98 protein-coding genes, 4 tRNA genes and 1 other RNA gene (1 of these 103 running past the window's edge) are annotated in these 115,343 nt (G+C 60.6%); 83 read left to right on the forward strand and 20 right to left on the reverse strand.

Annotation, left to right across the window (positions count from 1 at the left end; translation table 11 throughout):
* Positions 1 to 186 precede the first annotated feature (186 nt).
* Entirely contained in the window at positions 187 to 1,515 is a 1,329-nt protein-coding gene (rlmD, locus tag ACTQ05_RS03555; protein WP_441537964.1) for a 23S rRNA (uracil(1939)-C(5))-methyltransferase RlmD, read from the reverse strand.
* 86 nt (positions 1,516 to 1,601) lie between these two features.
* Positions 1,602 to 4,010, reverse strand: a complete 2,409-nt coding sequence (gene ppk1, locus ACTQ05_RS03560; RefSeq protein WP_441537966.1) for a polyphosphate kinase 1 — start codon at positions 4,008 to 4,010, stop codon at positions 1,602 to 1,604.
* Between the two features lie 552 nt (positions 4,011 to 4,562).
* Between ppk1 and arcA (ACTQ05_RS03565) the strand changes: the two genes are divergently transcribed.
* The 33 genes from arcA (ACTQ05_RS03565) to ACTQ05_RS03725 all read left to right on the forward strand — a co-directional run bounded on the left by arcA (ACTQ05_RS03565) (position 4,563) and on the right by ACTQ05_RS03725 (position 42,612).
* Positions 4,563 to 5,804 (forward strand): arginine deiminase, encoded by a 1,242-nt coding sequence (arcA, locus tag ACTQ05_RS03565; protein ID WP_427719159.1) that lies wholly within the window; start codon positions 4,563 to 4,565, stop codon positions 5,802 to 5,804.
* 138 nt (positions 5,805 to 5,942) lie between these two features.
* Entirely contained in the window at positions 5,943 to 7,421 is a 1,479-nt protein-coding gene (locus ACTQ05_RS03570) for an amino acid permease (protein ID WP_441040931.1), read from the forward strand.
* 16 nt (positions 7,422 to 7,437) lie between these two features.
* Positions 7,438 to 8,562: an aminotransferase gene (locus ACTQ05_RS03575; protein ID WP_441040929.1), complete on the forward strand. Its 1,125-nt coding sequence runs from the start codon at positions 7,438 to 7,440 to the stop codon at positions 8,560 to 8,562.
* Between the two features lie 580 nt (positions 8,563 to 9,142).
* A complete protein-coding gene (gene arcA, locus ACTQ05_RS03580; protein WP_427719159.1) occupies positions 9,143 to 10,384 on the forward strand; it encodes an arginine deiminase in 1,242 nt (413 codons plus the stop codon).
* Positions 10,385 to 10,488: 104 nt separating this feature from the next.
* On the forward strand, positions 10,489 to 11,484 hold the full coding sequence (gene argF, locus ACTQ05_RS03585; RefSeq protein WP_154515223.1) for an ornithine carbamoyltransferase: 996 nt from the start codon (positions 10,489 to 10,491) through the stop codon (positions 11,482 to 11,484).
* 138 nt (positions 11,485 to 11,622) lie between these two features.
* Positions 11,623 to 13,110: a YfcC family protein gene (locus ACTQ05_RS03590; protein ID WP_370450555.1), complete on the forward strand. Its 1,488-nt coding sequence runs from the start codon at positions 11,623 to 11,625 to the stop codon at positions 13,108 to 13,110.
* A gap of 572 nt (positions 13,111 to 13,682) precedes the next feature.
* A complete protein-coding gene (locus ACTQ05_RS03595) occupies positions 13,683 to 15,164 on the forward strand; it encodes a DUF1846 domain-containing protein (protein WP_154515227.1) in 1,482 nt (493 codons plus the stop codon).
* Positions 15,165 to 15,357: 193 nt separating this feature from the next.
* Positions 15,358 to 15,741, forward strand: a complete 384-nt coding sequence (locus ACTQ05_RS03600) for a hypothetical protein (protein WP_427727637.1) — start codon at positions 15,358 to 15,360, stop codon at positions 15,739 to 15,741.
* Between the two features lie 180 nt (positions 15,742 to 15,921).
* A complete protein-coding gene (locus tag ACTQ05_RS03605) occupies positions 15,922 to 17,583 on the forward strand; it encodes a CTP synthase (RefSeq protein WP_154515231.1) in 1,662 nt (553 codons plus the stop codon).
* Between the two features lie 2 nt (positions 17,584 to 17,585).
* Positions 17,586 to 18,527: a site-specific tyrosine recombinase XerD gene (xerD, locus tag ACTQ05_RS03610; protein ID WP_441016669.1), complete on the forward strand. Its 942-nt coding sequence runs from the start codon at positions 17,586 to 17,588 to the stop codon at positions 18,525 to 18,527.
* Positions 18,528 to 18,990: 463 nt separating this feature from the next.
* On the forward strand, positions 18,991 to 19,425 hold the full coding sequence (locus ACTQ05_RS03615) for a division/cell wall cluster transcriptional repressor MraZ (protein ID WP_035137949.1): 435 nt from the start codon (positions 18,991 to 18,993) through the stop codon (positions 19,423 to 19,425).
* Positions 19,426 to 19,445: 20 nt separating this feature from the next.
* Positions 19,446 to 20,411 (forward strand): 16S rRNA (cytosine(1402)-N(4))-methyltransferase RsmH, encoded by a 966-nt coding sequence (gene rsmH, locus ACTQ05_RS03620; protein ID WP_154515233.1) that lies wholly within the window; start codon positions 19,446 to 19,448, stop codon positions 20,409 to 20,411.
* Positions 20,412 to 20,501: 90 nt separating this feature from the next.
* Positions 20,502 to 20,972, forward strand: coding sequence for a hypothetical protein (locus tag ACTQ05_RS03625; protein WP_427719178.1), 471 nt, complete (start codon positions 20,502 to 20,504; stop codon positions 20,970 to 20,972).
* 239 nt (positions 20,973 to 21,211) lie between these two features.
* Positions 21,212 to 22,855 (forward strand): peptidoglycan D,D-transpeptidase FtsI family protein, encoded by a 1,644-nt coding sequence (locus ACTQ05_RS03630; RefSeq protein ID WP_441537967.1) that lies wholly within the window; start codon positions 21,212 to 21,214, stop codon positions 22,853 to 22,855.
* Positions 22,856 to 22,979: 124 nt separating this feature from the next.
* A complete protein-coding gene (locus tag ACTQ05_RS03635) occupies positions 22,980 to 24,404 on the forward strand; it encodes a UDP-N-acetylmuramoyl-tripeptide--D-alanyl-D-alanine ligase (RefSeq protein WP_427719184.1) in 1,425 nt (474 codons plus the stop codon).
* 3 nt (positions 24,405 to 24,407) lie between these two features.
* Entirely contained in the window at positions 24,408 to 25,427 is a 1,020-nt protein-coding gene (gene mraY, locus ACTQ05_RS03640) for a phospho-N-acetylmuramoyl-pentapeptide-transferase (protein ID WP_154515238.1), read from the forward strand.
* Between the two features lie 9 nt (positions 25,428 to 25,436).
* Complete coding sequence (gene murD, locus ACTQ05_RS03645) at positions 25,437 to 26,843, forward strand: UDP-N-acetylmuramoyl-L-alanine--D-glutamate ligase (protein WP_441537969.1); 1,407 nt, start codon at positions 25,437 to 25,439, stop codon at positions 26,841 to 26,843.
* Between the two features lie 9 nt (positions 26,844 to 26,852).
* Positions 26,853 to 28,373, forward strand: coding sequence for a putative lipid II flippase FtsW (gene ftsW, locus ACTQ05_RS03650; RefSeq protein WP_441063194.1), 1,521 nt, complete (start codon positions 26,853 to 26,855; stop codon positions 28,371 to 28,373).
* Positions 28,363 to 29,478 (forward strand): undecaprenyldiphospho-muramoylpentapeptide beta-N-acetylglucosaminyltransferase, encoded by a 1,116-nt coding sequence (gene murG, locus ACTQ05_RS03655; protein ID WP_427719191.1) that lies wholly within the window; start codon positions 28,363 to 28,365, stop codon positions 29,476 to 29,478. The genes ftsW and murG overlap by 11 nt, the downstream gene beginning before the upstream one ends.
* Before the next feature lie 96 nt (positions 29,479 to 29,574).
* Positions 29,575 to 30,993: a UDP-N-acetylmuramate--L-alanine ligase gene (gene murC / locus ACTQ05_RS03660; protein ID WP_441063192.1), complete on the forward strand. Its 1,419-nt coding sequence runs from the start codon at positions 29,575 to 29,577 to the stop codon at positions 30,991 to 30,993.
* A gap of 5 nt (positions 30,994 to 30,998) precedes the next feature.
* Positions 30,999 to 31,910: a UDP-N-acetylmuramate dehydrogenase gene (murB, locus tag ACTQ05_RS03665; protein WP_154515248.1), complete on the forward strand. Its 912-nt coding sequence runs from the start codon at positions 30,999 to 31,001 to the stop codon at positions 31,908 to 31,910.
* A 205-nt stretch (positions 31,911 to 32,115) separates the two neighbouring features.
* Complete coding sequence (locus ACTQ05_RS03670; RefSeq protein ID WP_427719196.1) at positions 32,116 to 33,132, forward strand: cell division protein FtsQ/DivIB; 1,017 nt, start codon at positions 32,116 to 32,118, stop codon at positions 33,130 to 33,132.
* 200 nt (positions 33,133 to 33,332) lie between these two features.
* Positions 33,333 to 34,484 (forward strand): cell division protein FtsZ, encoded by a 1,152-nt coding sequence (gene ftsZ / locus ACTQ05_RS03675; RefSeq protein WP_427719199.1) that lies wholly within the window; start codon positions 33,333 to 33,335, stop codon positions 34,482 to 34,484.
* Positions 34,485 to 34,694: 210 nt separating this feature from the next.
* Positions 34,695 to 35,495, forward strand: a complete 801-nt coding sequence (locus tag ACTQ05_RS03680) for a polyphenol oxidase family protein (protein WP_441063191.1) — start codon at positions 34,695 to 34,697, stop codon at positions 35,493 to 35,495.
* The gene (locus ACTQ05_RS03685) at positions 35,492 to 36,328 is read left to right on the forward strand and encodes a phosphate ABC transporter substrate-binding protein (RefSeq protein WP_427795805.1); all 837 of its coding nucleotides are present in this window, start codon (positions 35,492 to 35,494) and stop codon (positions 36,326 to 36,328) included. The genes ACTQ05_RS03680 and ACTQ05_RS03685 overlap by 4 nt, the downstream gene beginning before the upstream one ends.
* Position 36,329: 1 nt before the next feature.
* Positions 36,330 to 37,256, forward strand: a complete 927-nt coding sequence (gene pstC, locus ACTQ05_RS03690) for a phosphate ABC transporter permease subunit PstC (RefSeq protein ID WP_441033191.1) — start codon at positions 36,330 to 36,332, stop codon at positions 37,254 to 37,256.
* A 3-nt stretch (positions 37,257 to 37,259) separates the two neighbouring features.
* The gene (gene pstA / locus ACTQ05_RS03695) at positions 37,260 to 38,165 is read left to right on the forward strand and encodes a phosphate ABC transporter permease PstA (RefSeq protein ID WP_427727613.1); all 906 of its coding nucleotides are present in this window, start codon (positions 37,260 to 37,262) and stop codon (positions 38,163 to 38,165) included.
* Between the two features lie 12 nt (positions 38,166 to 38,177).
* Entirely contained in the window at positions 38,178 to 38,981 is an 804-nt protein-coding gene (gene pstB, locus ACTQ05_RS03700; protein WP_089571588.1) for a phosphate ABC transporter ATP-binding protein PstB, read from the forward strand.
* A 92-nt stretch (positions 38,982 to 39,073) separates the two neighbouring features.
* On the forward strand, positions 39,074 to 39,931 hold the full coding sequence (locus tag ACTQ05_RS03705) for a phosphate signaling complex PhoU family protein (RefSeq protein ID WP_427719211.1): 858 nt from the start codon (positions 39,074 to 39,076) through the stop codon (positions 39,929 to 39,931).
* Between the two features lie 120 nt (positions 39,932 to 40,051).
* Positions 40,052 to 40,789, forward strand: a complete 738-nt coding sequence (locus tag ACTQ05_RS03710; RefSeq protein WP_441053960.1) for a YggS family pyridoxal phosphate-dependent enzyme — start codon at positions 40,052 to 40,054, stop codon at positions 40,787 to 40,789.
* Between the two features lie 60 nt (positions 40,790 to 40,849).
* Entirely contained in the window at positions 40,850 to 41,578 is a 729-nt protein-coding gene (locus ACTQ05_RS03715; RefSeq protein ID WP_441537972.1) for a cell division protein SepF, read from the forward strand.
* 57 nt (positions 41,579 to 41,635) lie between these two features.
* On the forward strand, positions 41,636 to 41,881 hold the full coding sequence (locus tag ACTQ05_RS03720; protein ID WP_427719264.1) for a YggT family protein: 246 nt from the start codon (positions 41,636 to 41,638) through the stop codon (positions 41,879 to 41,881).
* A gap of 62 nt (positions 41,882 to 41,943) precedes the next feature.
* The gene (locus tag ACTQ05_RS03725; protein ID WP_154515270.1) at positions 41,944 to 42,612 is read left to right on the forward strand and encodes a DivIVA domain-containing protein; all 669 of its coding nucleotides are present in this window, start codon (positions 41,944 to 41,946) and stop codon (positions 42,610 to 42,612) included.
* A gap of 164 nt (positions 42,613 to 42,776) precedes the next feature.
* On the opposite strand, the gene ACTQ05_RS03730 is transcribed toward ACTQ05_RS03725, so the two are convergent.
* The 3 genes from ACTQ05_RS03730 to ACTQ05_RS03740 form a co-directional block, all read right to left on the reverse strand.
* Entirely contained in the window at positions 42,777 to 43,307 is a 531-nt protein-coding gene (locus tag ACTQ05_RS03730; protein WP_441537973.1) for a nitroreductase family protein, read from the reverse strand.
* Positions 43,308 to 43,592: 285 nt separating this feature from the next.
* On the reverse strand, positions 43,593 to 44,216 hold the full coding sequence (locus tag ACTQ05_RS03735; protein ID WP_427719219.1) for a DUF47 domain-containing protein: 624 nt from the start codon (positions 44,214 to 44,216) through the stop codon (positions 43,593 to 43,595).
* Between the two features lie 66 nt (positions 44,217 to 44,282).
* Complete coding sequence (locus tag ACTQ05_RS03740) at positions 44,283 to 45,332, reverse strand: anion permease (protein ID WP_441537976.1); 1,050 nt, start codon at positions 45,330 to 45,332, stop codon at positions 44,283 to 44,285.
* Between the two features lie 249 nt (positions 45,333 to 45,581).
* On the opposite strand from ACTQ05_RS03740, the gene ACTQ05_RS03745 reads away from it, so the two are divergent.
* The 4 genes from ACTQ05_RS03745 (at position 45,582) to ACTQ05_RS03760 (ending at position 48,245) form a co-directional block, all read left to right on the forward strand.
* Positions 45,582 to 45,920: a hypothetical protein gene (locus ACTQ05_RS03745; RefSeq protein WP_154515278.1), complete on the forward strand. Its 339-nt coding sequence runs from the start codon at positions 45,582 to 45,584 to the stop codon at positions 45,918 to 45,920.
* 80 nt (positions 45,921 to 46,000) lie between these two features.
* Entirely contained in the window at positions 46,001 to 46,696 is a 696-nt protein-coding gene (locus tag ACTQ05_RS03750) for a Bax inhibitor-1 family protein (protein WP_441537978.1), read from the forward strand.
* Between the two features lie 136 nt (positions 46,697 to 46,832).
* Positions 46,833 to 47,948 carry a TIGR02452 family protein gene (locus tag ACTQ05_RS03755; RefSeq protein WP_441537979.1) on the forward strand — a complete coding sequence of 372 codons (1,116 nt, stop codon included), beginning with the start codon at positions 46,833 to 46,835 and terminating at the stop codon, positions 47,946 to 47,948.
* Between the two features lie 78 nt (positions 47,949 to 48,026).
* On the forward strand, positions 48,027 to 48,245 hold the full coding sequence (locus tag ACTQ05_RS03760) for a hypothetical protein (RefSeq protein ID WP_441053954.1): 219 nt from the start codon (positions 48,027 to 48,029) through the stop codon (positions 48,243 to 48,245).
* 73 nt (positions 48,246 to 48,318) lie between these two features.
* Here the strand turns inward: ACTQ05_RS03760 and thiD are convergent, their stop codons facing one another.
* Positions 48,319 to 49,149, reverse strand: coding sequence for a bifunctional hydroxymethylpyrimidine kinase/phosphomethylpyrimidine kinase (gene thiD / locus ACTQ05_RS03765; protein WP_441537981.1), 831 nt, complete (start codon positions 49,147 to 49,149; stop codon positions 48,319 to 48,321).
* A 177-nt stretch (positions 49,150 to 49,326) separates the two neighbouring features.
* Positions 49,327 to 50,661 carry a phosphomethylpyrimidine synthase ThiC gene (gene thiC, locus ACTQ05_RS03770; protein ID WP_441536910.1) on the reverse strand — a complete coding sequence of 445 codons (1,335 nt, stop codon included), beginning with the start codon at positions 50,659 to 50,661 and terminating at the stop codon, positions 49,327 to 49,329.
* 171 nt (positions 50,662 to 50,832) lie between these two features.
* On the opposite strand from thiC, the gene ACTQ05_RS03775 reads away from it, so the two are divergent.
* Complete coding sequence (locus ACTQ05_RS03775) at positions 50,833 to 51,348, forward strand: hypothetical protein (protein WP_427747772.1); 516 nt, start codon at positions 50,833 to 50,835, stop codon at positions 51,346 to 51,348.
* A 40-nt stretch (positions 51,349 to 51,388) separates the two neighbouring features.
* Here ACTQ05_RS03775 and ACTQ05_RS03780 read toward each other — a convergent pair whose 3' ends face one another.
* Both ACTQ05_RS03780 and ACTQ05_RS03785 read right to left on the reverse strand, forming a co-directional pair.
* Positions 51,389 to 52,198, reverse strand: coding sequence for a YaaA family protein (locus ACTQ05_RS03780; RefSeq protein ID WP_427795802.1), 810 nt, complete (start codon positions 52,196 to 52,198; stop codon positions 51,389 to 51,391).
* 103 nt (positions 52,199 to 52,301) lie between these two features.
* Positions 52,302 to 53,699: an aminopeptidase gene (locus ACTQ05_RS03785; RefSeq protein WP_441537983.1), complete on the reverse strand. Its 1,398-nt coding sequence runs from the start codon at positions 53,697 to 53,699 to the stop codon at positions 52,302 to 52,304.
* Positions 53,700 to 53,865: 166 nt separating this feature from the next.
* On the opposite strand from ACTQ05_RS03785, the gene polA reads away from it, so the two are divergent.
* The gene (gene polA / locus ACTQ05_RS03790; protein WP_441537985.1) at positions 53,866 to 56,616 is read left to right on the forward strand and encodes a DNA polymerase I; all 2,751 of its coding nucleotides are present in this window, start codon (positions 53,866 to 53,868) and stop codon (positions 56,614 to 56,616) included.
* A 275-nt stretch (positions 56,617 to 56,891) separates the two neighbouring features.
* On the opposite strand, the gene ACTQ05_RS03795 is transcribed toward polA, so the two are convergent.
* Positions 56,892 to 57,719: a Cof-type HAD-IIB family hydrolase gene (locus ACTQ05_RS03795; protein ID WP_441537986.1), complete on the reverse strand. Its 828-nt coding sequence runs from the start codon at positions 57,717 to 57,719 to the stop codon at positions 56,892 to 56,894.
* Positions 57,720 to 58,273: 554 nt separating this feature from the next.
* Here ACTQ05_RS03795 and ACTQ05_RS03800 point away from each other — a divergent pair.
* The 4 genes from ACTQ05_RS03800 (at position 58,274) to ndk (ending at position 62,244) form a co-directional block, all read left to right on the forward strand.
* Positions 58,274 to 59,500 carry an argininosuccinate synthase gene (locus ACTQ05_RS03800; protein ID WP_441048624.1) on the forward strand — a complete coding sequence of 409 codons (1,227 nt, stop codon included), beginning with the start codon at positions 58,274 to 58,276 and terminating at the stop codon, positions 59,498 to 59,500.
* A 234-nt stretch (positions 59,501 to 59,734) separates the two neighbouring features.
* Positions 59,735 to 59,905, forward strand: coding sequence for a hypothetical protein (locus ACTQ05_RS03805; protein WP_154515301.1), 171 nt, complete (start codon positions 59,735 to 59,737; stop codon positions 59,903 to 59,905).
* Between the two features lie 118 nt (positions 59,906 to 60,023).
* Positions 60,024 to 61,454, forward strand: a complete 1,431-nt coding sequence (gene argH / locus ACTQ05_RS03810; RefSeq protein WP_441044739.1) for an argininosuccinate lyase — start codon at positions 60,024 to 60,026, stop codon at positions 61,452 to 61,454.
* A 385-nt stretch (positions 61,455 to 61,839) separates the two neighbouring features.
* On the forward strand, positions 61,840 to 62,244 hold the full coding sequence (gene ndk, locus ACTQ05_RS03815; RefSeq protein ID WP_055251725.1) for a nucleoside-diphosphate kinase: 405 nt from the start codon (positions 61,840 to 61,842) through the stop codon (positions 62,242 to 62,244).
* Positions 62,245 to 62,421: 177 nt separating this feature from the next.
* Here the strand turns inward: ndk and rpiB are convergent, their stop codons facing one another.
* Positions 62,422 to 62,889 (reverse strand): ribose 5-phosphate isomerase B, encoded by a 468-nt coding sequence (rpiB, locus tag ACTQ05_RS03820; protein ID WP_006234151.1) that lies wholly within the window; start codon positions 62,887 to 62,889, stop codon positions 62,422 to 62,424.
* Between the two features lie 267 nt (positions 62,890 to 63,156).
* Here rpiB and ACTQ05_RS03825 point away from each other — a divergent pair, with 267 nt between their 5' ends.
* Positions 63,157 to 64,476, forward strand: a complete 1,320-nt coding sequence (locus tag ACTQ05_RS03825) for an L-cysteine desulfidase family protein (protein ID WP_441537989.1) — start codon at positions 63,157 to 63,159, stop codon at positions 64,474 to 64,476.
* On the opposite strand, the gene ACTQ05_RS03830 is transcribed toward ACTQ05_RS03825, so the two are convergent.
* The gene (locus tag ACTQ05_RS03830) at positions 64,473 to 65,231 is read right to left on the reverse strand and encodes an HAD family hydrolase (RefSeq protein WP_427719687.1); all 759 of its coding nucleotides are present in this window, start codon (positions 65,229 to 65,231) and stop codon (positions 64,473 to 64,475) included. The two genes, ACTQ05_RS03825 and ACTQ05_RS03830, sit on opposite strands and share 4 nt — an antisense overlap.
* A 313-nt stretch (positions 65,232 to 65,544) precedes the next feature.
* Here ACTQ05_RS03830 and rpsA point away from each other — a divergent pair, with 313 nt between their 5' ends.
* Both rpsA and rnpB read left to right on the forward strand, forming a co-directional pair.
* Positions 65,545 to 66,711, forward strand: coding sequence for a 30S ribosomal protein S1 (rpsA, locus tag ACTQ05_RS03835; RefSeq protein ID WP_154515317.1), 1,167 nt, complete (start codon positions 65,545 to 65,547; stop codon positions 66,709 to 66,711).
* 341 nt (positions 66,712 to 67,052) lie between these two features.
* An RNA gene (rnpB, locus tag ACTQ05_RS03840) (RNase P RNA component class A) lies at positions 67,053 to 67,414 on the forward strand.
* Positions 67,415 to 67,456: 42 nt separating this feature from the next.
* Here rnpB and ACTQ05_RS03845 read toward each other — a convergent pair.
* Positions 67,457 to 67,945, reverse strand: coding sequence for a hypothetical protein (locus tag ACTQ05_RS03845; protein WP_441537990.1), 489 nt, complete (start codon positions 67,943 to 67,945; stop codon positions 67,457 to 67,459).
* On the opposite strand from ACTQ05_RS03845, the gene ACTQ05_RS03850 reads away from it, so the two are divergent.
* Positions 67,907 to 68,491: an IMPACT family protein gene (locus tag ACTQ05_RS03850; RefSeq protein WP_441537992.1), complete on the forward strand. Its 585-nt coding sequence runs from the start codon at positions 67,907 to 67,909 to the stop codon at positions 68,489 to 68,491. The two genes, ACTQ05_RS03845 and ACTQ05_RS03850, sit on opposite strands and share 39 nt — an antisense overlap.
* 67 nt (positions 68,492 to 68,558) lie before the next feature.
* On the opposite strand, the gene ACTQ05_RS03855 is transcribed toward ACTQ05_RS03850, so the two are convergent.
* Positions 68,559 to 69,077, reverse strand: coding sequence for a C-GCAxxG-C-C family protein (locus ACTQ05_RS03855; protein ID WP_195838525.1), 519 nt, complete (start codon positions 69,075 to 69,077; stop codon positions 68,559 to 68,561).
* A 158-nt stretch (positions 69,078 to 69,235) separates the two neighbouring features.
* Here ACTQ05_RS03855 and ACTQ05_RS03860 point away from each other — a divergent pair, with 158 nt between their 5' ends.
* From ACTQ05_RS03860 to ACTQ05_RS03875, 4 genes are all read left to right on the forward strand, one after another.
* A complete protein-coding gene (locus tag ACTQ05_RS03860) occupies positions 69,236 to 70,519 on the forward strand; it encodes an O-acetylhomoserine aminocarboxypropyltransferase/cysteine synthase family protein (RefSeq protein ID WP_427719685.1) in 1,284 nt (427 codons plus the stop codon).
* Positions 70,520 to 70,660: 141 nt separating this feature from the next.
* Positions 70,661 to 71,050: a hypothetical protein gene (locus ACTQ05_RS03865; protein ID WP_441537994.1), complete on the forward strand. Its 390-nt coding sequence runs from the start codon at positions 70,661 to 70,663 to the stop codon at positions 71,048 to 71,050.
* Positions 71,008 to 71,586, forward strand: coding sequence for a xanthine phosphoribosyltransferase (locus ACTQ05_RS03870; RefSeq protein WP_441016246.1), 579 nt, complete (start codon positions 71,008 to 71,010; stop codon positions 71,584 to 71,586). The genes ACTQ05_RS03865 and ACTQ05_RS03870 overlap by 43 nt, the downstream gene beginning before the upstream one ends.
* Positions 71,587 to 71,669: 83 nt before the next feature.
* On the forward strand, positions 71,670 to 72,050 hold the full coding sequence (locus ACTQ05_RS03875; RefSeq protein WP_427747757.1) for a peptide chain release factor family protein: 381 nt from the start codon (positions 71,670 to 71,672) through the stop codon (positions 72,048 to 72,050).
* Positions 72,051 to 72,137: 87 nt separating this feature from the next.
* Here the strand turns inward: ACTQ05_RS03875 and ACTQ05_RS03880 are convergent, their stop codons facing one another.
* Together ACTQ05_RS03880 and ACTQ05_RS03885 are read right to left on the reverse strand one after the other, a co-directional pair.
* A complete protein-coding gene (locus ACTQ05_RS03880; protein WP_441537997.1) occupies positions 72,138 to 73,100 on the reverse strand; it encodes a diacylglycerol/lipid kinase family protein in 963 nt (320 codons plus the stop codon).
* Positions 73,101 to 73,190: 90 nt separating this feature from the next.
* A complete protein-coding gene (locus tag ACTQ05_RS03885) occupies positions 73,191 to 74,612 on the reverse strand; it encodes a chloride channel protein (RefSeq protein WP_441537999.1) in 1,422 nt (473 codons plus the stop codon).
* A 210-nt stretch (positions 74,613 to 74,822) separates the two neighbouring features.
* On the opposite strand from ACTQ05_RS03885, the gene ACTQ05_RS03890 reads away from it, so the two are divergent.
* The 28 genes from ACTQ05_RS03890 to ACTQ05_RS04025 all read left to right on the forward strand — a co-directional run bounded on the left by ACTQ05_RS03890 (position 74,823) and on the right by ACTQ05_RS04025 (position 105,619).
* Positions 74,823 to 76,085 carry a molybdopterin molybdotransferase MoeA gene (locus ACTQ05_RS03890; RefSeq protein ID WP_441538000.1) on the forward strand — a complete coding sequence of 421 codons (1,263 nt, stop codon included), beginning with the start codon at positions 74,823 to 74,825 and terminating at the stop codon, positions 76,083 to 76,085.
* 10 nt (positions 76,086 to 76,095) lie between these two features.
* The gene (locus ACTQ05_RS03895; protein WP_427794485.1) at positions 76,096 to 76,575 is read left to right on the forward strand and encodes a MogA/MoaB family molybdenum cofactor biosynthesis protein; all 480 of its coding nucleotides are present in this window, start codon (positions 76,096 to 76,098) and stop codon (positions 76,573 to 76,575) included.
* 205 nt (positions 76,576 to 76,780) lie between these two features.
* Positions 76,781 to 77,653, forward strand: a complete 873-nt coding sequence (gene modA / locus ACTQ05_RS03900; RefSeq protein ID WP_441538001.1) for a molybdate ABC transporter substrate-binding protein — start codon at positions 76,781 to 76,783, stop codon at positions 77,651 to 77,653.
* Positions 77,654 to 77,768: 115 nt separating this feature from the next.
* On the forward strand, positions 77,769 to 79,250 hold the full coding sequence (gene modB, locus ACTQ05_RS03905; protein WP_441538003.1) for a molybdate ABC transporter permease subunit: 1,482 nt from the start codon (positions 77,769 to 77,771) through the stop codon (positions 79,248 to 79,250).
* Between the two features lie 3 nt (positions 79,251 to 79,253).
* A complete protein-coding gene (locus ACTQ05_RS03910) occupies positions 79,254 to 80,324 on the forward strand; it encodes a sulfate/molybdate ABC transporter ATP-binding protein (RefSeq protein ID WP_441538005.1) in 1,071 nt (356 codons plus the stop codon).
* A gap of 116 nt (positions 80,325 to 80,440) precedes the next feature.
* Positions 80,441 to 80,791: a 2-hydroxyacyl-CoA dehydratase gene (locus ACTQ05_RS03915; protein ID WP_441016223.1), complete on the forward strand. Its 351-nt coding sequence runs from the start codon at positions 80,441 to 80,443 to the stop codon at positions 80,789 to 80,791.
* A gap of 28 nt (positions 80,792 to 80,819) precedes the next feature.
* Positions 80,820 to 81,239: a BadF/BadG/BcrA/BcrD ATPase family protein gene (locus ACTQ05_RS03920; RefSeq protein WP_427727551.1), complete on the forward strand. Its 420-nt coding sequence runs from the start codon at positions 80,820 to 80,822 to the stop codon at positions 81,237 to 81,239.
* Positions 81,240 to 81,323: 84 nt separating this feature from the next.
* Positions 81,324 to 82,373: a selenide, water dikinase SelD gene (gene selD / locus ACTQ05_RS03925; protein ID WP_441538008.1), complete on the forward strand. Its 1,050-nt coding sequence runs from the start codon at positions 81,324 to 81,326 to the stop codon at positions 82,371 to 82,373.
* A gap of 60 nt (positions 82,374 to 82,433) precedes the next feature.
* The gene (gene yedF, locus ACTQ05_RS03930; protein WP_441538010.1) at positions 82,434 to 83,060 is read left to right on the forward strand and encodes a sulfurtransferase-like selenium metabolism protein YedF; all 627 of its coding nucleotides are present in this window, start codon (positions 82,434 to 82,436) and stop codon (positions 83,058 to 83,060) included.
* A 19-nt stretch (positions 83,061 to 83,079) separates the two neighbouring features.
* Positions 83,080 to 83,331, forward strand: a complete 252-nt coding sequence (locus tag ACTQ05_RS03935; RefSeq protein WP_441538012.1) for a DUF3343 domain-containing protein — start codon at positions 83,080 to 83,082, stop codon at positions 83,329 to 83,331.
* A complete protein-coding gene (locus tag ACTQ05_RS03940) occupies positions 83,328 to 84,467 on the forward strand; it encodes an aminotransferase class V-fold PLP-dependent enzyme (RefSeq protein WP_441538014.1) in 1,140 nt (379 codons plus the stop codon). The genes ACTQ05_RS03935 and ACTQ05_RS03940 overlap by 4 nt, the downstream gene beginning before the upstream one ends.
* Positions 84,468 to 84,533: 66 nt before the next feature.
* Positions 84,534 to 85,892, forward strand: coding sequence for a branched-chain amino acid transport system II carrier protein (gene brnQ, locus ACTQ05_RS03945; protein WP_441538016.1), 1,359 nt, complete (start codon positions 84,534 to 84,536; stop codon positions 85,890 to 85,892).
* Between the two features lie 91 nt (positions 85,893 to 85,983).
* A tRNA-Pro gene (locus ACTQ05_RS03950) sits at positions 85,984 to 86,060 on the forward strand.
* Between the two features lie 6 nt (positions 86,061 to 86,066).
* Positions 86,067 to 86,140: transfer RNA gene (locus tag ACTQ05_RS03955), tRNA-Gly, on the forward strand.
* Positions 86,141 to 86,554: 414 nt separating this feature from the next.
* Positions 86,555 to 86,932: a hypothetical protein gene (locus ACTQ05_RS03960; protein ID WP_441538017.1), complete on the forward strand. Its 378-nt coding sequence runs from the start codon at positions 86,555 to 86,557 to the stop codon at positions 86,930 to 86,932.
* A gap of 39 nt (positions 86,933 to 86,971) precedes the next feature.
* Positions 86,972 to 87,811, forward strand: a complete 840-nt coding sequence (locus ACTQ05_RS03965) for a formate/nitrite transporter family protein (protein ID WP_441068074.1) — start codon at positions 86,972 to 86,974, stop codon at positions 87,809 to 87,811.
* 140 nt (positions 87,812 to 87,951) lie between these two features.
* A complete protein-coding gene (gene selA / locus ACTQ05_RS03970) occupies positions 87,952 to 89,409 on the forward strand; it encodes an L-seryl-tRNA(Sec) selenium transferase (RefSeq protein WP_441538019.1) in 1,458 nt (485 codons plus the stop codon).
* Positions 89,406 to 91,373 carry a selenocysteine-specific translation elongation factor gene (selB, locus tag ACTQ05_RS03975; protein ID WP_441538021.1) on the forward strand — a complete coding sequence of 656 codons (1,968 nt, stop codon included), beginning with the start codon at positions 89,406 to 89,408 and terminating at the stop codon, positions 91,371 to 91,373. The genes selA and selB overlap by 4 nt, the downstream gene beginning before the upstream one ends.
* A 36-nt stretch (positions 91,374 to 91,409) precedes the next feature.
* Positions 91,410 to 91,506, forward strand: a tRNA-Sec gene (locus ACTQ05_RS03980).
* A gap of 349 nt (positions 91,507 to 91,855) precedes the next feature.
* Positions 91,856 to 93,211: an NADP-specific glutamate dehydrogenase gene (gene gdhA, locus ACTQ05_RS03985; RefSeq protein ID WP_154515369.1), complete on the forward strand. Its 1,356-nt coding sequence runs from the start codon at positions 91,856 to 91,858 to the stop codon at positions 93,209 to 93,211.
* 121 nt (positions 93,212 to 93,332) lie between these two features.
* The gene (locus ACTQ05_RS03990) at positions 93,333 to 94,247 is read left to right on the forward strand and encodes an FAD binding domain-containing protein (RefSeq protein ID WP_441538023.1); all 915 of its coding nucleotides are present in this window, start codon (positions 93,333 to 93,335) and stop codon (positions 94,245 to 94,247) included.
* Positions 94,247 to 97,078: a molybdopterin-dependent oxidoreductase gene (locus ACTQ05_RS03995; protein WP_441056156.1), complete on the forward strand. Its 2,832-nt coding sequence runs from the start codon at positions 94,247 to 94,249 to the stop codon at positions 97,076 to 97,078. The genes ACTQ05_RS03990 and ACTQ05_RS03995 overlap by 1 nt, the downstream gene beginning before the upstream one ends.
* 270 nt (positions 97,079 to 97,348) lie before the next feature.
* Positions 97,349 to 97,432 (forward strand) — tRNA-Leu (locus tag ACTQ05_RS04000).
* Positions 97,433 to 97,520: 88 nt separating this feature from the next.
* A complete protein-coding gene (tig, locus tag ACTQ05_RS04005) occupies positions 97,521 to 98,822 on the forward strand; it encodes a trigger factor (RefSeq protein ID WP_441068066.1) in 1,302 nt (433 codons plus the stop codon).
* Positions 98,823 to 98,985: 163 nt separating this feature from the next.
* Positions 98,986 to 99,606 carry an ATP-dependent Clp protease proteolytic subunit gene (locus tag ACTQ05_RS04010; RefSeq protein WP_022095182.1) on the forward strand — a complete coding sequence of 207 codons (621 nt, stop codon included), beginning with the start codon at positions 98,986 to 98,988 and terminating at the stop codon, positions 99,604 to 99,606.
* Position 99,607: 1 nt separating this feature from the next.
* On the forward strand, positions 99,608 to 101,023 hold the full coding sequence (gene clpX / locus ACTQ05_RS04015; RefSeq protein WP_441538025.1) for an ATP-dependent Clp protease ATP-binding subunit ClpX: 1,416 nt from the start codon (positions 99,608 to 99,610) through the stop codon (positions 101,021 to 101,023).
* A 309-nt stretch (positions 101,024 to 101,332) separates the two neighbouring features.
* On the forward strand, positions 101,333 to 104,029 hold the full coding sequence (locus ACTQ05_RS04020) for a valine--tRNA ligase (RefSeq protein WP_427747297.1): 2,697 nt from the start codon (positions 101,333 to 101,335) through the stop codon (positions 104,027 to 104,029).
* Between the two features lie 246 nt (positions 104,030 to 104,275).
* A complete protein-coding gene (locus ACTQ05_RS04025; RefSeq protein ID WP_441538028.1) occupies positions 104,276 to 105,619 on the forward strand; it encodes a bifunctional folylpolyglutamate synthase/dihydrofolate synthase in 1,344 nt (447 codons plus the stop codon).
* 239 nt (positions 105,620 to 105,858) lie between these two features.
* On the opposite strand, the gene ACTQ05_RS04030 is transcribed toward ACTQ05_RS04025, so the two are convergent.
* From ACTQ05_RS04030 to ACTQ05_RS04045, 4 genes are all read right to left on the reverse strand, one after another.
* Positions 105,859 to 106,947, reverse strand: a complete 1,089-nt coding sequence (locus ACTQ05_RS04030) for a M24 family metallopeptidase (protein ID WP_441538030.1) — start codon at positions 106,945 to 106,947, stop codon at positions 105,859 to 105,861.
* 467 nt (positions 106,948 to 107,414) lie between these two features.
* Positions 107,415 to 107,813 (reverse strand): DUF1667 domain-containing protein, encoded by a 399-nt coding sequence (locus ACTQ05_RS04035; RefSeq protein WP_441538031.1) that lies wholly within the window; start codon positions 107,811 to 107,813, stop codon positions 107,415 to 107,417.
* 2 nt (positions 107,814 to 107,815) lie between these two features.
* Complete coding sequence (locus tag ACTQ05_RS04040) at positions 107,816 to 109,237, reverse strand: NAD(P)/FAD-dependent oxidoreductase (RefSeq protein ID WP_441538033.1); 1,422 nt, start codon at positions 109,235 to 109,237, stop codon at positions 107,816 to 107,818.
* 1 nt (position 109,238) lies between these two features.
* Positions 109,239 to 110,711 carry an NAD(P)/FAD-dependent oxidoreductase gene (locus ACTQ05_RS04045; RefSeq protein WP_441538035.1) on the reverse strand — a complete coding sequence of 491 codons (1,473 nt, stop codon included), beginning with the start codon at positions 110,709 to 110,711 and terminating at the stop codon, positions 109,239 to 109,241.
* A gap of 797 nt (positions 110,712 to 111,508) precedes the next feature.
* Here ACTQ05_RS04045 and ACTQ05_RS04050 point away from each other — a divergent pair.
* The 4 genes from ACTQ05_RS04050 to ACTQ05_RS04065 all read left to right on the forward strand — a co-directional run.
* The gene (locus tag ACTQ05_RS04050) at positions 111,509 to 111,940 is read left to right on the forward strand and encodes a double zinc ribbon domain-containing protein (RefSeq protein WP_006234085.1); all 432 of its coding nucleotides are present in this window, start codon (positions 111,509 to 111,511) and stop codon (positions 111,938 to 111,940) included.
* Positions 111,941 to 112,195: 255 nt separating this feature from the next.
* A complete protein-coding gene (gene thrS / locus ACTQ05_RS04055; RefSeq protein ID WP_441538037.1) occupies positions 112,196 to 113,959 on the forward strand; it encodes a threonine--tRNA ligase in 1,764 nt (587 codons plus the stop codon).
* Positions 113,960 to 114,282: 323 nt separating this feature from the next.
* Complete coding sequence (locus ACTQ05_RS04060) at positions 114,283 to 114,873, forward strand: hypothetical protein (RefSeq protein ID WP_441538039.1); 591 nt, start codon at positions 114,283 to 114,285, stop codon at positions 114,871 to 114,873.
* A gap of 97 nt (positions 114,874 to 114,970) precedes the next feature.
* On the forward strand, positions 114,971 to 115,343 hold the 5' portion of the coding sequence (locus tag ACTQ05_RS04065; protein WP_441538067.1) for a sugar transferase. 314 nt of this gene lie beyond the right edge of the window; only the first 373 of its 687 coding nucleotides appear in the window; it begins with the start codon at positions 114,971 to 114,973; its stop codon lies off the right edge, out of view.

Consider the following 115,343-nt stretch of genomic DNA (forward strand, 5'->3'; position numbering starts at 1 on the left):
TTGAGGACCAGGTCTTCGGCGTTCATGCTGCCCCCATCATCGCGGTCTACGGGGTCAACGATATGGCACCGTGGGGACACATGTATGTCAATCCTGGTCTAACAGAGCCTTAAATAATCATTCGGAACAAATTTATTTTTATCCCCGTCCCAGAAAAATCATCGGGTGTGGTTTTGGGCAAACAGTCTAGTTGCGCTTGAGATGGACGACGGTTTCGCAGTGGAAGGTTTGCGGGAACAGGTCGACCGGCGTGATCTTGACGGGGGAGAAGGTGCCTTCCTCGACAAAGCGCTTAAGATCGCGTGCCAAAGTCGCCGGATCACAGCTCACGTAGGCCACGTCGCGGGCGCTCGTGCTGGCGATGAGGTCGATTGCCTCGGGTGCCAGACCTGCACGCGGCGGGTCGACCACCAGGACATCGGCATCCTGGTCGGGGAACTCGCGCACGGCATCGCCGCCGATGACATCGACGTTATCGAGCTTGTTAATCTCGAGGTTGCGGCGCAGGTCGCGCACGGCCGGGCCATAGGCCTCGACGGCGGCAACAAAATCACAGCGGCGGGCGAGCGGCAGGGTAAAGGTGCCGGCGCCGCAGTACAGGTCCATGGCAAGCTCGTCTTCTTGCGGGTCGAGCGCCTCCATGACAAGCTCGATCAAAATCTCGGCGCCCTTGGTGTTGACCTGGAAAAACGATGGGGCCGAAAGGCGCATCTGGCCGTCGGCGATGTTCTCGGTCCAGGAGCCCTCGCCGGCGAGCATCTCCACCTTGGAGACGCGGCGGGCCTTCTTCTCGCCCTTGCTCATGACGCGCACTACGCTCGTGGGGCGAGCGGCGTCTGCCAACACGCGCGAGACCTGCGAGCGCGGGAAGGAGCCCGTGGGCGTCCAAAGTGCGACCTCGAGCGCCTTGGTGCGACGCGAAGCGCGAATGCCCACGCGCTCCAGACCCAGATCGTGACTGCCGCTCAGATAGTTGAGCGCGCCGACGACCGATTTGAGCGCCTTGGGAAAACGCTTATCGAACAGCGGGCACGAATCTACGGTGACGATCTTGCTGGGATCGACGCCGTGCATGCCAAGGCGAACGCGGCCGTTAACGAGGGTGGGCTCCAGCTCAATCTTGTTGCGGTAGCCCCAGTCGTCCTTGGTGTGGCGGATGGGCTGGACAAGATCGTTGACCTGCTCGGGGGCGAACTTGCCAATGCGCTCGAGCGTGGAGCGCAGGTTTTGCTCTTTGGCGGCAAGCTGCGCGGTGCGCGAGAGATTGCCCCACGAACAACCGCCGCAGACGCCCACGAAGGGGCAGGGGGGCTGAATGCGATCGGGGCCCGGCTCCAGAATCTCGGTCGTGCGGGCGCGCATAAACGACTTGCCGTCCTGCACGATCTCGGCCTCGACGGTGTCGCCTGCCACGGCGCCCTGCACAAAGACGGCCTTGCCGTTGTCGGCGTGCGCCAGTCCGTCGGCGCCGTAGGTCATCGATTCTATGGTGAGCTTCATGTTCCTGCCTGTCATTCGCGGTATTGTTCGCAACCATGGTAGCAGTGAAAAGCGCCCCGTATTTGGGGTATTCCTCAAATACGGGGCGCTTCTACAAACGTCTATTTCGTCTTGCCGGTAATGAGCGTCTTAAGGCCTAGGCCGATCAGGCCCAGTCCCATGCGCACGCGACCGGGGCGATGGCGCTCGATGGTCTTGGCCTTGCCAGCGGGCTTCTCGCGGCGGGCGCCCTTCTCGGACGCGGGGTTGGCCGTCTGCGGTTGGGGCCGAGGAGCAGGCTCGGACTCAGGCTCTATGACGGTTGCCTGAACCTTCTGGACCTCGGGTGCGGCCGGCTGCGGTTCGAGCTCAGGCTTGGATGCGAGCGTAGGTTCTGCCTTGGCGACGGCCTCGGCGTTGCGATAGGCACGCTCCAGCAGAGCTTCCTGCGAGTTGAAGGGTTTCTCGCCTTCTTTGCGCTTCACGGGAATCCAGGTGCCGTCACTCGTCAGACTGCGTGCCTTCACGTTGTCGCGCAGCTGCATGCCCATGTACTCGTGCACCTGGGCGCGGCAGGTGGGGTCGAGCACGGGGAAGGCGATCTCCACGCGGTGCTCGGTGTTGCGCGTCATCATGTCTGCCGAGCTCAGGTAGATCATATCCGAGTCCACGCCAAAGGCATAGACGCGCGCATGCTCCAAGAAGCGTCCGACGATGGAGCGCACGTGCACGTTCTCGGTCTTGCCCGGAACACCGGGCTTGAGGCACGAGATACCGCGGATGATCATGTCCACGCGCACACCGGCACACGATGCCTCGGCGATCTTGTCGATGACCTCGCGGTCGGTAAGCGAGTTGAGCTTAAAGAACACGCGGGCGGGCTCGCCGACAAGGGCACGCTGAATCTCGCGGTCCAGGCCGCGCATGATGAGCGGCTTGAGGCCCACGGGCGCCACGCCCAGGAAGCGGTAGTCGCCGCGCAGGTTGCCCAGCGACAGGTTGCGGAAGAACAGGTTAGCGTCCTCGCCGATGCCGGGATGCGCGGTCATGAGCATAAAGTCGCTGTAGAGCTTGGCCGTCTTCTCGTTAAAGTTGCCGGTACCCAAAAGCGTCAGACGGGTAAGCGCCATGCCCTCGCGATAGGTGAGCTGGCAGATCTTGGAATGGCATTTAAAGCCCTCGGAGCCGTAGATAACGGTGCAGCCGGCCTCTTCCAGCCGCTCGGCCCATTCGATGTTGTTTTGCTCGTCAAAGCGGGCGCGGAGCTCCATGAGCACTGTAACCTCTTTGCCGTTTTCGGCAGCATCGATGAGCGACTCGCACAGGCGGCTTTGTTTGGCCACGCGGTAGAGCGTGATGCGAAGCGAGATGCACTCGGGGTCGTAGGCTGCTTCGTGCACCAGGTCCAAGAACGGATTCATGGTCTCGTAAGGGTAAAAGAGCAGCTTGTCATGCTGCAGCACCTGATCGCGGATGGAGCGGGTCATATCGATGGTGGGGTTGGGCTGCGGCCTAAACGGCGTAAAGAGCAACTCGTTGCGTAGATGCTCGGGTATTTTGCCCTCGATGCCAAAGACATAGCCCAGGTTGAGCGGGATATCGCAGGTAAAAACCGAGCGGCGCGAAAGCTCGAGCGCTTTGCGGATGGTCTTGAGCGTTGGCTTTTCGAGCGAGCCCGATACGGCGAGCACCACCGGCTGCAGGCGCAGGCGCTTCTTGAGGATGCGCTTCATGTGCTGGCGGTAATCCTCTTCCTCCTCGACGCCCTCGCCGTCCGGATCGATGTCGGCGTTGCGGGTGACGCGGATGAGCGCGCGGTCGAGCGGCTTATAGGAGCCGAAGCAGCTGTCCAGGCAGGCGAGGATGACGTCCTCGAGCAGAATGTAGGAGTAGGTGCCGGTGGGCGAGGGGATTTCGACCACGCGGTTCATCGAGGCGGGAATCTCGATAAGGCCCAGCAGGCTCTCCTCGTCGGTGATGCCGTCCAGGCCACAAGCCAGATAGAGCGCGCCGTTGCGCAGGTTGGGGAAGGGATGGCGCGGATCGATGACCAGCGGCGAGATGACCGGTGATACGTAGGCCTGGAAGTAGCGGGTTACAAAGGTATGTTCCTCGGGCGTAAGCGAATCGATGCGGGCGCGGTGAACGCCCAAAGCGTCGAGCTTGTCCTCGATGCTCTTAAAGATCGACTCCCAGCGGGTAAGGAGCCCGGGCAGCTCTGCCATGACAGCATCGACCTGTTCGGAGGCGGTCATATTGCTCTTGTTGTCGACGGGCTGTTTTTTGAGCTCTGCCAGATCGGACAAGCCGCCCACGCGCACCATGAGAAACTCGTCGAGGTTTGACTCGAAGATCGAGACGAACTTAAGGCGCTCGAACAGTGGCACAGACTCATCGAAGGCTTCGTCGAGTACGCGGTTATCAAAGCGCAGCCAGCTAAGCTCTCGATTTTGCGTATACGAGAAATCGCGCGGTTTCTTGCGCAGCTTGGCGGCGTTCTGCTTCTTTTCGATTTTGCTCGGCATATGCATCTGTCCGTTCAGTCCCTACAGGGGACGGTAGCCTAACACTATTTCTTATTGTCTCAATTTAGTCGACCTATGGCGCGGACGTATCGCGCGAACGGTATCTTTACCTACTTATTACGCTGACGATCCGAAGCACTAACGTCCGGTGCTTTGAGCAAGCGATCTATATCCTCACTCAACTGGTGAGAATGTATGAATAAGAATGATAGCAAGCTGAATATAATCGAATTTAGGTCGAATCGAGGACAAGCGTCATTTATATGCAGAAAACCGTTTTCGCTATGCAATTTTGAATCATGGATAACTTTGAGTGTTCAATCTTGATTTCCTAGAAAAATAACGTTTACCTAGGAAAATCTGCTTTACGAAACTGAAGTGCATCATGGGAAATCATATGCGATATACCGTTCATCGTACTTTGTTGACCGTTCGGGGGCGAGGTGGAATTGCGGGTGGAAATTGGATATAACTAGAGCTGTCAGCAAGCAGCGCTCCATACGGAGGGGCGCTGATACATTCGGCCCTGACAAGGGCCCGAAAGAAAGGTAGGAGGCCATGACGAAAGGTCTGCACGTGCCTTCCGAGATCGGCAAGCTCAGGAAGGTCTGCCTGCACCGTCCCGGCGACGAGCTCCTCAACCTGCCGCCCGACGAGCTCGAGCGGCTCCTGTTCGACGACGTCCCGTTCCTGGAGGTCGCGCAGCAGGAGCACGACACCTTCGCCCAGATCCTGAGGGACCAGGGCGTCGAGGTGCTCTACCTCGAGAACCTCGTCGCCGAGGTGTTCGACCAGGTCCCCGGCGCCCGCGCCGAGTTCACCGACCAGTACATCGCCGAGGCCGGCATCCGCGGGAAGCACATGCCGCAGATCGTCCGCGAGAAGCTGGACTCCATCGAGGACAACCTCGAGTTCGTCAAGAAGACCATGGCCGGCATGACCAAGGCCGAGATCGAGATGCCCCTCACGGCCTCCACGACCCTCGACTCCCTGGTCAACTCCGAGTCCGAGTCCGACCTGATCATCGACCCGATGCCCAACCTCTACTTCACCCGCGACCCGTTCGCGGTCGTCGGCGAGGGCGTCAACCTCAACCGCATGTACTCGGTCACCCGCAACCGCGAGACCCTGTACGGCAAGTACGTCTTCAAGTACCACCCCGACTACAAGGACGTCTCCCTGTACTTCCGCCGCGACTGCCAGTTCCACACCGAGGGCGGCGACGTGCTGAACATCAACGAGAAGACCCTCGCCGTCGGCATCTCCCAGCGCACCCAGGCCGCCGCTATCGACGTCATGGCCCAGAACATCTTCTGGAACTCCGACTCCAAGGTCGAGCGCATCCTGGCCTTCGACATCCCGGTCTCGCGCGCCTTCATGCACCTCGACACGGTCTTCACCCAGATCGACGTCGATAAGTTCACGATCCACCCCGCCATCATGGGCACCCTGCGCGTCTACGAGCTGACCGCCGGCAAGAACCCGGGCGACGTGAACATCCGCCTGATCGAGGACACCCTCGAGCACGTCCTGGAGGACGCCACCGGCGTCGACCAGGTCAAGCTGATCCCCTGCGGCGGCGGCGACCCGATCGCGGCCTCCCGCGAGCAGTGGAACGACGGCTCCAACACCCTGTGCGTCGAGCCCGGCAAGATCTGCGTCTACGCCCGCAACACCGTCACCAACGACGTGCTGTACAAGGAGGGCCTGGACCTTCTCGTCGTGCCCTCCGCCGAGCTCTCCCGCGGCCGTGGCGGCCCGCGCTGCATGAGCATGCCCTTCTGGCGCGAGGACCTCTAAGGTTTTCAAAGACCCGTACAGGTCTTAAAGCAAACGTCTAACTGCCATTAGATGTTTCCCATTGGGGCGGTGCGGATCTTTCGCACCGCCCCATTCTTGTTTAATGAAGCTAATTCAACAACAGATAAGGTGGCCATTATGTCTAAAGACAGTCGTGTCGATAACCCCAACGGTGTCGGCTTTTTCGGCCTTGTCGGCATGGTCGTTTCCTCCTGCATCGGCACGGGCGTCTTCGCCCTTACCGGTCAGCTCGCTAACGTCGCCTCTCCTGGTGCTGCGCTCATCGCTTGGGTCGTTTGCGGCCTGGGCTTTTTGATGCTGGCGCTCTCGCTCGCCAACGTGGGTTCCAAGCGCCCCGATCTTGACGGCGCCTGCGCGTACGCGGAGGAGGGCTTCGGTCCTTTCCACGGATTTATCTCCGGCTGGGGCTATTGGCTTTCCGCCTGGCTCGGCAATGTCGGCTTTGGCACCATGATCGCCCAGGTCCTGGGTTCCGATTATTGCCTGGGCACGATCATGCCGGGCGTGTTCTCGGATCCCGTGACCGGAAACCCCGCTGTCGTCGGCGTCGTTGTCGTGTCGCTGGTCCTGTGGGGTATTACGTTCTTGGTCATTCGCGGCGTCGAGAGCGCTGCGGCCTTCAACGCGATCGTCATGGTCATTAAGATTGCCTCCATCCTGCTGTTCATCGTGTTTTCCTGCTTCGCCTTTAATGCCGGTGTGTTTACCGCCGACTTCTGGGGCACCGCCGCGCGCAATGCCACGATCATCGCCGCCAACGGCGTTGAACTCGGAAGCGTTGCCAACCAGGTCACGCAGTGCATTCTGATCATGATGTGGGTCTTCATCGGCGTCGAGGGCGCTTCGGTCATGTCCGGTCGCGCTAAGCGCAAGAGTGAAGTCGGCTCCGCCACTATCATCGGCTTGATCGTGCTGCTCACCCTCTACATCGGCGCTTCCGTCATTCCGTACGGCGTTGTTGACTATGCCGATCTGGTTGCGGCTCCCAAGCCTGCCACCATTTCCGTGTTCGAGCAGCTTGCTCCCGGCTGGGGCGGCGCCTTCATCTCCTGGGCCATCATCATCTCGGTGTGCGGCTCCTGGCTCTCCTTTACCATGCTTCCCGCCGAGGTCTCCTCGATGATGGCCGACCACGGTCTGCTTCCCAAGTCCTGGGGCGAGGTCAACGCCAAGGGCGCGCCGCAGATGGCCTTGATTATCGTCGGTGCCCTGACGGAGGCGTTCATCATCATCGCCACGTTCGCTGCCGACGCTTATACCTTCGCGATCTCCATGTGCACCGTGACCATCGTTGTCACCTGGGCCTACGCTGCTGCCTATCAGGTCAAGCTCTCTCGCGAGCGCGGCGAGTCGGGCCAGGCTCTTATCGGTATCCTCGCCCTGGTGTTCCAGGTCGTCGGCGTGCTCTTTACCGGCTGGGGTTTCTTGCTGCTTGCCTGTCTGGGCTACATTCCCGGTTTCCTGTTCTATCGCAAGGCACTCACCGAGTCTGGTCAGTCCATGGGCAACGGCCAGGTTATCTGTGCCGTGGTGATCGCCCTTTTGGGCATCATCTCCATTCCCATGACCTTCGCCGGCATCATCCCCGTGTTCTAGCGATTGGAGCCTAGCCATGGATATCAAGACAATCGGCGTTGAGGAATGGCTCAACGTTTGGGAGAAGAGCGCTACGTGGGATATCGCCCAGTCGACGATCTCGTCGCTTACCATGGGCGAGTTGCGCGCGCTCGACGAGCAGGACGGCGCTACCTTCTACGAGCGCCTGGACCGCGAGAAGATGAACTACGGCTGGATCGAGGGCTCGCCCGACTTTAAGGCCGAGGTCGCCAAGCTCTATCGTCGCGAGGTCAATCCCGATCACATTCTTCAGACCAATGGCTGCACGGGTGCCAACCTCAACGCCATCATGGCCGTGGTCGAGCCCGGCGACCACGTGATTGCCGAGTGGCCTACCTATGCGCCGCTCTACGAGATCCCGCGTACACTGGGCGCCGAGGTCGAGTATTGGGAGCTTCGCGAGGAGCTCGGCTGGAAGCCCGATATCGAGGAACTCAAGCGCCTGGTTCGCCCCAACACGAAACTCATCTGCATCAATAACGCATCGAACCCCATCGGTACGGTGCTTGATGCCGATACGCTCGGTCAGATTGCCGAGATCGCCCGTTCGGTGGGCGCCTACGTGCTGTGTGACGAGGTGTATCTGCCGCTCGAGAACACCGAGTCCTTTATGTCGATGGTCGACGTGTATGAGAAGGCCATTGTCACCAACTCGGTGTCTAAGACCTATTCGACGCCTGCAGCCCGCGTGGGTTGGGTCGTGGCCGACGAAGAGGTGTCCAATCGCATCCGTACCTATCGCGATTACACCATGATCTGCGGCGGCGTGTTCAACGATGCCCTGGCGACCTATGTGCTTGAGCACAAGGACAAGATTCTCGAGCGCAACCGCAAGATTGTGTCTGGCAATCGCGATATCGCGCAGGCTTGGATCGATACGCAACATCGCGTTTCCTGGACGGCCCCGCAGGGCGTGTCTACCTCGTTTATCCAGCTTGATATTCCCGAGGACGACGAGGAGTTCTGCAAGCGCCTGTTGTCCGAGAGGGGAGTGCTGCTGGTGCCCGGCAGCCGTTTTGAGCTTCCCTGCGGCGCACGCCTGGGCTACTGCGCGAGCGAAAATGTTCTTCGCGAGGGCCTGAGGCTTCTGGGCGAGGCTCTGGCCGAGTTCGATCGCTAATCCCTTGAGGCCCTCGAAGGACTAAACCTTACTTGGCCCTAGGTGTACCGAATGCAGACCCGCTCCCTTTTGGGGAGCGGGTCTGCATGTCTTTGCCGCCGGAAAAGTCAAGTTGTTACAAATGGGGACGCAAAATCGATCGGGTATTCGACGGGCCTTATACTAAGTTTCCGGTGAACGGTATCCAACGTCTGGTAAACGGTAATCTGTTTGCTAAAAATGAATAGGACAAACTTTTTTATGAATAAAAATTAAAATGGTTGAGAGACAGCAAGAATAGCGAATTCTATTCATATCGTTGCACGAAATATGCAATATGAGGGTGGTTTAACAAAGTTTAGTTCCATTTGATTTTTGGATTGAAAACGCGTTTAAGCACGTAAATAAACTTTATTAAGATGAAGTGTGCCATGCGTGAAGTATATGTGTATGCCGTTCACCCCCTATAAAAAACCGTTCGGGGGCAAGGTGGAAGTATGGGTTGATTTTGGATATAAATATGTCGTCAGCAATAACGCCTCACACGGAGGGGCGCTAACGAATCGGCCCTGACAAGGGCCCGAAAGAAAGGTAGGAGGCCATGACGAAAGGTCTGCACGTGCCTTCCGAGATCGGCAAGCTCAGGAAGGTCTGCCTGCACCGTCCCGGCGACGAGCTCCTCAACCTGCCGCCCGACGAGCTCGAGCGGCTCCTGTTCGACGACGTCCCGTTCCTGGAGGTCGCGCAGCAGGAGCACGACACCTTCGCCCAGATCCTGAGGGACCAGGGCGTCGAGGTGCTCTACCTCGAGAACCTCGTCGCCGAGGTGTTCGACCAGGTCCCCGGCGCCCGCGCCGAGTTCACCGACCAGTACATCGCCGAGGCCGGCATCCGCGGGAAGCACATGCCGCAGATCGTCCGCGAGAAGCTGGACTCCATCGAGGACAACCTCGAGTTCGTCAAGAAGACCATGGCCGGCATGACCAAGGCCGAGATCGAGATGCCCCTCACGGCCTCCACGACCCTCGACTCCCTGGTCAACTCCGAGTCCGAGTCCGACCTGATCATCGACCCGATGCCCAACCTCTACTTCACCCGCGACCCGTTCGCGGTCGTCGGCGAGGGCGTCAACCTCAACCGCATGTACTCGGTCACCCGCAACCGCGAGACCCTGTACGGCAAGTACGTCTTCAAGTACCACCCCGACTACAAGGACGTCTCCCTGTACTTCCGCCGCGACTGCCAGTTCCACACCGAGGGCGGCGACGTGCTGAACATCAACGAGAAGACCCTCGCCGTCGGCATCTCCCAGCGCACCCAGGCCGCCGCTATCGACGTCATGGCCCAGAACATCTTCTGGAACTCCGACTCCAAGGTCGAGCGCATCCTGGCCTTCGACATCCCGGTCTCGCGCGCCTTCATGCACCTCGACACGGTCTTCACCCAGATCGACGTCGATAAGTTCACGATCCACCCCGCCATCATGGGCACCCTGCGCGTCTACGAGCTGACCGCCGGCAAGAACCCGGGCGACGTGAACATCCGCCTGATCGAGGACACCCTCGAGCACGTCCTGGAGGACGCCACCGGCGTCGACCAGGTCAAGCTGATCCCCTGCGGCGGCGGCGACCCGATCGCGGCCTCCCGCGAGCAGTGGAACGACGGCTCCAACACCCTGTGCGTCGAGCCCGGCAAGATCTGCGTCTACGCCCGCAACACCGTCACCAACGACGTGCTGTACAAGGAGGGCCTGGACCTTCTCGTCGTGCCCTCCGCCGAGCTCTCCCGCGGCCGTGGCGGCCCGCGCTGCATGAGCATGCCCTTCTGGCGCGAGGACCTCTAAGTCTTTCCGTTTCCGGTGCGGTCCCCCTACAACCGCACCGGTTTTGCCTGTCAAACGGGCAACACTAATACTTGCGTAATTCATTTTTCGAAAGGAAACGAACCATGGGTGTTAACCTCTCCGGCCGTAGCTTCCTCAAGCTCCTCGACCTCACCACCGAGGAGATCGAGTACCTGCTCAAGCTCTCCAAGAACTTCAAGGACATGAAGCGCGCTGGCGTTCCGCACCGCTATCTCGAGGGCAAGAACATCGTTCTGCTCTTCCAGAAGACCTCCACTCGCACCCGCTGCGCCTTCGAGGTCGGCGGCATGGATCTGGGCATGGGCGTCACCTACCTCGATCCGGGTTCGTCGCAGATGGGCAAGAAGGAGTCCATCGAGGACACCGCCCGCGTTCTCGGCCGCATGTATGACGGCATCGAGTTCCGTGGTTTTGCCCAGGACGACGTCGAGGAGCTCGCCGCTAAGTCCGGCGTGCCCGTGTGGAACGGCCTGACCACTGAGTGGCATCCCACCCAGATGCTCGCCGACATCCTGACCGTCCAGGAGAACTTCAACTACGACATCAAGGGCAAGACCCTCGTCTTCATGGGCGACTGCAAGAACAACGTTGCTCGCTCCCTCATGGTTGTCTGCTCCAAGCTCGGCATGAATTTCGTGGCCTGTGGCCCCGAGGAGTGCATGCCCGCTGACGACGTCATCGAGGCCTGCAAGCCCATCGCCGAGGCTAACGACTGCACCATCAAGCTGACCACCGACGTCAAGGACGGCGTCACCGGTGCCGACGTTATCTACACCGACGTGTGGGTCTCCATGGGCGAGCCTGACGAGGTCTGGGCCGAGCGCATCGCTCAGCTCACTCCGTATCGTGTCACCTCCGAGGTCATGGCTATGGCCAACCCGGGTGCCATCTTCCTGCACTGCCTGCCCAGCTTCCACGACACCAACACCACGATTGGCGCCGAGAAGTGCGAGCAGTTCGGCATTACCGAGCAGGAGGTCACCGACGAGGTCTTCGAGAGCCCCGCTTCCAAGGTTTTCGACGAGGCCGAGAACCGCATGCACACCATCAAGGCTGTCATGTACGCAACGCTCAAGTAAGAGCCTTTAAGCATTTCGCTCGGGGTGTATTGCTGCACACCCCGAGCGGTTTGTCTGGTAAATATCTTGCGTCGGGCGGTGGGCACGGCACGGAAGATCCGCTTCGCGCGAGAAAGTTAAATGATTTATGAAGGGGGGATGAGAACCATGACTGAGACCGCAAAGAAAAAGCGCGGTATGCCTTCATCGTTCACCATTCTTCTAGCTCTGCTGGCAATTGTTGCAGTGATTACCGTTATCGTCTCCGGCACGTCCGGCGGCGCTGTTACTGCAGCCCGCCTGAGCGATTTCTGCACCGCCCCGATTCTGGGCTTCGCTGACGCTCTGCCCGTCTGCCTCTTCGTTATGATCTTGGGCGGCTTCCTCGGTATGATGACCGAGACCGGCGCCCTGGACAACGGCATTGCCGTTCTGGTGCAGAAGCTTAAGGGCAACGAGATCATGCTCGTTCCTGTCCTTATGCTCATCTTCTCCCTCGGTGGTACCACCTATGGTATGTGCGAGGAGACCGTTCCCTTCTACGCCCTGCTCGCCGCTACTATGATGGCTGCCGGCTTCGACCCCATGGTCGGCGCTGCTACCGTCCTGCTCGGCGCTGGCTGCGGCTGCCTCGGTTCCACGGTTAACCCGTTCGCCGTCGGCGCTGCCGTCGACGCTCTGACCGGCGTTGGCATTGAGGTCAACCAGTCCATCATCATCGGCCTCGGTGCCGTCCTGTGGATTGTTACCACGGCCATTTCCATCTTCTTCGTCATGGGCTATGCCAAGAAGGTCAAGGCTGACAAGGGTTCCACCATCCTGTCGATGCAGGAGCTCAAGGACGCCGAAGAGGCTCACGGCAAGGCTGCTTCCGAGGTTAACAAGGAGGTCAAGCTCACCGGTCGTCAGAAGGGTGTTCTGATCGCCTTTGCCTTCACCTTCGTCGTCATGATCGTCGGCTTCATTCCGCTGGCCGACCTCAACGAGGGCGTTGCCAACTTCTTTGACGCTGGCGCTGTCTACGATGCCGACGGTAACACCGTCGTCCAGGGCTGGTCTGCCCTGATCACCGGCCTGCCCATTGGCCAGTGGTACTTCGACGAGGCTTCCACCTGGTTCTTCCTCATGGCTATCCTGATCGGTATCATCGGTGGCCTGTCCGAGAAGCAGATCGTTAACACCTTCATCACCGGCGCTGCCGACATGATGTCCGTTGTTCTCGTCATCGCCCTCGCCCGTGGCATCTCCGTCCTCATGGCCAACACCGGTCTCGACGTCTACGTCCTCGACGCTGCCGCCAGTGCCCTGGCTGGTCTGTCCGGCGTGATCTTCGCTCCCATGAGCTTCCTGGTCTACTTCGGCCTGTCCTTCCTGATCCCCTCGACCTCTGGTATGGCTACCGTCTCCATGCCCATCATGGGACCGCTGGCTGTTAAGCTCGGCTTCTCGCCCGAGGTCATGGTCATGATCTTCTCCGCCGCCATCGGTGTCGTGAACCTGTTCACCCCGACCTCCGGTGCCATCATGGGCGGTCTCGCCCTGGCCAAGATCGAGTGGACGACCTGGCTCAAGTTTGCCCTTAAGCTCATCGTCGTTCTCTCCGTCGTCTGCGCCATCATCCTGACCGTCGCCTGCGTGTTGATCTAAGTACCCAATGGGTGCCCCACGGAAACCTTGACGATCCTGTAGAGGATCACTTGGTCATCGTCTGTCCGGTGGGGTCAACCCACCGGTAGACTCCTACCTTTAGCCCCCTCCCGTTCCGTGCGCGGGAGGGGGCGCTCTTATGTTGCGCGGTTCTACGAACCGCGCAGCCAGTTGACGCTGCGCGCCGCCCAGAACGACAATTTGTCATTCAAAAGGCAAGGCATGACCAAAAGGTCTATGCCTTGCCTTTTTCATGCCAACTTGTACGTTCTGGACGGCGCTCGCTGACTTATGCTCAACCTGCGACGTTTCCCTTGCTGGTGCAGGGAGCAGCTTGCTCGCTCTGGCGCCCGTGTCTGACTTATGCTCAACCTGCGATGTTGCCATTGTTGGTGCAGGGGAAGTGCGTTTGGGGCAGCTAATTTGGGACGGGGCTTTTTTGACTACCCCCACATTAAGGGTAGTCAAAAAAGCCCCGTCCCAAATTAGCTGCCCCGGCCTCGTCGGTGGGGGAGGGTCTGCTCCGCTATAATCGCCTAGGACATTAAATGGAAACGGGACGGGAGCCATACATGCGCCAGGGTTTCGACAACGCGAAGTATATCGAGCTGCAGGCTGCTCACATTAAGGAGCGCATCTCGCAGTTTGGCGGCAAGCTGTATTTGGAGTTTGGCGGCAAGCTGTTCGATGACTATCATGCGAGCCGCGTGCTGCCGGGTTTTGAACCGGACAGCAAGTTCCGCATGCTCAAGAGCATTGCCGACGACGTCGAGGTCATCATCGCAATCAATGCGAACCATATCGAGAAGAACAAGGCCCGTGGCGACTTGGGCATTACCTATGACGAGGACGTCCTGCGTCTGGTCGATCTGTTCCGCGGGAACGGATTTGCCGTTGCCGCCGTGGTCATCACGCAGTATGCCGGTCAGCCCGCTGCCGACGTCTTCCGCAATCGTCTAAACGCGCTCGGCATTCCCGCCAAGCTGCACTATCCCATCGAGGGCTATCCGCACGATGTCGACCTGATCGTTTCTGATGAAGGCTACGGCAAGAACGAGTTTGTCGAGACCACGCGTCCGCTCGTTGTCGTGACGGCGCCCGGCCCTGGCTCGGGTAAGCTCGCCACCTGCCTGTCGCAGCTGTATCACGAGCACAAGCATGGCACCGCTGCCGGCTATGCCAAGTTTGAGACCTTCCCGGTCTGGAATCTCCCCCTCACGCATCCGGTGAACATTGCCTATGAGGCTGCCACGGCAGACCTCGATGACGCCAACATCATCGACTCGTTCCACCTTGAGGCATACAACAAGACCACGGTCAACTACAACCGAGACGTTGAGGCGTTCCCGGTTGTTCGCGCCCTCATGGAAAAGATCTTGGGCGAGAGCCCCTATCAGAGCCCCACGGACATGGGCGTCAATATGGTCGGTTTTGCCATTACCGATGACGATGCATGCCGAGATGCCTCCAAGATGGAGATCGTGCGTCGCTATTTTGCCGCGGTTGAAAGCGTGCGCCGTACTGGCGTGGGCGATGAGCAGGTCGACCGTCTCAAACTCATTATGAAAAAAGCCGGCATCGACAAGAACTATTCGCCGGCACGCTCGGCTGCTCTCACCAGGGAGCAACTGACGGGCGGTCCCGTGGGTGCCATGGTGATGCCGGACGGTTCGGTAGTGACCGGAAAGACCTCAACGCGTCTGGGTGCCGCGAGCTCGCTCATCATGAACGCGCTTAAGCATGTTTCAGGCGTCGATCTTGAGCTCGAGGTCATCAGCGATGAGGCGATTGAGCCTATCAGCAAGCTCAAGACGCATTTCCTTGGCAGCAAAAACCCGCGTCTCCACACCGACGAGACGCTCATGGCGCTCTCTATCACCTCGGCCACGAGCGAGACGGCTACTCGTGTTCTTTCGGGTCTTGAGCAGCTGCGCGGCTGCGACGCCTTCTTTAGCGTGATTATCTCGCCTACGGACGAGACGGTGCTGCGCAAGCTGGGCATTAACGTGTGCTGTGAGCCCAAGTTTGAGCGCCGCGGTTTCTTCCATCGCTAAGATTGAGATGAGACGCCGCATCGGAGTGCGCACCCGATGCGGCGCTTAGGGGGTTTTAGGGCTATATTTGCCGAAATTTAGGCCGTTTACCTGCCCAAAAGCGATTTGCGCGGTATACAATTACCTCAGTGGATACATCCTTTGCGGGGCTACCCATGATGGATGTTGCCGGCCATCGAGGGATGCGCCGGTCATGCGCGGTGCTTTTGATGCTCGTGCTCGGTTTGAGGAGGCTGCCATGGCGGGCAAGGGTCGTGCGAGTGTCAACGATATGAAGCGTGTCGAGGTGCTGGTGCTGATGGAGATCGCTCGGCAATCTAAGGGAAACGGTGTGCCGTACGGTTTCTCGCGCAAGACACTCTCCGAGTGCGTAGGGGTTTCGCCGTATCGTGCCCGCGCTGCAATCGACCGTTTGGATTCTGATGGCCTTATCGAGGTCGTTTCTCGTTATAACGATGATGGCGGCCAGCTTGCAAACGGCATATGCCTGACCGAGCGAGGCGAGTGGTACCTTAAGGGTGTTCGTGCCGGCATGCTTGTTCAAGATATGTTGAAGGATGAGACTGCCGATCGGTAACAACACGGCAGTTTCGACGAGCCTGCACCGCCCAAAGCTACTTGGGCGGTGTTTTGTTTCGAGATGGAGAAATGCGGGCATGCGGGTGAAAAATAGCGAGCGGCTTGCTTTTCGAGTATTACAATGAAGACCCGTAAGATGTGAATGGAAAACTTCTACGGGAAGCGCAGGTAATTCAATATGACCAAGCATGTGTTTGTAACCGGCGGCGTAGTTTCGTCCTTGGGTAAGGGCATCACCGCGGCCTCGTTGGGCCGTCTGCTCAAGTCACGCGGCTACAAGGTGACGATGCAGAAGGCCGACCCGTATCTGAACGTCGACCCCGGCACCATGAGCCCGTTTCAGCATGGTGAGGTCTTCGTGACCGAGGATGGCTACGAGTCCGACCTGGACCTGGGCCATTATGAGCGCTTTATTGACGAGAATCTTACCCGTGATTCCAACTTTACGACCGGCGCTATCTACAAGAGCCTGATTGCCCGCGAGCGTCGCGGTGACTTTTTAGGCGGCACCGTTCAGGTGATTCCGCACGTCACCAACGCCATTAAGGATAAGTTCCGCCGCATCGAGGAGCAGACCGGTTCCGACGTGGTCATCACCGAGCTGGGCGGCACGATTGGCGATATCGAGTCGCAGCCGTTCGTGGAGGCCATCCGCCAGTACCGTAAAGAGGCCGGTCCCGAGAACGTCTGCTACATCCACGTGTCGCTCGTCCCCTATATCGCCGCCGCGCACGAGGTCAAGACCAAGCCCACGCAGCATTCGGTCAAGGAGCTTCGCAGCTTTGGCATTCAGCCCGACATCATTGTGCTGCGTTCTGATCACCATATCGACGATGCCATCCGTGGCAAGATCGCAAGCTTCTGCGACGTCGATACCGACTGCGTCTTTACCAACGAAGATTGCGCGAGTATTTACGACGTGCCGCAGCTGCTCGCCGAGCAGGACTTTGACCTGCGCATTTGCGAGCGCCTGGGCTTGGACCCGCGCGAGCGCGACATGAGCGAGTGGAACGAGTTCCTGCGCAAACAGAATCATGCCAACCACCATGCCGACAAGGTCAAGATCGCCGTTGTGGGCAAGTATACCCAGCTCCCCGATGCCTACCTGTCGGTTATCGAGGCCCTGCATCATGCAGGCGTTTTCTATGATCGTCATGTGGACGTGCAGCTGGTCGACGGCGAGAGCCTCGACGAGCAGAACGTCTCCGAGGTGCTGGGCGACGCATCGGGCATTTTGGTGCCCGGCGGCTTTGGCAAGCGTGCCCTGGAGGGCAAGATTCTTGCTGCCGAGTTTGCTCGCGAGCATAAGATCCCGTATCTGGGCATTTGTCTGGGCATGCAGGTCGCCGTGTGCGAGTTTGCCCGCAACGTGGTCGGCCTTGCCGGCGCTAGCTCCTCCGAGTTCGATCCGGACGGTCCGTTTAGCGTAATTGACCTGATGAGCTCGCAGGAGGACGTGACCGAGAAGGGCGGCACCATGCGCCTGGGCGCCTATCCGTGCAAGCTCGCTGCCGATACCCTTGCGCGCGAGGCCTATGGCGAGGAGCTTGTCTATGAGCGCCACCGTCATCGCTTTGAGTTCAACAATGCCTTCCGCGACCAGCTCGAGGACGCGGGTTTGGTTATCTCGGGTCTTTCGCCTGACGAGCGTCTGGTCGAGATGGTCGAGCTGCCGCGTGACGTGCATCCGTGGTATGTGGCCACCCAGGCCCACCCCGAGTTTAAGAGCCGTCCGACCAAGCCTCAGCCTCTGTTCCGCGAGTTCGTGCGCGCCTCGATTGGCCAGCACGAGGGTGTCGATCGCCTGCAGGTGACGCCCATGAACCTCGCGACGGACTAAGGGTGCCAGCGAACGAAAGACATACCGAAGATACTCCCTCGTTGCTCGATACGGTGACGGGGGAGTATCTTGATTACCTTGCGGTCGAGCGAGGCTTGGCGCGCAATACGATCGCGGCATATCGTCGTGACTTGACGACTTACTGTTCCTACCTGGAGCGGGCCGGTGTTGAGTCCTTTGAGGGCGTGAACCGTCAGATAATAGAGGGTTTTGTCGGTGATCGGCGCGACGGGGGCTACTCCGATGCCTCGGTGGAGCGTGCAGTTGCGGCCGTGAAAGGTTTGCATGCCTTTTTGGTTCGCGATGGAATCGTCGCCCAAAACCCGACGGCTGCACTGCGCCTGCCCAAAAAGGCGGAGCGCCTTCCGGAGTGTCTCTCGGTAGGGGATGTCTCGGCGCTCCTCGACCAAGATTTCCCGGAAGGGGAGATGGGTTTGCGGGACCATGCCATTTTGGAAGTGCTCTATGGATGTGGCCTGCGCGTGAGCGAGTTGGTGGGGCTCGATGTGGGCGACGTTCATTTTGACGACGGCTTTGTGCTGGTGCGCGGCAAGGGCTCGAAGGAGCGGCTTGCCCCACTCGTGGGAAGTGCCGCACGGGCTATGGCTCAATATATTGCTGATGGGCGTCGGCGCCTGGCCGCTCATGCCCGCGGGTCAAAGACGCCGGCAGTCTTTTTAAATAAGAACGGTGGTCGCCTGTCGCGTCAGAGTGTTCACGTCATATGCGAGCGATACGGGCGTCAGGTGGGACTGGTGGGACTTCATCCTCATACCTTGCGTCACTCCTTTGCGACCCATATGCTTGCGGGCGGTGCCGACCTGCGCGTGCTACAGGAGATTTTGGGACATGCCGACATTTCGACCACACAGGTCTACACGCATGTCGACCGTACGCAGCTGACCGAGGTCTACCTGGCGGCTCATCCGTTGGCGCATCGCTAGCGACTCTTTGACCTGCATATTTACAACTAATGGGGGACGGACCCCGGGTTGTCGTGACGCGGTTTTGTGCGCGTATCGGCAATCTGGGGTCCGCCCCATCTTTTGTCTTGCGCCGATGCGCCGGTGGGTCGCGCGTGACGTTGGTGGGGAAGTTTGGGGGGCGATGTGAACGGCGCGTAAAGGGACACAAAATTCGCCTCAAGGTCAACTTGAAGGTTGAGGTTGAAAGCCGGGCTGCTACAGATGGCATCCCGGCTTTGCTGTAAACACAACATATTGTGTTTTCGAACATATGAACGAGGGTGTTTTACAGCATATAGAGGGTGGAGTGGTGGGGTGTTGTGGGGGAAGGTGTGGGGAAAGATGTTGAAAAATGGGGCAGTTCCCCATATTATTAATGACGTCGACAGGCGGGGTGGTTCCCCGCGTACGTGCCATCTGAGTAACCGAGGGGAGGGCGCACATGGGAATGACAGGTGCATACGAGCGCAATCTCGATGCAAAAGGTCGTCTGTCCCTGCCTGCACCCCTTCGCGAGGAGCTTGGAGAGCATGTTCGCGTGTTCAAAGCCCTGGATGTCGATGCTCTGTACGTGTTCTCTGCCGAGGCCTTCGATAAGTGGGTCGAAGGACTCTTCGCGGGTCGTGAGGGCCACGAGGGTTTTAACCCGCGTGACATCAACGACCAGAAACTCATGAGGGCGATCAACAAGCGCACCACCTCGATGGATGTGGACAGCGCCGGTCGTATCGGTCTTTCTGAGTCTCTCCGCAAGCAGGCGAACCTCGACCGCGAGGTCACGGTTGTGGGCAACTACGACCACCTCGAGGTTTGGGACCGTGCTACGGCCGATGAGGACGATGACGATGAGGCTCTGCTGGACCTCTTCTTCTCGTAAGGGCAAGGCATGAGTAACGGATGGAGCGTGGGATCTTGACACAAGAATATCGGCATGAACCTGTCATGCTCGGCGAAGTGCTTGAGTCGCTGCAGCTAAAGAGCGGATCTGTCGTCTGCGATTGCACCCTTGGCGGTGCCGGTCATTCGGTAAAGATGGCCGCGCAGGTGGGGGAGACGGGTCTTTTGCTTGGCGTCGATCAGGACGACATGGCCCTCGAGGCCGCTGGTGCCCGTCTGGACCGCGAGGTCCCCGGCGTCCCGCATCAGTTGCTGAAGGGCAACTTTGGCGACTTGGACGAGCTGCTTTGCTCGGCCGAGGTGCCCGGGGTCGATGGCTTCCTGTTCGACTTGGGCGTTTCGTCACCGCAACTCGATATCCCTGGCAGGGGCTTTTCGTATAACGAAGATGCCCCATTGGACATGCGGATGGATCCGGGTAACAACACCCTAAACGCAGCTGAGGTCATCAACACCTATAACGAACACGACCTCGCCCGGATTCTACGCGTCTATGGCGAAGAGAAGTTCGCCTCGCAGATCGCACGCGAGATCGTGCGTCGCCGCGAGTCCGAACCGATTGAAACCACCGGTCAGTTTGTCGAGATCATCAAGGCTGGCATTCCGGCTGCCGCTCGTCGGCATGGCGGACACCCGGCCAAGAAAAGTTTCCAGGCCATTCGCATCGAGGTCAATCATGAACTCGATGTGCTCGAGAGAGGACTTGACGCCGCCACCAGGTGGCTCAACCCGGGCGGACGCATCTGCGTCATCTCGTATCACTCGCTCGAGGACCGTATCGTAAAGAACCACTTTAAGGAGATGAGCCAGGGGTGCACGTGTCCGCCGGAGATTCCGGTGTGCGTGTGCGGCAACGTGCCGATACTCAAGGTCATCACCCGCAAACCCTTGGTTGCCCAACCCGATGAGGTTGCGCGCAACCCTCGGGCGAGATCAGCCAAAATCCGCGTGGCGGAGCGCTTGTAGCGTTACGCGCGCGATATTGGACCTCCCGCTCGCACCATAAACGAAGCTTAAACACACTACCAACGTACTCGGGATGGGAGGCGGCATATCATGGGCTACAACACCTCAAACGCAGCACTCGCCTATGATATGAACGCCATGCCCGCCTACCGCGAGGCACCGCAGGCGCCCGCTGCTCCTCGTGAGCAGCGCACACCGCGCTTTGATGTCTACACGGGCGCGGGCCGTCAGGCAAACCAGGCGGTAAGCCCGGTTTTCATGAGCGTTCTTAAAACGTTTTGCATCATTGCGGCTATCTTCATGACGATTGGCGTCGCCCGCGTGGCGCTTGCAAGCGTTACGGCCCAGGTGCTCAACAGCAACGCCGAGCTGACTAACACGCTCGAGAAGGCGACCGATGAGAGCTCTGACCTTGAGGTCATGCACTCTGTTTATGGTGCCGATACGCGCATTCGCGATCTTGCGGGCGCTTATGGCATGGTGGAGCCCAGTGAGAGCGTTACACTTGATTTTTCGCAGGATGCAGCCGCGGGCGCTAGCTCGGCTGCGGCTGTCCAGTAATAAGGCGGTAGCTGAGTATGACAAATGATTATCACCGCGGTCCAGACGGGAGTCGCGGGCAGGGACGTCCCTCTTCGCGGGGACGTTCTGGTTATCAAGGATCGGGTCGGTCATCTTACAACTTGGGGTCGAATCGTGGCAACGACCCAACGTCGCGCCTTCGCGGCTCGGATGACCCTCAAGTACGCAATAGCAGATCGAATAGACGATCTTCGACCGAATGGCTTACGGGGACGCCATTGCCTCGCCGTAATGTCGTCATGGGTTGTATCGGTTTGGGCCTGGCTGCGGACGCCATCCGCCTTACCGACTACCAGATCGTAAATGCCGATGAGTTGCGCGGGCGCGCCGATGCTCGACGCCTGCTTGCGGAGACGCTTTACGCCAAACGCGGCACGATCTACGACCGAAACGGCAACGTGCTGACGTCGTCGGTCGAGTGCAGCAATGTCGCCGTGAATCCACAGCTGATCGAGGATGTCGATAAAACGGTATCGGCCTTGGTTAAGGCGACTGGAATCGATAAGAAGACTTGCCGCAAGCTGGTTCAGTCCGATGGCACCTGGGTGTATATCAAGCGCCAGGTAGACGAGGACGATGCCGCGGCATTGAAGAAGAAAAATCTGCCCGGCGTGCTCTTTGAGCAGGCGATGAAGCGGGTGTATCCATACGGCAATCTGGCTTCGCAGGTTCTAGGCGTGGTGAACGTTGACAACGTGGGCCTAACGGGACTTGAAAAGCAATATGACAAATTGCTGACCGGAACAAACGGCACGCTGGTACGAGAGCGTGCGAGGGACGATAGCTATATTGCGGGTGGCGCCTATAAAAAGGTTGCCGCCATCGATGGCGTTGACATCGTGACGACGCTGGATGTCAATATCCAGCGTGCAGCAGAGGACGCTCTGGCGGAGGCGGTCGAGAAGACCAAAGCCAAGAACGGTTCGGCTTTGGTGACAGACCCTACTACCGGCGAGATTCTGGCCGCCTGTTCGTATCCGACCTACGACCCGACCAATCTGGAGAACGCCAAGACCGAGGATATGAACTTGCGCTTGGTCACCGATGCGTATGAACCCGGTTCGGTCTTTAAGACGCTCGTTGCAGGTGCGGGTTTCGACTTGGGCGTCGTGCGCTCGAGTACGTCGTTTGAGGTGCCGGCGAGCATTAAGGTCGGCGACGATACCGTCACCGATGTCGATAAGCGTGACTACGCCATGACCATGGATGTGCGCGAGATGATGCGCCGCTCATCCAATGTTGGCTTTGTGTTGGTCGGGCGTAAGATCGGCGCGGACGATTTTGCCGCGTACGTGGACAAATGGGGCGTTGGACACAGTTCGGGCATCGATTTTCCCGGCGAGAGCCTTGGCATTGTCAAGGAGCGTGACCAGTATGACGGTGCCACGTTGGGCTCGATGAGTTTTGGCCAAGCGCTGTCTGTCTCGCCGATCGAGATTGCGCGCGCCGTGGGCGGCATTGCCAACGGCGGCGTGATGATGACGCCGCACTTTTATAAATCCAGCAAAGGCGAGGAGAAGGACTGGGGCGAGGGCGAGCAGGCGATTTCTGAGGACGCCGCCGCCCAGGTGATATCGTGCATGCAGACGGTCGTTTCCGAGGGCACGGGTGTCGGGGGCGCCGTCGACGGTTACGACGTGGCGGGTAAGACCGGTACGGCCGAGCGCGCCGATGAAAAAGGCGGCTACCTCAAAGCGAGCTATATGTCGTCCTTTATGGGGTTTGCCCCGGCGCAAGCACCCAAGGTTTTGTGCTATATCACGCTCGACGGAACGCCGAGCGGTTCGGATGCTGCCGCCGTGCCGTTCCAGATCATTATGGCTAACGCGCTCGATGTGTTGGGTATCCCACGCACCAAGTAGGGGGTTACAATCCTGAAAAGGGCTGTCGATTAATCTGGAGGGTGTTCACATGCCCTGCACCACGCATGCGCGGCGCTGGGATACAATACGCCGATAGCATTATTAGGTTTACAGGGGAGCTGCAATGATAGAGATCGCCGTCAACAACCTCGCGGCCGCAACAGGGGCCCGGACCGTGACGGGAGAAGCCGATCGGGTATGCCGTGGGTGCGTTATCGACTCGCGCCAGGTTGAGGAAGGCACGATTTTTGTTGCCTTTCCGGGTGAAAAAGTCGACGGCAACGATTTTGCTTCCCGCGCCATCGAATCGGGTGCCGGCGCTGTTGTGATGACGCGCGAGCCCAATGCCGAGCTTGTATCGCTGGCTCAGCGTAAGGGCTGCGCCATCCTGCACACCGATGATCCCGAGGAATTTTTGCTGCGCCTGGCACATGCCTATCGCACGCAGCTTGGCTGCCTCGTGGTTGGCATTACCGGCTCTATCGGTAAGACGACGACCAAGGATGTCCTTGCGGCAGTGCTTGCCAAGCGCTATCGCGTTTGGGCCACCAAGGGTAATTTCAACAATCTGATCGGTATGCCGCTCACGGTTTTGGCCGCTCCTGCCGACACCGAGGTGCTGGTTCTCGAGATGGGTATGAACCATTTTCACGAGATCGAGCGCCTTTCTCGGTCCGCCAATCCCAACCTTGCCATCGTGACCAAGATCGGCACCTCTCATATTGGAATCCTGGGAAGTCGCGAGAATATCGCCCGCGCTAAGTCCGAGATTGTTGGGGGCATGTGTGCCGCCGACGACCTTCTCCCGTTGCTGGTTTTGGGCGGCGAAGACGACTTCACCCCGTTCATTCGTGAGACGTTTGCCGAGCCCGCGGGTATCGACGTGATGCTGGCGGGTGTTTCGGATGTTGATGAGGTTTGCGCCCGCGGCATTCACATTGATGACGAGGGCCGCCCGGTCTTTACGCTTGACTTTGGCATGGGTGAGTCCGTTGACACCATGCTCGCCATTCCCGGCGTCCAGTCCGTTCCCAATGCCGTTAAAGCCGCCGCAGTTGCCTATCGTTTGGGTGTGACCCCCGAGCAGATCGATGCTGCCTTTAGGGGTATCGCGATTACCGGTCATCGTCAGGAGATCAAACACGCCAAGAGCGGTGCCCGCATTATCGACGACTCGTATAACGCCAGCGCCGAATCCATGGCTGCTGGCCTTGACCTGCTGTGCTCGCTTTCGTGTTCTGGCTCTCGAATGGCGATTCTGGGCGAGATGGGCGAAATGGGCGACGAGGCCCCCCGCATGCATGAGCTGGTGGGCGCCTATGCCGCGGCTAAGAAGCTCGATATGCTGGCGTGCGTGGGCGGTGAGCTGGCCGCTCGTATGGCCGAAGCCGCGCGCATGATGGGCATGGACGAGGACCGCATCCAGGTGTTCTCCGATTATCAGCAGGTGCTCGACCGTATGGCCGGCGCACTTGAGAAACATGACGTTGTGCTGGTCAAGGGCTCTCGCTTTGTCGAGCTCGACCGCTTTGTGGAAGGTGTGTGCTAGCCCATGTTCGGGAACCCCGCGTATCCTACATACCAGGCCTTTTTGGGACTTGGCATCGCCGCCGCCATTGCGCTGCTGCTCATGCCGTGGTGGATCAAGCTTCTTAAGGTCGAGGGTATCGGCCAGCAGGTCCGCGCCGATGGACCCAAACGCCACCTGATTAAGCAGGGCACGCCCACCATGGGCGGCGTTGTCATTCTCGTAGCCGTTTCGCTGACGTGCCTTTTGATGGGCAAGCTCACCACCGAGCTTGTGCTCGTGCTGCTTGCCACGCTTGCAACCGGCGTTCTGGGCCTTATCGATGATTTGACCTCTGTCACGCACGGTCGTTCGCTCGGCCTGACGCCCCACGCCAAGATGATCGGTCTCACCATTATCTGCGTCACGTTTACCGTGCTTGCCGTCAGCTGGTGCGGCGTTGCCCCCGAGATTCGTTTTCCTGGCGGTCTGACGATTGACCTCGGCATCTTCTCGACCACCATTGGTGGCCTTACCTTTCCGTGGCTCTACATCGTCTTTTGCTGGCTGATGATCGCCGGTCTTTCTAATGCCGTGAACCTGACCGATGGCCTGGACGGCCTTGCCGGTGGCACCTCCATGATTGCCATGCTTGCCATGGCTGCCATGGCGTTTTTGCACGGTGACGTAAACCTGTCTATCTTCTGTACCGCATGTGCTGGTGCTTGCCTGGGCTTCCTTTGGTTCAACTGCTATCCGGCGAGCATCTTTATGGGTGATACCGGCTCTCTTGCCTTGGGTGCAGCCTTTGCCTGCACGTCCATTATGACCAACACCGAGGTCGTCTCGCTCATCATCGGCGGCCTGTTTATCGTCGAGACCCTGTCGGTCATGATTCAGGTCGTCTACTTCCACTTTACGCATAAGCGCGTCTTCCTTATGGCGCCCATTCATCATCATTTCGAGAAGAAGGGATGGGCCGAGACTAAGGTCGTCATCCGTTTTTGGATTGTCGCTGCCGCTTTTGGCGCTCTGGGCCTTGCCCTGTTTTTCCAGTTGGGATAGTGGTTTTTCATGCCTCTTGCAGATTCCTTTAGCCTGCTCGTCTTGGGCCAGGGTAAGTCCGGTCTAGATGTCGCTCGCTGGGCGCTTGCGCACCCCGAGCGCGTGAGTACCGTTACCGTGTACGGTGGCGGCACGTCCGAGCCCAATGATGCCACGCGCTCGCTCGAGGCGCGCGGGGTATCGTTTGTCTACGGAACCGAGCAGGTCGAGGGCGCGTTTGATGTATGCGTGACGTGTCCGGGCATCTCGGAGTTCTCGGCATTCTTTAAGGCTGGCCGCGATCACGCTGCCCAGATCATGGGTGAGCCCGAGTTTGCCTACCGCCTGTCTCCCCAAAATTGGATCGCCATTACGGGCACCAACGGCAAGACAACCACCACGTCGCTGACCGACTACCTGCTTAAGGCAGCGGGCGAGGCGAGCGTTGCTGTCGGTAATATCGGTGAGCCTCCGGTGAACGAAATCGACGACCGCGCGCATAACGAGTGGTTTGTAGCTGAGCTTTCGAGCTATCAGATCGCAACGAAGACCGAGCTTCACCCCCGTGTGGCGGTGCTGCTCAACATTACCCCCGACCATCTGGGCTGGCACAAGAGCCATAAGAACTATGCGCTCGCCAAGATTAAGCTCTTCGAGAATATGGTCGATGATGACCTTGTGGTTATCGACGTCGAGGATGCCGGTATCCATGAATTCGATGAGTATGTCTACACGCCGGGTCGTCGCATCTGCAAGGTCGCCTTTGACGAACCTGCGGGCGAGGACGCCGCATTTGTGCGCGATGGCAAGATGGTCATTCGCCTGAAGGGCGTCGAGACCCCGCTCATCGCCACGTCCGAGCTCAAAATCTCCGGACATCACAATGTCATCAATGCCCTGTGCGCTGCCACGGCCGCCCTGGCCGTCGGTGCCGATGTCGACGGTGTGTGTCGCGGCCTGGCCTCATTCCAGCCGCTGGAGCACCGCGTTGAGCCCTGTGGCGAGATCGATGGCGTGCGCTACGTCAACGATTCCAAGGCAACGAACACCGATGCGGTCGAAAAGGCCCTGACGGCGTTTCCCGACGACGACGTGATCTTGCTGCTCGGTGGTCACGATAAGGGCACGCCACTCGAGTCCTTCGCCCGCGTTGTCATGGACAACGTGCGATCGGTCGTCTGCTTTGGCGATGCGCGCGAGCGCTTTACCGCCGCTATGGACGAGGCCGATGTCGATGGTGACGTTGATATCGCTCAGGCTGACGACCTGCGCGACGCCGTCGACGTTGCCCGTTCGCTGTCGAGCCGAGGCGACGTGATCCTGCTTTCTCCCGCCTGTTCTTCGTTCGATGAGTTCTCGGGCTACGAGGAGCGCGGCCGCGTGTTTAAGGACTACGTGGCCCAGCTTGCCGCCGCAGCGAAATCGCAAATGGAATAGGGGCCGCCGGTGAGAGAGGAGAGCCCCCGACAAGATATGAGGAGGCCCGACTCGGACCGTGCTTCCTCGCAGCGCAGTACGCCGCGTTCCGGTCGCGGCGGGCAGACGCTCAGCGAACGCTATATTGCCGGCGTCCCCGCCCGCATCATGCGCCCTCGTTTGATATTCATGGCGTGCCTGTTTACTTTAGTGTGCTTTGGGCTGCTGATGGTGTACTCGGCGTCATCGGTCGAGGCATTGCACGAGAACGGCTCGGCGACGTTTTTCCTGGTTCGACAGGCTACCTTTGCCGGAGTTGGCGTGCTTGCCATGGTTGCGATCGTTCGCGTCTTGCCGGACAGCTGGTTTGGGGAAAATGTACTTAGGATCTTCCTTATCGGCATGATTCTCTTGCTGTTTGCGGTATTTCTTGTCGGCAGTGGCAGCCGTGGCGCCACGCGCTGGCTCAACATCGCCGGTATTCAGTTCCAGCCGTCTGAGTTTTTAAAGCCGTTTGCCATCGCGTATTCTGCCATCATACTCGACCGTTTCTTTTCGCCCGGTGGCAACATCAACGAGTTCCTTCGTAAGATGGTCGTCTACTTGGGCATTTCGCTCTTTTTGATCTTTATCCAGCCCGATTATGGCACCGTCTTGATCATCTCGCTGACCCTCATGTGTATGGCGTTATTTGCGGGCCTAGACCCCAAGTTTATCATCGGCGTGATCATTCTCGTCATTGTCATGAGTGTGTTTGCGCTTGTTGCAGAGCCGTACCGCATGGTGCGTGTTCAGGTTGCCCTGAACCCTTGGGCCGACGAGTATGGCGATGGCTATCAGGCAACGCTTGCCATCATGGCGTTTGCTTCGGGCGGCTTGTTCGGCCGCGGCATCGGTAACTCCACCATGAAGTATTCGTATCTGCCCGAGGCACACAACGACTATATTCTGGCCATTATCGGCGAGGAGGTCGGTTTTGTCGGGACCGCGCTGCTCTTCCTGGTCTTTGCGATGCTGATTTACTCAGCGTTTCGCATTGCCGAACAGGCTGCGGACCGTCGCGGAGCGCTCATGGCATCGGGTTCCGCAGTCATTCTCGCGGTACAGTTTTTGATCAATGCGCTGGGCATCCTCAACGTGTTTCCCATGACGGGTAAGCCGCTGCCGTTTATCAGCTACGGCGGTTCGTCGATTATCGTATCGCTTATGCTTGCGGGGCTGATCTTGCGCGTCTCGCACGAGAGCGCCCGTCGTGATGAGTACGACCGTCGCCGCGAGAGCTTTGCCGTTATGGACGAGAGCACCGCCGGCGTGCCCCATGTGCGCGGCGATCGCCCTTCGCGCAACGGTTTTACCGTCTTGGATGGCTCTGCGTCCGAGCCGGCGGCTCGTCCGCGCCCGCGAACGGCTCCGCAGGGGCGTCCCCAACGCCCGAACCCCCGAAGCTCGGGCGGCGGATATAATCGAATCAATTTGAATTCGGACCCGTCGGCGCGTCTGCGCACCGACGATCAGGGACCGCGCGTACGAAGGGATTTTCATGACCGATAAGATGACCGTTGCTATCGCAGCCGGCGGCACGGCGGGACATATCAACCCTGCGCTTGCCTTGGCTGAGGAGTTGCGCGACCGCGGACATCATGTTGTGTTCGTGGGCCAGTCGCACAAGCTCGAGGGTCGTTTGGTTCCCGAGGCCGGGTTCGATTTTGTACCTATCACGGTCACGGGCTTCGACCGCTCCCGTCCTTGGACCGCGCTGAGCTCGCTGTGGCGCGTCAATAAGGCCAAGCGCTCGCTCGCCAGCCATTTCTCAAAGGTTGGCAAGCCCGATGCGGCTATCGGTTTTGGTGCCTACGTCGAGGTCCCGCTGCTGGGCTGGTGCAAGGATGCGGGCGTTCCGTATCTGCTGCACGAGCAGAACTCTGTTCCGGGCCTGGCCAATAAGATGATGAGTTCCCATGCCGCCCGCGTGTGTATCTCGGTGCCGGCTGCGCGCTCTGTCTTTGAGCGCGAGGGCGACCCCGAGCATGTGCTCATGACCGGTAATCCGGTGCGCCGCTCGGTCATTGAGGGCGATCGCGCCCGCGGCCGCGAGGCACTTGGCGTGCCCGAGGATGCGACGCTTCTGCTCGTCTTTGGTGGTTCGCTCGGTGCCCAGCATCTCAACGAGCGCGTAGCCTCGCTCAAGAGCGAGCTGCTGACCCGCGAGAATCTCTACATTTTGCATTCGACGGGAGCCGACGGCTTTGAGGACACCGAGCGTGCTTTGGCGCTGACGTCCGATGAGACGAAGCGCTATCGCGTCCAGCCCTACATTGACAACATGGGCGACATGCTAGCTGCAGCTGACCTGGTGCTCTCGCGCTCCGGCGCCTCGAGCGTGGCCGAGATTGCCGCCCTCGCCGTGCCTTCGGTGCTCGTGCCGTATCCGCATGCCACGGCCGACCACCAGACGACCAATGCGCGTTATCTGGTCGATGCCGGTGCCGGCGTGCTTTGTGCCGATGCCGATATCGATGCTCCGGCGTTTGCCGAGGAGCTGCTGCATCTGGTCGATGACGCCGCAGCGCGCGATGCCATGCGTCAGGCGGCGCGCGGGTTGGCTCAGGACCGCGCCGCCGCACTTTTGGCCGATGCGGTAGAGGGTTTGCGTTAGTTAGACGGGATATCGAGCTTGCGCTCGCGCGGATGCGGTAGGTGCGGTACAGTTAACGGGTTACAGGCAGTGTTTACGCAAGGAGTACACGAGCACATGGCTGATTCCCAGACTGCAACCTCCGCGCCCGAGTTCAAGAGCGCCCACTTTATCGGTATCGGTGGCGCCGGCATGAGCGGTATCGCTCTCGTTTTGCACGAGCGTGGCTATGCCGTTACCGGTTCCGACCTTAAGACCTCGCGCTACATTCGTCAGCTTACCCGTGCTGGCGTGAAGGTTCATGTGGGCCACGAGGCCGCCACGATCGATGAGGTCAAGCCCGACGTGGTCGTGGTCTCTACCGCTATTCCCGAGTCCAACCCCGAGCTTGTGCGTGCTCGCGAGCTCGGTATTCCTGTGTGGCCCCGCGCCAAGATGCTCTCGGCTCTGGGCCACGGCTACACCACCATCGCTGTTGCCGGCACGCACGGCAAGACCACGACGTCCTCGATGTGTGCCACCATGCTCGACCGCATGGGTCTGGATCCCAGCTTTTTGATCGGCGGTATCGTCGAGGGTTACGATACCAACGGAAAGAACGGCTCGGGTGACTACTTTGTCGCCGAGGCCGATGAGTCCGACAGCTCGTTCCTGTTCCTGAACCCCAACGTGGTCATCGTGACCAACGTCGAGGCCGACCATCTCGACCACTACTCGGGCATCGAGGAGATCGAGGCCACCTTTGCCAAGTTTATGGGCCTGGTTGGAGAGAGCGGTACCGTCATCGTTTGCGGTGAGGACCCGCATCTGGTCGAACTCGCCAAGTCGACGGGTCGCCACGTGCTTTCCTATGGCTTTGCCGAAACCAACGACGTCGTCTGCGTGCATCCGGATGTCAAGGGCATTCAGAGCGACTTTACCGTTCGCTTTGAGGATGGGACCGAGCATGCTGTCGAGATCAAGAGCAACCCCGGTCGCCACAACATGCTCAACGCCACGGCAGTGCTAACCGTTGCCCATGTCCTGGGTCTCGACGTCGATGCCGCAGCCGAGGCGCTTTCGAGCTTTGAGGGCGTCCGCCGCCGCTTTACCCATGTGGGCGATATTGATGGCATCAGCGTGGTCGATGACTACGGCCATCACCCCACCGAGATCAAGGCGACGCTCGCCGCCGCCTCGTCGCTAGGCTACAAGCATGTTGACGTCGTGTTCCAGCCGCACCGCTATTCGCGTTTGCAGGCGCTGTGCGATGACTTTGCCGATGCCTTCGCCAATGCCGATAAGCTGCTGCTCATCGATGTGTTCTCTGCCGGCGAGATGCCGATTCCGGGCGTAACCTCCAAGATGCTCGCTGATACTGTGCGCGCCAAGCACCCTGGCAAGGAGGTCGTGTACTGCTCCAGCCGTCTCGAGCTCAATCGTGAGCTCGAGAAGATGGTAGGTGAGGGCGATCTGCTGCTTACTATGGGCGCCGGCGACGTTACGACCGTTGGCCCTGAGTTCATCGAGTATCTGACTGCCAAGAAAGACGCTTAGCCCCTATGGGTCTGTTTAACGCCGTCATGGCGCTTTCGGGCATGATCGACACGGATGTAGTCGAGGATGAACGCCTTGCGCGTCATACGAGTTATCGTATCGGCGGCAAGGCCGACCTCTTCGTGACGTGCCATAGCTATCATGCCCTTCGTCGTGCCGTGGCAGTGCTCGACCGTGAGCAGGTGCCGTGGGTCATTATCGGCAAGGGATCTAATCTGCTCGTTGCCGATGCGGGCTATCGCGGCGCCGTCATTTCGCTGGGGCGTGAGTTTCAGCGCACCGTTGTTGCCGAGGACGGTTGCACGCTGACCGTTGGCGCGGGCGTTATGTTCGCACGTTTGGTCAACGATGCCCTGTCGCGCGGGCTTTCGGGCCTTGAGTTTGCGGTTGGCATCCCCGGCTCGGTCGGCGGCGCCGTATCTATGAACGCCGGTACGCGTACCGAGTGGATAGGTTCGCTTGTCGAGGATGTGGTCACGTTTGACCCGGCATCCGGCATTAAGCATTATGCGGGGTCCGAGATTGCCTGGGGCTACCGTGAGTGCAGCCTGCCGCGTAACGAGATTATTCTCGAGTGTGTGCTTAAGCTCAAGCCTGCGCCTAAGGCCGACATTCGCGAGCGTATGGAGCGGTACCTGACGAGGCGCAAACGCACGCAGCCCATGGGTCGCGCTTCTTGCGGGTCGGTCTTTCGCAATCCACCCGACGCGAGCGTTGGCAAGCTGATTGAGGATTGTGGATTAAAGGGTTTTTCGGTTGGCGGTGCGGAAGTTTCGCCCGTACACGCTAATTTTATCGTTAATAACGGTACCGCCTCGGCCGATGACGTGGCCGCGGTTATCAGGCATGTGCACGGAAAGGTGAGGGAGGCGTATGGCATCGAGCTCAGACCGGAAGTCAAATTCCTCGGCTTCTAGAGCATCGAAACCTACCTTCCGCCGCGCCGGAGGGCGTTCCGGCGCACCCGTCCAGCCTCAACGCAAGCCCCCTGTGTCCTCCAAGCCCGCTGGATCCGTACGGTCCGCCAAACGTCCGGTCGTCGGCTCGCAACTTGGTGGACGCACTGCCGCAAAAAAGACGGTTCACCCGGCTCCGCGCCCCTCGGTGACGTCTAAGTCGGCGATGGGTGCCAAGCCCTCTCGCCCCATAGTGACGCCCAAGCCCTCGCTGGGGGCTAAAGCGACGCATCCCGGCCGTACGTTGGGCGCTGCCAAGCCGCGCTCGTTGACGTCGGTGCCCGCCACTAAGGCACCTGCGACCAATAAGGGTATCAATCCGCTGTCGTCGCTTGGCGCCATGGCGAGTAAGACGTCCGAGGCCGCCTCTGCCGTTAAGGGCAAGGGCAAAATCGTGGGCGGTATCTTGGCGGCTGTGGCCGTGCTTGCCGTCGTTGCCATCGTCGTTATCAATTCCGGCCTGTTTGCCGCTACCGATATTCAGATCGAGGGCAGCGAGCATGTGACCAAGCACGATGCCATGCAGCTGATCAGTCTGCCCGAGAACACATCGCTCTTCAACGTAAATCCCGACCAGATTACCGAAGATCTCAAGCAGAACCCGTGGGTCTCGGGCGTGGACGTTCAACGGCAGTTTCCCCACACGCTCGTCATTACGCCGACGGAGCGCAAGGTCACCGCGATCGCTTATATAAGTTCCGACGATCTTGCCTGGGCCATCGGCGACGATGACACCTGGATCGCACCGCTTTCGACCTCTGTGGAGGTGGACGACCAGGGAAATGTCGTCACTTCGGGTGAGGGCGCCAACACGTTGAGCGGCATCGATGCTGCGTTGGCGCTGGCCAAGCACTACGGGGCCGTGCTGCTTACCGATGTCTCGGCTGATGTCGAGCCGGTCTCGGGGCGGGCTGTTTCTTCCAAGGCCGTTAAAGCGGGCCTGGATTACGTGCGTGGTTTTTCCGGCGAATTCTTGGCGCAGATCAAGGATATTTCTATACCTTCGGTCGAGGCCATCTCGGCGAATCTTGATAATGGCGTTGAGGTCTCGCTGGGCGATTCTGATGATATCGCCAAGAAGGAACGCGTCGTGACCAAGCTTCTGTCGCAGGTAGAGGGCGTAACCTACATTAACGTTCGGTCTCCCGGCAACTATACGTTTAGAAACGCACCGACCGCTTAGCGTCGGTGCGTGGCTTTGTTGAGGGGCCATACCACGCCGTTTATCTGGTTTGTTTGGTTTTCACGGTCAATTATTTGACTGATACGTTCATAATGTGCAAACATAATACGGTTTACCTTTGCATTTACTTTCAACCTGAAGGTTAATGTGCGCAGGGGTCAACCCATGCTATGGCTATAACCTTTGTTCGGAGGACCGACATGCACGAGACAGAGATCAACAACTACCTTGCCGTCATTAAGGTGGTCGGCGTCGGCGGCGGCGGTACCAACGCGGTCAATCGAATGATCGAAGAGGGCATTCGTGGCGTCGAGTTTGTTGCCATCAACACCGATGCTCAGGCGCTCGCGATCTCTGATGCCGATATCAAGGTCCACATCGGCACCGACCTTACCCGCGGCCTGGGCGCTGGCGCCAACCCCGAGGTTGGTCGCAAGGCTGCCGATGAGTCCCGCGATGACATCGCCGAGGCGCTCGCTGGCGCCGACATGGTGTTCATCACCTGCGGTGAGGGCGGTGGCACCGGCACCGGCGCCGCTCCCATCGTTGCCGATATCGCGATGAACGAGGTCGGTGCGCTGACCGTCGCCGTCGTGACCAAGCCCTTCACCTTCGAGGGCCGCAAGCGTAAGAAGAGCGCCGAAGAGGGCATTAAGACCCTTTCCGATTGCGTCGACACCATGATCGTTATCCCTAACGACAAGCTGCTCGACATCGCCGAGAAGAAGACCACCATGCTCGAGGCCTTCGCGATTGCCGATGGCGTCCTTTCCCAGGGCACCCAGGGCATCACCGACCTCATCACCGTCCCGGGCATCATCAACCTGGACTTCGCTGATGTTAAGACCATCATGAAGCAGGCCGGCACCGCCATGATGGGTATCGGTACTTCTTCTGGGGACACCCGTGCCGTCGACGCCGCCCAGCAGGCTATTTCCAGCCCGCTGCTCGAGAGCTCTATCGATGGTGCTACGCGCGTCCTGCTCTCCATCGCCGGCTCCAAGGATCTGGGCATCCAAGAGATCAGCGACGCTGCCGACGTTGTCGCCAACGCCGTCGATCCCGAGGCCAACATCATCTTCGGTACCGTTGTCGACGAGTCCCTGGGCGATCAGGTGCGCATCACCGTTATCGCTACGGGCTTCTCCGACTCTAATGTCAACCGTCAGGACGAGCTCTTCGCTGCCCAGCAGTCCCAGAGCAAGGCTTCCGTTGTCGAGCCTCAGCGTACCGCTCCCGCTGCAAGCTCGGCTCAGTCTGCCCCGACCCGCAATGTCGGCGGTACGGAGCTTCCCAATTTTGGTAACGACCAGTTTGAGCTTCCCGACTTCCTTAAGCGTGGTAGCTTCTAGTTCGTTTTTCTCAACGACCTGCACGGGGTGTGTCCATTTGGATGCACCCCGTTTTGTTTCTCGTTTGTAAACGAAAGTCTCCAATCTCTTTACGTTCCCCTTACGTTTGGTTCCTACCGCTGCGGGTATCCTTTTGTAGAAGTATGGCAGCCGTATGGCACGGACTGCTGCGGCTTGGCCGCGATACTCGTGTTATTAGGAGGCTTTAGTATGGCAGCACGTGCGGACAACGTTTCGCGTGTCGACCATGATGGAGTTACGTTGGTAGAGGGCGCGACGCACGATGTCCGCTTTGCCTTCACCGAACGCACTGGCGGTGTTTCCGAAGATGCGTACTCCTCACTCAATCTGGGCTCGCATGTTGGCGATGACCCCTTTGCCGTTCAAGAAAATCGTCGCCGCGTACTCGAGGCCATGGGTATTGTCGAGTGCGAGCACAACCTGCTTGTCCCCAATCAGGTACACGGTGACAATGTCGTGACGGTGACCTCGAACGGCGCCGATGATCTCGAGAACATTCGCGAGCAGATTGCCGAGGGCTGCGATGCCCTCGTCTGCACGGCGCATGAGGTGCCCGTGATGCTTTGCTTTGCCGATTGTGTTCCCGTTGTGCTGGTGGCTCCCGGCGGCTTTGCCGTGGTGCATTCTGGCTGGAAGGGCACGATTGCGCGCATTTCCGCCAAGGCGTGCCAAGCGCTCTGCGAGGCGGCTGGCTGCAAGCCAGACGACATCTCTGCCTATATTGGGCCCCATATCCTGGGTGACGAGTACGAGGTGTCCCAAGAACTTATGGTCCGCTTTGCCTCCGAGTTCGCGTGCATCGATGCTGCCGCTTCTCGTATGCTCGATCTTTCCGCCGCCATTCGCGAGGCGCTGATGGACGCCGGCGTCGAAGCGAACGGCATTGTGGACACCAAGCTCTCCACCGTTCGTCAGAACGACCGCTTTTATTCCTACCGCAACGAGGGCGGCACCTGTGGGCGCCATGCTGCGATCGGCGTGATGCTATGAGAAAGATCGCATCGGTCCTAAGCGCGGCAGTGCTCACGCTTACGCTGTGTGCCTGCTCCTCGGGATCTTCCACGTCTTCTATCACCGTGGCCGGCTCGACCACCTGCCTTCCCATTGCCGAGATTGCGGCCGAGGGCTTTAAGGAGGAGACCGGCACCGACGTGCTCGTCTCTGGCCTTGGCTCTTCTGCCGGTATCGAGGCCGTCAGCAACGGCACGGCTGACATCGCCAGCTCGTCTCGTGGCCTCAATGCCGACGAGCAGGATCTGGGCCTGACCCCGATTGTAATCGCGCACGACGGCATCGCAGTCATCGTGAACGACGGTAATCCGGTCGACAACCTCTCGACCGAGCAGCTTCGCGACATATACGCCGGTAAGATTACCAACTGGAAGGAAGTCGGCGGAGAGGACCTGAAGATTCAGGTTATTAACCGCGATGAGGCGTCCGGTACGCGCGAGGCCTTCCGTACCATCGTGATGGACGGCACGCCGTTCGATCGTCGCTCTGCCGTTCTTTCGGGCACGGGCCAGGTACGCGATGTCGTATCCCGTTCGCGTGGTGCCATTGGCTACATCTCGCTGGGTTTTGTCGAGAGCCTCAACGCTAAGACTTCGGTTAAGGCTGTTTCGGTCAACCATGTCGAGGCATCCGAGAAGACGGTCGCAAGTGGCGGCTATCCCATCTCGCGCGACCTTTACTTCTTTGTGAAGGGTACGCCTTCGCAGCGTGCACAGGACTACATTGACTATGTGACGTCGGAGAAGATGGACAAGCAGATTCGCGAGGCGGGCTTTATTCCCGTCACCAACGACGGAAAGGGGAGTGAGTAGCATGGAAGCACAGGAAACCCCCCAGATTGAGCGAGAGGCTCAGGCGCCCAAAAAGCGTGAGTTGGCGTTGGTGTCGCGCAGCACCTATCTCAAAGAGAAGGCGCTGCAGTGGATCTTCTTTGCTTGCGCGTTCTTGGCGGTCGTTACCGTCATCCTGATTTTTGTCTTTACCACGTACTCGGCGTTGCCCGTCTTTACCGACATCGGTCTGGCGGACTTCTTTAGCTTTACGTGGGCGCCCTCCGAGGGCCACTACGGCATCATGTCGCTGCTGGCGGGCTCTGGTCTGGTGACGGTCGGTGCGCTCGCCATGGGTGTGCCCCTGGGTGTGGGCACGGCCGTGTATCTGGTCGAGATCGCCGGCAAGCGCGTGCGCAGTCTCATCAGCCCCGCCGTCGACCTGCTGGCGGGTATCCCCTCCATCATCTACGGTTTCTTTGGCATGGTTATCATCCGTCCGTTTATCGCGCAGCTGACCGGCGGTCTTGGCTTTGGTGCGCTGACGGCGTGGCTCGTGCTCGCCATCATGATCGTTCCCACCATCACCACGCTCACCATCGATGCCCTCAATTCCATTCCCATGGGCATTCGCGAGGCATCCTATGCCATGGGTGCCACCAAGTGGCAGACCATATACAAGGTCGTGCTGCCTGCAGCCAAGTTGGGCATCGTCGATGCGATTGTCTTGGGCATGGGTCGTGCCATCGGTGAGACCATGGCCGTGCTCATGGTCGTTGGCAACGCTCCGGTCATCCCGGACAGCATCTCGAGCCCCATCTCGACGCTCACGAGCCAGATCGCGCTCGACATGAGCTATTCCTCGGGCCTGCACCGCTCGGCTCTGTTTGGCATGGGCGTGGTCCTGTTTATCATTTCCGCCGCATTGGTGGGCATCGTCCGTCTGATTTCCAAGAAGAAGAGGGGGTAGGCTATGTCCGATTCCGTTGACACGACGGTCGATACGACCTCGTCGCGCGAACGCATCAAGCGTGCCCTTTCCCATGGTAAGAAGGGCCGCATCAACAAGGATCTGTCCAACAAGATTATGCTCGGCGTGTTTCGCGCCGCGGCCTATATCACCACGCTGGTACTGGTCGCCATCATCGCCTACGTAGTTATCAACGGTCTGCCGCACATCTCGCTCGACTTTATCTTTGGCTGGCCGCAGGGAGTAAACGCCGAGGGCGGCATTTGGCCCACTATCGTCTCGACCGTCTACGTGACGGCGCTCGCCATGCTCATCTGCACGCCGGTTGCCGTCTTGGCTGCGGTCTATCTGGCCGAGTATGCCAAGCAGGGCAAGGTTGTCGACATCATTCGCTATGCTGCCGATGCCCTGGCCTCGGTGCCCTCCATTGTTATGGGCCTTTTTGGCTACGCCTTGTTTGTCGAGGCCATGGGCCTGGGTCTTTCGATGGTTTCGGCCGCCCTGGCGCTCGCACTTCTGATGCTGCCCATTGTCATGCGTACCACCGAGGAGGCAATCCGCGCCGTTCCGCGCTATATCCGTTGGGGCGCATATGGCCTGGGTGCCACCAAGTGGCAGGTCGTCTCCAAGATCGTGCTTCCTTCGGCTTTTGGCCGCATCGCCACCGGCATCGTACTTGCCATCGGCCGCGCCATCGGCGAGACCGCCGTGGTGCTCTACACCATGGGCCAGGCCATCAACCTGCCTATTTCGCCGCTCGATTCCGGTCGCCCCATGACCGTTCACCTTTATCTGCTTGCCAATGACGGCATCAACATGAACGCAGCCTACGGCACCGCGCTTTTGCTGATGGCGATTATTCTGGCCTTCAACCTGTTTGCGCGTTATCTGTCGCGCAAACGCCGCTAGTTAAGGAGTCCCATGTCCGTCTATCAGTCCGCTCCCACGCTGGAGCAAGCGGCCATCACGGCCAAGGATTTCAACTTTTGGTACGGTGACTTTCATGCGCTGACGGGGCTCGACCTCAACATCGCCAAAAACGCCATTACCTCGTTTATCGGCCCTTCGGGCTGCGGCAAATCGACGTTTTTGCGCTGTATCAACCGTATGAACGACCTTATCGAGGGCACGCGCGTCGAGGGCACCATGACGCTCGACGGCAACGATATCTATGCCGAGGGTGTCGACCCGGTCGACCTTCGCCGCCGCGTGGGCATGATTTTTCAGCAGCCCAACCCGTTCCCTAAATCCATCTACGAGAATGTTGCTTTTGGCCCTCGTCTGCAGGGCGTGACTAGCAAAAGCGACCTCGATGACATCGTGGAAGAATCGCTCAAGCGCGCCAACCTCTGGAAAGAGGTATCCAATCAGCTCAACAAGGATGGTTTGGCGCTTTCGGGCGGTCAGCAGCAGCGTCTGTGCATCGCGCGTGTGCTCGCGGTGCAGCCCGATGTCCTTCTGATGGACGAGCCCTGCTCCGCCATCGACCCCACGTCCGTCTCCAAGGTCGAGGATCTGATGGCCGAGCTGGCGCCCGAGATGACGATCATCATCGTCACACATTCAATGCAGCAGGCAGCTCGCATTAGCGACTACACCGCCTTCTTCTTGCAGGAGGTTGCCGGCGAGCCCGCCACGCTCATCGAGTATGGTCAAACCGACGCGATCTTCACCAGCCCGGTGGATTCGCGGACGGAAGACTATATCACCGGCCGCTTTGGCTGATCGGTGCGACTAGTCCCGAGCCGATCGGACCTGGTCCGGTGCGTATTCACTGTGCGGGCGGCATGACCGCACCCAACTGATTGGAGTGAACCATGCGCAAACTGTTTTCCCGTCAGCTCGTCGAGGCTCGTCACGAGATGTTGAGCATCTACGAGGCTGTAGACCTGGCTCTTCACGACGCCGTGAAGGCCTATGTGACCGACGACCGCAAGCTCGCCACCAAGACCAAGAAGCGCACGCTTTCGATTGACGCGCGCTGCGCCAACCTGGAGGCCGTGTGCTACAACCTGATCGCTACGCAGTCGCCGGTCGCCTCCGACTTCCGCTTGCTGCAGACAATCATCTACGTCGACTTTAACCTGCAGCGCATGACCGATAAGGTTCGCCAGATCTGCCGCGCCACGCGTCATATGGTCAAGGCCGATATCTCGCTGCCCCAGGAGCTCGTCGGTACGGTTGAGGCCGAGGCCGAAGCCGTATACCAGGTGCTGGGCTCGTCGCTTTCCGCGCTCGTCACCAACGATATGTCCATCATCTGCAACCTGGCCGTCGAGGACGAGCCGGTGCATGCAGCCTATGAGAAGTTCTTCCGTACCTTCAACCGCATGGACGCGGGAGAGTTTATGGACGACGACAGCAACTATGACGATCTGCGCCGCGCCATCATGGTTTCGCGCTACCTCGATCGCATCGCCTCGATTTCCATCGATGCCGCCTGCCGTCTGACCTTCCTTTTGACCGGCCAGCGCATGAACGCCGGCGATATCGCCCGTACGGACGAGGATGAGCTCGAGAGCATGCGCGTGCCTTCGGGCGAGGGCGTCATCATGAGGCCCGCTGTCGATGCGCGCTTTGTTGCCAAGGTGCCCGCTAACGAGGTGAGCGAGGGTCTTCGCTACCTGCTCGAGCACCTCGAGGACGAGGACGATACCGAGGATGACGAGGAGTAGGGTAGCTCCGTTCGTCGAAAGATTGTAAATACCTAAGTGAGCGCGGCCTTGCACATGCAGGGCCGCGCTCTTGCGTTAGCATGGGACTACTTGTACGTCTGTCTGCGGAGGCGATTGGCAATGGATAATTATTTGAACGTGATGCGCGCTCGCCGCGAGCAGATTCTCGAACGCTTTTATGCCGCACTCGATCGCGCGGGCCGTTCTCACGATGCCGCACGTCTGATTGCCGTCTCCAAGACCGTTGGCGTCGATGAGACCGTTGCCGCCATCCAGGCAGGGTATCGTCATTTTGCCGAGAACCGTCCGCAGGAGCTTGTTCGCAAGCTTGCGGGGTTGGCGGAGCATCCGGAGCTGCCCGAGGTGCGCTTCGATATGATCGGTAATCTTCAGACCAACAAGATCAATGCGGTGCTGGGTGCGGCCGAGCTGATTCATTCGGTGGGGTCGCTTCATTTGGCGCAGGCTATCTCGAGCCGTGCCGTCCGCAAGATTGAGGCGGGCGAGCTTGCCGGTCCTCAGCATGTGCTGATCGAGGTCAATGTAAGCGGCGAGGAGTCCAAGGGCGGCTTTTCGCCCGATGAGGTTCGTGCCGCGGCTGGCGAGCTTGCGGAACTTGAGGGAATTTGTGTGCAGGGGCTTATGACCATGGCACCCCGGGGGAATAAGGATGTGGCGCGCCGCACCTTTGCCGGGCTGCGTGAGTTGAGGGATGAGCTGGAGACGGCACACCCCGATCTGTGTCTGCCTGAGCTTTCTTGCGGCATGAGCGAGGACTTTGAGCCTGCCCTTGAGGAAGGCTCGACGCTTGTTCGCCTGGGCAGGGTAGTATTCAGCCCGGAGTTTGAAGTAAAATAAGAGCCTGAAGTGCGCGCTGATTGTCAGAGCGCCTGCATTAGACCGTGAGAGGACACAACCATGGGTTTCCTTGACGAAATTAAAAATAAAATGCACCTAGGCGGCCAGCAGGGTTATGACCAGGGTTATGGCCAGGATGATGACTACGGTTACGATGACGGCTATGACGACGGCTATCAGAACAACGGCTACAGCGGTGCTTCGGGCGAGGGCTTCTACACGCAAGATGAACCGAGCAATGGACTGCTGGGGCAGACACGCCGCGGAGAGGCTGAGTCGGTTGCTGTGTACACGCGTTCCGGTCAACTGATCGGCGACGACTCCCGTCACGCTACGACGTACAATCCGCCTTCGCGCTCTCAGGATGCCGCTGCGGGCGGTTATCGTCCCGGCGCCTATGACACGCCGTCAAGCTACGCCGAGAACGCTCGGGTCCGCGCTGCCGCTGCGCCCGCTCCTGCTGCAACGCCGAGCGATGCCTCTGCCTATGCGAGCAATATCATCAACGCCACGCCTCAGTTGCCGGCCTACGTTCTTCGTCCGGAGAGTTATGACGACGTGGAGACGGTCGTGCGCCGCGTGCGTACCAAGCAGCCTGTCGCGCTGATCTTTGTGGGCGTTCGCACCGAGGTCGCCAAACGCGTCCTGGACTTTAGCTATGGCTTTGCCTGTGGCCTGGGCGCTTCGGTCAAAGAAGTGGGCGATCGCGTGTTTATGGTGCTGCCCGCCGGCTGCGAGGTCAAGGATTCGGATCTTAAGAAGCTTCGCGCCGACGGCTATCTCAAGTAAAGACAAGGTGAGGAGATTCCCATCAACATCTACACCATCGTTCAGCTTGTCAACACGCTGTTTAATTTTTATTCCACGTTGATTGTGGTCTACTGCTTTATGACGTGGATTCCCATGAAGCAGGGTGGTTTGCTACAGGATATCGCGGCGGTGCTCGACGGCGTTTGCGGCCCTTGGCTCAACCTGTTTCGCCGGTTTATGCCGCCGATGGGCGGTATCGATTTTTCACCGGTCGTTGCGATTATTGCGTTGCAGTTGGTGCAGAAGCTCATTCTGCAGCTACTTATAGGTATACTCGTATAGGACTGGCTCAGTAACCTATGTCGGGCGCTTAGCGCCAAGGCGATGATAAAGGAGAACTTGTTATGGCTATTACCCCTGCTGACATCCAGGCTCAGACCTTCTCTGAGGCCAAGCGCGGCTACGATCCCGCCGAGGTCGACGTCTTCCTGGAGACCCTGTCCTCCGAGGTCGACGCTATGCTTGCCAAGATCGTTGATCTTAAGGGTCGCCTGACCGCCACCGAGCAGCAGCTTGCCGATACGCAGGCTCAGCTTGCGCAGGCCCAGGATTCTGCCGCTCAGGCTGCTCCTGTCGCCACTCCCGCTCCCGATTTCTCCGCTCAGGAGCGTCAGATTTCCGCCGCTCTCATTGCGGCTCAGCAGACCGCCGAGGCGATTGTCAACGACGCTAACGAGAATGCTGACCGCATCCGCAACGAGGCCGACGCCAAGGCCCGCGAGGTCATCCGTCAGGCCCTGACCGAGAAGCAGGCCGAGCTCGAGGAGATTGACCGTCTGAAGGCTTCCCGCGAGGAGTTCAAGGCCGAGTATCTCAAGCTCATTCAGCACTTTATGGACGATGCTCAGAATTCCTTCCCGGCCGATCTGCTGGCTTCTACGCCGGTCGGTTCCGCGGCTTCTCCTGCCGTGACCATGCCTGCCGCCGAGCCGCTGCCTGTCGCTGATCCGGTTGTCCCCGTGGCCGACCCCTTCGCCCCGATTGACAACTTTGCCGCGGACGACCTGGACTAGCGCCAAAACTACAATCTAGCTCTTAAAAGGAGCTCGCGCTTGCGAGCTCCTTTTTTTAGCTGTATACGGGTTGGGAAACATAACGCCGAGCTCTGCGTGCGATAGGGCAGAACTCGGCGAACGTTTGAGCGGTAAAAGGTAGGTTTTAGGGCATGGGCCAAAAACTACTTGAGGAGGAAATTGGATAGAGGAATGGTGCGGGCCTCGCGATGCTCGGGGTCGGCAATATGGTCGGCGGGATAGCCGCAGACGAGCATGTGGTAGGGATAAACGCCCTCGGGCAGGTTGAACTGCTCGTGGGCTAGCTCGGGCTTAAAATGGCATACCCAGCACGTTCCCAGGCCCTGTTCCTCGGCCTCCATCATCATTTGATCGCAAACAATCGAGGTGTCGATAGCGCTGGAGTTCATCTGGTCATAGGGACGCACCCAAGCATCGTTGGTAACGCTGCAAATGAGGAAGATGAGCGGAGCGCCAAAGATGGATCCATCACGAGCAAACCGAGGCTGACAAGCAGCTGCCTTTTCCAGAAGCTCAGGCGTATCCAACACCATCACACGGGTTGGATGATTATTGCAAGCAGAAGGAGCAATGCGTCCAGCCTCAACAATGGTATCCACCACAGCCTGCTCAACAGAACGATCCTCAAACAAACGACAAGAATACCGAGACCGAGCCAGATCCAAATACGACATACAAGCCCTCCAACAATTAAAAATCAAACAAACCCAAAGTAACCCAAAGAGTACCCAAAGCAGCAATCAGTCAAACGCTCACCAAGGGCCAAAGTGTCCGAGCGGGTACCAAAGGGCCCTTCAGCCAAACCCCCATTGCGCTAAAACTATCAGCCAAAGTTTCAATGGTGATACACAAGGGAGCGGGCCCGACCACTAATAACCTTTTGAACGACTCTGCTTGCAGCCGGAGTGAAAAGGGTTATTAGTGGCCGGGCCCGCGACCGGTGGGATGCGTACCCCCAATTAACTGTTCTTCATGACAATCGAATCCACGACATCGGCCACATTCTCGCAGCAGTCGGCGCAGTACTCCAAGAAGGCGTACACGTCACGCCAGGCGATGACCTCGAGCGGGTCCTTGCCGTTGACGTGCAGGTTACGCATGGCGTTGATGTAGAGTTCGTCGGCCTCGGACTCGATGGTGTTGATCTGGATGACGAGCTCGCGCAGCGTTTTGGACTTGCGGTAGTTGGGCAACTCGACCATCAGGTCCTTCATGGCGCGGCAGGCGTCGGTCACCTTGTGGGCGATCACGATGGCATCGGGGTGGATGCTCTGGATGTTGGTGAAGTAGAGGCGCTGCACGACGCCCTCAATACGGTCGAGCACGGTATCGAGCGAGCAGCTCATGAGGTTAAGGTCCTCGCGCTCAAGCGGGGTGATAAAGGCCGTGAGCAGGGCGTCTTCGAGCTCATGGTGCTTCTTGTCTGCTGCATGCTCAATCGCATGCATCTTCTCGAGCATGTCGTGGATCTGCGCGGGGTCAAAGTTCTCAAAAATCTTGGTGAGCAGCTCGGCTGCCTGAACGGCGAAGTCGGCGCAGGCGACGTAGTTGTCAAAGTAGAACGAATCGGGTTTCTTTGCCATGAGTGATCCTTTCGGGGCGAAGACGGGTGGGCGAGGTAATGCGGTCCGGATGGACGTTCGGTTTGACTAGAGGAGCATCATGAACAGCCTGGCCATAACAAAGCTGATGAGTCCACAGGCGGGGAAGGTGAAGAACCACGTGAACATCATGTCCTTGACCACGCCGAAGTTGATGGCCGAGAGGCGCTTGACGGCGCCGACGCCCATGATGGCGCAGGTCTTGATGTGCGTGGAGGACACGGGGATACCGGTGAGCGTGGCAAGCAGCAGGTTTGCGGCTCCTGCCAGGTCGGCAGAGAAGCCCTGATACTTCTCGAGCTTAACCATGCTCTGGCCGACGGACTTGATGATACGCTCACCGCCCACGCTGGTGCCGATGCCCATGGTGGCCGAGCACAGCAGCATGATCCAGATGGGGATGCCGGCGTCGCCGACGCCGGTCTGTCCGTTGGCAAAGGCGACACCTAAAAAGAGCACGCCGATGAACTTTTGTCCATCCTGCGCGCCGTGCATAAAGCTCATGGCCGCGGCGCTCGCGATCTGAGCATATTTAAAGAAGACGTTGGCACGTCGCCTGTTGGCGGCAGCGAAAAGAATCGAGACGAGCTTGCACAGGACCCAGCCCATGACAAAGCCCAGACCGATGGAGAGCGCCAGGCCGTAGATGACCTTCATCCACTCGTGGACATTGACGCTGCTGGCGCCGCCGAGGGCGATGGCAGCGCCGGTCAGGCCGGCGATGAGGCTGTGGCTCTGCGAGGTGGGGATGCCAAAACGCGATGCCGTGGCGCCGTAGACGACGATGGAGAACAGGGCCGCGCAGAGGCACGCGAGCGCCATGGTGCTGTTTCCGCCAAAGTCGACGATATGGGAGATGGTGTTGGCAACGCTGGCATTAAAGTGCGTCATGATGAGCACGCCCAAAAAGTTGAACGCGGCACTCATGAGAATGGCGGCGCGGGCGGGCATGCAACGCGTGGTGACACAGGTCGCGATGGCGTTGGGCGCGTCGGTCCATCCGTTGACGAAGATGGCGCCGAGCGCGAGGAACACGGTGACGGCAAGGACTGGGTTCGAAACAAGTTGGCCGAGGAAGGCTGAGAACGTTACGTCCATATATGGGCTTTCTCGAAGTTTGCAGAAACGTTACAAAAACATGATAAATCGTATCACCTCCTGCGGGTTTCTTTACCGAGTTCTGACGGGAGAAGTGAATTTTTTGGCACTAAAATTGAATATTAGCCCTGTTGACCGCGGGTGTTCTTTTTGCTAACACGCCGTGAGGACACGTGCGCTCGCTCCGACACCCCAAAACCACAGTCTGTTCGCTTTACAATATGCAAACATGCGTTCGATAATAGGGGCATGGAATATCGACAGACAGATGGCAAAACTCGGCGCGTGCACAAGCAGTATGTGGACGTCGTGGCCCGCATCCTCGCGGGCGGACAAGTTGTGCCGGTTACCGTCTGCTGGGTCGACGGTCGCTGCTTTACGATTGACGAGATTGTCTCGTCTACCGGTTTTGGCCTGACGGTTCACGGCATTCGTACGGCAACCTATAAGGTTCGTTTTGGCGGACATACGACCGAGCTGTATCTGGAAGACCAGGCGCGTGAGCGACCGGATGGCTCGCAGGCTCATCTGATGCGGTGGTGGGTGTGGGCGTTCGACCGTACACTCGAGAGTGAGCGCCGCGGGTAAGAGCGCGCGCCATTCGGGTACAATGGCAGGAATCTTGTCACCTACGGCGCTGTCGCGGCGCTTTTTGAAAGGACGAAATTATGAACGATATCCAGGGCTATCAGAACGGCCCCATCGAGACCGGCGCAAGCCGTGCCAAGGAGATGTCGCCGCGCGCGTACAACCTTGCCATGTCTGCCCTGATCTTTTTGGGTTTTTGCGCTATGGGCGCTGGCGCCTACTTTACGGGCACCATGTCGTTTGCGCGCATGATGATGAGTGGCGCCGCCCTGCCGCTGGTCTTTGGCTCGCTTATCCTGACCATTGTCGGAATCGTCATGATGACGGCCGCCGCCAGCAAGCAGTCCGTGGGCCTGTCGCTCGCGGGTTACGCGATCTTTGCGAGCACCTTTGGTCTGACCGCGTCGTTTGGCCTTGCCAACTACGACCTGCCCACCATCAACACCGCCTTTATCGCCACTGCCGCCATCACCTTTGTCTTTGGCGCACTGGGCGTGACCTTCCCCAAATTCTTCCAGCGTGTGTACGGCATTGGTTTTGGCGTTCTGCTTGCCACGATTCTGGTCGAGATCGTGCTGATGTTCATGGGCGTCTCGCAGACCATCACCGACCTGATCGTGATTGTGGTGTTCGCCGGCTTTATTGGCTACGACACCTATGTGGCCACGACGGTGCCGCCCACGCTGCCCAACGCCGTGCTCATGGCGTCCAACCTGTTCGTGGACATTATCAACGTGTTCCTGCGCATTCTGAACATCCTTGGTCGTCGCGACTAGTGCCAGATTGCAGTGGTGCTTGCCGCGCGCAAATCGATGCGAAAGGCGGTCCTTCGGGGCCGCCTTTTTTGTACGCGGCGGGGTATCATGGATGGGAAAAGCCGATAGCGGCAGCGACCGAGAAAGGTGACCACTTATGGCAGACGTCGACAACAGGAACCGTAACCGTAGGCCCAACCGCGCGGGACAGCCCAATCCCAAGCGCGAGGCCCGTGCCAAGGCCGCCGAGCGTCACGTGGCGACTGTGTCCGAAGCGTGCGCAAAGGATATCGAGCGCTCGCTTGCCGGCGTGCACGAGTTCGAGGGCATGCCTGCCGGATTTGTCGCGGCGATGAAGGCTAAGGCCCAGGTGGCTGCTGCCGAAGAGCAGGTTGCCGATGAGTCTGAGGCCGCCGAGGTTGCGCCTGCCGAGACCGAGGTCGTGGCCGAGCCTGTGCCCGCAGAGGAAGCCACGGAGACCGAGCCCGCGCCTGCTGCCGAGGAGCCCGCCCCGGTCCTGCCCGAGGTCACCGTGCTCGACGCCTCTGCCACGCAGGCCATTCTGGATAACGGCCGAGGCTACGCGCAGTTCTGCGACATGGCCGTGCTCGCCTTTGCCTCGTTCACCAACCCGGGCGGTGGCTACATCCAGGGTTATCTGGGTCAGGAGGCCACGCTCTGTGCCGATTCGTATCTGTACAATGTGCTCGATAAGCAGCGCAAATGGTACGGCGAGAACCGTCGCCGCAACATCAACTGTGAGCTGTACCGCAACCGTGCGCTGGTGGTGCCTGCGGTGCGCTTCGACCGCAACCACGTGCATGCGTATGCCGACGTGATCGTTGCCGCTGCGCCCAACGCCAAGCGCGCTCGCCAGGAGTATCGCGTGGGTGACGATGCCCTGCTGGACGCCCTGCGCGATCGTATCCGCTTTGTGCTGGCCATCTGCGACGAGCTTGGTCGCGAGAAGCTCGTGCTGGGCGCCTGGGGCTGTGACAACAACGGCTTTGACGCCGAGGCCGTGGCCGAGCTCTTTCGCAAGGAGCTCGCATCGGGCGACTTTAAGGTCAAGCAGGTCTTCTTTGCCGTGCCCTCTACGCGCTGGGACGAGGATTTTGCCAAGTTCGAGCACGTGCTGGCAAGCTTCCCCGAGCGCAACGAGGAGTCCTATGCCCAGGTTGCCGCCCGTGCCGCGGCCGCCCGTGCCGCCGAGCAGGCTCATGCCGCTGCCGAGGACGACGAGGATGATGACGACTGGCGCAAGTATCTGTAATCGGTGCGCGCTGACAGATAGGTCGAGCCGGCGGGAGGGGCTGCTCCCGTCGGCTTTTTACTGAGGGAAGGGCTTGCGATGAAAAACGTCCTGTGCTTTGGTGACAGCAATACGTATGGCTACGATCCGGCGGGCATGCGCGATGGCACCGCGGTGCGCTATGCGCACGATGTGCGCTGGTGCGGCGTGGCCCAGCGCGAGCCGGGCGATATCGATTATCTGCACATGATGCCCGAAAGCCACGAGAGCCTGGGCCACGCCGTGGCAGCCAAGCTCCAAGAGATGCTCGGTCAGTAGCGCGACCCCAAACCACCACAAAGGGACAGGCGCCTTTGCGGTGGTTTGTGCGGTGGTTTTGGTTGCTGGCTTTTTAGTACTGCCACATGTGGTTGACGGGGCCGGAGCCTTTGCCCATGTTCAGGCCGGCGGCGAGAGCGCCGGTTAGGTAGGCCTTGCCGGCGTTGACGGCATCGGCAAGATCCATGCCCTGGGCCAGCGCGCAGGCGATGGCGGACGAAAGCGTACAGCCGGTACCATGCGTGTTGTCGGTCTCGATGCGCTTGTGGCGGAACCACGTGGTGAGCGGATCGCCCAGGTGGTTGCCCTCGTCATCGAGCGGCGCGGGCTCTGCTAGCACATCGTTGGCCTCGTTGACAAAATGCCCGCCCTTAACGAGGGACGCGCAGCCAAAGCGGCGGGTGAGGAGCATGGCAGCGTTTTGCTGTGTGCGCTCGGAATCGACCTCGTAGTCGAGCAGCGCCATGGCCTCGGGAATATTGGGCGTGATAACGCTTGCCAGTGGGAACAGGCGGCGTGTAAGCGCTTCGGCGGCGTCCTCGGCGATGAGACGAGCGCCCGAAGTGGCGACCATGACGGGGTCGACGACGATATTTTGTGCGTCCCAGGCGCTCAGGCGGTCGGCTATGACTTCGATAATCTCGGCAGAGGAAACCATGCCGATCTTGACGGCACTGGGGCGGATATCGTCAAAAACGGCATCGATCTGCGCCGCGACAATATCCGGGGAGATGTTCTGCACGGCGGTGACGCCTAGGGTGTTCTGTGCGGTGATGGCCGTGATGACCGTCTCGGCATACAGGCGGTGCGCCGTGATGGTCTTGATGTCGGCCTGAATGCCGGCACCGCCGCTGGAATCGGATCCTGCGATGGATAGAACGGCTGGTACCTTACTACGATCCATGTTCGCTCCCTTGTTCGGTCGGATTCAAATGGGTCTCTTGCCCGCATTATAAAGTTGCCCGGGCCGGCTGTATGCCGATCCCGGGCGGGTGGCGCAATCTTTACGTAAATGTAAGAAAATGTTCACACGTCAACAATTGACGAACGCCTTGTGGCCGATTATGGCTCCGGTGACGAGTTAGTCCTCCATGCCGAGGTCGATCGTCGTGCCTTCGAACACCTTGTTGACGGTGCGGACGGCGCACATCTTGCCGCACATGGTGCAGGTGCCCTCGGTGGCAGCAGGGGATTCCTCGTAGCGCTTCTTGCCGGTGACCGGATCGAGCGCGCACTTCCACATGGCGTCCCAGTCGAGCTTGCGGCGTGCCTGGCCCATCTTGTCGTCCATGTCGCGGGCGTGGGGCACCTTTTTGGCGATGTCGGCGGCGTGTGCGGCAATCTTGGTGGCCATGAGGCCGTCGAGCACATCCTGGGCGTTAGGCAGGCATAGGTGCTCTGCCGGTGTCACGTAGCACAAAAAGTCGGCACCCGAGCTCGCGGAGATGGCGCCACCGATGGCTGCGGTGATGTGGTCGTAGCCCACGCCGATATCGGTCACCAGCGGCCCGAGCACGTAGAACGGGGCGTTGTGGCACAGGCGCTTCTGCAGTTTCATGTTGGCGGCGATCTCGTCGAGCGCCATGTGCCCCGGGCCCTCGACCATGACCTGGACGCCGGCGGCCCAAGCGCGCTTGCACAGCTTGCCCAGCTCGATCATCTCGGCGGTCTCGGTGGCGTCGTTGGAGTCGTAGAGGCAGCCCGGGCGGCAGGAGTCGCCGAGCGAAATCGTCACGTCGTACTCGTGGCAGATCTCGAGCAGCTCGTCAAAGTACTCGTAGAAGGGGTTCTCGTTGCCGGTGACCTCCATCCAGCCAAACAGCAGTGAGCCGCCGCGGCTGACGATGTTCATGAGACGGCCGGTCTCCTTAAAGGTTTTGGTGACCGACTTATTGATGCCGCAGTGGATGGTCATAAAGTCCACGCCGTCCTCGGCGTGCACGCGCACGACCTCGAACAGGTCGTCCTTGGTAAGCTTGACAAGCGGCTTTTCCATGTAGCCGATGGCGTCGTACATGGGGACGGTGCCCACCATGAGCGGCGTCTCGTCGATGAGCTGCTGTCGGAATTGGCGCGTCTTGCCCGAGTTGGAGAGGTCCATGATGGCGTCGGCGCCAAAGTCCTCGGCGATCTTGACCTTCTTCCATTCCTCGGCGGCATCGGCCTTGTCGCCCGAGATGCCCAGGTTGACGTTGACCTTGGTAGACAGGCCCTCGCCGACACCAAAGGCGCGCATGCCCTTTTTGATATGCACGATGTTGGCGGGAATGGCGATGCGGCCGTCGGCCACGCGCTCGCGGATGTACTCGGGGTCGCGATGCTCGCGTTCGGCAACCTCCTTCATCTGCGGTGTGATTTGCCCGGCGCGGGCGAAATCGATTTGCGTGACGAGCTTGGGCTCGGTCTGTGTGCTCATTGGCACGGCTCCCTTCGTTGGCATTACCCATATCAGGTTTGCGGGTCAGGGCGGGCGAGCCCAGTCTCAGCCTGCCGTCTTGTCCTGCAAGCTCCCCGTTTATGTGGCGGGCTCAAGTATAGCTCGAATGGGTACGATTGACGCGACGAGCATGCCCGCGGGGAGGCGAACATGGAAGACAAGCATCTGTATCGAGAGACGCAGTGGGATGTGTCGGCCGAGGAGAGCCGCGCCCATCATGGGCTGGTCGCAATTGGTTTCGCGATTCTTGTCGTGATGGTGATTGCCTGTTGTATCTGGACGTTTGGCGGGCGTGGGGGAGTTTCCTGGACGTTTGAGGCGGACGATAGCCTGCCGATTATGACGGCGAAGGTCGCGGGGGGCAATACCGTTGCCGCGCCGGGCGACTATTGGTATCCGCGCGACAAGTTTGTGCAACTGCAGCTGAGCGGTGGTTCCATTCCTGGTGAAGAGATCGAGCGTGTGACCTTCGATGCGTCGCTTAGGACGCTGTCGGTCGAGCTCAAAGATCAGGGGGATGTACCCACGACCATGGATATAGCCCTGACGGAATGGCGCCTGGAGCCTCCGTCGGGTGTTGAGGCGTCCGAGGTGGAGCACGTTAAGGTTACCTACCAAGATGGCTCGACGACCGAGATTGCAAAAGCCGACGGCCTGGCGGAATAGACGCCGTGCCTAGGCAGCACATTCAAAAGTAGTGGTAGTCCTACAAGGCCTGTTCGTTCAGGAAGACCAAAGTGTTTTTATTTGAAAGCTCGGGAAAGTAACGATAACCAACGTCGAACGCGGTGAGCCCGCTTACATCCTCGAACTTGTTTTCTGCCATCCAGCGCACCATGGAGCCGCGCGCTTTTTTGCTGGCGGTCGAGCGTTGGATGGGCTTGCCGTTGCGGATGCCTTCGCCAAAGAGACATGTGACGACCGTGGCGTCGGTGGTGAGGCGGGTCAGAACGGCTTTGGCGTATTCCGCGCTGGCGAGGTTGACGATCGTGGCGTTGGAGCCTGCCGGAGCGATGACCCGTGCGAGCTTGTCGCCCCAAAACGCGTAGAGGTCTCGGGCGTCGTCGACGGCAAGCTTCGCGCCCATCTCCAGCCGATACGGTTCAACGGCATGAAAGGGGCGTACGCATCCGTAAAGGCCCGAGAGGATCCACAGATGGTCTTGCAGCCATGCGAGCTGTGCGGAATCCATCACCTCGGGCGCCATGCTTTGGTATTGAATGCCGTGATAGGACATGACGGCAGGGGAGAGGTGACGGGCGAGTGCGGGATTGTCGAGATCGCCGCTTTGCAAGATGGGCTCGAACTCATGCAGGGTGTTGAGGCAGGGCCCCAGCAGTTTGTCACTCACGTTCCACAGCGCCTGCAGGCTGCCGCTGCCTTCATTCCGCTCGATATCTAGCAGTGCGCGGTGGAGGCGAGCCGTCTCGCGCACAAAGGGTGGAATGCCCAGGACTTCAAAAGCATCTTGGGCCGCGCGCATCTGCTTGGCGGGCGAAATGATGACCTGCAGCATGGACTCTCCTCTGCCAAAAAGGAAGTTGCGGTGTAATACGGTCTGTTTTGGCCGTTTATGGGCCAGTTTAGTCCGTATCTCACCGCAACTGATGAAGGGTTGATTAGGCGCGCTCGATGAAGGCCTTGTAGCCGCGATAGGCCTCGTAGATATCGGCCTTGTTGGCGACCTCCCACAGGGCGTGCATGGACAGGACGGCAACGCCGGAGTCGATGACGTTCATGCCGTACTTGGCCATGATGTAGGCGATGGTGCCACCGCCGCCCGCGTTGACGCGACCGAGCTCGCAGGTCTGGAAGTCCACGCCGGCCTCGTCCATAATGTCGCGGATGAGAGCCATATACTCGGCGTCGGCGTCGTTGGAACCGCCCTTGCCGCGGCTGCCCGTGTACTTGTTAAAGCACAGGCCGCGACCCATAAAGGCTGCATTCTTGGTCTCGAACTTGCCGGCGTAGCCTGGGTCGAAGCCGGCGGATACGTCAGAGGAGAGCATGCGGCTGCGGGCGAGTGCGCGGCGCAGGGCCAGCGGGCTGCCCTCGCCGGCGAGCGTCATGATCTCGGCGACGGTGTTCTCGAAGAAGCGGCTTGTCATGCCGGTGGCGCCCACGGAGCCAATCTCCTCCTTGTCGACGATGAGCGTGATGCTCGTGCGCTCCACGTTGGCCACATTGATCTGGGCGAGCATGGAGGGGTAGGCGCAGACGCGGTCGTCGTGGCCATAGCCCAAAATCATGGAGCGGTCGAGGCCCATGTCGCGGGCGGGGCCGGCGGGCACGACCTCGATTTCGGCGGAGAGGAAGTCCTCCTCCTCGACGTCGTACTGCTCCTTGAGGATATCCAGGAACATCTGCTTGACGGGCTCGGTGGGAGCGTCCTTGTCGTCCTCGTCAAATTTTACGGGACGGCCGCCCACGATCACGTCGAGGATCTCGGCGTCGACGGCGTCCTTGGCGGGCTTGGACATCTGCTCGCTCGAGAGGTGGATCAGCAGGTCGGAGATGGTAAAGACCGGATCGTCGGCCTTGTCGCCGATGTTGATGTCGACGGTGGTGCCGTCCTTTTTGCAGATGACGCCCACGAGTGCGAGCGGGGAGGCCACCCAGTGGTAGCTCTTGACACCACCGTAGTAGTGCGTGTCGAGGTAGGCCATGTCGCCGGCCTCGAAGGCGGGATTCTGCTTGAGGTCCAGGCGCGGCGAGTCCACGTGGGCGCCCAGGATGTTAAAGCCCTGCTCGAGCGGGGCGGTGCCCAGGTTGACGAGCATAAGATCCTTGCCGTGGTTGGCGGCGTACACCTTGTCGCCTGCCTTGAGCGCGCGGCCTTCGGCGATCACGGTCTCCAGGTCGAGGTATCCCGCCTCCTCGGCCATCTTGATGCCGGTCTTGACGCACAGGCGCTCGGTCTTGTTCTCGCTCAAAAATTGCTTATAGCCGCGGCAAAGCTCCTCGAGCTCCTCGATTTGCTGTGGCGTGTACTTTTTCCATGCGCAGGGACGCTCCATGACGCAGGCTCCTTTCGGATCGATCGTGCTGGTTGTTGTACCGTGAGCCATCGTATCACGCGCGGGCTCACGGTGGCGGGGGAGCTTGATGCGCGGTGGCCGCGGGGCGGGGAGCGTGTAAACTGGAGTGAGCAAGCCGTGCCCAGTCCAAAGCGAGGTATTCAATATGTCTGACAAGCGCCGCACCTTTGCCGTTATCGACGGCAACTCGCTCATGCACCGCGCCTTCCACGCCGTGCCGCCGACCATGAACGCGCCGGACGGTCGCCCCACCAACGCGATCTTTGGCTTTCTGAACATGTTTCTTAAGATGATCGATGCCTTTAGCCCCGACGGTGTGGTCGTGGCGTTTGACAAGGGCAAGCCGCGCGTGCGCATGGAGATGCTGCCGCAGTATAAGGCGCAGCGTCCGCCCATGGACCCCGATCTGCATGCGCAGTTTCCCATGATTAAGGAGCTGCTTACGGCGCTCAACGTGCCAATTCTGCAGTCCGAGGGCTGGGAAGGCGACGATATCCTGGGAACCATGGCGCGCCTGGGTGAGGAGGCCGGCTGCGACATGCTGCTGGTGACCGGCGACCGTGACATGTATCAGCTTGTGACCGAGCACGTCAACGTGGTCTCGACTCGCAAGGGCCTGTCCGACGTGGCGATCATGACGCCCGAGAGCGTGGACGACCTGTATCACGGCATTACGCCGGCGCTCGTGCCCGATTTTTACGGTCTGAAGGGCGATACGTCGGACAACATTCCCGGCGTACCGGGCATCGGCCCCAAAAAGGCGAGCGCGCTCATCGCGCAGTACGGCAGCTTGGACGAGGTCATTGCGCATGCTGACGAGGTCAAGGGCAAGATGGGCGAGAACCTGCGTGCACACATCGACGATGCGCTGCTGAGCCGCAAGGTTGCGACCATCCGCACCGATGCACCTGTCGAGCTCGACTTTGACGCGACGTCCTTCCCATCGTTTTCTGCCGATGAGGTGTCCGCGGCGCTGGGCGCACTTGGCATTACGGCCATGCAGAACCGCTTCCTGGCGCTGATTGGCGGCGAGGGCGGGGTCGTGCCCGCTGCCAGCGCGTTCGAGATACCCGCGGTTTCGCGTGCCGCCGCCGGCGATGCTGAGGCACTTGCTGCTGTGGCGGCCGAGATCTCTCGCGCGATTGATGCGGGCGAGTGGGTCGCCGCCGTGGTGGACGATGACAAGGAGGAGGGTGCGCTCTTTGGCCTGACGCGTACGCTGTGGCTGGCGACGCCCAAGGGGCTCTTTGCGCTCGAGGAACCCGATGACGGCACGCCTGCCGCTGTCGAGGGCTTCAATTCTGCCCACGGCGTTATCGCTGGCGTGCTCGCGCGCCTGTTTATGGAGGGCCGCGTGGCGAGCCCGGACATGAAGGCGTTGCTGCATGAGCTTTCGCCCATCGATTCTTCTGAGCCCGAGCTCATGGACCCGCTGGCAGTCGATTCCGTGCGCATCTTTGATACCGTGGTTGCCGCGTACCTGTTGGATTCCGACCGCTCCGAGTTTGACGAGGCATATCTGGCCGATACCTATCTGCAGATGGCGCTGCCTGCGGCGCGCGGTGCGGATGGTGCTGGCGAGGACGCTCCTGCTCCTGCTGCCCGTACCGCGGCGTTGACGCTGGCACTCGTGGCGCCGCTTCGCGACCGCATGGCCCGCGAGAACGCCGCCAACGTGTTCGATGGCATTGAGATGCCACTCGTGCCGGTGCTTGCCAAGATGGAGCGCGCGGGCATGCTCGTAGATCCCGACCGGCTGCGCAGCCTGTCCGAGGGCCTGGCGACCCAGATCACCGAGGTCGAGCGCAGCATTCGCGACCTGGCAGGTGATGAGACGTTTAACATCGGCAGTCCCATGCAGCTCTCGCACGTGCTCTTTGACGTTATGGGGCTTCCGACCAAGGGCCTCAAAAAGACCAAGCGCGGGTACTATTCGACCAACGCCAAAGTGCTGAGCGACCTTGCCCGTGACCACGAAATCGTGCGCCTGATTTTGGACTGGCGTGAGAAGTCCAAGATCAAGTCGACCTATCTGGACACGCTAGGTCCGCTGCGCCGTGGTGACGGTCGCGTGCACACCACGTACAACCAGACCATCACGGCAACGGGTCGCCTGTCCTCGAGCGACCCGAACCTGCAGAACATCCCGACGCGCTCTGAGCTGGGCCGTACCGTTAAGACGGCGTTTTCGGCAGGTGAGGGCAGCGTCTTTTTGGCGGTGGACTACTCGCAGATCGAGCTGCGTCTGCTCGCGCATCTCTCGGGTGACGAGCACCTGGTGCGCGCCTTTAACGAGGGCGAGGACTTCCATGCCGAGACGGCCGCGCGCGTGTTTGGCGTTTCGGTGTCCGAGGTAACGCCCGACCTGCGCAGTCGCGCCAAGGCCGTGAATTTTGGCATTGTGTATGGTCAGCAGGCGTACGGTCTGTCGCAGTCGCTACATATCTCGATGGCCGAGGCGCGTGGCATGATCGATCGCTACTACGAGGCCTACCCGGGCGTTCGCACGTTCCTCGACAACGTGGTGGTGCGCGCCAAGCAGACGGGCTATGCCGAGACCATGTACGGTCGCCGGCGTCATATTCCAGAGCTCAAGGCCAAAAACCCACAGCTCCGCGGCTTTGGCGAGCGCACGGCCATGAATCACCCCATGCAGGGCACCGCCGCCGACATCATCAAGATCGCGATGGCCCGCGTAAGCCGCCGCCTGGAAGAAGAGGGCTTTGCCGCCCACATGATCCTGCAAGTGCACGACGAACTGGACTTTGAGTGCCCCGTCGACGAAGTCGAGCGCCTGACCGCCATGGTCCAAGACGTCATGGAACACGTCGTAGACCTCCGCGTACCCCTCATCGCCGAAGCCAGCACCGGCATAACCTGGGCCGACGCGAAATAGGAAAGTAACCACAGTTCCAAAGTAACCAAAAACAGAAGGACGCCCCTCATCAACAAGGAGCGTCCTTCGTTCAATTAAATTCAGCCAAAGTATCTAGGCGCCAAGATGCCATCCAGGCGGCAAGCAAGTCACCCAAGGACCTGGCCGGGCGAGGCGGGTAAGTTTTTCGTAGATTCCGCACGAGCCGAAGGCCACTTAATGTGGCCTTCGAGCGAGCCCAGGACCTGACCGAGCAAAAATCAAACGGCCGGCCCCGGGCATGGCGACGAGATAGATTACCGAGCCGCCAAGATGGCGTCGATGAGCGTCAGTACGCCCCCGTAGTTGTTGCTCGGAATGCGCCACTTGGCGTGCGCATTCATATGCTCTTCGGCATTGTCCACGATAAAGCTATGCCCGACGCGCTCGAGCATAGGGATATCGTTGTAGGTGTCGCCCACGGCGGCGGCATCGGCGATATCGATGCCCAAGTGCTCGCACAGGTGCGCGACGCCGGCGCCCTTGTCGACGCCCAGGTTCATAAAGTCGATCCACTCGCGGCCCGCATTGGTGACGTAGAGCTGATCCGAGAACGCGGGGTTATAGGTCTCGCGGAACGCAGGCTCGGCGTCGTAGGCGGGGAAGAAGATCGAAATCTTGTTGGATTCGACGTCAAGACCCTCAAAGGTGTCGATGTAGTTGATGGCAGAATAGTAGATGCTGATCTCGTCGTGGTACTTGTGGTCGCGCGCCAAAACGTAAGCATCGTCATAGCAGCACAGGACGGGAACGGCACGCGGGTCCTCCACGGCATGTGCCAGGACCTTGTGGTAGAGCGCCACATCGATATTGCTCTTATAGATATAGTTGCCGCGATATATCACGCACGCGCCGTTATCGGGGCAAAAGGCGATGCGGTTCTTGATGCCCTCGAACATCTCCTCGAGCTTGGGGGCGGGACGTCCACTGGCGGGGCAGAATACGATGCCGGCTTCGGCGAGCTTGTCCAGGCGTTCGTCAAGGCCTTGCGGCAGCACGCGCTCGTCGGTCAGCAGCGTCTTGTCCATGTCGACGGCGATGAGCTTAATGTTTCCGATATTGGCGTCCGATTCGTAAGTTTGCATAAAAGCGAGCCTTTCGTTTCGAAATTGTTTCAGACGTTATAACCAACAACTCGTAACCAGGCGTATTTTCGCAGGAACGGAGCGTATTTGCACTGCATTTCACAAACTAATGAAAAAACTTTTCAGAAATTTGAATTTGTTGCTTGTGCAGCAGGCACTTTAGCGTAATATAGCGACCATCGAAAACGGAGACGGCAAAAGAGCCGCTTACCGAGGAAAAGGTACCGTTTGCGATATTAGAATTGCGCCCGGCGATGTGTGAAAGGAGAGGCAGATGCAGTTCGTACAGATCATCATCACTGCAGACAATGCTCTCCGACGCCAGCGCGCAATTTCCCGACGACGATAACAATCGTCTCTGTCCGCATGGGGCGAATTGCCTCAACAGAGTCATTTTAAGGTCGTTGGGTTTTAGCACGACATTGCTGCATGTTTCTAGGGCATGTATGTGCTGATTTTTGCTATTTAACCTGATATTGCACGGTACGTGACCTTGAAATGACTTGCAACTGACCGATGTTCTAACTAGCTACCAAGGGCGAAAGGAAACAGCCATGAGCAAGGAAAAAGTAGTTCTCGCATATTCCGGTGGTCTTGATACATCCGTATGTGTCAAGTGGCTCCAGGACGAGAAGAATCTCGATGTCGTTTGCGTCTGCGGCAACGTGGGCCAGGAGGAGACCGGCCTGGATGCCAAGAAACAGAAAGCGCTCGACCTGGGCGTTCTTGATTGCCAGGTGCTCGACCTGCGCGACGAGTTCTCCGATGAGTTCCTGACCAAGGCCATCGCCGCAAATTCCATGTACGAGAACAAGTACCCGCTGCTTTCCGCTCTGTCTCGCCCGCTGCTCGCCAAGAAGCTTGTCGAGGTCGCCCACGAGTTTGGCGCGACCTACGTCGCCCACGGCTGCACCGGCAAGGGTAACGACCAGGTTCGTTTTGAGGCTGCCGTCAAGGCCCTCGACCCCGAGCTTAAGGTTATCGCCCCGGTTCGCGAGTGGGATCTGAAGTGCCGTCCCGACGAGGTCGCCTATGCTCACGCCCACAACGTGCCGGTTCCCGAGGGTGCCAACGACAACCCCTATTCCATCGACGACAACCTGTGGGGTCGTGCCATTGAGTGCGGCCACCTGGAGGATCCCTGGAACGAGCCGCTCGACGACGCCTGGGTTATGACCAAGAATCCCGAGGAAACGCCCGACACCCCGACCTACACCGAGATTGAGTTTGAGGCCGGCAAGCCCGTCGCCGTCGACGGCAAGAAGATGAAGCTTTCCGAGATCGTCATCGCCCTCAACAAGATTTCGGGCGATAACGGCTTTGGTCGCCTGGACCTGGTCGAGGATCGTCTGGTGGGCCTCAAGAGCCGCGAGTGCTATGAGGTTCCCGGCGCCCTGACGCTTATCACCGCCCACAAGGCACTCGAGGATATTTGCGTCGAGGGCGATCTGCTCAAGACCAAGATTAAGCTCGAGCAGGATTGGGCCACCGCCGTGTACAACGGCCAGTGGTACAGCCCGCTCAAAAACGCACTCGACGCCTTTATGGCCGATACCCAGAAGTTCGTGACCGGTACCGTTCGTCTGAAGTTCTTTAAGGGCAACTGCCATGTTGTCGGCCGCAAGAGCCCCTTCAGCCTCTATGACTACGGTCTGGCCACCTACGACCGCGACACCACGTTTGACGAGAAGGCCAGCGCCGGCTTTATCGAGATCGACACGCTGTCGCTCAAGACGTGGGCCAAGGTCCAGGGTCCCAGCTCTGCTGCCGCTCAGGCTTAAGTCTTTCTCCCTTGGTATCCGCGCGGCCCATCCGCGTGATACATAACGGGCGCATGGGGTCCCTACCTTTCGTTATGCTTGCTGACACTTCTTAACATCGGTGGCCCCTACATTCCGCCCGCATATATGATGCCGCGTCTGCGGCTGAGTCCGAGCCCCGCCGGGGTTGTCCGGCGGGGCTCCTTCTATCAATTTGGCGGCTCTGCGCCTATATATATCTGAGGAGTATCCATTATGTTCAATGCTATCGCGCATGCTTTACTTGCCCTCGCGCCCGAGTTCGATGCTGCAAAGGTCGAGGATGTCCCTATGAGCCTGAAGGCATGGATTGACGGCTCGGCAAGCAACGGCTGGCGGGAGTCGATGGGCGCCAAGTGCCTGGTGCGTCACTTCTTTGCAAATTAGCCACATGGTCTCGCGCTCGGTGGGGAATGTGCAAAACTAGCGGTTGATAAATCGCTTTAGCGACATGGCGCTTTGCTTTGGGCGCTTGTTTTGGTATTTAGAGAAAGGGGACGGTTCCATGGCTCTTTGGGGCGGTCGTTTTGAGACAGGCGTGGCCGAGGTCACGCAGGAGTTTGGCGCGTCGCTGCCGGTCGACAAACATCTCTATAAGCAGGATATCGCTGGCTCTAAGGCACATGCCAAGATGCTGGCGGCCCAGGGCATTATCAGTGCAAAGGACGAGCAGGCGATTGCCGAGGGTCTGACCGCAATCGAACAGGATATCGATGCCGGCAACTTCACCTTCGATATCAACGACGAGGACATTCATATGTCCATCGAGAGCGAGCTGACCCGTCGCATCGGCGAGGCAGGCAAGCGCCTGCATACCGGGCGTTCGCGCAACGACCAGGTGGCGACCGATACGCGCCTGGGCGTCAAGGCGCTGGCCAAGGAGCTCATGGAGGCCAATCTTGAGCTGCGCCACGTGCTGGTGGATGCGGCCAAACAGTACAACAAGGTGATTCTGCCGGGTTACACGCACATGCAGCATGCTCAGCCCGTGCTGCTGTCGCATCATCTGCTGGCGTATTCTTGGATGTTCGCGCGCGACTTTACACGCCTGAAGGCCGCCTTTGATGCTGCCGACAACTGCCCGCTGGGCGCTGCCGCGCTTGCCGGTACGAGCTATCCGCTCGATCGTCAGATGACGGCCGCCGAACTTGGCTTTGCGGGCGTGATTCCCAACTCGCTCGATGCGGTTTCCGACCGTGATTTCCTCCTCGACCTGCATTACGCCGGCTCCGTCATGGCGATGCACCTGTCGCGTCTTTCCGAGGAGATCGTGCTGTGGTCGAGCTCCGAGTTTGGCTTTATCACGCTCTCCGACTCGTATTCCACTGGCTCGTCCATCATGCCGCAGAAGAAGAACCCCGATTTTGCCGAGCTTATCCGCGGCAAGAGCGGCCGAGTCTATGGCAACCTGGTGCAGCTGCTCGTGACCATGAAGGGCCTGCCGCTCGCCTATAACAAGGACTTGCAGGAGGACAAGGAGGGCGCGCTCGATACCGCCCATACGCTCATGCAGTGCCTGTCCGTTATGGCCGGTATGATCTCGACCTGGACCGTCAACGAGGATGCCATGGCGCGCGAGTGCGGCGTGGGGCACCTTGCCGCCACCGATGTTGCCGATTACCTGGCCAAGCGTGGCCTGCCGTTCCGCGAGGCCCACGCCGTGGTGGGCCATTTGGTCCTGATGTGCGAGAAGCGCGGCTGCAATCTTGAGGACCTGCCGTTTGAGGTGTTCCAAGAGGCAAGCCCGCTCTTTGAGCACGACATTACCGAGGCGCTCGACATCCCGTCGATTGTCGCTGCACGCACGACCGAGGGCGGTACCGCCCCTGCCGCCGTTGCCGTGCAGCTGCAGCGTGCCCAGGCACAACTCGTTGCCGACGAAGGTGTGCTTGGATCGCTGACCAAGGTCGTCGAGATGGGCCACGGGGCAAAGTAAGGGTTTAGTTGAAGCGGCTTTGGCCATTTATTGATAAATCGTTTTTGCTTTTACGGGCGTCTGCTGCAGCGGACGCCCGTATTTTGTTGCAATGGGGAAGGGGCTTGTCGATAACTTCTGTAGGACCTTTGGGCAGGTTGTGAAGGGGCTACGTTCACGGGCGGCAACCGACCGTCCGCTCGGTTCGGTGCGGTTGATGCGCGGTCGGATGGTACTCTAATCGGGCTTCGAAACAGAAGTGACACATATGGAACGTTTTAATAAATTGTAGTGTTTCAATAAACAGTTTTTTGTTTAACTGCAGCTAAAACTCTGTTACGATGCAGTCCAGGCGGGTGCCGGAATGGGACTTGGGCACGCGCGAACCTACTTGAAAGGCTACCTTATGGCTATCGAGAAGACCTTCATTATGATTAAGCCCGACGCTGTGCGCGATCGCAAGATCGGCGAGATCGTCGCTCGCATTGAGCGTAGCGGCCTTGTCATCGAGCGCATGGAGATGACCACGCTCGAGCGTGCTACCGTCGAGGAGCACTACGCCCATCTGGCCGACAAGCCCTTCTTTGGCGGTCTCTGCGACTTTATGACGAGCGGTCCGGTCGTCAAGATGGTCGTTTCCGGTCTCTCCGCTGTCTCCAAGATGCGCACCCTTATGGGCGCTACCAACCCGCTTGACGCTGCCCCCGGCACCATTCGCGGCGACTTCGCTGTCGATGTCAACGCCAACGTGATCCACGGCTCCGACTGCCTGGAGAACGCCGAGATCGAGATCAAGCGCTTCTTTGGCTAAACCAGCTTTGACTCCTCAAAGCTGTTAGCGTGTGGCTTTGGCGCCGCGGAATTCCATCCGCGGCGCCCTTTTTATTCCAGTAGATTTCTAGGTATATCCCAAAAATCTACTAAACAGCCCCCGTCCGGATGTTTCTTCCGGGCGGGGGCTGGCGTTAGCGTATGGCTTTGTAGGTCTTTAAGCCTCGTCGACGACCTTGAGGCCGCGCGTGTGGTCGATCTCGTTGAGGAGGTTAACGCGACGCTCGTGACGACCGCCCTCAAACTCGGCGTCGAGCCACTCGTCGACAATCATCTTGGCGAGCTCGGAGCCCACGACGCGGGCGCCAAAGGCGAGCACGTTGGTGTTGTTGTGCATGCGGGAGAGCTTGGCGCTGAAGGGCTCGGAGCACACGACGGCGCGAACACCTTCGACCTTGTTGGCGGCCAGGCTGATGCCGACGCCGGTACCGCAGATTAGGATACCCAGGTCGACGTCACCGTTGGCCACGGCCTTACCCACCTTGTAGCCGGCGATGGGGTAATCAAAGCTCTCGGAGGTGTCGGTGCCAAAGTTCACGACCTCGCAGCCGCGCTCCTTCAGGTGCTCGGAAATGATGTTCTTGAGCTCGACGGCGGCGTGGTCGTTGCCGATACCGATCTTCATGAGTGGTTCCTCTCTGGTCCGTGCGGCGGAATTGCTAAAGGTTTTACCGCGTTCGACTGCATGATAGCGCGTCTTTTGCCTAAACACTCGGGCGTTTTTTGGTCAAACGCTTTAGCGGACGCGAACATTAGCCCATCACGAAAAATGCCGCCAATTTGCTTCTGGCGGCCGTCTGCCGGAACTCGACTTGCGGTTTTTGGTGCCTTGTTATCAAATGGAGAAGTTGATACTTGCGAGAGCAACCCGTTATACAAGTAGGAGATACCTATGCCTGCCGATTCCCTTCGTGATACCGCGTTTTGCGATGTTTTGAACCGCGAGCTTGTCTGTGCGCTCGGCTGCACCGAGCCCATTGCCGTTGCCTATGCAGCGGCGCTGGCGAGCCAGACGCTCGGTTGCGAACCCGATCATATGGATGTTGCCTGCTCGGGCAACATCATCAAGAACGTAAAGAGCGTGACCGTGCCCAACTCGGGCGGTATGCACGGTATTGAGGCCGCGGCCGTGCTGGGTGCCGTGGGCGGTGACGCCAAGAGCGCGCTCGAGGTGCTCGAGAGTGTTGGCGATGCAGACCGTGCTCGCGTGACCGAGCTGCTCTCCGATGCCGACTACTGCGATGTGTCGCTTGTCGAGGGTGTGCCCAACCTCTACATTAAGGTGACTGCCACGGCCGGAGGTCATACTGCGGTCGTCGAGATCACCGACCATCACACCAATGTTACGTGCCATACACTCGATGGCATTCCGATGTGTGGCAAGTCGGTGGGGGAGTGTGCCGCCTGCGCCGAGCGCGTCGTGGCCGAGCGTGCCGCCGATAACGCCGATACGCCCATGTCGATTGAGTCTATCATTGACTTTATCGAGGACGGCGACATCGAGGGCGCCCGCGCTGCCGTTGAGCGTCAGATTGAGCTGAACGGCGCAATAAGCGCCGAGGGCCTGGCGCACGCTTGGGGCGCTGAGGTAGGCCGTACGCTGCTGGGCACTCGTGCCGACGACGTCGCCTGCCGTGCCCGTGCCCGTGCGGCCGCCGGGTCCGATGCCCGCATGAACGGCTGTGCGCTGCCGGTCGCCATTGTGTGCGGCTCGGGCAACCAGGGTATTACCTGTGCGTTGCCCGTTATGGAGTATGCCGACTACCTGCGTTGCGACAACGAGCGCCTGGTGCGCGCCGTGATGCTGTCCGATCTTATTGCCGTGCATATCAAAAGCTATATTGGTGCACTTTCGGCGTTTTGCGGTGCTATTTGCGCCGCGTGCGGTGCCGGCGCTGCGATTACCTGGCTGTGCGGTGGCACGCGTGATCAGATCGGCGCGACGGTCTCGAATACGCTCGGCAACGTGGGCGGCATCGTGTGCGATGGCGCCAAGGCGAGCTGTGCCGCCAAGATTTCCGCAGCCGTTGATGCGGCGATTCTGGGCCACGATATGGCCATGCAGGGCCGCGGTTTCCGCGCCGGCGAGGGCCTGATCCAAGATACCGTTGAGCAGACGATCGCCAGCATGGGCTATGTGGGTCGCGTGGGTATGAAGGACACCGACGTCGAAATCCTCAACATCATGATCGGCAAAACCCAAGTTTGTTAGGACAGTTCGTTGGCTACTTGGTGCTCGTAGAAGGCATCGATTACGGCGTTAAAGTCGCGGGCGAAGTCTTCCATGGTTCCGCGCCAGGTGGCTCGACTGGGTTTTCCCTGGCCAACATAGGCAGTTTGAATACCGCAGGCGGGGCTGGGGAAGTCGCGCTTGGGGTCGTTACCCACCATAAGGACCTCGTGCGGTTCGAGCCCCATGGCCTGCAGCTGCTCCAGGTAATAGGTGGCATCGGGCTTGCAACGGGTGGCGTTTCCCATGTGCGTCACGAGCTCAAAGGGGGCGTCGGCCAGGTCACCCCAACCCATGCGGCATTCGATGGCCCCCTGGGGAAAGCTGGGGTTGGTAAAGAGTGCGCAACGCAGTCCTGCGTCCCGTACAGCCTGGAGTGCGGCGTGTGCACCCGGCATGGCGTGGGCATTGATGGCATCGTCATTCTTGTACGGGAGAACTTCGCGTTCATAGTAGGTAAACGCCTCGTAGATGAGTGGGTCCGAGAGGCAGATGCCGCACCTGCGCTCGACCTCGGTGCGGTAAAACTCAAGATTGGTGCGATTGTCCGTGCCGCTTCGGCGATTGGCGTTGAGGTCGACCAGGATGGTGCCGAGGCGTGCCATCGTGCCACCGCGGCTGCATCGTCCGATATCCGCGAGCATTGACGAGACATCCTTAAAATAGCGAAGGATAAACGCGTTGAGATTGATGCTGAGAAGCGTCTCGTCCATATCGAAAACGACTGCTTTGAGCACGCGGGCACCTTTCTCGAAAAATCGTTTAGAACGTTGGCTCCGGATACTTTACCCCAAAGCCGTATGCTCAACTGCTTATCGTCAACTTATGGAGACGGTCGTTCACAAGATTGCGAAAAAGTCTCCATACGAGTAAAAAATCGCAGTTCACGCTTGAAATCGAAGTGATTTCCACGTAACCTATACGAACGTGATTGCATAAGCGTCACATTAGTATCTGTCGGCTCCCGAGTGTTCCTAAACGTTGTGTGCTTGTCGCACCCTTCTGTAGGTCCTAGCAATCGGGGCCCCGTAGTTCGAAAGGGGTCCACCTTTGAGTGAGATTCAGAACTCGTCCATTTTCTCTCTTGACGATGTCAACGAGGAGGAGATGAACAACCTCATCGACGGTACGATTACCGACTTTGATGAGGGCGATCTCGTTAACGGTACTGTCGTTAAGATCGAGCATGACGAGGTGCTCGTTGACATCGGATTCAAGTCCGAGGGCGTTATCCCGGTCCGCGAGCTGTCCATCCGCAAGGACGCTAACCCTGCAGACATCGTTGCACTCGGTGATTCCATCGAGGCCCTGGTTCTCCAGAAGGAGGACAAGGACGGTCGTCTGGTCCTTTCCAAGAAGCGTGCCGAGTACGAGCGTGCTTGGAACCGCATCGAGGAGAAGTTCAACTCCGGCGAGAACGTCGAGGGCGAGGTTATCGAGGTTGTCAAGGGCGGCCTGATCCTCGACATCGGCCTGCGTGGCTTCCTGCCCGCTTCCCTCGTCGACCTCCGTCGCGTCAAGGACCTCACCTCCTACATGGGCACCCGCATCGAGGCCCGCGTCATCGAGATGGACCGCAACCGCAACAACGTCGTTCTCTCCCGTCGCGTCGTGCTTGAGGAGTCCCGTAAGGCCGAGCGTTCCGAGATCCTGTCCAAGCTCAAGTCTGGCATGCGTCTCCAGGGCACCGTTTCCTCCATCGTCGACTTCGGCGCCTTCGTCGACCTCGGCGGTATCGACGGTCTCATCCACATCTCCGAGCTCTCCTGGAACCACGTCAACCATCCTTCCGAGGTTGTCAAGGTCGGCCAGGAGGTCGAGGTCGAGGTTCTCGATGTCGATCTCAACCGCGAGCGCATCTCCCTGGGTCTCAAGCAGACCACCGAGGATCCGTGGCGCGCGCTGGTCAAGAAGTACCCCGTCGGCGCTATCGTCGAGGGCACTGTGACCAAGCTTGTCCCGTTTGGTGCTTTCGTCGATCTGGGCGAGGGCATCGAGGGCCTGGTGCATATCTCCGAGATGGCCAACAAGCACGTCGACCAGCCTTCTCAGGTCACCCACGTTGGCGACAAGGTTCAGGTCAAGGTCATGGAGATCGACCTCGACCGTCGTCGTATCTCCCTGTCTATGAAGTCCGCTGCTGAGACTCTGGGCGTCGAGATCGAGGTTACCCCGCTGCCTTCCGAGAAGAAGGACGAGGAGACCGACGCCGAGTAAATCGGTTTGACGATCACTTGCTTTAAGGGATCCGTCCGCAATGGACGGGTCCCTTTTTGCGTTTGCCGGTGAGGTGCGCAATGCTACTCGTGCGCAACGCTGTCCGGACTGTTCACAGGCTATTGGGTTGTCGGTGCATGAAAATGCCGACATCCCGCCTCGGGGAGGAGGCGGGAACGCACCGAGTAGACGGAGGGGTGCGGAGCGCGGTCGCGTCTCGACTGGCGACGTTGCCCATCGACGACCCTATTGTACCGCATGGCATGGTTCTTGGTATATCGTGTCGAACGCTTGTGTTGTGCCTTTGCCTGCGGCAACGGTGTGTTACACTCTTGCACTGCTGAGTGGGCCAGACGGTCGCGCGATGTGCTGCTTGCGGCACGCGTGAGGAAAGTCCGGGCTCCAGAGGGCGGGATGCCGGCTAACGGCCGGGCGGAGTGATCCGACGGAAAGCGCCGCAGAAAAGAAGACTCCCACCTGCGCCGCAAGGCGTAAAGGGAAAAGCTGAAACGGTGGTGTAAGAGACCACCAGCGTCGTGGCAACACGGCGGCTTGGCAAGCCCCATCCGGAGCAAGCGCGAATAGGAACGCTATGGGCCGGCCCGGTCCGCGTTCGGGTAGCGTGCGTGGAGCTGCACGGTAACGTGCAGACAAGATAAATGACCGTTCACGACAGAACCCGGCTTACAAGCCCACTCAGCTTTCTTGTCGACGCTGCGACGGCGTCAGCTGGCCGATTTGGCGCTCATTCGTCGGTCGCCGCCATAAGGCGTGCTCCCTCCTCTTTCGGGCCAAATCGACTCAGCTGACGCCGTCTCGCTTTCTTTGCCTGGTCATAAACGCCCTCTTTTTTGTTGTAATCTCGTCTTTCAAGGCACCTTGCTCGCGCTGACGGGTTCTCGCTTTCGTTGACGGAATCATCGGCGGTTCCGTTCTTGGCATCTCGCTGTTTTTGCCTGGTCATCGGCAGCTTCATTTCTGTTGCAATCTCGTCTTTCAAGGCACCTTGCTCGCGCTGACGGGTTCTCGCTGTTGGTGACGGCATCATTGGCGTTTTCGCTCTTGTTGGCGAGGACAACGTTGCTGTCTTTGCCGTATTATTGAGGCTGTTTGTTGCCGCGCTTAGTTTTGTTGAGGGGCTTTGTTGGACAGCTATTTTACTCTGCGATCGAATATTGAGGCTTCTGGCGAGTTTGTGGATCGCAAGAGCCGGTTTATTGCCCAGCTGGTCCATATTGAATCCGAGGATGAGGCGAATGCCTTCATCGAGATGGTTCGCAAGCGTCATTACGACGCTCGACACAATGTTCCCGCGTGGATTTTGGTCGATGGACGCGAGCGTCAGAGTGATGACGGTGAGCCGAGCCGCACGAGCGGCATGCCGACGCTCGAGGTGTTGCGCGGCGCTGGGCTCAAAAATGTTTGCTGCGTGGTGACGCGCTATTTTGGCGGCACGCTGTTGGGGCCCGGTGGCTTGGTGCGCGCCTATACCGCGGCGACGCAGGCGGCGGTGGCAGCTGCTCAGGAGGCAGGGCAGGTCGTTGAGATGACGAGCGTCGTGCCTGTTGACGTGCACGTGGCCTATCCGCAGTATGAGCAGGTGCTTCGTTTGGCGCAGGATTCGGGTGCCAAGGTTTCGGATACCGATTACGCGGATGCCGTGACGATTCATTTGGTGTTTAAGGCGGGGGAGCAGGAGCCTTTTTGCGCTAAGATGCGCGAGCTTATGGCGGGGCGCGAGGAGATTGAGGTCGGCGCTCCCAAATTTGCCGAGTTCTAACGGCGACGGCCGGCGTGCTTTTGGATGAATCCCAAGCACGCCAGCCGTCGTTTTCTGTTGCCGCCGTTTACTCGGCGAGCTGCTTTAGCACATCGCAGGCGATCTCGATGGCGTCGTCGATGCAGCCGGGGCAGCTGCGGAGCGGACCATTGTCCGATCCGATGCCCTTGAGCGTGCCGCAGACGGTCGTCGTGTTTTTCGTTTTAAAACGCTTGGCGATTTCGCGCGACAGCTTGTAAGTCTGGCCCTTGGTCTTGGGGTTATCCATGCCGTCGCTCATTACAAAGCCCATGATGGCCACGGCGCCCGAGATAGCGCCGCAGGTCTCGGTCATGCCGCCCATGCCGGCGCCAAAGCCCTCGGTGAGGATAAAGGCGGTCTGGGGGTCGAGCCCGACGGCGGGTGCGAGCGTGCAGGCGACGGCCTGTGCGCAGTTAAAGCCACGGGCGTGGTATTCGGCAGCCTGAGCCTGACAGGCGGTGATGTCGAGCTGGGCAGTATCGATTTGCTTCATCGTTGTCTCCTCGGTAACGGTGTACTCGCCTATGGTACCCTTGCCGATGCATTTGTTCATCGAAAGCCTCATGTATGCCTCATTTTTATCTATCGAATAAATGCCAAGATCTGCGATAAATGCCCCCGGTTGATTTGTCTCATAACCTACCTTGGGGATGGGTTGAGAGGGGTGCGGGGTAGCGGTATCGTGAACCGGATAAAAATGTAACCCAGGCAAGGGAGCTAGATATGAGCGAGCAGACCATCGGTACTACATGTGTTCAGGGCGGCTATCATCCGGGAGATGCGGAGCCGCGCCAGGTGCCCATCTACCAGTCCACCACGTGGAAGTACGACACGTCGGAGCACATGGGCAAGCTGTTTGACCTGGAGGAGTCTGGCTATTTCTACAGCCGTCTGCAGAACCCTACGTGCGATTTGGTTGCCGCCAAGATCTGCGAGATGGAGGGCGGCACCGCTGCGATGCTCACGAGCTCGGGCATGGCTGCGAACTTCCTCGCGATCTTTAACGTGGCCGGCGCCGGCGATCATGTGGTCGCAAGCTCGGCCATCTACGGCGGTACCTACAACCTGCTTGCCCATACCATGGGTCGTATGGGCGTTACCTGCACGTTCGTTGCCCCCGATTGCACCGATGAGGAGCTCGAGGCAGCCTTTGAGCCCAATACCAAGCTCGTCTTTGGCGAGACGATTGCCAACCCCGCCCTTGCCGTGCTCGATATTGAGCGCTTTGCCAAGGCCGCGCATGACCACGGCGTGCCGCTGATGGTCGACAACACCTTCCCGACGCCCGTGATGTGCCGTCCCTTTGAGTGGGGCGCCGATATTGTTACGCACTCCACCACCAAGTACATGGATGGACATGGGGCCTGCCTGGGCGGCGTGATCGTCGACCACGGCCAGTTTGACTGGATGGCCCATGCGGACAAGTTCCCGGGTCTCACCACGCCCGATGAGAGCTACCACGGCGTGACCTATGCCGAGAAGTTCGGTCGCGAGGGCGCCTTCATTACCAAGGCAACCGCTCAGCTCATGCGCGACCTCGGCCCCATGCAGAACCCGCAGGCGGCGTTTTTCCTGAACAGCTCGCTCGAGAGCCTGCATGTGCGCATGCCGCGTCATTGCGAGAACGGTCTGGCTGTTGCCAAGTTCCTGCAGAGCCATCCCAAGGTGCGCTTCGTGAGCTATCCGGGTCTGGAGGGCGACAAGTACTATGACCTAGCTCAAAAGTACATGCCCAACGGTACCTGCGGCGTTGTGAGCTTTGGCTTTAACGGTGGTCGCGCGGCGGCCGAGACCTTTATGAAGAGCCTCAAGCTCGCTCAGATCGCCACGCATGTGGCCGACGCCCGCACTTGCTGCCTGCATCCCGCTAACGCCACGCACCGCCAGATGAACGATGAGGAGCTTATCGCCTGTGGTATCTCCGCCGACATGGTGCGCCTGTCGTGCGGCCTCGAGGACACGGCCGATCTGATTGCCGACCTTGAGCAGGCGCTCGAGCAGTGCTAGGCTAGCGTTCGTGCAAGGCGCCGATGCCGGCAGAAAGCTTCGGTGACCTTTAGTTCCGATACCGTAGGCGGGGCCCCAATCGCGACTGTTTGCAGGCGATTGGGGCCCCGTTTTTGTGTTGTGCCACTCGAAAGGATGGATATGGAGAAAACCGCAGAGCAACTGCGCCGCGAACACATCGCTGTTGAGGGAGACACCCATGGCAAGAACAAATGGGCGATTCTGTTTACGGTGCTCATCATGACGTTTATGGTGTGTCTGGATTCGACCGTCGTGACCGTGGCGCTGCCCGTGATGCAAAAGGGGCCGGGCGTGGGCCTCGATCGCATTCAGCTGGTAAGCCCGGTGTATCTGCTTGCGACTTTGCGGTGCGATGCGGCTTTGTGGTGCGATGCGGCTTGTGGGGCGGGCGGGGGTCGGTCCGTGGTAGACTATCGAGCAACGTTTATTAATCGCGCGGTATCGTTGCCGCGAGAAGGGGTTGCGCCATGCAGGAGCTTAAGGACCGTATTCGCCATGACGGCATCGTAAAGGCCGGTAATGTCCTTAAGGTTGATGCTTTCCTCAACCACCAGTGCGACGTTGAGCTGTTTGACCACATGGGCGCCGAGTGGGCCCGTCTGTTCGAGGATGTCGAGATTAACAAGATCCTTACGATCGAGGCTTCGGGCATTGGCATGGCCTGCATCGCAGCCCAGCATTTTGGCGGCGTGCCGGTGGTCTTTGCCAAGAAGGCGCAGTCCATCAACCTCGACGGCGAGCAGTATGCCACGACCATCTATTCCTTTACCAAGCAGAGGGAGTACCCGGTCATCGTTGGCAAGCGTTTCCTGTCCGAGGGCGACAAGGTCCTGATTATCGACGACTTCCTGGCCAACGGATGCGCGCTCGAGGGTCTTATCAAGATCTGCGAGGCCGCAGGCGCCGAGGTTGCCGGCATTGGCATTGCGGTGGAGAAGGGCTTCCAGGGCGGTGGCGATAAGCTCCGCGAGCGCGGCTTCCGTGTTGAGAGCCTGGCCCGTATCGCCGATATGGACTGTGAGAACGGCGAGATCACCTTCGCCTAAGCGCGCAACACAAACGATTGGTATGCGATGTGACAAAGGGACTGTCCCTTTGTCACATTTTTTGTATGAGGGGAGGTGTTGATATGGATGAGAACAAGATGGGATGGCGTGAGTATGCGCGCTATGTCGAGATGTCGGTCGAGGAGCTGGCGCGCGATTGCGAGGTGCAGGTGTTTCGCGCGACGGGTCCGGGCGGGCAAGGCGTGAACACGACGGACTCGGCGGTGCGCATGAAACATATCCCTACGGGGATTACCGTGACGGCGCGCGAGAGTCGCAGCCAGTTCCAAAATCGTAGCTGCTGTTTGCGTAAGCTGCGCGCTGAGCTTGAGCGTCGCGGGCGTCCACCGCGTCGACGCGTAAAGACCAAGGTGCCTCAGCGCTCTCGCCAGCGCAGACTTAATGACAAGCACTTCAACGCCATTAAAAAGGCCAACCGCCGCAAGCCGGGCGGGGAGGAGTGATCTTCTCGATAAGTTGCGGTGAAATAGGGGCTGTTTTGCGGCTTTACCTGCATAAACAGTCCCTATTTCACCGCAACTTAGGGGTGGTTAGCGGGTTGGGCGCCAGACTTGGAGGGCGCCGGGTAGGATGTCGACTTCGATGCGCGAGGCGATAACAGGTTCGCCGTCGGCCTGGATGGGGTAGTCGGGCTCCTCAAAGGTAAGCTCGGCATGGCGGCAGCGGCGCATGCAAACCGGCGGCAACTTGGTATGGTGGCCGTCCTTGGCCGAAAGGAACATGGGAAGCGCGACCGCGCGCGGAACGGGGCCGCAGGCGTAGCAAACGTCGAGCATGCCGTCGCACGGGTCGGCGTCGGGACAGATGCGATAGCCCGAGCCATAGGTGGGGCCCAGCTGAATCGCCATGATGATCGCCCTCACGCGCTCGGCGGGCGCGCCATCAAAGCTGACTGTCATGGGGTAGTTGCGATAGCGCAGGCCAAACTGTTCAAGTCCCGAGAGGGTGTAGAGCGGAGCGCCGGTGAGGCCCGTCTTTTTGCGCAGCTCGGTGGTGCCCAGGCCGATGGCGGCGTCAATACCGACGGAGAGCGTCTGGTCGTAGTACTCAACGGAAGCCTCGCCGCTACCGCTTGCAGGGTTCCATGAGCGAATGCGACCGATGTCCTGACGCTGCAGCTCGCAGGTGAGCAGCGCGCCAAAATCCTTGCCGGAGAAATCTTCTATACCGAGCGTTTGGGCAAAATCGTTGCCGGAACCCACGGGTAGGATGGCAAGAGCGGGGCGGGGGTCCTCCTTTTGTGCCATAAGCCCGTTGACGACCTCGTGGATCACGCCGTCGCCGCCAAGGGCGATAACGGTGCGATAGCCCTGAGCCTGTGCGGCCAGCTCCTTGGCGTGCCCCATACGCTCGGTCAATACCAGGTCAAACTGGGATGCGCGTGCAGTCATGTCCAAAAAGCGTTGCAGGCGCTCGGCAACTTCGCGCGCCGCACCCGATTGGGCGGCTGGGTTGGCGATGATGAGCGTGCGACCAAAATCAGTTGCGTGCATGGGCGACTCCCGGCATATGGCGTGACGGTGCGGTCGCGCTCGGGTCGAATTGCCCCCCCCCGATTGTGGCTGCACGGCGAATACTTACGTCTACTCTATCAGGTCGTTGTGGCGCTCGATAGCATCCGCTACCGTACCGCCCTCATCCACTATAAGCGAACGGCGCTTGGGTGAGATGATGCGCTGGGCAGGGTACACGCCGCGGTGTCCGCCGGCGAGATAGCTGATAAAGGCCACGATGACAAAGAACCCGGCGGCCGTGCCGTGGAACAGGTCGATGGCCATCATGCAGGTGGTGATGGGCACGTTAAGGCCGGCACAGAACACGCCGAGCATGCCGAGAGCCGCCAGAAAGCTGGGGTCGAGCCCGGTAAGGCAACCGATCCAGCCACCGAGTGCCGCACCGATGCCAAACAGGGGCGTGACCTCGCCGCCTTGGAAACCGGCACCCAGGGTGAGTGCCGTTACGACGAGCTTGATGGCGGCGTCGGCGAGGGTGGTGTTGCCGGCAAACCCGGCGCCCGAAAGCCACGTGGAAAGGCCGGCGTAGTCCCAGGCGTCGAGGAGGGCATAGACAGCCAAAACCACGAGTGCGCCTATAAGGGCGCGAACGAGGTAATTGGTGATAAAGCGACCGTACAGGCTCTTGACGGTTCGAACCGACCAGGCAAAGAGGCGTGCCGTCAGACCGAAGACAATGGCGCTGATCACAACGATAACGACCGTTTTGGGCGTCATGGCGGGAACGCTGGCGATGGCATTCGCTTCGTACTCGGTACCCAGGGCGAGTGATGTAAAGTAGCCGGTAAACGAGGCGACCAGGCAGTAGATCCCTGCGGTGTAGTCGATCTTGCCGATAAAGCACATCTCCATGCCAAAGAAAGCTCCGGCAAGGGGCGAACCGAACACGGCGCCAAAGGCCGACGAGATGCCGGCGAGCATGAGGTCGTGGTGGTCATGCTTTTTGAGGTGGGCGAGGCTTGAGATGTTGCTGGCGATGGTACCGCCAATCTGCACCGCGGCTCCCTCGCGACCGGCCGATCCGCCCGTTAGGTGCGTGAGTGTGGAGCAGACGAAGGTGAGGACGGCCATGCGCATATGGATGAGGCGTGTACTCAGAGCGGAGTCGATGACCAGGTTGTTACCGCGTTTGGCGGCAAGACCGTGGTTTTTGTACACCCATGCGGTGGCAACGCCCACAACGGGAAGCATGGCGTAGATCCACGTATGGTGCTCGCGATAGTCGGTCGCGATATTCAACGAGGCCAAAAACGCCCAAGCGGCAACGCCCATGGCGAGCGAGACGATGACGACGAGTACGAGCAACTTAGCGCTCGCGAGTAGGTTGTGGGCATTGCGGCGCGTGTCGGCAGCCAAGAGATGCTCGGAGCGGGTGAGCTGTTGCCTGCCTGCCATGATGACGTCGTTAAGGGAGAAAAAGCCGCCGTCGTCGAGCGACTGGGAATGATCCTGCGCCTCGTTTGCGCTTTCGGGTTTGTCGGTAAAAGCCATACGTTCCTCTTTTAGGTTGCAACACGAGCATTATAGAACGTGCCAAACGTGACAAACCGGCAGGTTGGTTTCGGTTCTGTTTCGCGGCTTGCGGCCGACAGATGTATTCGAGAACGTGGGTCGTTTCGCCGTCGTTCGGCAGGGGATTATACTGAGACAAGCATAAAGAATTGGCGCCCCCGTTGTGCGCTGTGGCATTAAGAGGTGCATATGGCAGAGAAACTCATTCCGCTGGAGGACGCGCAGTCGATTGTTCTGTCGCACGTTGCTCCGACCGATCTCGTCGAGATTCCCGTGTGGCAGGCCGCCGGTCTTCCCTTGGCCGAGGACGCGGTGGCCGATATCGACATTTCGCCGTTTGCCAACAGCGCTATGGACGGATATGCCGTGCGCACGGCGGACTTGGTGCAGGCATCTGGCGAGGCGCCGGTGACGCTCGACGTTATCGGACACGAGGCTGCGGGCCATGTGTTTGGGGGCGCAATCGGCGCGGGCGACACGGTTCGTATCATGACGGGCGCGCCGGTACCCGAAGGTGCCGATGCCGTGGTGAAGTACGAGATCGTCGATGTGCTCGACGGTGACGGCAACGAGGGTTCGCGTGTGAGATTCTCGGCGCCGGCCAAGGTGGGGGAGAACGTTCGATCGGCTGCTGAGGAAGCGCATACTGGCGACGTCGTGATGTACGCTGGAGAGGTTGTGGCTCCGGCGGGCGCCGGCTTGCTGGCGAGCGCCGGGTATGCGAGTGTGAAGGTGCATGCCGCGCCGCGCGTGGGCATTATCTCGCTGGGGACGGAACTGGTCGCACCGAGTAACGTGCCGGCGCGCGGGCAGATTCGCGACTCCAACTCGTCGGCGTTGATGGCCGAGGCGCTCGATGCAGGAGCCGAGCCCGTGTTCTACGGCATTGCGCCCGATGATGAGCAGGCGATTGCCGAGTTGGTGCATCGCGCCGCGCAGGACTGCGATTTTGTCATTACGAGTGGTGGCGCCTCTGCGGGTGATTACGACTATGTGACGGCGCTCGTTCGGCGCGAGGGCGAGGTGCTGTTCGACCGCATCTCGATGCGTCCCGGCAAGGCCATCACGTTTGGCCTGCTGGGGGGCAAGCCATATTTGGGACTTTCGGGCAATCCCGCGGCGGCGTATGTGGGCTTTGAGATGCTCGCCCGCCCGGCGATCCGCAAGATGCGCGGCTTTGCCGAGGGCGTGCGTCCCGTGCAGCAGGCGAAGCTCACACACGGCGTGAAGAAGCGACAGCATCGCCGCTTCTTCGATCGTGCCACGGTTTTACGCGACCCCGAGACCGGTGAGCTGTTGGTGACCGAGGCCAAGACGCAGAATTCGGCGCTGCTCGGCACGATGCAGCGGGCCAATTGCCTGCTGCGTATTGACGAAGGCCCGTGTGACCTCAGGGCGGGCGACGTCGTGGATGTCGTGCGTGTCGACTTGCCTGAGGGCGCGGTGCTATAGGAGGAATGCTATGGAGTTGAAGATATCGATTGTGACGTGCTCGGATACGCGCGATCTTGCCCAGGACGAGGCGGGTGCTGCGCTCGAGGAACTCATCGCGGCGCAGGGCTGGACGGTCGCCTCACATGTGGTCGTGCGCGACGACGTCAGCGAGATCGGTGATGCCATTGTGGAAGCGGCCGATGAGTGCCACGCCAATGTCGTGCTTACCTGCGGCGGCACGGGCCTTTCGATGCGCGACGTGACGCCCGAGGCGACGCGTGCCGTCTGCGACCGCGATGTACCGGGTATTGCAGAGGCGATCCGTGCGTACTCCATGACCAAGACGCGCCGCGCTATGCTTTCGCGCGCCGTGTGCATGCAGCGTGGGCATACGCTTGTCATCAACTTTCCGGGATCAACGAAAGCGGCCCGCGAAAGCTGGGAGGCTGTGAGCGACCAGCTGGAGCACGCAGCTCAAATGACGGCGGGGGGCGGGCACGCCAAATAAGCGCATTACCTGCGGCGGAGTGACCTTACGGGCTGCTCCGCCTTTTTTATGCAGCGACAGTGCGGGCCGTCTTGTGGTTATCGGTAAAGGAAAATTATTAGACGAGAAATATTTATCACAAACACTATTCGCACAAAAGTATAATCTAGTAACAGAATAAAGCTTGCGGCGGGGTGCCCGGGCGTAGCCTTCGAAAGGGTTGAACATGTTCGATACGGTTTCTCGCCGCGGGTTCGTTTCACTTTCCGCTGTCGCCGCTGCCGGCCTTGGGCTTGCCGGCTGTTCCGGCAACAAGACGTCTGGGCCGACTGGCTCCGATGCCGGTTTTGCTAAGGCATCTTCCAAGAAGGCTGTCGAGCTGCAAGTCTTTGCTGCCAACTCGCTCGAGAAGGCTCTGCCCGAGGTTCAGAAGCTCTATACCGACCAGACCGGCACCACGTTTGCCGACACGCAGTTTAAGGCGTCTGGCGACCTTGTCGAGCAGATGCGCGCCGGTGCCGCCGTCGACGTACTCATCACGGCCTCCAAGGGCACCATGGATGACGCCGAGGCCGCCGAGCTCGTCGACGCCGACACGCGTGAGGACATGTTCGTCAACGACCTCGTGATCATTCGCGCCGAGGGCTCCGAAACCAAGGTCGAGGCCATCGCCGTCGTCGCGAACCTGGACGGCAAGATCGCCATCGGCGCCGCCAAGACCGTTCCCGCTGGCAAGTACGCCAACCAGGCCCTGGCCTCCGTGGGCCTCTACACCGGCACCGAGGGCGACGACGGCGAGTATGCACCCGATTTCGCCGACAAGGTGGCTCTGGCCGACAAGGTCGGCACCGCTGCGTCTTACGTCTCTACGGGCGATTGCGTGGCCGGTTTTGTCTACAGCTCCGATATCTTCCGCTACGACGGCATCGAGGAGACCTTCGTGTGCCCCGAGGACTCGCACAAGCCCATCGTGTATCCCGGCGCTGTCGCCGATAGCTCCGAGCACGCCGACGAGGCCAAGGCGTTCATCGACTTCTGCCTGACCAACAAGAAAGCCCAGAAGATTTGGGCTAAGTACGGCTTTGAGCTTTCCGCGTAGTTCGCAACATCGCTGCATAACGATATGCTTGAGGGCGGGCGTTCTCGCGATCGCCCGCCCTTTTGATTGAACCGGCGTGTCCGCGCGCCGTTGCCCTGTGTTTGAGGAGTCGCCCGTGCCAAGGAAAACGATTCGCCTGCTCGCCGTGCTGGCTGCGGTTCTGTGCGTGCTGACCGCACCGCCCGGGGTTGCTCGGGCCGAGGCACTCTTCACCACCGCCGATGGCCGCCAGGCGACCGAAGATTCCGCGCTTATCGATGGCGTCGGGTTTGGCCTCAACGCGTTTGAGCGCAATGCCAAGGGCACGGCCCGTTCGTTTGCGGGTCAGCCCGAGGGCTACCGTTTTCCTATCTACAAGAAGACGACCCTCGTGACGGTGACGACGCCTGAGAGCATCGTGGTCTGGCTCGACGCCCATGCCGCCAAAGACGCGGGGCTCGATATCTCAAAGGCAGATGACCAAAAGGCGCTCAAGAAGATGCTCGTGGGGCTCGACAAGTCGCACTCCATGGGTGGTGCGTTGCTGGAGGACTCTAATCTCGAATGGGTCTTTACCTCGGATAACGCGCTGGTGCAGAGCGATTACCGCTATCAGTTTAAGGTGAAGGGCGGCAACGGCGATTACTACACGGTAGTGAATGCCGCCGACGCCGCGAATGCCGAGCTAGATTTGGGTGACGGCGCCCTGTGGAGCGATAACGCCGCCCTCGTGCGGTATGCGGACGTGTCGACGACGGTGCCGCCGTCGCTGGCGGAGCGCGCCGCAGCCTTCTTTGGCGACATCGACTATCGCCCGTTTTGGGTGTCCATAAAAACGAGCGGCCTTGCCCTGCTGATCTCCTTTGCGCTGGGGCTGTTCGCCGCGTGGAAGACTATGGGTACCTCGAGTCGCATCAAGGGCCTGCTCGATTCGGTTTTTACGATTCCTATGGTGCTGCCGCCCACGGTCTGCGGCTTTCTGCTCCTCATGCTGTTTGGCCGCTCGACCGGGGTGGGCCAGTGGCTCATCGCGCACGGCATCTCGATTGTCTTTACGTGGCCGGCGGCGGTGATATCTGCCGTGGTGGTGTCGTTTCCGCTCGTCTATCGTACGGCACTCGGTGCCTTCGAGAGCCTCGACACGCAGATGCTCGACGCCGCGCGAACCTTAGGATGGTCCGAACGTCGCATCTTTGCCAAGCTCATGATGCCGCTCGGCTGGCCCTCCATCGCCGCCGGCACGGTGCTCGCCTTTGCCCGCGCAATGGGCGAGTTTGGCTGCACCCTGTTCTTTGCGGGCAACTACGCCGGTATTACGCAGACCATTCCCATCGCCATTTACTTTGAATGGATGGGCGGCAACACGTCGGTGGCCCTCTTTTGGGTCGTGGTCGTAATCGTGTTTAGTTTCCTAGTCATTCTGTTCATCAACATGTACACGGCGCATTCGCAAAAGTATCGCGAGCGGGGCCTTTCCCGTGCGGAGCGCAAGCAGGCCAAAGATCTCGCCGGACGGGGCGATTCACTCGACCCGGCGGGCGGCGATGCCTTGCGTATCGATCGCGAGGCGCTGGCCGAGCTCATGCGCGATGACGCCGTCTCGGAGGGAAGTCGATAGGCCATGTCACTCGTTCTGGACATCAAAAAACGCTATCCCGGGTTTACGCTCGACATGCAGCTTGAGGCCGGCGAGGAGCGCGTGGCGCTGCTGGGCGCCTCGGGTTGTGGCAAGAGCTGTACGTTGCGCTGCATTGCCGGCGTGGAGACGCCCGACGAGGGCAAGATCGTCGTCAACGGCATGACCTTTTTTGACTCGGCGGCGGGCATCAACCTGTCGCCCCAGGAGCGCAAATGCGCCCTGCTGTTCCAAAACTATCAGCTGTTTCCCAACATGACGGTGGCCGATAACGTATGCGCCGGCGTAAAGGATGCGGGCGACGCCGCCGCGCGCAAAAAGCTCGCCGAGCGCTATCTGGGCATTTTCGGTCTGGCCGATTTTGCCGACCGCTATCCCGCGCGACTCTCGGGCGGCCAGCAGCAACGCGTGGCGCTCGCCCGCATGGTGGCGGCGCATCCGGGCATCTTTATGTTCGACGAGCCTATGAGCGCGCTCGATTCCTATCTTAAGAGCGCACTCGAGCAGAACATGCTCGACCTGTTCGACGTCTGTAACCGCACCGTGCTCTACGTGAGCCACGACATTGACGAAGCGTGCCGCCTCTGCCAGCGCATCTGCGTGATGCATAACGGGCGCGTCGAGGAGATCGGTTCTGTCGAGGACGTGGTTCGCCGTCCGCAGACGCTGGCGGCGCTGCGCTTGACGGGGTGCAAGAACACAAGCCGCGCACGAAAGATCGGGCCCGAGGAAGTTGAGGCGCTCGACTGGGGCATGACCTTTAACGTGGGTCGCGAGGTTCCCGATAATGTGGTGTACCTGGGCATTCGCGCAAGCTACTTCCATGTTGACAATCGCGCGGAGCGGGGCCGCAACAGCTATGATTTGCACGTGGCCCGAGTGAGCGATTCACGTTTTGAGCGCCTGGTGCTGCTGGACGTGCCGCGCGTCGATGCGCCCACGCGCCTGCAGTGGAAGGTCAACAAGGTGGGCGTGCCTGTCGACGGGCTGCCGCAAGCGGGCGAGACGCTGCGCATGCATTTTGATGCCAGTAGGATCCATTTGGTCTGTCGATAGCGCCGGGTAATGCCGTCGGGGATATAAGTCTCGGCGGCTTTGTCTTGCCGTTCGCCGAATGAGGGATGACAAACTCTTATCAATCAAGATAATTATTTATTAAACGACGGCACACGATGCTGTCGTACGACGATGCCGCGGGGGCTGCAAGCGTGGCTCTGTGTGGTACGTCCGACGAGGTGATTCCCGAGGGCGAGAAGGTGCTGCCGGCAAATCTGTGTCCGCTCATCAAGTCGACGTACGTCTTTGCCTACTCGCAAAAGTGCCCGTTTACGTACTTTAGCGACATGATCATCGGCGAGACCACCTGCGACGGCAAGAAGAAGATGTACGAGCTGCTGGGGGAGCTCAAGCGCACGCACATTCTGCATCTTCCGCAGGGTCGCGATCGCGCCTACGAGCGTGAAGGCTGGTACGAGGAGTGCCGCCTGCTCAAGGAGGAGCTCGAGGGCTTCTACGGCGGCTAAGGCCGCTGTGGTCGATGGGGTGGATTCGGTGACGTGGACCTGCGTGCAGCCAACCGGGTTCTCCTCGGTCGATGCTTCCGAGCGGCTGCGCGAGGCACTGGCAGCGGCTGGCTATGACGTGGCTGCCGACCTGGCGCGTTCCGGCGAGCCCACCAAGATCAGCAGCATGTGCACGGTGTTTGCCGAGAGCGAGGTCATTAGCCTGATCGGCCGCGGCGAGCCGCGCGAGAACATTGCGCGTGGCGTGATCGAGAGCGTCGTGTCGCGTGTGGCGACCATGGCCTCGCAAGCCGCGGGCGCCCCGTACTATCTGACCGGTGGTCTGTGCGAAAACGCCTATGTCGTCGAGCGTCTTGGCGCATTGGTGGGCTCGCCGGTCACCACCTCGCCCCAGGCCCGCTTTGCCGGTGCCATCGGCGCGGCCATTCGAGCCCAGGCGCTCGCGTAGGGGGCCGGTGCGATAAATTGCCCGCTCTCGGCGCCGCCATGCGTATACTGGGAGGAACTGATTGACCTATGAGAGGAGGTATCGATGGCTGACGATCTCATGAAGCTCACGCAGATGACTGCCGCGAGCGGTTGAGCCGCTAAGTTGGCTCCTGGAGCCCTCGCCCAGGTCCTGGGCGACTTACCCAATGTGCATAACGACAACCTGCTCGTGGGGTTCGATACCTCCGACGATGCGAGCGTCTTCCGCGTTGGCGATAACTTGGGCCTCGTGCAGTCCATCGACTTCTTCCCACCGATGGTCGACGACCCGTTCCTGTTTGGCCAGATCGCCGCGGCAAACTCGCTGTCGGACATATACGCCATGGGCGGACGGCCGAGCCATGCCATGAACCTGCTTTGCATACCCAGTTGCCTGGGCGTTGAGGTTGCCGGCCAGATTCTGGCGGGTGGCGCCGACAAGTGCGTCGAGGCCTGCTGTGCCATCGCGGGCGGCCACACCATCAACGACGACGAGCCCAAGTACGGCCTGTCCGTGAGTGGCTTTGTCGCGCTTGACCGTATGCTCACCAACAGCGGCGCACGCGTGGGCGATGTTCTGCTGCTGACCAAGGCGATCGGCTCGGGCATCATCACTACGGCCATTAAGGGCGAGCTCATCGAACAGGACGAGGCCGCAGCCATGTTTGACTCGATGCGGACCCTCAACGAGGCTCCGATTCGTCTGGCCGAGGACCTCGAGCTTCATGGCTGCACCGACATCACGGGCTTTGGCCTGATCGGACATGCGTGCGAGATGGCCGAGGGCTCGGGCGTGCAGATTGAGCTTGTGTCGGGGGCGGTGCCGCTCTTTGACCAGGTGCTCGACATGGCACGCCTTGGCATTATCCCTGCCGGCGCCTACCGCAACCAGGACTTTTTTGGCTCGCGCGTGGCGGTCGACGATGGCCTGGAGCCGGGCATGCTCGACGCGCTGTACGATCCGCAGACCTCGGGCGGCCTGCTTATCGCGGCGCCTGCTGCCGATGTGGATGAGCTTGCGCGCCGTCTGCATGCCGAGGGGTGCGTTGCCGCCGTCGTCGGTCGCGTGTGCGAGCCGGTGCCAGGCGGTCCTGCCGTCCACGTTGTCCGCTAGCCCGCACGTTTATGTAACTGTTTACCGTTCTCTAGAACGGTTCTTTCGAAAGGAAATGCTATGTCTACCAAGATTGAAGTTAATGCCATGGACGATGCCTGCCCGCTGCCCGTTGTCAAGACGCTTAAGGCGCTCAAGCAACTCGATGGCGAGGGCGTTGTCGTGACCTCGGTCGATAACGAGACCGCCGTCAAGAACATCTCCAAGATGGCGCAGGAGAAGGGCTGCACGGCCTCGGTCGAGAAGGTTTCTGACGCCGAGTGGCACGTGACCGTGGCGACCGCCGGTGCCGTGGCCGTGGCTGATCCCGAGCAGGATGGCGCTGCCTTCTGTGATGCCAGCGCCGGCAAGGGCAAGCTCGTCATTTCCGTCTACACCGACTGCATGGGCCGCGGCGACGACGAGCTGGGCCACAAGCTCATGAAGGCCTTCATCTTTGCCGTGACGCAGCAGGAGGAGCTGCCCGCGACCATGCTGTTCTACAACGGCGGCGCCAAGCTCACCGTCGAGGGCTCGCCGGTGCTCGATGACCTGAAGGGCCTGGCCGAGCAGGGCGTCGAGATTCTCACCTGCGGTACCTGCCTGGACCACTTTGGCATCAAAGACCAGCTTGCGGTGGGCGAGGTCACCAACATGTACGTGATCGTGGAGAAGATGGGGCAGGCCGTGCGCGTCGTGCGCCCGTAGCGTATTGGTTGGAGTTGCCATGAGGGAGAAGCGTCCGGCGCTTGTCATCACGTTTCCCACCACGGCGGCCGCCATGGGCTGCGAGTCCCTATGCATCGAGCGCGGCCTCCCCGGGCGCACGATCCCCGTGCCCGGGGAGGTCGCTGCCGGCTGCGGCTTGGCGTGGAAGGCGTTGCCTGCCGATGAGGAGCTACTGCGCGCCGAGCTTGCCACAGCTGGTGTTCCCACCGAGGGCTTTACGGTGATTGACATGTGGGAGGTCGTGCGATGATCTATCTGGATAACGCGGCGACGACCATGCATAAGCCGCAGACGGTCATCGATGCCGTGACGCAGGCGATGTGCTCGCTCGGCAATGCCGGACGTGGCGCGACGTCGGGTGCGCTCGACGCGGCGCGTACCATCCACGGCTGTCGTGCCAAGCTCGCGCGCCTTTTGGGTTGCCCGAGAGCGGACCATGTTTGTTTTACGCCCAACTCCACCGCGGCGCTCAACACCGCCATCTGTGGCGTGGTGCGCCCCGGCGACCGTGTGGTCACGACGGTGCTCGAGCACAACTCGGTGTTACGCCCGCTCAATCGCCTGGCAGCGGAACAGGGTGTGGCGGTTGAGCATGCGGGCTGCGACGCGAACGGCGTGCTCGACTACGACGAGCTCGAGTGGTTGGTGACGCCGGACACGCGTGCTGTGGTGGTGACGCACGCCTCCAATGTGACCGGCAACGCGGTCGACATTGCGCGCGTAGCGGCCATGGCCCATGCGGCAGGTGCGCTGGTGATCGTCGATGCCTCGCAGTCTGCCGGCACGGCGAAGATCGACATGGATGCCATGGGGCTCGACGTTGTGTGTTTTACCGGTCACAAGGGGCTTATGGGTCCGCAGGGGACCGGCGGCCTGGCCGTGGCAGAGGGCGTCGACGTGGCGCCCTGGGCCATGGGCGGCACGGGCGTGCACAGCTTCGATGCGCTGCAGCCGCTTGAGTGGCCCACGCGCCTTGAGGCGGGCACGCTCAACGGTCACGGTATCGCGGGCCTTTCTGCCGGCCTCGACTTTATCGAGGCACAAGGCGGGGTCGAGGCGATTGCGGCGCATGAGCGCTCGCTTGCAGAGCGCTTCCTTGCCGGCGTGCGCGAGATTCCGGGGATTAAGCTCTACGGTGCCTTTGACCAGCCCGTGCGCTCGGCGATCGTCTCACTCAACGTGGGTGATATCGACTCTGCCCAGATTTCGGACGCGCTCATGCAGGGGTGGGGGATTGCGACGCGCCCCGGCGCCCATTGTGCCCCGCTCATGCACCGCGCGCTCGGGACTGAGCGTCAGGGTGTCGTTCGTTTCTCGTTTGGGTATTTCAACACGGACGAGGAAGTCGACACCGCGATTGACGCGCTCCGCGATTTAGCCTGTTAGAGCGTATATACTTGCGGGACGGGTCTTTTGCCCGTCCCGTTTTGTTTCGACCCGAAAGGTGGTCCCATGGCCTCATCCGCCCCGCACGGCCTGCGCTCCGACCATGTCGTTACCGTCGGCATCGCCCTGTTCTCGATGCTCTTTGGCGCCGGCAACCTCATTATTCCGCCGCTGTTGGCGCTGCAGGCAGGCTCTGCCACGCCGCTCGCCATGCTCGGCTTTCTGATTGCCGCCATCGGCCTGCCCGTCATGGGCTTTATCGCCGTGGCGCTTGCCGGAACGGCGCGCGAGCTGGCCGGGCGTGTGCATCCTAAGTTTGGTGAATTCTTCGTTGCGGCGGTGTATCTAGCCATCGGCCCGTGCCTGGCTATTCCGCGCACGAGCTCCACGGCCTTCGAGATGCTGGTGCCGCTGCTGCCCGAGGGCGTCTCGCTCGGCACAACTCGCCTGGTGTTTGCCGTTGGCTTCTTCGTCGTCGCGTTTGCGCTCACGCTGCGTCCGGGCGTTATCACGCGCGTGCTCGGTCGCATTACGGGACCCGCGCTCATTGCGCTCATCGTGCTGGTCGTGGGTGCCGCCGTGGTCTCGCCGTTGGGTCCCGCTGGCGCGCCGCAGGCTCCCTACGATGCAGGCGCTGCCGTGCAGGGCTTTTTGACCGGCTACCAGACCATGGACCTGCTTGCGTCGCTCGCCTTTGGCATTATCATCGCCGAGACCATCCACGAGCTGGGCGTGACCGATGACAAGCGCGTGGCCTTCGAGATCTCGCGTTCTGGTGTGATCGCCGGCGTGCTCATGGCCATCATCTACTGCGGCCTGGCGCTTGCCGGCATGCAGCTCGGCACGGTTGTGCCCGATGCCACCAACGGTGCCGCCATCCTTGCCCGTTCTGCCTCCATGCACTTTGGTCTTGCCGGCACGGTCGTGGTCTTTGCAATCTTTTTCCTCGCCTGCATGAACGTGTGCATCGGCCTCATCAGCTGCTGCTCGCGCTACTTCTGCGAGACGTATGTGGTCGAAGGGGGAGCGGAGGCTTCCGAGGAGGCCATGCGCCGTCCCTTCGCGGTTTTCGCCTTTGTGTTCGCGGCGTTTTCGTGCGTGCTCTCCAACGTGGGCCTCGACGCGATTCTCATGTTCTCGGTGCCCATGCTCAACGCCTTGTATCCCGTTGCCATCGTGCTGGTGCTTATGGGCCTGGTGCACGGTTTTTGCGATGCGCATCCGCGGGTGTGGGTTTGGGTCGGCGGCGTCGTCGCGGTGCAGAGCGTGATCACCTCGGTCCGCGACGCGTTTTTTGCGGGCGCGTGGCTGCCATTCGATGCGCTGCCGTTTGCAGACATTGGAGCCGCGTGGGCGCCGGCCGCCGTTGTGGCGTTTGTGATTGGCCTGCTCCATAGCCAGTTTGTCACACATTCGAGGAGCTAGGGTATCGTCGCTTGCACAAGCGGGAAGTCTCCCCTATAATTTCCTTCGCTTTGGGACACGCAAGGTTTAGACCTTAGCTGCTCAACACCTTCGGGACGTGGCGCAGTTTGGTAGCGCGCCTGCTTTGGGAGCAGGATGTCGCAGGTTCAAATCCTGTCGTCCCGACCATATCTTGCGGGCGTAGTTCAATGGTAGAACCCCAGCCTTCCAAGCTGATGACGCGGGTTCGATTCCCGTCGCCCGCTCCATAGGATAGTTTTAACGGCTTTGGCTCTATTTGGTGCCAGAGCCGTTTTCATAAGCGTGCCGGGCGACGGGAATCGAACCCGGCAGGGTGCGAAGCTGAGAAAATGCGTGAGCATTTTCCAGCGCAGCACGCAAGGGCCAATGGCCCGCATCGAAACAAGGGTTTGCAAAGCAAACCCTTGGACTTCCCGTCGCCCGCTCTATAAGATTGATGAATGGCTCTGCTTCCTTTTGGAAGCAGAGCATTTTCATATACCTGCCGTGGACCCCACATCCCCTCCTAAGTTGCGGTGAAATACGGACTGTTTTCCGGCTTTTATGGCCCATGTAGTCCGTATTTCACCGAAACTTGCACCTGAGCTTCAGGTTGAGATTGCTCGGCCAGGAAACGCCGGCTATTATCTGGCAGATTATGGTTGGCACGTGCCGTCGCTACTCGAGGCCTGCGATGCGCTGCTCGACGAGCGCGGTTTTCGCGGGTCGGCCAAGGCCGGCATCTTGGTGTTCGACGACGACTTTGGCCTGCATGCCCAGCAGGTGGCTCCATCCGCTCGCTCGACAAGCGCGATGTGGCCCGCAAGTCGATGTTCACCACGCATTCGCTCCCTTTGTCGATTCTGATCGAAGAAATCGAGCAATCGTGCGATGATATCGTCTTCATAGGGATTCAGCCGGGCGACGCGGAGTTCTACAACCCCATGTCCCCGGAAGTCTTTGACGCCGTTGACGCCGTGTACGACGCCGTGGCCGCCAACGACTTTTCCCACTTTGTCCGCTTGGGACAGGAGCTGTAGCAGCGCTTGTCCCTGGTGATTAGGAAAGAAGTGATTGACATGGCAGATTCCAAGGTGGAGTACCCTGCTCCCGATTGCCTGGCGCCCGCCGCGATCGAGGCCAAGACCGAGGCCGCCGGCGTGACCAAGGCTAACCTGCCGGTCGCTCAGGCCTTTCTGTTGGCAATGTTCGCCGGTGCGTTTATCGCCTTCGGCGGTCTGTTCTTTACGGTGTTTTTGAGCGACAGCACGCTGGGCTGGGGTGCCCAGCGCGTCGTGGGCGGCCTGTGCTTTTGCCTGGGCCTGGTGCTGGTGCTGGTGTGTGGCGCCGAGTTGTTCACCGGTAATTCGCTTATGGTCTGCGCTCTCAAGAGCAAAAAGATCACCCTGGTCCAGATGCTCAAGGCTTGGGTCGTCGTGTGGCTTGGCAACTTTGCCGGTGCCCTGTTCATCGTCTTTTTGGTGTACATGGCCGGCGTTTACAAGCTCAACGGCGAGGCGGTCGCCAATTCCATGGTGAGTGTCGCCGCCGGCAAGGTGACGATCGACTGGCTGACGATCTTCTTCCGCGGCATCCTGTGTAACATCTTTGTGTGCCTGGCCGTGTGGATCGGTACTGCCGGCAAGACCGTGGTCGATAAGGTCGTGGGCATTCTGCTGCCCATCGCCGCCTTTGTGGCCTGCGGTTTTGAGCACTGCGTTGCCAATATGTATTTTTTGCCCATGGGTGCCGTGATGCACGCGTGCGGCTATGGTGCCGACGTCGCCGGCGCCGATGCGCTCAACGCCGCGGGCATTGCGTTTAACCTGTCCGCCGCCACGTTGGGCAACATCGTGGGCGGTGCGGTTCTGGTCGCGCTCGGATACTGGTTTATCTACGCCAAGAAGTCTGAGGCGTAGGGTACCGTCTGTTTGACGTTGGACCTCCCGCGGGGCGTCGCCGTGCGAGGATAATAGCGATTGATTGACTCAGCCGATCGAATCGGCTGATAGTTTGACGTTCGAACGATTGATTCACCTTTGGTTTTGAAAGGCCGCACATGAGCGATAGCCAGAACATGTCCGATGAGGTTCGCGCCCGCCTGCGCGCCATTCCCTCCGTCAACGAGCTGCTCGCCGAGTGGCCGGTAGTTAAGGCGGCGGGGGAGACCTGCGACGCGGTGGTGCATGCCGCCGTCACGGCCGAGCTCGACGAGGAACGCGCCGCCATTCGCGCCGGTGCCGCCCCGCGCTCTAAGCGCGACCTGGCCTCGGCGATCGAGTGGCGTGCGCACCGCTCCGCGCTGCCGAGCCTGCGCCCTGCCGTCAACGCCACGGGCGTGGTCATCCATACCAACTTGGGCCGCGCCCCGCTCGCGGAGTCGGCGGCAAAGGCCGTGGCCGAGGTTGCGCGCGGGTACAGTACGCTCGAGTACAGCGTGGACACCTGCTCGCGCGGGTCGCGCAAGGAACACGCCGCGCAGCTGATCCGCTCGCTCACCGGCGCCGAGGACGCGCTTGTGGTCAACAACAACGCCGCCGCGGTGCTGCTGGTGCTGGCGACCCATGCCGCAGGCAAGGAGGTCATCGTTAGCCGCGGCGAGCTTGTCGAGATCGGCGGCAGCTTTCGCATCCCCGATGTCATGGCGTCTTCGGGCGCCAAGCTCGTCGAGGTCGGCGCCACCAACCGCACGCACCTAGCAGATTATGAGCAAGCCATCACGCCCGATACGGCCATGATTCTCAAGGTCCATCCTTCCAACTATCGCATCGAGGGCTTTCACGAGGAAGTGAGCTCTCGGGAGCTTGCGGCGCTTGCTCACAAGCACGGCCTGCTGTTCTATGAGGACCAGGGGTCGGGCGCGCTCCTGCCCGATGACATCCTGGTGCGCGGTGGCGAGGAACCCACGCCGGCTTCGGTCGCGGCGGGGCTCGATATCGTGTCGTGCTCGGGCGATAAGCTGCTGGGCGCGGCGCAGGCGGGCATCATCATGGGCCGTCGCGATCTGGTCCAGGCCTGCGGCGCACATCCGCTCATGCGCGCTCTGCGTCCGGGCAAACTGGCTCTGTCGGCGCTCGAGGCCACGCTGCGCATTTACATGGACGGGGCGGATGCGGCCCATCGCGAGGTGCCGGTGCTCAACATGCTTACGCTGCCGCAGGCCCATTTGGAGCGACGTGCCCGCAAGCTGCGCGATCGTATGGTCGCCGGGCTCGATAAGGCCGGTTGCCCGTGCGCCGTTCAGGTGGAGATCGTCGAGGAATCGTCGACCCCCGGTGGCGGCTCGCTGCCTACCATGGAGCTGCCCACGATGTGCGTTGCCGTGCGTCTTGTTGACGCGCGCCTGACGGTCGATGCGCTCAAGCGCTCGCTTGTCCAGGACTTCGACACGCCGGTCGTCACGCGAACCTCGCACGATCGCATTTTGTTTGACGTCCGTACGCTCGTGGGCGACCGCGACATCGAGACGGCGGCGTCGACGCTTGCCGCATGCGTTGAGAAGGCGCTTGCTCGATGAGTGAGGTCCAGGCGCTGGTGGAGTGTCCCGTTATCGTTGGCACGGCGGGCCACGTCGACCACGGTAAGTCGGCATTGATCGAGGCACTGACCGGCAAGAATCCCGACCGTCTGGAGGTTGAGCGTCGTCGAGGTATGACCGCTGAGCTTGGCTTTGGCGAGCTGGCGCTGCCGAGTGGCAAGATTGTCGGCCTGGTCGACGTGCCTGGCCATGCCCACTACCTGCGCGCCATGGTGCAGGGCGCCACGGGTATCGACGTGGCCGTGCTGGTGGTTTCGGCCGTCGAGGGCGTGATGCCGCAGACCCGCGAGCACGTGCATGTGCTGGAGCTGCTGGGCGTTACGCATATGGTGGTCGCGCTGACGATGTGCGACCTGGCCGATGCCGAGATGACCGAGCTTGCCGAGCTCGATGTCGATGTTTTTTTGTCGGGTACCGTGTTTGCGGGCGCGCCGATTGTGCCCGTGTCGTCCAAGACGGGCGAGGGGATTGACGGGCTGCTTGCGGTGCTCGACGAGCAGGTAAGTGCCTGCTGGGATGCTTGCCGCGACCGTTCCGATCGGAGCGATGCCGCGTCTCGCCTGCCGATTGACCGCTGCTTTACGATCAAGGGTGTCGGCACCGTCGTTACGGGAACGCTGCACGATGCACCGGTTGCTGTGGGCGACGAGCTGATGGCTTTGCCGTCGCGTACGGTCTGTCGTGTGCGCGGGATTCAGGTGCATGGCGATACGCTGCGCGCGCTGCCTGGGCAACGCGTGGCGCTCAACCTGGTCGGTGACGGTGTCGCGGCGCTTGACCGTGGTGAGATGCTGGGCGTGGCGGGTCGCTTTGGTCAGACGTTGCGCTTTATGATGACGTTTACCTACCTGGGCCGCGAGGGCGCCAAGCCGCGCGTGCTCGAGTCGGGCGCGCGCGTGCACGTGATGGCCGGCACGGCCGAGGTCATCGGCCGCGTCATGCTTTTGGAGGGCGAGGCCCCCATGGCGGTGGGCGAGACCCGTACCGTGCAGGTGCGCCTGGAGGAGCCATTGCCGCTGCGCGCCGGAGACCATGCCGTGGTGCTGTCGTATTCGCCCGTTATGCTCATCGGCGGCGGGCGTGTGCTGCTTTCGCGCTGCCGTCGCTCGCGCGAGCTTTCGGCCGGCGAGCGTGCGCTGTTTGCGGCGCTTGAAGCCGGCGATGCCGTTGCTAGCGTAGACGCGTGGCTGGCGCTGCAGGCGCTGCCGGTTGCGGCGGCTGATGTTGCCGAGGCGCTCGATCTTGTTGCCGGTGAGGCTGAGGCAGCACTGGGCGAGTTGGTGGCGCGAGGTGTTGTTTGCGAGCTTGCCGGCTCGGGCGGCACGTTGTATGCGAATGGCGCCGTGCTCGATGCCGCCATGGACGTGCTGGCGGCGACCCTGTCTGCCATGCACGCGGCGGCTCCCAAGGAGACGGGTTTTACGCCCGGCGCCGTTGCCCATGCTGCGTGGCCTGCCGCCGATGAAGGCGTTGCCGCGGCTCTGATTGCCGAGGGCTGCTCGCGTGGCGTGTGCGCCGCCGAGGGCACCGAGGTGTTCGACCCGCACTCCGCTGCTGCCGCGGCGCGTGTGGTGCGCGAGGCGTGTGAGCGCATTGTGGCGCTGCTCGACGGGGCCGGCATCGATGCGCCGACGCTGCCCGAGGTGGGTGAGCGACTGCAGCTCGACCGCGACACCATGACGCGCGCCCTGCGCGAGCTTTCGCTCAACCGCTCGATCGTTAAGGTCGAGCGCGACGTTGCCCTGTCTGCCATCTCGGAAGCCCATGCGCGCGAGCTTGTCGCCGCTGCCATTGAGGCAGCCGGCGGCGCTGCCACCACGAGCGTGCTGCGCGAGGCGCTGGGCGTGTCGCGCAAACGTGCCATCAGCATCTTGGAGCACCTGGATGCCGTGCGCTTTACGGTGCTCGACAAGGAAGCCGGCGGCCTGAGGTCCCTGCGCTAGACTGGCTGCTCGGTTTGGTAAAATACCGCCGCACTTGGGAACGGATGGGCTCCGGTGGGCTCCGCGGTCCTCAAAACCGTTGCGAGGCGTGCAAAACGTCTTGGATGTGTTCGATTCACATACGTTCCCGCCACACGCCACCAGCGCTTTTGTGCTCGCGGTCTTGCTGCGTGCCGCAAAGGCGCTGTTTTGTTTTTATGCGGGTCCGCCGTGTCGTCTGTCTTGCCGCCGGTGTGCCCGGGCGCATCATGTGTCCCCAATGTGGTGGTTTGGAACATGTGGACGAAACAGCTTCGAAACACGCGATTTGTACGTCGGGTGCTCAAAAACGCTTCTACCTGCATCGTAATCAAAACGAAACATCTGCTCGTCGGCTTATGCGAAACTTTGCTGCAACAGTGCGATATTATCCATACACGATAAAGTTCGCGGCGCATAGGGTGCCGTGACCGACATTTTCGTTTCCCATCATTGGAGGAAGCATGAGCTACACGCAGAAAGTTCTCGAAGAGCTCAAGGCCCGCTATCCCGAGCAGCCTGAGTTCATCCAGGCCGCGACCGAGATCCTCGGCACCATCCAGCCGGCGCTCGACGCCCACCCCGAGTACGAGGAGGCCGCCCTGCTGGAGCGCCTCGTCGAGCCCGAGCGCATCGTCATGTTCCGTGTTCCCTGGGTCGACGATCAGGGCAAGGTTCAGGTCAACCGCGGTTACCGCGTCGAGTTCAACTCTGCCATTGGACCCTACAAGGGCGGCCTGCGCTTTAACCCGACGGTCACCCTGGGTATGCTCAAGTTCCTGGGTCTGGAGCAGATCCTCAAGAACAGCCTGACCACCCTTCCCATGGGCGGCGGCAAGGGCGGCTCCGACTTTGACCCCAAGGGCAAGTCCAACAACGAGATCATGCACTTCTGCCAGTCCTTCATGACCGAGCTCTATCGCCACATTGGCCCCAACACCGACGTTCCCGCCGGCGACCTGGGCGTTGGCGGCCGCGAGGTTGCCTACATGTTCGGTCAGTACAAGCGCCTGACCAACGAGTGGACCGGCGTCCTTACCGGCAAGGGCCTCTCCTTTGGCGGCTCGCTCGCCCGTACCGAGGCCACCGGTTACGGTCTGGTCTACTTTGTGGACGAGTACCTCAAGAGCCGCGGCGACTCCTTCGAGGGCAAGAACGTTGTCGTTCACGGCTCCGGTAACGTCGCCATCTACGCGGTCCAGAAGGTCGCCCAGCTCGGCGGCAAGGTGCTCGCCTGCTCCGATACCCACGGCTGGGTCGAGGATCCCGACGGCATCGACTACACCGTGCTCGAGCACGTCTACAACAAGAAGCGCTCCGGCCACGACAAGGGCGTCACGCTCGCCATGTATGTTGACGAGAAGCCCAACGCCGTGTGGCACGAGGGCGACGGCCGCGGCGTGTGGCAGCTGCCCTGCGACATCGCGCTGCCCTGCGCTCGCGAGAACACGCTGCTGCTCGAGGACGCCCAGGCGCTCGTCGCCAACGGCTGCAAGGTGGTCGGCGAGGGCGCGAACATGCCCACGACCATCGAGGCCACGACTTACTTCCAGGAGAACGGCGTCGCCTTTATGCCCGGTAAGGCTGCCAACGCCGGCGGCGTGCTCGTGTCCGGCCTGGAGATGAGCCAGAACGCCGAGCACCTGTCCTGGACCTTCGAGGAGGTCGACGGCAAGCTCGAGCAGCTCATGCGCGGCATGTTCCACAACGTGGACGACACCGCCAAGGAGTACGGCCAGGAGGGCAACTTTGTCATGGGCGCCAACATCGCCGGCTTCCTGAAGGTCGCCGACGCCATGCTCGCCCAGGGTGTCTGTTAGATCTTCGCTTGACATAGCATGTGATGAGGCTCCCAGCCATCAAGCTGGGAGCCTTTTTCTATGGTGGCGAGGGCTGTGCGCCCTCGTTTGGTACACTTAGAGATACTGGACAAGTGAGGAGATGGGGGAGAACGTGCTCAAGTTCGGTACCTACGTTCGCGTTGGAAACGCGGCCGAAGCCTATGAGCTCTTACAGAAGAACCGCAACAACAAGATTGTGGGCGGCGGCATCTGGATGCGCCTGGGTTCGCGTCGCGTGGCGACGGCGATTGACCTTTCGGCCTGCGGACTCGATCAGATCGAGGAGACCGAGACCGAGTTTCGCATCGGTGCCATGTGCACCCTGCGCCAGCTCGAGCGCCATGCCGAGCTCAACGCGCTTGTCAGCCATGTCTTTGAGTTCGCCGTCCACGATATCGTGGGCGTGCAGCTGCGCAACACCGCCACGGTGGGCGGCAGCATCTACGGTCGCTTTGGTTTCTCGGACGTGCTCTCGGCCTTTTTGGCGCTCGATTCGTACGTTGAGCTGACGGGGGCCGGCCGCGTGCCGCTCGCCGAGTTCGTGGATATGGGCTACGTGCGCGACGTGATCGAGCACGTGGTGGTCGTTAAGCACGATTACCGCGCAAGCTACGAGGCCGTGCGCAAGGCCGCGACCGACTTCCCCTCCTTAAACGTCACCGCCGCCTGGTGGGACAACAGCTGGCATGTCACCGTGGGCGCCCGCCCGCTGCGCGCGACCCTGCTGCAGGGCGAGGCATGTGGCCTGGTGAGCGAGCAGCCTTCCGAGGACGAGCTGCGCGCCCTGGCCGCGTCCGTACGCGCGCTGAGCTACGGCACCAACCTGTGGGGCTCAGCCGACTATCGCCGTTGCATCTCGGCGCCGCTTGCCGTGCAGGCCGTGCGTCGCGCCGCCGGCATCGAGCTTTCGGCCTCGCTTGCCCGCGAGCTCGAGGGCGTGCAAGTGCCTAAGTTTGCCACGGACGAGTATTCCTGCCGCCGCGTGCCCGGCGTCGATTCTAGCGAGGTGCGCTAATGGCTGCCAAACTCATCGATCTTTCCTTTACGCTCAACGGCCGCAAGGTCAAGGTTCAGATTGCCCCCGACACCATGCTCTTTGCGCTGCTGCGCGAGCAGGGCTGCGCGTCGGTGCGCTGCGCCTGCGAAACCACCAACTGCGGCCTGTGCACGGTGTGGCTCGACGGCGACCCGGTGCTGAGCTGCTCGGTTCCCGCTGCGCGCGTCGAGGGCCGCTCCGTCACCACGCTCGAGGGCCTCAAGGCCGAGTCCGAGGCGCTCGCCCACGCAATGGCTGCCGAAGGCGCCGAGCAGTGCGGTTTTTGCGCCCCCGGCCTCATCATGAACGTGCTGGCGCTTGCCCGCGCCGCCAAGGAGGACCCGAGCCTCGTCGCCACGCGCGAGGAGCTCTCGCGCCAGCTCGCCGGCAACCTCTGCCGTTGCAGCGGCTACGAGAGCCAGCTGCGCGCCATCGTCCGCTTCCTTAACGAGTCCGGCGTGCAGGTGGGCTTTGAGATGCCCGAGCTTCCGGTCAACGACACCAGCTGCGATGGCGTCTCGTACAAGCAGATCACCCATAAGCAGCCCAAGAAGGACTCGAAGGCCCTGCTCGAGGGGCGTCCCGTCTACACAGGAGACCTGGTGCCCGCCGGCGCCCTTATCGTCAAGCTCAAGCGCAGCCCGTATGCCCGTGCCAAGATCCGCTCCATCGATACGTCGCGCGCCCTGAAGGTGCCCGGCGTCGTGGGCGTCTACACCTACGAGGACGTGCCCAAGCGCCGCTTTACCATCGCCGGCCAGAGCTATCCGCAGCCGAGCCCCTACGACCGCCTGATCCTCGAGAACCTGGTGCGCTACCAAAACGAGGAGGTGGCGATCGTCGCCGCCGAGACCGAGGAGGCCGCCGACAAGGCACTCAAGCTCATCAAGGTCGACTACGAGGTGCTCGAGCCCCTGCTCGACTTTACCCAGGCGCTCGATAACGACATCGTGGTCCACCCCGAGGGCGACGTGACCTTTATGTTCCCGCAGGGCGGCGACGTTGCTCGCAACCTGGTGTGCAGCGGTACCAGCGATTTTGGCGACCTGGACGAGGCCTTCGCCCAGAGCGACATCGTCTTTGAGCGCACCTACACCAGCCAGGCCACGCAGACCGCGCCCATGGAGACCTTCCGTGCCTTCGCGACGACCGACGCGTTCGGCCGCATCTCGGTGACCACCTCCACGCAGGTGCCCTTCCATGTGCGCCGCATGGTCGCGCAGTCGCTCGACATTCCGCAGTCGCAGGTGCAGGTTATTAAGCCGCGCATCGGCGGCGGCTTTGGCTCCAAGCAGACGGGCTGCTGCGAGATCTTCGTGGCGTTCGTGACGCAGCAGACTGGCCGTCCGAGCTATTGCTGCTACACCCGCGAGGAGACCATCACCGCGGGCAACTCGCGTCACCAGATGCAGATGACCGTCAAGCTGGGCGCCATGAACGACGGCACCATCACGGCCATCGACCTGCACACGTTGTCCAACGCCGGCGCGTATGGCGAACATGCCACCACGACGATCGGCCTCTCGGGTCACAAGAGCCTGCCCATCTACAACCACGTGAAGGCGAGCCGCTTTAGGTGGGACGCCGTCTACACCAACACCAACCGCGGCGGTGCGTATCGCGGCTACGGCGCCACCCAGGGCCAGTTTGCCGTGGAGAGCGCCGTCAACGAGCTCGCCGACATGCTGCACATGGATCCCGCCGACCTGCGTCTTAAGAACATCGTGCGCGAGGGCGAGATTATGCCGCAGTACTACAACGAAAAGCTCAACGCCTGCGCGCTCGACCGCTGCCTGCTGCGTGCGATGGACATGATCGGCTGGCGCGACAAGCCGCTGGCCGTGGACCTGGGCGACCGCGTGCGTGCTCTGGGCTGCGCTCTCACCATGCAGGGCTCGGGCATCTCCAACGTGGATATCGGCGGCATTGACATGCGCCTGGAAGAGGACGGCTTCATTACCATCGGCACCGGCGCCACCGATAACGGCATGGGTGTCGACACGATCCTGGCGCAGATTGCCGCCGAGGAGCTGGGCGTGGAGAGCTCGCTTATCGTGGTGCGCGGCGTGGACACCGACGTCTCGCCGTTCGATGCCGGCTCGTACGCGAGCTCGGGCACGTACGTGACGGGCCTGGCAGCCAAGAATGCCGCGACCGAGCTGCGCGAGAAGATCTGCGCCAAGGCCGCCCAGATGTGGGACGTGGACGCCGCCGACGTGGTCTTCGACGGCCAGTACGTGCGTCTGTCTGACGAGCGCGCCGCTCGCGAGTGCGGCCGTTACCTCACGCTGCGCGACTTTGCCAACCTGTGCGTCAAGAACATCGCGGGCGGCGACGCGCTCACCTCGCATGCTTCTGCCTGCCTGCCCGTTTCGCCTCCGCCGTTTATGGCCGGCATTGCCGAGGTCGAGGTCGACAAGGCCACCGGCAAGGTGACTGTGGTGGACTATGCGGCGGCTGTGGACTGCGGCACCGTGATCAACGAGGCGCTCGCGCGCGTCCAGGCCGAGGGCGGCATTGCTCAGGGCATCGGTCACGCGCTCTACGAGATTGTCGAGCACGACGACCGCGGCCGCCTGCGCACCGGTAACTTTATGAGCTACAAGCTGCCCACGCGCCTGGATATCGGCAGCATTCGCGTGGCCTTTGAGCCGAGCTACGAGCCGACGGGCCCGTTTGGCGCCAAGTCGATCGGCGAGGTCGTCATCAACACACCGCTCGCCGCCGTTGCCTCGGCCGTGGCGCACGCCACCGGCCACCAGGTTCGCTCGCTGCCGATCACGCCCGAGAAGGCCCTGCTGGGGGAGTAGGCGAGGAGTCGCTGTCGACGCTCTTTGCCTAGCCCGGGGAAACCGCAGCCCACTTTTCAACCGAATTGTGGGCTGCGGGAGATAGCCGATGGGGGTAGCTAATTTGGGACGGGGCTTTTTTAGCTACCCCCACAAGCGGGGTAGCTAAAAAAGCCCCGTCCCAAATTAGCTACCCTGTTCCGCTGTAACTCGTGGTGAGGTCGTGGGCCTAAAAAGGTGTGCGTGCGCTTGCCGTTCGTATCTGCTATCATTCCTAGTCTGTGCGCTCATGCGGGCGTGGCGGAATTGGTAGACGCGCCAGATTTAGGTTCTGGTGGGATTCCCGTGAAGGTTCGAGTCCTTTCGCCCGCACCAACGCACCTGCGTCGGCCTCGGCCGTCGCGACACTTTGTTGCATAAAGGTACCAGCACCTCAGATAAGCTGGGCAGTATGAGGAGGAACGTGTTGAACATCACCGCTTCTGACGTCAAGGACGCCAAGCTCACCGCTACGGTCACCATCCCGGCCGCCGACGTCGACGCCGCGATCAAGAAGGCCTACAAGGACACCGCCAAGAAGTACCGCTTCCCGGGCTTCCGTGCCGGCAAGGCTCCCCGTCCGGTCATCGACGCTGCTCTTGGCGCCGAGGCCACCCTCGCTCAGGCCACCAACGATCTGATCGCCGCCAACGAGCCCGCCGTCCTCAACGAGCTGGACATCGTCCCCACCAAGAACGGTGACTACAAGGAGCTCGACCTCGCCAAGGATCACGAGGACTACACCTACACCGTCGAGTTCTCTCTGCGTCCTGCCGCCGAGCTCTCCTCCTACGACGCCGTCGAGATCGAGATGCCTCCCGCGGAGGTCACCGAGTCCGAGATCAACAACCAGGTCGAGATGCTCCTCAACTACCGTGCCACCTTCGAGGACGTCGAGGATCGTGCCGTCGAGGCCGAGGACTACGTTACCGTCGACCTCAAGGCCGTCGAGAACGCCGACAACTTCGCTGCCGAGGGCCGCATGCTCATTGCCGGTAGCGACAGCAACCCCAAGGAGTTCAACGAGGCTCTGATCGGTGCTAACGTCGACGACGTCAAGACCGTCACCTGGACCGACGAGGTCGAGGAGGGCGAGGAGGCCGAGACCCACACCGTCGAGGTCACCGTCAAGGGCATCAAGGTCCGCAACACCCCCGAGCTCACCGACGAGCTCGTCAAGTCCGACTTTGGCTTCGACAGCATCGACGCTATGCGCGACGCCATCAAGCTCGAGATCGAGCAGGACAAGGCTTCCCGCCTTCCGGCCGAGAAGGAGAACCGTTGCGTCGCCGCTCTCGCCGAGCGTCTGCAGCTCGAGGAGATGGACGCCGACTACGAGCAGTCTGTCTTTGAGGAGCTTGGCCAGAACTTCCTGTCCAACCTCGCTGCCCGCGGCATGACGCTGGACACCTGGCTGCCCGCTTCCGGCCTGACCATGGAGCAGTTCATCGGCGACCTGCACAAGCAGGCCAACGACGTTGCCCGCGAGTCCCTGGCGCTCGACGCCCTCGCCCGTGAGCTCAAGATCGAGGTCACCGAGGACGACGTCAACGCCGAGTTCGAGAAGGCCGGCGTCAAGGACGTCGAGGCTTCCAAGGCCGAGTTCATCGCCGATGGACGCATGCCTGCCGTCCGCGAGTCCATCCGTCGCTCCAAGGCCGTCGACCACCTGGTCGAGAACGCCAAGGTGACCGAGGTCGACGAGACCGCCAAGGACGCCGAGTAATTCTCGCCACCTTTCCCGCGAGCGCATGCAGGCGCCCGTGATGGGGTAAAGTTATAAACCGGTCATTCGGTTGCTTCGTACGGTGCCAGCCAATGCATAGCATGCGGGCACCGTACGTTTATCTAGAACCAATTTGGTCCGCAAGAGAGAAATGGAGATGCGTATGATCGCTAAGTTCGATTCCGCCCTCGTGCCATACGTTATCGAGCAGACGCCGCGCGGCGAGCGCAGCTACGATATCTATTCGCGCCTGCTCAACGACCGCATCATCTTCTTGGGCGAGGAGATCAACTCCGTCAGCGCCAACCTGGTCGTTGCCCAGCTGCTGCATCTTGAGAGCCAGGATGCCGAGAAGGATATCTCGCTCTACATCAATTCGCCCGGTGGCGAGGTCTACTCCGGCCTGGCGATTCTGGATACCATGAACTTTATCAAGCCGCAGGTCTCCACCATTTGCGTCGGTATGGCCGCGTCTATGGCCGCCGTGCTGCTTTCGGCCGGCGCCAAGGGCAAGCGCTTCTGCCTGCCGCACTCCAAGGTCATGATTCACCAGCCCAGTGGCGGTGCCCAGGGTCAGCAGACCGAGATCGAGATCGTGGCCGAGGAGATCAAGAAGACCCGTCGCGAGCTCAACCAGATCTTGTCCGACGCCTCGGGCCAGCCGATCGAGAAGGTCCAGGCCGATACCGAGCGCGACAACTACCTGACCGCTGCCGAGGCGCTTGACTACGGCCTGATCGACCGTATTGTCACCTCGCGCGATCTTGCCGCGAAGGACGCCTAGGATGGCCGGTAACATGCAGGACAACTTTGACGAGAACGGCAACCCCATCCGCTGCTCCTTCTGCGGAAAAGAGCAGGGTCAGGTGCGCCGCCTTGTAAAGGGCCCTACCAACATCTTTATCTGCGACGAGTGCGTTGCCGCCTGCTCCGAGATCTTGGAGGAGTCGCTGGCTTCGGACTTTATGGATGCTGCTTGCAACGGCAAGCTGCCGGGCTTCCTCAACGACCACGGTCAGGCTGCCGGGCAGCCTGCCATGGATCCCGAGGCCGAGGGCTTTGAGCTCGAGGACGACGTACGTCAGGTCATCACGCACGTGCCGACCCCGCACGAGATCTATGACGAGCTTTCGGCCTATGTCATGGGTCAGGAAGACGCCAAGCGCGCCATGTCGGTTGCCGTGTACAACCACTACCGTCGCGTGATCGAGGGTGGCGCCGCGCTTTCGGCCTTTGACGAGGCCTCGGGTGTGGGTTCGCGGCTCGACGACGATATGGACGAGGTGGAGCTCGCCAAGTCCAACATCTTGCTGCTCGGTCCCACCGGTACCGGTAAGACCTTGCTCGCCCAGACGCTCGCGCGCATCCTCGAGGTGCCGTTTGCCATCGCCGACGCCACCGCACTCACCGAGGCCGGTTACGTGGGCGAGGACGTGGAGAACATCCTGCTCAAGCTCATCAATGCTGCCGATGGCGATATCGAGCGTGCGCAGGTCGGCATCATCTACGTGGACGAGATCGACAAGATCGCCCGCAAGGCCGAGAACCTCTCCATCACCCGCGACGTTTCGGGCGAGGGCGTTCAGCAGGCGCTGCTTAAGATCCTTGAGGGCACGGTGGCAAGCGTTCCGCCCACCGGCGGCCGCAAGCACCCCCAGCAGGAGCTGCTGCAGATCGACACGACCAATATCTTGTTTATCTGCGGCGGTGCCTTTGTGGGTCTGGACAAGATTATCGCCGATCGCGTGGGCAACAAGGGCGTGGGCTTTAACTCCGAGATCGCCGGCCCCACCTCGGTCGACGAGAACGACCTGCTGCGTCAGGTGCTCCCGCAGGACCTCAACGCCTTTGGTATGATCCCCGAGTTTGTGGGACGTACGCCCGTCGTCACCCAGACACAGGCGCTCGACGAGGACGACCTGGTGTCGATCCTGACCGAGCCAAAGAACGCCGTTGTGCGTCAGTACCGCAAGATGTTCCAGCTCGAGGACGTTGAACTTGAGTTTGAGGACGCCGCCCTGCACGAGATTGCCCGCATGGCGCTTGCCCGCAAGACCGGCGCCCGCGGCCTGCGCTCCATCTGCGAGGACGTGCTGCAGCAGACGATGTTCGACCTGCCGAGCGAGGAAGGAGTCGCCAAGGTCATCGTGACCGAAGCCTCCGTAAAGGGCACCGAACAGCCCCAGCGCATCTACGGGTAAACCTGCCAAAAAGGGACAGGTTTATTTTGGCAGGTTTTATCAGGGAGAATGACGTTTGCCCATATAAAACCGACCAAAATAAACCTGTCCCTAAATGGTAGGTTTCGCAAATGTGAATTTGAATAGCCTCCGACCACCCGCGGTCGGAGGCTATTTTATATATACGCAATAACCCCAACTACCTGTGTTATTCTGTTTGTTTGTTTAAGCCTCAGCGAAGTCATTACAGACTGAAGTAATCGATACCTAAGGGGAGGAATGCAGACCCTGGCGGGCCTACATTCCTCCCCGGTGGGACGGGAGAGATATATGGAAGAGATGCCCAAAAACTACGATCCGTCGACCAACGAGCCGGCGATCCTGCAGAAGTGGCTCGACGGCGGCTACTACAAGCGCCGCGAGGGCGTGGGCGACTGCACTGTCACCATTCCGCCTCCCAACGTGACCGGCAAGCTCCACATGGGTCACGCCACCGACGACTCCATCCAGGATGCCATCATCCGCATGGCCCGCATGCGCGGCAGGTCCACCCGCTGGGTGCTCGGTACCGACCACGCCGGTATCGCCACGCAGACCAAGGTCGACAAGAAGCTCAAGAGCGAGGGCATCAGCCGCCTGGAGATCGGCCGCGATAAGTTTGTCGACGCCTGCTGGGATTGGACCCACGAGTACGGCGGCATCATCGTCGAGCAGATCAAGCGTATGGGCTGCTCCGTCGACTTTGATAACGAGCGCTTTACCATGGACGAGGACTACGCCCAGGCCGTGCGCAAGGTGTTCTGCGACTGGTACCACGACGGCCTGATCTACCGCGGCAAGCGCATCGTCAACTGGTGCCCCAACTGCACCACCGCCATCTCGGACGACGAGGCCGAGTACAAGGACGAGAAGGGTCACCTGTGGCACCTGCGCTACCCGCTGACCGAGCCGGTCAACGGCCAGGACTACATCGTCGTCGCCACTACGCGCCCCGAGACCATGCTCGGCGACACGGGCGTGGCCGTCTCCCCGAAGGACCCCGAGAAGGCCGCCTTTGTGGGTAAGACCGTCAAGCTCCCCATCGTCGACCGCGAGATCCCCATCTTTGAGGATTGGCATGTCGACGCCAACTTTGGCTCCGGCTTTGTCAAGGTCACCCCGGCCCACGACCCCAACGACTACGCCATGGGTCAGGCCCACGACTTGCCGCAGATCAACATCTTTGACGAGCATGCGGTGGTCGTCGAGGGCTACGGCGAGTTTACCGGCATGACCCGCGAGGAGTGCCGCGAGGCCGTCATCAAGTGGTTTGAGGAGCACGACCTGCTCGATCACGTCGAGGATCACGATCACTCCGTCATGCACTGCTACCGTTGCGACTCCGCACTGGAGCCGTGGCTGTCCGAGCAGTGGTTTGTGGCCGTCGACAAGCTCAAGGGGCCGGCGCTCGACGCCGTCAACTCCGGCAAGGTGACCTTCCACCCCGCGCGTTGGACGCAGACCTATACCACCTGGATGGAGAACCTCAAGGACTGGTGCATCAGCCGCCAGCTGTGGTGGGGCCACCGTATTCCCGTGTTCTACTGCGAGGACTGCGGCTGGGAGGATGCCCTTACCGAGGACACCGACGTGTGCCCTAAGTGCGGCGGTCATCACGTGCATCAGGACGAGAACGTGCTGGACACCTGGTTCAGCTCGCAGCTGTGGACTTTCGCCACGCAGGGCTGGCCGCAAAAGCCGGAGCTACTCGAGGGACATCACCCCACCACGGCACTCGTCACCGCGCGCGACATCATCGCGCTGTGGGTCGCCCGCATGGTCATGAGCTCGCTGTACTTCCTGGACGAGGTGCCGTTTAAGGATGTCGTCATCTACCCGACGATTCTTGCCAAGGACGGCAGCCGCATGTCCAAGTCCAAGGGCAACGGCGTTGACCCCATGGACCTCATTGGCATGTACGGTGCCGACGCCATGCGCTTCAACCTGCTGACGCTCTGCACCAACAACCAGGATGTCAAGTTTGACGCGAACATCGATAAGAAGACCAAGAAGCTTATCGACAGCCCGCGTACCGAGCAGGCCAAGTCGTTTGTGACCAAGATCTGGAACGCCAGCCGCTTCCTGCTTATGAACATGGAGGGCTACACGCCCGGCGAGCCTGTCGTAGAGACGCCGGCCGACGCCTGGATGTTCAGTCGTCTGGCTAAGGCCGTCAAGATGGTCACCGAGGGCATCGAGAACTACACCTTTGGCGACATGGCCCGCGGTGTTCAGCAGTTCTTCTGGAACGAGGTCTGCGACTGGTACGTCGAAGTCACCAAGGCGCGCCTAAAGGGCGAGGGCCGTCTGCAGGCGCAGCGAAACCTGATCTTTGTGCTCGATACCTCTATTCGCCTGATGCACCCGCTCATGCCGTTTGTCACCGAGGAGATCTGGGACAACATGCCGGCGAGCGTGCTCGACCTGGACGCCGAGGGCAACGTGGACCGCGCCGAGGCGCTCATGATCGCCAAGTGGCCCGAGCCTGCCGACTACGTCAAGTATGTCGACGAGGACGCCGAGCGCGCGTTTGAGCTGTGTCGCACCGTTGTTTCTGCCGCCCGTGCCACGCGTTCGCGTTATCGCTTGAGCCCCAAGGCCGAGCTCGACGTGGTCGTGCGTGCCGGTGTCGAGGACATCGAGAAGCTCGAGAGCCTGCGCTCGACCATCGAGCCGCTGGCCAATACCGCCTCGCTGGTCATGGGTACCGATGTTGAGAAGCCGGCTGCGAGCATCGCCGTGGTCGACAGCGGCGTCGAGGTCTTTGTGGTGCTCGAGGGCAAGGTTGACCTTTCGGCCGAGAAGGCACGTCTGGAGAAGGAGATTGCCGCGGCCCAGAAGGAGCTCGCCGGCTGCGAGAAGACGCTCGCCAACGAGGGCTTTGTGGCCAAGGCCGCGCCCGCGGTGGTCCAGAAGAAGAGGGACCGTGCAGCTGAGCTCAAGGAGATCCTGGAGGCGCTGACTGCTCAGGTTGCTGACTTCTCGTAGGCGTTACTGGGGGATGCGGTTTGGGGCATTGCTCGCTACTGCGGACACCTATTCCGCCGTTCTAACGAACGGCGGCTGACTCGACGCTGCAAACGCCTCTGATGGCCAATCTGCTGTTCAACTTCGGGCGCATGGGCATAAGCCCTATGCGCCCTTGTTTCACGGCACCTTGGCTCATCAGAGGCGTTTTCGCTGACTATCCTCAACCTATACTGTTTTATTTTTCTATGAATGGCGGTTCTGAAAATGCCTAAGCGTTCTGGCTTGTATACCGTTCCTTTTGAGTTTGATTTGCTTTCGTTTGATGAGTCTGTGGGGCTTGCTGCCGATACGGGGCGGATTTCTGGGGATGCTGGTCCTCTGCTCGAGACGGTTGTCGATATGCTCGATGAGCTGGGGCGGCCGGACGAGTACTTTGATTGCATTCAGGTTGCCGGTACCAATGGCAAAACTTCGACGACGCGTTTTTCGGCTGCTATCCTTCGCGGCGAGGGGCTCAAGGCTGCGCTTTATACGTCGCCGCAGCTTGTTCGCTATTCCGAGCGCATGGAGGTCGATGGGCACGTCGTGAGCGATGAGGCGTTTGCCCGTGGCGTTTCTGCTGCTGTTGAGGCGGGGCATCGAGTGAATGCGCGCCGCGTGGTGGCGGGGGAGCGTGCCTATACCATCACGCCGTTTGACCTGCTGACGGCCGCCGCGCTTGTGGTGTTTGCCGAGGCTCGCGTGGATGTCGCCGTGCTCGAGGTCGGCATGGGCGGTCGCTGGGACGCCACGAGCGCGACCGATCCCGTCGCCGTTGCCATCACGGGTATCGGACTCGACCACACGCGCATTCTGGGCGATACGCTCGAGGCCATTGCGGGGGAGAAGGCCGCCGTCATTAAGCCCGGGCGCCTGGTTGTGCTGGGCGAGGGCACGCATGAGCCGAGCGTTCAGCGCGTTATGGATGCCCGTTGTCGCGAGTGTGGTGTGGTGCCGCTGGTGGTGAGCCACGCCACGACCAAGGTGCCGGCGCATGTGGGCGATACGGTTGAGTTTAGCTGTACCACGCCGCGTGCGATTTATACGTCGAGCATGGTTAAGCCGGCGTATCAGCCGCAGAATGCCGCGTGCGCGATTATGCTCTGCGAGGGGTATCTGGGTCGCGAGCTCGACCACGAGGCGCTTGATGCTTCGCTTATGGGCTGTGCCACGCCGGGCCGTTTTGATGTGTTGGGAACCGACCCGCTCAAGCTGATTGACGCCTGCCATAACCCCCAGAGCTGCGAGAACTTTGTGAGCGCCTTGGACGAGATCGATCCGTGCGTAGAGAGCCGCCCCACGTTGCTGTGCGCCGCGCTGGCAGACAAGGACGTGGCGGGTATCGTCGATGTGCTGATCCCGGCCTTCCCGCGCGTGGTCGTCACACAGACCGATTCCGATCGCGCCCTGCCGGCGGAGGAGCTTGCTGCCCTGGTGGATTCCGATAAGCTCGCAGGCGTGTACCCCAGCGTGTCCGAGGCCCTCGCAGCCTTTGAGGCCGCAGGCGAGCCCTTCGTAGCAGCAGGCACCATCACCCTGGCCGGCGAAGTTGCCGGTCTGCTCCGCTAGATCCCTTCCGCAGGGTAGCTAGTTTGCCTGCTCGCCACGAAATGGGCCTATCTACTACGTTTGACCGGCTACCCTCAACCATGCCGAGAATCGCAAAATCAAAACCGCAGGTAGAAGGCTTGCCAATTTTCAAAAAATACCCGCATGGTCGCCCCATGGGGGTTAAACGTAGTAGATAGGCCCATTTCGTGGCGGCATTCATGTGATGCGGCAAAGGGGCTGTCCCTTTGCCGCATTGCCTAGTCTAGGCGGACCGGATCGTGGGGGTAGGCGTTGAGGATCTCGACGCCGCTCTCGGTGACCAGGGCAAGGTCCTCGATGCGGACGCCGGTGCGGCCGGGGAGGTAGATGCCCGGCTCGATGGAAAACGTCATGCCCGGCTCCACGACCTGCTCGTTGACGAGCGAGACGTCGCCCGGCTCGTGGTCTTGCAGGCCGATCGAGTGTCCCAGACGGTGCGTAAAGTACTTGCCATAACCCGCGTCCTCAATCACGTTGCGCGCGGCACGGTCCAGATCGCACATGCGCACGCCCGGTGCGATGAGCGCCTCGGCGGCCTCGTTGGCACGGCGTACGATGTCGTAGATACGCGCGGTCTCCTCGTCCGGCTCGCCCCAAAAGAACGTGCGCGTCATGTCCGAGCAATAGTTGCGGCGACGCCCGCCAATGTCGAACAGCACCACGTCGCCACGCTTGAGTACCGTATCGTCTGGCTCGTGGTGCGGGTCGCCGGCGTTGGCGCCAAAGCTCACGATGGGCGGAAAGCTAAAGCCCTCGCAATCGTGCTTGCGATACAGGCCAAGCATCTGGTCGGCGATCTCGCGCTCCGTCACGCCTTCGTGGACGAGCTCGATCGCGTCGGCCATCACGGCGTCGTTAGCGGCCGAGGACACGCGCATAAGCTCCTGCTCGCCGGCGTCTTTGTAGGTTCGCGCGGCGGTCACGGCAAAATCGCCTAGGAGGAATTCGCTCGCGGCATGGCGCTCCATGAGGGGCATCAAGAAGCCGGAGCGCATGACGGTGTCGATGCCGAGCGGTTTGGTCGGATCAACCTCGCGAGCGATGGCGTCGGCCACGACGTCGGTATCGGTGTGGTACGCGACGCGGGCATTGTCATACTCGGGCAGCTGATGCAGCGCGTTGACCAAGATCACGGGCTCGCTACCGCGTGCGAGCAGTACGCCGCAAAAACGCTCGAACATATCGGCATAAAAGCCGGTCAGGTAATAAATCGACCACGGGTCGTTTACGAGCAGCTGCGCGCCGGGGTGCTGAGCCTCGAGCGCATCGAGCACGCGTGCCACGCGCTGGTCATCGACATGTGCCATACATCGTCCTTTCGTTAGGTTGCCACCATGGTATCCCCAATGCCAGGGTAGTCAATTTGGGACGGGGCTATTTTAGCTGCGTCAAACATGTGAGCTGATAGGTAAAAGTAGTCAATATGGTCCCGTCCCAAATGGGCTGGTTTCAAAACTATGGCGGATTACGGGGCTGGACCTGTATTACTTGACCATGGGAAAAATCGCGAAATTAAAACCGCAGGTAGAAGGCTTATCAAAAATCGAAAATTGCCGGTATGGGTGGGGGTCTCCGAATCAGCTCCGTAATCCGGCATAGTTTTGAAATGGCACTAAAGTAGGCACAAGCTAAATACCGATCCCAAGGCAAGTTGCGGTGGAATAGTTCCTTGATGCCGGGGTTTTGGCGGAAATCGGGAATTATTTCACCGCAATTGAGGAGGGACGGGGTGGATGGCGGGGTAGCTAAAAGAGCACCGTCCCAAACGAGCTGCTTAGGCCGGATCGATGTCCATGCTGGCGATGAGGTCGGTACCGGTGTCTAGGAGGTTGGGGAGGATTACATCGCCCATGCGGATGGGGGCTTTGACCACTAGGCCGCGGATGAGGTCCATGGTCTGGGCATGGAGTTCGAGCGGGATGGCTTCGGCCGTGCGAACGGGCAGCAGTGCCTCGTCGCCGCCTGATACCGCCACGGTGGTAGTGAGGACGCGCATGGGGCAGGTGAGCTCCTGATGTGCGAACTTATCGCCGCGCGGGCAGCTGTTGCCGGTCACGGCGCGCACCGTCGCCACGCGGTCGTCGGCCCCGCGCTCCACTTCCACCGTAAGGAGGCACTCGGATGGGCAGGTGGTGCAGTTGAACTGTAGCGTCTCGATCGCATTTGTGCTCATGGCTATGCCTCCTCGACGGGCTCGACGGAAAGGATAATCTCGCTGGCACCCAGGTCGAGCGCTCGCTGTATCACCTTTGCCGGCAGCGGGAAGCTTTCCATAACGCTCGGTTTAAACGCGCGGACCTTGCCCGTAAGCAGTTCCTCGTCGTCCGCCAGAATGCGCACGCGGGCGGCATCGACCGGCCGGCGCACGCGGAAGTTGAGCCTGGTGAGTGCCACGGCCGTAATGCGTCCCGGCAGCGCGTAGCCGGCGATGCCGGCAGGGGAGACCGTGAGCTGGCAGCCAGCGCCCGTTTCGACATCCGCGCCGGTCCCCAGCGCGTACGTCGCCGCGGCTGCGCCGGCACGCTCGGACTCGGTCGTCACGTTATCGGCCAGGTCGTGCACGTGCAGCACGTTGCCGCAGGCAAAGATGCCTGGCACGCCCGTCTGCAGGCTCTGGTCCACCACGGCGCCGCGCGTGCGCGGGTCAAGCTCAACACCCGCGCCTACCGAAAGCTCGTTCTCGGGAATCAAACCTACCGAAAGCAGCAGCGTGTCGCACGGAACGATGCGATCGGTCCCCGGAATGGGCGCCAGATTTTCGTCGACCTGGCTCACCTCGACGGCCTCCACGCGGTCGTGCCCAATCACGCGTGTGACGGTGGTGGACAGGTGCAGCGGAATGCCAAAATCGTCCAGGCAGTTCTTCACATTGCGGCGCAGGCCGTTGGCGTATGGCATAAGCTCGTACACGCCCTCGACCGAAATCCCCTCGAGCGTGCAGCGACGCGCCATGATGAGCCCAATGTCGCCCGAGCCTAAAATGACGGCGCGCGAGCCGGGCTTGAGGTTGTCGATGTTGATGTATCGCTGCGCCAGGCCGGCGGTAAACACGCCGGCGGGGCGGCTGCCGGGAATCTTGATCTCGCTGCGCGTGCGCTCGCGACACCCCATGGCAAGGACGACGGCGCGCCCGGTGAGCTGCAACATGCCGGCGGGGCTCATGAGCGTGACGGTGTGTGCCGAGGCTTCGCTCGCCGCGCCACTTGCGCCCGTGCCTGCGACTTTGTCCTCGCTTGAGTCGATCCCAATCACCATACTGTCCAGGAACAGTGCGATATCGGTTTCGCGCACCTGGTCGATAAAGCGCTGTGCGTACTCGGGACCGGTCAGTTCCTGCTTAAAGTGTGAGAGGCCAAAGCCCGGGTGGATGCACTGGCGCAGGATGCCGCCCAGGTGCTGTTCGCGCTCCACGATGGCCACGCGCGCTCCGGCCTTGCGTGCGGCAAGTGAGGCCGCCATGCCGGCAGGTCCGCCGCCGATAACGACTACGTCGAACGCCTGCGTCTGCACGGCGCCGGCAGCAATTGATGCCCTGTCGGCATCTGCGCAAGTGCACTCGACGCCCGATACCGCACCCATATCGATACTCGTCGCCATCCTAGCGCACCCCCTTCAACGGTCCCTCAACGAGCCACGAGCCAGTGTCCTCCAGCAGCACCTCGCTGGGATCGCAGCCCAGCTCGCGGGCCAGAATCCGCACCACGCGGCTCTGGCAAAAGCCGCTCTGGCACCGACCCATGCCGGCGCGGCAACGGCGTTTGACGCCCTCGACCGAGACCGCACCCGGGCGGCGTCGAATCGCGGCCACGATCTCGGCCTCGGGCACCGTCTCGCAGCGGCAGACGATCTGCCCCCACGCGGGGTCGGACTCAATGAGCTCTTCCTTGCGCGCAAGCGGCGCGCGGTCAAAGTCGTCCGGCGCGCGGCGAATCGGATCCCAATCGGCCCGCTCGCGCAAAGCAACGCCCGCCTCGCGCAGCACCTGCTCCATGCGCTCGGCAATGGCCGGAGCGCTCGCTACGCCCGGCGACTGAATGCCTGCCGCCTGGAACAGGCCCGGCACCACGGCGGACTGCCCAATAAAGAAGTCGTTCGTTCCCTTAATGACCGGACGCCCGCCGGCAAACGCTCGCACCACGCGGCGCGTGTCCAGATCGGGCACCAGCTTGCGCGCGCCGCTCAGCAGCGCGTCGACATCGCCCGCATAGGTCTGCGTGTCGCCCGCCTCGCGCACAGCGGCGGTCGCGGTGATCACCGTGTTGCCGTGGACGGTGCCCGTAACGATGACGCCCTTGGAAACCGGCGTGGGAACGGGGTAGAGCGGCATGAGTGCGCGCGGCTCCTTGTCCAGCACCACAATGTTGCCCTGGCGCCAGACCATCTGGAACTCCTCGGCGCCCGCCATATGCGAGATGTCTGCGGCGCCGTTGCCCGCCGCGTTAATCAAATAGCGGCAGCGCACATCACCGGCCGGTGTCACCAGCGTAAAACGAGCGGCCCCGTCGCCGCTCCTGTCGCCAGCGCCGGGAGCTACCTCGATCGTCTCCACCGGTGCGGAGCGCACAAACGTCACGCCGTTGGCGACCGCGTTTTCCATCGCGGCGATGGCGACCTCAAACGGATCGACATAGCCGGTCGAGGGACACCACAGCGCGCACGTGGCCTGGGCGCTGGCGCGCGGCTCCAGCTCGTGGATGCGCTCGGCCCCGATGATCGCCAACTCGGGTACGCCGTTTGCCAGCCCGTTGCTTTGCAGCTGCTCCAGCTGCGCGCGGTCTTGGTCGCTAAAGCCCAGCACCATGGACCCGGTGCGGCAAAACAAAAAGCCCAGCTCCTGGGCCCACGTGCCATATAGCTCGCAGCCGCGGGCGTTGACCTGGGCCTTAACCGTGCCCGGCGCCGGATCGTAGCCGGCGTGCACCAGGCCGCCGTTGGCCTTCGACGCGCCCAGGGCAATGTCGTTGGCCGCCTCGACCACGCAGATGGACAGGTCATAGCGTGCGAGCTGCCGCGCGATGGCGCAACCGGTGATGCCCGCGCCCACAATCGCGATATCAAACGTTTCTGTCACAGTGCCTCCCAGACGAGTTGACAGGCTGTCAATAAAGCTATCCTACGGTGTGCGCATCCCCCGCGCAGCGGCAATGCGGCGAACAGCACCGCTGCATCCGCCAACGGCAGGCGAGGGGAGACTCAGGTCAATCGGTGACCTCGTCTGGCACCCCTGTTGTCAAAGGTTTGTCTCGTTCTGTAACGGTAAGCAGAAGAGTTGGGTTCCAGATGTTACAGATCGAGACGTTTGCCAGGCGGGCCCTCTGTTTGTCTTAATTTGTAACAGTAAGAGTAGAAAATCGGTCCTATGTGTTACAGATTGAGATTTAAAGTCAGGGAGAGGTCATCTGTCTCGATCTGTAACATCTTGGGATCGATTTGGGGTCTAGATGTTACAGATTTAGATGAACCCATCAGTCGGTTTCGAATGTCTAAATCTGTAACAGTTAGACCTGTTTTTGCCGAGTTGTTGTTACAGATTGGGATATTGAGATTGGACATTTTCCTTTGTCTTGATCTGTAACAGATAGAAGGGTTTCTGGCCCCTAGTTGTTGCAGATTGAGATATTTAACGGAGGGCTCACCGTTCATCTTGATCTGTAACAGTAGGGACTGATCCTGGAGCCAAGATGTTACAGATTGAGATTTAAGTCTGGGAGAGAACGGTTTGTCTAATTCTGTAACATCTGGACCAGGATTCCGCTCTCACCTGTTACAGATTGAGATGTTTCTATCCGCCCATGCCTGCGACCTGCCAAATCGTTAACCCCCGTGTTACACTAACTCGAGTTGTAACTATCCCGAAAGGCCCACCTTATGTCCAAGTACATCTCTGAGCTCATGTCGCCGCAGCTTATGGGCGTCATCTATGCCTTTGTTGGCTTTATCATCGCCCTGTACGTGCTGTCGGTCGTCTATGTGTTTATTGACGCCCGCCGCCGCGGCGCTAGCGCTTACGTGGCATGGGGCATCATTGCCCTCATCCCGTTTGTAGGCCTCATCGCCTACCTGGTCCTGCGCCCGCACTCCTATGCGGCCGACCGCGAGGAGCAGGAGCTGGACATGGCCTTGCGCGAGCGCCAGCTTGCCCAGTACGGCACCTGCCCGCAGTGCGGTGCGCCCATCGAGAAGGACTTTGTGGTCTGCCCGGTGTGCGATACCCAGGTTCGCAACGTGTGCCCCAGCTGCCATCGCCCGCTCGACGCGCACTGGAAGGTCTGCCCCTACTGCCGAACTCGCATCCAGTAGCGCATCCATCGCCGGGCCGGCCGCAAGCCACGGGCCCCGCGCGCCGCGCGCAAGCCGCACGCAGCCCCGCCCCCACACGATGAAGCATGCGTAGAAAATCGCCCGCCGTGCCATTCAGGTGCGGCGGGCGCTTGTATACCTAGGTAACCTGCCTATAATGATGCAAGTCAAAACGCACGCGCCGGCAAGCGCAATGCACACCGCACGGCGCCAAGCAGCACTTGCACCAGGCATCCGAGAGGAGAAAACATACCCATGAAGGCACTCTACAATGACGGTTCGGTGGCCGAGCTCCCGCAGGACGAGGTAACGCACGTCATCCGCCACTCCGCCGCGCATATCATGGCGCAGGCCATCAAGCGCCTGTACCCCCAGGCCGATTTTGCCTACGGCCCCGCGACCGACAACGGCTTTTACTACGACGTCGACCTGCCCGAGGGCGTCAAGATCAGCGAGGACGACTTCCCCGCGATCGAGGCCGAGATGAAAAAGATCTGCAAGGAGAACCTCAAGTTCTCCGTGTACGAGAAGTCCCGCGCCGAGGCCATCGCCCTTATGGAGGAGCGCGGCGAGAAGTACAAGGTCGAGCACATCGGCGATCTGGACGACGACGCCCGCATCACCTTCTACCAGCAGGGCGACTACATCGACATGTGCGTCGGCCCCCACATCTGCTACACCAAGGCCCTCAAGGCCTTTAAGCTCACCGGTGTCTCGGGTGCCTACTGGAAGGGCGACAAGGACAACAAGATGCTCACCCGCATCAACGGCGTCGCCTTTGCCACCAAGGAAGAGCTCAACGAGCACATGCACATGCTGGAGGAGGCCAAGAAGCGCGACCACCGCAAGATCGGCCGCGAGATGGACCTCTTTATGATGCGCGACGAGGCCCCTGGCTTCCCGTTCTTCCTGCCCAACGGCATGATCCTTAAGAACACGCTGCTGGACTACTGGCGCGAGATTCACCACAAGGCCGGCTACGTGGAGATCTCCACGCCGCTCATCATGAACAAGCAGCTGTGGAAGACCTCTGGCCACTGGGACCACTACAAGGACAACATGTACTCCACCGTCATCGACGACGAAGAGTACTGCATTAAGCCCATGAACTGCCCGGGCGGCGTGCTGGTGTACGCCTCCAAGCCGCACTCCTACCGCGAGCTGCCCATCCGCGCCGGCGAGATTGGCCTGGTGCACCGCCACGAGCTGCGCGGAGCCCTGCACGGCCTGTTCCGCGTGCGCTGCTTTAACCAGGACGACGCCCACCTGTTTGTGCGCCCCGACCAGCTGACCGACGAGATCGTGGGCGTGGTCAACCTTATCGACTCCGTGTACCAGAAGTTTGGCTTTAAGTACCACGTTGAGCTTTCCACCCGCCCCGAGGACTCCATGGGTTCTGACGAGGACTGGGCTCGCGCCGAGGAGGGCCTGCGCACCGCTCTTGAGCAGCTGCACATGGACTACGAGGTCAACGAGGGCGACGGCGCCTTCTACGGCCCCAAGATCGACTTCCACCTGGAGGACTCGCTCGGCCGTACCTGGCAGTGCGGTACCGTTCAGCTCGACTTCCAGATGCCGCTCAACTTTGACCTGGAGTACGTGGACGCCGACGGCACCAAGAAGCGCCCCATTATGCTGCACCGCGTGTGCTTTGGCTCCATCGAGCGCTTTATTGGCATTCTGATTGAGCACTTTGCGGGCAAGTTCCCCACCTGGCTGGCTCCCGTGCAGGTCAAGGCGCTTCCGGTCTCCGAGAAGAGCCGCGACTATGCCCACGAGGTGTGCGCCAAGCTGGAAGAGGCCGGCATTCGCGTGGTCTGCGACGATCGCGACGAGAAGATCGGCTACAAGATCCGCGAGGCCCGCAGCATCGACCGCGTGCCCTACATGCTCATCTTGGGCGAGAAGGAGGTCGAGGCCGGCAACATCTCCGTCCGCGATCGCTCCAACGAGACCGTTCAGATGAGCGTCGACGAGTTTGTTGCGAAGGTGCTCGAGGAGATCAAGACTCGCGCCTAAGGCGAACAAAACAACAATACGTATAAGGCGACCGTCCACAAAGGGCGGTCGCCTTTTTTAATGCCCAAACAAAAAAAGCCGCTGGATGAGCGGTTTTTTGCACAAAAAGGTACAGGTTTTCGTATCTTTCGACACAGGTCATTATACGAGTTAATTCAGGCCGTTTTCCCAGATTACGCAAATTGCTGCGCAAGCAGACACATCTCCATACCCCTCTACAAAAACCTGTACTTTTGCGACTGCGCCTAGCTGCGAGCGAGAAGCCTGTTCTAAACGCCCCTGCATTTGCGTGCTTCGCAAAGCCAAAAAGAGGGGGCGAGAACATGGGACAGACGGCACGGCGCCAAGAGCAGCTGCCGGGCGCATTTAACGGCGCCACCACCAATAGCCAGTACGGCCGCGTCCGCTGGTATCTGGTCCACACCCCCCATGGAAAAGAGCGCGAGACCTGCGAAAAGGTTCGCCGCATTATCCCGCACAACCTTATGCAGGACGCTTTTGTGATGCAAAAGGAGTTCTGGTTTAAGCGGGACGGCGCCTGGTCGCTCCAAACCAAACCTATGTACAAGGAATACTTCTTCGTCGCCACGCGCGATGCCGCCGCGCTCGACAAGGCTTTGGCCCAGTTGAGCTTTGGCTGTCGCATTGTCGGCAGCAGGGAGCGGGCGTATGCGCCCATGCCGGACGATGCGCAGGACTGGTACCGCAGCGTGCTCGACGACGACGGCGTGGTACGCAACAGCGTAGCGCGCATAGAAGACGGCGTGCTGCACATAGAGCAGGGGCCCTTGGTGGGGCAAGAGGCCCGCGTTAAAAAGATTGACCGTCATAAACGCTGGTGCCTGGTAGACGTGGGCGAGGGTGACTCCGCATTTAGGGAGCTGCTTCCGTTAGACGTGCCCAGTAAGACGTAAGGGGACGTCGCACTGGCAATTCATTCGCAATTTGAATTCATCGATGGGGTGGACCCCTGGGGGCAGGGACGTGGATTTGAACTTGACTACTAAAGAGATGACTGAATGCAGCGCTTCTGTGGGGGAGTCGCTAGCCGTTCAAAAGATACAACCGAGCGGTACGCTGGTTTACCGTTTTTTGAAGAGGCTGTTTGATTTTGTTTTCAGCCTTTGCGTGAGCGTTGTGCTGTTAATTCCAGTGTCCATTGTCTGTGCGTTCATCTGTCTGGAATCGCCCGGAAACCCGCTGTACGCACAGGAGCGCGTCGGCAAGGGCGGTAAGACTATCAAGATCCTTAAGCTTCGCAGCATGGTCGTCGACGCTGGTAATGTACAGAAGTATCTGAGCTCTGAGCAGCTACATCAGTGGGAAGTCGAGCGCAAGGTCGACGATGATCCTCGTATTACCAAAGTCGGTCAGATCATTCGCA

It is taken from the genome of Collinsella sp. LCP21S3_A9 (assembly GCF_052118785.1).
Lineage (GTDB): Bacteria > Actinomycetota > Coriobacteriia > Coriobacteriales > Coriobacteriaceae > Collinsella.

Bases quoted from the DNA above. Each gene is read 5' to 3' on its own strand.
- ACTQ05_RS03735 (WP_427719219.1), bottom strand. From the start codon at position 44,216: ATGGCAAAGAAACCCGATTCGTTCTACTTTGACAACTACGTCGCCTGC.
- murC (WP_441063192.1), top strand. From the start codon at position 29,575: ATGGCTGATTCCCAGACTGCAACCTCCGCGCCCGAGTTCAAGAGCGCC.
- ACTQ05_RS04010 (WP_022095182.1), top strand. From the start codon at position 98,986: ATGATCGCTAAGTTCGATTCCGCCCTCGTGCCATACGTTATCGAGCAG.
- ACTQ05_RS03865 (WP_441537994.1), top strand. From the start codon at position 70,661: ATGGAGAAAACCGCAGAGCAACTGCGCCGCGAACACATCGCTGTTGAG.
- ACTQ05_RS03780 (WP_427795802.1), bottom strand. From the start codon at position 52,198: ATGCTGCAGGTCATCATTTCGCCCGCCAAGCAGATGCGCGCGGCCCAA.
- ACTQ05_RS03750 (WP_441537978.1), top strand. From the start codon at position 46,001: ATGAACGATATCCAGGGCTATCAGAACGGCCCCATCGAGACCGGCGCA.
- ACTQ05_RS03940 (WP_441538014.1), top strand. From the start codon at position 83,328: ATGATCTATCTGGATAACGCGGCGACGACCATGCATAAGCCGCAGACG.
- ACTQ05_RS04060 (WP_441538039.1), top strand. From the start codon at position 114,283: ATGGGACAGACGGCACGGCGCCAAGAGCAGCTGCCGGGCGCATTTAAC.
- ACTQ05_RS03895 (WP_427794485.1), top strand. From the start codon at position 76,096: ATGGAGTTGAAGATATCGATTGTGACGTGCTCGGATACGCGCGATCTT.
- ACTQ05_RS03625 (WP_427719178.1), top strand. From the start codon at position 20,502: ATGGGCTACAACACCTCAAACGCAGCACTCGCCTATGATATGAACGCC.
- ACTQ05_RS04050 (WP_006234085.1), top strand. From the start codon at position 111,509: ATGTCCAAGTACATCTCTGAGCTCATGTCGCCGCAGCTTATGGGCGTC.
- ACTQ05_RS03600 (WP_427727637.1), top strand. From the start codon at position 15,358: ATGCGCGGTGCTTTTGATGCTCGTGCTCGGTTTGAGGAGGCTGCCATG.
- ACTQ05_RS03800 (WP_441048624.1), top strand. From the start codon at position 58,274: ATGAGCAAGGAAAAAGTAGTTCTCGCATATTCCGGTGGTCTTGATACA.
- ACTQ05_RS03685 (WP_427795805.1), top strand. From the start codon at position 35,492: ATGAGAAAGATCGCATCGGTCCTAAGCGCGGCAGTGCTCACGCTTACG.
- ACTQ05_RS03935 (WP_441538012.1), top strand. From the start codon at position 83,080: ATGAGGGAGAAGCGTCCGGCGCTTGTCATCACGTTTCCCACCACGGCG.
- ACTQ05_RS03915 (WP_441016223.1), top strand. From the start codon at position 80,441: ATGCTGTCGTACGACGATGCCGCGGGGGCTGCAAGCGTGGCTCTGTGT.
- polA (WP_441537985.1), top strand. From the start codon at position 53,866: ATGTCTGACAAGCGCCGCACCTTTGCCGTTATCGACGGCAACTCGCTC.
- ACTQ05_RS03855 (WP_195838525.1), bottom strand. From the start codon at position 69,077: ATGAGGCTTTCGATGAACAAATGCATCGGCAAGGGTACCATAGGCGAG.
- thiC (WP_441536910.1), bottom strand. From the start codon at position 50,661: ATGAGCACACAGACCGAGCCCAAGCTCGTCACGCAAATCGATTTCGCC.
- ACTQ05_RS03615 (WP_035137949.1), top strand. From the start codon at position 18,991: ATGGGAATGACAGGTGCATACGAGCGCAATCTCGATGCAAAAGGTCGT.
- ACTQ05_RS03860 (WP_427719685.1), top strand. From the start codon at position 69,236: ATGAGCGAGCAGACCATCGGTACTACATGTGTTCAGGGCGGCTATCAT.
- ftsZ (WP_427719199.1), top strand. From the start codon at position 33,333: ATGCACGAGACAGAGATCAACAACTACCTTGCCGTCATTAAGGTGGTC.
- ACTQ05_RS03845 (WP_441537990.1), bottom strand. From the start codon at position 67,945: ATGGACCAGCTGGGCAATAAACCGGCTCTTGCGATCCACAAACTCGCC.
- ACTQ05_RS03705 (WP_427719211.1), top strand. From the start codon at position 39,074: ATGCGCAAACTGTTTTCCCGTCAGCTCGTCGAGGCTCGTCACGAGATG.
- ACTQ05_RS03725 (WP_154515270.1), top strand. From the start codon at position 41,944: ATGGCTATTACCCCTGCTGACATCCAGGCTCAGACCTTCTCTGAGGCC.
- pstA (WP_427727613.1), top strand. From the start codon at position 37,260: ATGTCCGATTCCGTTGACACGACGGTCGATACGACCTCGTCGCGCGAA.
- pstB (WP_089571588.1), top strand. From the start codon at position 38,178: ATGTCCGTCTATCAGTCCGCTCCCACGCTGGAGCAAGCGGCCATCACG.
- ACTQ05_RS04040 (WP_441538033.1), bottom strand. From the start codon at position 109,237: ATGGCGACGAGTATCGATATGGGTGCGGTATCGGGCGTCGAGTGCACT.
- ACTQ05_RS03715 (WP_441537972.1), top strand. From the start codon at position 40,850: ATGGGTTTCCTTGACGAAATTAAAAATAAAATGCACCTAGGCGGCCAG.
- ACTQ05_RS03605 (WP_154515231.1), top strand. From the start codon at position 15,922: ATGACCAAGCATGTGTTTGTAACCGGCGGCGTAGTTTCGTCCTTGGGT.
- argF (WP_154515223.1), top strand. From the start codon at position 10,489: ATGGGTGTTAACCTCTCCGGCCGTAGCTTCCTCAAGCTCCTCGACCTC.
- ACTQ05_RS03570 (WP_441040931.1), top strand. From the start codon at position 5,943: ATGTCTAAAGACAGTCGTGTCGATAACCCCAACGGTGTCGGCTTTTTC.
- ACTQ05_RS03880 (WP_441537997.1), bottom strand. From the start codon at position 73,100: ATGCACGCAACTGATTTTGGTCGCACGCTCATCATCGCCAACCCAGCC.
- ACTQ05_RS03910 (WP_441538005.1), top strand. From the start codon at position 79,254: ATGTCACTCGTTCTGGACATCAAAAAACGCTATCCCGGGTTTACGCTC.
- ACTQ05_RS04020 (WP_427747297.1), top strand. From the start codon at position 101,333: ATGGAAGAGATGCCCAAAAACTACGATCCGTCGACCAACGAGCCGGCG.
- pstC (WP_441033191.1), top strand. From the start codon at position 36,330: ATGGAAGCACAGGAAACCCCCCAGATTGAGCGAGAGGCTCAGGCGCCC.
- thrS (WP_441538037.1), top strand. From the start codon at position 112,196: ATGAAGGCACTCTACAATGACGGTTCGGTGGCCGAGCTCCCGCAGGAC.
- ACTQ05_RS03825 (WP_441537989.1), top strand. From the start codon at position 63,157: ATGCCTGCCGATTCCCTTCGTGATACCGCGTTTTGCGATGTTTTGAAC.
- ACTQ05_RS03710 (WP_441053960.1), top strand. From the start codon at position 40,052: ATGGATAATTATTTGAACGTGATGCGCGCTCGCCGCGAGCAGATTCTC.
- rlmD (WP_441537964.1), bottom strand. From the start codon at position 1,515: ATGACAGGCAGGAACATGAAGCTCACCATAGAATCGATGACCTACGGC.
- ndk (WP_055251725.1), top strand. From the start codon at position 61,840: ATGGCTATCGAGAAGACCTTCATTATGATTAAGCCCGACGCTGTGCGC.
- ACTQ05_RS03885 (WP_441537999.1), bottom strand. From the start codon at position 74,612: ATGGCTTTTACCGACAAACCCGAAAGCGCAAACGAGGCGCAGGATCAT.
- rsmH (WP_154515233.1), top strand. From the start codon at position 19,446: ATGGAGCGTGGGATCTTGACACAAGAATATCGGCATGAACCTGTCATG.
- rpiB (WP_006234151.1), bottom strand. From the start codon at position 62,889: ATGAAGATCGGTATCGGCAACGACCACGCCGCCGTCGAGCTCAAGAAC.
- ACTQ05_RS03775 (WP_427747772.1), top strand. From the start codon at position 50,833: ATGGAAGACAAGCATCTGTATCGAGAGACGCAGTGGGATGTGTCGGCC.
- ACTQ05_RS03995 (WP_441056156.1), top strand. From the start codon at position 94,247: ATGGCTGCCAAACTCATCGATCTTTCCTTTACGCTCAACGGCCGCAAG.
- ACTQ05_RS03590 (WP_370450555.1), top strand. From the start codon at position 11,623: ATGAGAACCATGACTGAGACCGCAAAGAAAAAGCGCGGTATGCCTTCA.
- ACTQ05_RS03990 (WP_441538023.1), top strand. From the start codon at position 93,333: ATGGGGGAGAACGTGCTCAAGTTCGGTACCTACGTTCGCGTTGGAAAC.
- modA (WP_441538001.1), top strand. From the start codon at position 76,781: ATGTTCGATACGGTTTCTCGCCGCGGGTTCGTTTCACTTTCCGCTGTC.
- ACTQ05_RS03805 (WP_154515301.1), top strand. From the start codon at position 59,735: ATGTTCAATGCTATCGCGCATGCTTTACTTGCCCTCGCGCCCGAGTTC.
- ACTQ05_RS04025 (WP_441538028.1), top strand. From the start codon at position 104,276: ATGCCTAAGCGTTCTGGCTTGTATACCGTTCCTTTTGAGTTTGATTTG.
- clpX (WP_441538025.1), top strand. From the start codon at position 99,608: ATGGCCGGTAACATGCAGGACAACTTTGACGAGAACGGCAACCCCATC.
- murG (WP_427719191.1), top strand. From the start codon at position 28,363: ATGACCGATAAGATGACCGTTGCTATCGCAGCCGGCGGCACGGCGGGA.
- arcA (WP_427719159.1), top strand. From the start codon at position 9,143: ATGACGAAAGGTCTGCACGTGCCTTCCGAGATCGGCAAGCTCAGGAAG.
- ACTQ05_RS03785 (WP_441537983.1), bottom strand. From the start codon at position 53,699: ATGGAGCGTCCCTGCGCATGGAAAAAGTACACGCCACAGCAAATCGAG.
- ACTQ05_RS03595 (WP_154515227.1), top strand. From the start codon at position 13,683: ATGCGCCAGGGTTTCGACAACGCGAAGTATATCGAGCTGCAGGCTGCT.
- ppk1 (WP_441537966.1), bottom strand. From the start codon at position 4,010: ATGCATATGCCGAGCAAAATCGAAAAGAAGCAGAACGCCGCCAAGCTG.
- arcA (WP_427719159.1), top strand. From the start codon at position 4,563: ATGACGAAAGGTCTGCACGTGCCTTCCGAGATCGGCAAGCTCAGGAAG.
- yedF (WP_441538010.1), top strand. From the start codon at position 82,434: ATGTCTACCAAGATTGAAGTTAATGCCATGGACGATGCCTGCCCGCTG.
- ACTQ05_RS03740 (WP_441537976.1), bottom strand. From the start codon at position 45,332: ATGGACGTAACGTTCTCAGCCTTCCTCGGCCAACTTGTTTCGAACCCA.
- murB (WP_154515248.1), top strand. From the start codon at position 30,999: ATGGGTCTGTTTAACGCCGTCATGGCGCTTTCGGGCATGATCGACACG.
- ACTQ05_RS04030 (WP_441538030.1), bottom strand. From the start codon at position 106,947: ATGGCACATGTCGATGACCAGCGCGTGGCACGCGTGCTCGATGCGCTC.
- murD (WP_441537969.1), top strand. From the start codon at position 25,437: ATGCCTCTTGCAGATTCCTTTAGCCTGCTCGTCTTGGGCCAGGGTAAG.
- ACTQ05_RS03795 (WP_441537986.1), bottom strand. From the start codon at position 57,719: ATGCAAACTTACGAATCGGACGCCAATATCGGAAACATTAAGCTCATC.
- selA (WP_441538019.1), top strand. From the start codon at position 87,952: ATGAGCGATAGCCAGAACATGTCCGATGAGGTTCGCGCCCGCCTGCGC.
- ACTQ05_RS03870 (WP_441016246.1), top strand. From the start codon at position 71,008: ATGCAGGAGCTTAAGGACCGTATTCGCCATGACGGCATCGTAAAGGCC.
- ACTQ05_RS04035 (WP_441538031.1), bottom strand. From the start codon at position 107,813: ATGAGCACAAATGCGATCGAGACGCTACAGTTCAACTGCACCACCTGC.
- ACTQ05_RS03890 (WP_441538000.1), top strand. From the start codon at position 74,823: ATGGCAGAGAAACTCATTCCGCTGGAGGACGCGCAGTCGATTGTTCTG.
- ACTQ05_RS03670 (WP_427719196.1), top strand. From the start codon at position 32,116: ATGGGTGCCAAGCCCTCTCGCCCCATAGTGACGCCCAAGCCCTCGCTG.
- mraY (WP_154515238.1), top strand. From the start codon at position 24,408: ATGTTCGGGAACCCCGCGTATCCTACATACCAGGCCTTTTTGGGACTT.
- ACTQ05_RS03635 (WP_427719184.1), top strand. From the start codon at position 22,980: ATGATAGAGATCGCCGTCAACAACCTCGCGGCCGCAACAGGGGCCCGG.
- argH (WP_441044739.1), top strand. From the start codon at position 60,024: ATGGCTCTTTGGGGCGGTCGTTTTGAGACAGGCGTGGCCGAGGTCACG.
- ACTQ05_RS03745 (WP_154515278.1), top strand. From the start codon at position 45,582: ATGGAATATCGACAGACAGATGGCAAAACTCGGCGCGTGCACAAGCAG.
- ACTQ05_RS03575 (WP_441040929.1), top strand. From the start codon at position 7,438: ATGGATATCAAGACAATCGGCGTTGAGGAATGGCTCAACGTTTGGGAG.
- gdhA (WP_154515369.1), top strand. From the start codon at position 91,856: ATGAGCTACACGCAGAAAGTTCTCGAAGAGCTCAAGGCCCGCTATCCC.
- ACTQ05_RS03875 (WP_427747757.1), top strand. From the start codon at position 71,670: ATGGATGAGAACAAGATGGGATGGCGTGAGTATGCGCGCTATGTCGAG.
- ACTQ05_RS03965 (WP_441068074.1), top strand. From the start codon at position 86,972: ATGGCAGATTCCAAGGTGGAGTACCCTGCTCCCGATTGCCTGGCGCCC.
- thiD (WP_441537981.1), bottom strand. From the start codon at position 49,149: ATGGATCGTAGTAAGGTACCAGCCGTTCTATCCATCGCAGGATCCGAT.
- ACTQ05_RS03680 (WP_441063191.1), top strand. From the start codon at position 34,695: ATGGCAGCACGTGCGGACAACGTTTCGCGTGTCGACCATGATGGAGTT.
- brnQ (WP_441538016.1), top strand. From the start codon at position 84,534: ATGGCCTCATCCGCCCCGCACGGCCTGCGCTCCGACCATGTCGTTACC.
- selB (WP_441538021.1), top strand. From the start codon at position 89,406: ATGAGTGAGGTCCAGGCGCTGGTGGAGTGTCCCGTTATCGTTGGCACG.
- ACTQ05_RS03760 (WP_441053954.1), top strand. From the start codon at position 48,027: ATGAAAAACGTCCTGTGCTTTGGTGACAGCAATACGTATGGCTACGAT.
- ACTQ05_RS03730 (WP_441537973.1), bottom strand. From the start codon at position 43,307: ATGTCGTATTTGGATCTGGCTCGGTCTCGGTATTCTTGTCGTTTGTTT.
- ACTQ05_RS03755 (WP_441537979.1), top strand. From the start codon at position 46,833: ATGGCAGACGTCGACAACAGGAACCGTAACCGTAGGCCCAACCGCGCG.